We start from the raw sequence: 113,062 nt of genomic DNA, 5'->3' as shown, positions 1-113,062 counted from the left end.
ACGACCTTGCCGGCGGCCCGAACCAGATTCGCGTTCAGCGTCACCGGCCCAGGACCAGGAGCCTCCAACGTCCGCACAGTCCCCTGCCCCGCCGCCGGTCCTGGCGCAGCAACCGAACCCACCCCGGGCTGCGTCGCGGCCGGACCAGAGGTCGTAGTCGAGGCACGAGGCTGCACCGGCGCGGCGCCAGGACCCGTCCGGGACGGCTGTACCGGGCTCGTGCGAGGCGGCTGTGCGGACGCCGTACGAGGCGGTTGCGTTGACGCCGTGCGGGGCGGTTGCGCTGACGCGGTGCGCGGCGGTTGCGCTGACGCCGTACGAGGCGGTTGCGTTGACGCGGTGCGAGGCTGCTGCGTGGTACGCGATTGTGGTGGGGTGGCGGGTTGGCGGGGTGTGGTGGTGGGGGCGGGGATCGTGGAGGTGCGAGATGCTTGCTGGGCCTGTCTGCTGAGGACTGAGCTGAGTTGGCTCAGGTGGCTGTGGTAGCGGTCGGCGGCGATCTGGATACGGGGGTCGGAGTACGCCGGGCGGCTCCGGTTGACGCCACGCACGAACCGGGCGGAGCCGGCCTCCCAGCCTCGGTGGGTGGCATCGAGCCGGCCGGGTACCTCGGCGACAGGGTACCGCTGGATCGTGGCGCGCATCCCCGGCGCCTGCTGATCCAGCGTCCTGCGGAACTGTTCGACCTCCGCGGCTAATCGCTCCGCTATCACCATCATCTGCTGGACCAACTGGACGAGAGACCGCCGCACCTCCTCGAGGATCTGATCAGCTTCCGCCACCTGGTGTCCTCACTCGTCGAACCTCCCGCGAGCATCACACGCTATGACCACTACCGGGTCACGGACGTGACCAGGCCAAAAGTCAGTGGACGGGCGGGACCGGCAGGTCAACCAGGAGGCGACGAGCGACGGCCAGCGCGACGTCGTCCGAGCCGTGCGGGGCGACCACCTGGAGGCCCACCGGCAGACCGTCCGCGCGACCGGCCGGCACGCTGACCGCCGGGTGACCGGTCACGTTGAACACCCAGCACGGATCGCCGGTGACGATGGTTTCATCGTGCTGATCGTAGCCGTGGGCAACGGTCAAAGTAGTAGGCGTCACGAGCGCGTCGACTTGCGTGAAGAGGTCTGCGAGGGCGATGTTGTTGTGGTCGCGGACCTCACGCGCCCGATTCGCGGCCGCCGGGTCGATGCCGCGCCCGTTGTCGAGTCCCGAGAGCGGAAGCCAGGCGTCCTCTGTCGGTTGCAGCTCCAGTGGTACGTCGATGACCTCGAGGCCGGTGGCGGCGAGACGGTCGCGGATGACTCGGTCGACGGCCGGGTCAACAGGTGGTACGCCGAGGGTTGAATGGTAGGCGACGCGCCACGGTCGGTCCGGGGTGGTGGGGACTGGCCAGAGTGGAAGCGCTGCGGGGTCGAGGCGGTGCGAGCCGGTGGCGATGCTGGTGGCGATGATGACGTCGTCGAGATTCGCGCCGATCACGCCTGCGGTGACCAGGCCGCCGAGGCCACGGCTCGGGCGCGGGATGCGTCCGTACGTGCCTTTGAAGCCGACGACTCCACAGAAGGATGCTGGGATCCGGAGCGATCCACCGCTGTCCCCACCGGTCGCCAGCGGTACGACGCCCGCGGCAACTGCAGCTGCCCCGCCGGCGGTGGACCCGCCTGGTGAGCGGGTCAGATCCCACGGATTGCGGGTGTAGTCGGTTCCGTTCCACCCGAAGGTCTGCGACCGAGCCCCCGGACGAGCCCGCGTAGACCATCCGATCGGAACAGCTCCAGCAGCAACCAACCGCTCGACCAGCGGCGACTCCACCGGCGTCCGAACCTTGATCAAAAACGGAACCCCCGCCAGCAAACCCCCGTCAACCCGCCGAGCCGCCGCCCGGGCGCCGCGAACATCCAGCCCCTCAAGAAAATGCAACACCGGATCAAGCCGCCGAGCAGCCGCGATCGCCTCCTCAACAACCTCCACCGCACTAATCGCCCCGGCCCGAACAGCAGCACCAATCCCCAGCGCAGACCTCCTCCCAGGCATTCGGCCGGTCCGCGTCATTCGGCGAGGAGGGCGTAGGCGAAGGGGAGGCGGCGGTCGAGCCAGGTGGTGGTGGTGAGGTGGATGGACGTGGCTTCGGAGACCATGACCAGTTCTTCGTGGGTGCGCCATTCGAGTGTGCGGGATTTGGTCGGCTGGTCGCCGCCCTCGTCGCCGATGCCGGTCATGCCGTCGAGCATGCCGACGATCAGGCGGGAGGCGGCCTTGGCGGCCAGGCGGCCGGGGCTGCCTGTCAGCCATTCGGTGCGGCCGACGACCGGCGGATGGCCGGGTTGTTCGATCTGCCAGTTGGGCCGCAGCAGCGCGCGCCTGGGCACGATGCGGGTGATGGTGCCGATCACCGCACCGCCGGCATCCTGCACCTCCCACCCGTGCTCGGCGGTTTGCACCACAGCGCAGAGGAGTTGGGTGAGCTCCGCGTCCAGGTAGAGCGTGCGCTCGGGGCCGACGTACGCGTAGGGCTCGAGGACCCGGTCGTCGTTCAGACCTTGACGGGGCCGAATCGCGTTCGGCCCGAACTCGAGCTGGTTGTGCGTGCGGGTGGCCGGGCGAGCGACGTTGCCGAGGATGAATTCGTCGACGTCTTCCCAGCCGGCCACCCGCGTGAGTTTACGTCACCTGGTCAGCGCGTAGACGGCGATCGCGGCGAAGTCGTCGGCCGGCTCGGCCGTCTGCCAGGACCGTACGTCGTCGACGTACCGCGACCCGTGGCCGGTCAGCCCCTCGTACCGGTCCGACCCGTCGGCCGGGCACGACTTCATCCCGTCGAGGTAGCCGTCGAGACCGTCCTCGAACAGGTCGGCGCCGTTCGGCCCGTTCACCACGGCACCGGTGAGTTGCCGGCCGGTGATGTTCGCGATCTGGTGGTGCGGGCACCGCTCGTAGTTCTGCCCGACCCCGATCATGAACGACACACCCCACGCGTTCGCGCCGAACGCCCAGTCCAGCTGCTGCTGACCAAAGGCGTCGTACCGCCGATCCCCGGTCACCGATCGATACAGCCGCGCGGTGGCAGCCAGCCCGAACGTGTGCGGTACGGCGTCGAAGTTGTCGTACTGCGCTCCCGCCCGGAACGGATCCGCCGCCGCCCGCGACGCGCCGACCTCGAGCTGCGCCCGCAGATCCCCGACCAGCTTGCGAACGAGCGGCCGATCAGTCCGCGCCGCCCTGATCAGATCCGCGTGCGCCAACGCGCTCACGTCGTACAGGTTCAGTGTGTCCCCTCCGGCCTCGTGCTGGAGATACTGCGCGGCCCAGTACCCGGCCTGCTGCAGCCAACCCGACGCGCGGTGATCCCCTAGCCGTTTCGCCGCGAGCGCGAGCTCGGTCGCGCCCAGCTCGAGGTCGTCCCGCCAGGCCGACTCCGGGTAGAACGCGAACGGCAACGACGTCACCAACTGTTTCACGTTGGTCGTCTGCGCCTGCGCATAGATCTGCGCCGCGGTCTCGAGGTGCTTGCGCGCCGCCCGCGGATCGGTCTCGACCTGAGCGGCGAGCGCGAAAGCAGCCGCAGTACGGCCGGCGAGGTTCGGGCTGATCGGCTTGCCAGGTGGAGCGGCGCGGAACACCGGACGGTTGCGGAGGAACCGCTCCGACGGATCGGTGAGGTGGTCGTCGACACCAGGCAGCCGCCAGATGTCGTGGTCACCGATGTACGTCTCGCTGTCGTTGCCCGCGCCAACCCCGACCTGGATGTACAGGGTCTTCGTCTTCCCGTCCCACATCTTGTCCAGCCAGCTCAGGCCGTGGCGTGCCTCGGCGAGCACCTTCGGATCGCGATCCTGCCGGACCGATGCCCAGAGCAACGATTCCGAGTACGCCGCGATGTGGGTGAACTTGAGGTAGTCACCGGCGTCGTACCAACCGCCCGTCGCGTCGACCGGACCGCCGATCTTCTGCAGCTCACCGACCGTCTGGTCGCTGTCCGGATCCACGAACTTCGGGATCGCGTAGAACGACGCGTGCGCATCGTTGCGGTGCGCGGTGTCCCGCTGCGCCGTGAAGAACCGAACGGCCGTGTCCTTGGCACCCGTCGCCAACCTGCGCGACGAGGCTCGGATCTCGAACGACGACGACGCCACGCCGGGTACTTCGAGCCGGTAGGTCCCCGGGATCTTCAGGGCGGAAAGATCCAGCTGGTACACGTGCGGGTAGGAAGCGTTCCACTCCCCCGCGTCGTTCCCGACCTGGCCGCTGAGCACTCGATGCCCGTACCGATCGACCACTCGGTAGCGCGCACCCGTCGCCGCCGCGGTCGTCATCACGTACGCCGCCTTGCCGTCGAAGGCGCCGTACCCGAGCTGGTTGACCCGCACCAACCCGCCGGTCGCCGCCCCTGCAGAAGTCACCGGCCCCACTACCAAACCCGGCCCCACCACCAAACCCGCCGCCACCAGAGCGACCGCCCGACGCCACGACCTCACGATTGTCTCCCTCCGGCCCAACCGTTAGGAAAGTTTCCTATTACCGATCGGACCGTAGCGCAGCAGCCGCACGCCGTACAGACCTCAGGTCCGCAGCCGGGAGGCCGACCACACCATCAGCGCCGCGAAGAGGCCGCCGATCAGCGCGCAGGCGGTGGCGACGCCGGTCAGCGAGATGAGCGCACCGAAGCCCGCCATCGCCGCGGGCATCAGCCCGTCGTCGGACAGGCTGACGATGCTCGAGGTCCGACCGAGGAAGGCGGGATCGATCGTCTGCTGGAACGCGCCGGACAACAACGCCGACGCGAGACCGGCGGTGCATCCGATCATCGCCATCGCGACGAATACCGCCAACCGCGGAACCGAGCCGATCATCACGCAGCCGGCGGCCTGGACGATCAGCACGAGCAGCCCGATCCGCGCCGGCCGCGACGGCTTCCAGCGCATGGCCACGAGCGCACCGACGGCGGCGGAGATCCCGGAGCAGGCCTGGAACCAGCCGAGCGCGCCCGGTCCCCAGCCGCTCCCGTGCACCCGCTGGACCAGGCCGACGGCCAGCACCGGACCGACGCAGAGGTTGAGCCCGAAGAGAGCGATCACCAGGGTGCGCGCGGCCACGTCCCGTCGCAGGTAACCGAATCCGGCCGCCAGATCACGACGGATCGACTTCCCGCTGGCCGGCGGCTGCGGGAAGCGTGGCCGGACCACGAGCGCAAGCACCAGCGCGATCACCCCGAACGAGATCGCATCGACGACCATCACTGTCAGCAGGCCGCCGTGCGCGACCAGCAAACCACCCAGCGGTGCGCCGACGAACACGGCCAGCCGGTTGGCCAACTGCCGCCCGGCCGCCAAGGGAACCAGGTCGTCTGGCCGCACCATCCGACGTGGCAGCGTGCCGGAGGCCGGGTTGTACAACGCGTCGACCGCGCCGAAGACGACCGCGACCGTGAGCAGCAACGGCAGCGACACTCCGGTCGAGGCCACCACGACCGCAGCGGCGACGAGGACGGCGATGCGTCCGAAGTTCGCGGCGATCATCGTGCGGCGGCCGTCCAGCCGGTCGGCCAGCGCGCCGCCGAACAGCAGGAACAACGCGCGCGGCAGGGCACCGATACCCATCACCAGGCCGACACCGGCCGGTGACGTGACCTGGGCGGCGCTCCACGCGAGGCCGACGTACCAAGCGAGGTCCCCAGCCTCGGAGACCGCGCTGGACAGGACCCAGGCCTGCACGCGGCGGTCCCGGCGGAGGGGAGGCAGGACCGCGATCGACTCGCTCATGGGCGCGCCGGTACGCCGTGGGCGAAGAAGTAGACCGACTCCGCCGACGGCTCGGTCGACGGATCCCGGTAGTACTCCTGGATCAGGTCCCCGATCCGCTCGGACAGCTCGACCAGCCGTTCGGGGGTGAGCCGCAGCCAGCTGTCGCTCGCGAAGGCGGCTCGCACCCACTCCTCGCCGTACTCCGATCGGATGTCGAACCACTGCCGGACCTTGTCCGCGTGGTATGTGACGTTCCTCTCCTCGGACACCGTGGCGATCAGCTCGCCGGCAGGTTCGCCCTCGGCGTCGGCGACCGACCAGCTGTACGACCGGGGCGCACTGCGCCACCAACGCTCGCGCCGGTTCTTCGCCAGCTCGGGCGCCTCCACGATGACCTCGGCCGCGGCCAGGACCTTCAGGTGGTGGCTGATGTTGCCGACCAGTTCGCCGGTCCGCTCGGCGAGCTGCGAGGCGGTCGCGGGACCCTCGACGCCGAGCAGGTCGAGCAACCGTCGTCGCAGTGGGTGGTGGATGGCGGCGATCACCGAGGGGGTCGTCGCACGCCGGTTCGCGGGTGTCATGCGGAGCACCTTAGCTTCCACAAGAACTCTTGCGCAAGAATTCTTGTGGAACCTGTTCCGAGCGCGGAACAATCACCACCGCGCAGGTAGACATAGCCACATCATGAGATCGAGTCTCAGGATGTAGGAATGGGAGTTGCTTTACCGGCCGGTCGCGCTGACGCTTGTGGACATGCTCGCTGCCCGATCCACCCACCTCGTAGGTCGCATCCATGTCGACCTCGGGCGGATGCGCAGCGCCATCTGTTGTCCTTCGATGTTCTGACAGCGACCCATGCCCGGGCCACGACGGCCCCTGATCCCTCCCGATCACCGCTGGGTGCGCACCGCGCGGAACGCATCGAACCGACGACGCTTCGATCCCGCCGCACCCCGGTGAGCACCTGTCACTAGGACAAGGACACGCCCCCGATGACTGCTGGCGTCACCTCTCCGGCTGCCCGCAAACCGGCCCGGCCCCGCAAGGGCAAGGGCGAAGGCCAGTGGGCGCTCGGCTACCGCGAGCCGCTGAACAAGAACGAGGAGAACAAGAAGAACGACGACGGCCTGAACGTCCGGGCCCGGATCGAGAACGTCTACGCGCGCGCGGGGTTCGACTCGATCGACCCCGCCGACCTCCGCGGCCGGTTCCGCTGGTGGGGGCTCTACACCCAGCGCAAGCCGGGGATCGACGGCGGCAAGACCGCGACGCTCGAGCCGGAAGAGCTGGACGACCGCTACTTCATGATGCGGGTCCGGGTCGAGGGCGGGCAGCTGACCGCCGAGCAGCTCCGGGTGATCGCCGAGCTGTCCACGACGTACGCGCGGGACACCGCCGACATCACCGACCGGCAGAACATCCAGCTGCACTGGATCCGGATCGAGGACGTGCCGGCGATCTGGGAGCGGCTCGAGGCTGTCGGTCTGTACACGACCGAGGCCTGCGGCGACGTACCGCGGGTGGTCATCGCCAGCCCGGTCGCGGGGATCGCCGCGGACGAGATCATCGACCCGACGCCGGCCATCGAGGAGATCGTCTCGAAGTACATCGGCTCGGACGAGTTCTCGAACCTGCCGCGGAAGTTCAAGACCGCCCTGACCGGGCACCCGTCGCACGACGTCGTACCGGAGGTGAACGACATCGCGTTCGTCGGCGTCGTGCACCCCGAGCACGGACCGGGCTTCGACCTCTGGGTGGGTGGCGGCCTCTCGACGAACCCGATGCTCGCGCAGCGGCTCGGGACCTGGATCCCGCGCGACGAGGTGGCCGAGGCGTGGTGGGGCGTGACCAGCATCTTCCGCGACTACGGGTACCGCCGGCTGCGGACCCGGGCGCGGCTGAAGTTCCTGCTGGCGGACTGGGGTGTGGAGAAGTTCCGTGAGGTGCTCGAGGAGAAGTACCTCAAGCGGAAGCTGATCGACGGCCCGGCTCCCGAGGTACCGGCGGTCCAGGGCGACCACATCGGCGTGCACAAGCAGCAGGACGGCAAGTACTTCGTCGGCGTCGCGCCGGTCGTCGGCCGGGTCTCCGGTACGTCGCTGGCCAAGGTCGCGGACGTGGTCGCGGCGCACGGGTCGAACCGGATCCGGACCACCCCGCAGCAGAAGCTGCTCGTGCTGGACGTCGAGGAGTCGCGGGTCGACTCGCTGGTCGCCGAGCTCGACGCGCTCGGGTTCCAGGCGAACCCGTCCGGTTGGCGGCGGAACACGATGGCCTGCACCGGGATCGAGTTCTGCAAGCTCGCGATCGTCGAGACCAAGGCGAAGGCCGCGCGGTTGATCGAGGAGCTCGAGGAGCGGATCCCGGAGCTCGACGTACCGATCACCGTGAACCTGAACGGCTGCCCGAACTCGTGCGCCCGGATCCAGACCGCGGACATCGGCCTCAAGGGCCAGCTGGTGATGGATGCCAACGGCAAGCAGGTGCCGGGTTACCAGGTGCACCTCGGCGGCGGCCTCGGGCTCGACGCCGGGTTCGGCCGCAAGCTTCGCGGTCACAAGGTCACCGCGGACGGCCTCACCGACTACGTCGAGCGCGTCACCCAGAACTACCTCAAGGAGCGCAACGAGGGCGAGCGCTTCGCCCAGTGGGTCACCCGTGCGGATGAGGAGGCACTTACGTGAACGAGCGAAGCGAGTTCACCAATAAGCACAGCAGCGCATCGCTCATCGCCGCCGCAGCGAAGCGAGGACGGCGATGAGCGAGCGTGCGGCACCTCTGTACTGCCCGTACTGCGGGGACGAGGACCTCCGGCCCTCCGAAGAAGGTCATGGCGCTTGGGAGTGCCGGCCGTGCGCACGGGTGTTCCAGCTGAAGATGATCGGACTGCGGGTGAATGTGGAATGACTCCTCAAACAAGCGCTGACTTGAAGACGCTCGCCGAGGAGGCGAACGAACGGCTCGCCGACGCCACGGCCGTCGAGGTCCTGGCGTGGGCGCGGGAGACGTTCGGTGACGAGCTCGTCGTGACCGCCTCGATGGCCGACGGCGCACTCCCCCACCTCGCGGCGCAGGCCGCGCCTGGGGTCGACGTACTGTTCCTCGACACCGGCTACCACTTCGCCGAGACGATCGGCACCCGGGACGCGGTCGCCGCGACGCTGCCGATCACGCTGATCAACGCCACCCCGCTGCAGACGGTTGCGGAGCAGGACGCGGAGTACGGCGAGAAGCTGCACGACCGCGATCCGAACAAGTGCTGCGCGCTGCGCAAGGTCGAGCCGCTCAACCGGTACCTGTCCGGCTACAAGGCGTGGGTCACCGGCATCCGCCGCGAGGAGGCGCCGACCCGCGCCAACACGCCCGTCGTCGAGTACGACGAGAAGCGCGACATGGTGAAGCTCAACCCGATCGCGCCCTGGACGCAGGACGACCTGGACAACTACATCCAGGACAACGGCGTACTCGTCAACCTGCTGCAGTACGACGGCTACCCGTCGATCGGCTGCGAGCCGTGCACGCAGCGCGTCGCGCCTGGCGAGGACCCGCGCAGCGGCCGCTGGGCCGGCACGGGCAAGGTCGAATGCGGGTTGCACACGTGAACGCCACGGTGACCGAGCTCGACGCGCTGGAGAGCGAGTCGATCTTCGTGTTTCGGGAGGTGGCGGCGGAGTTCGAGCGGCCGGTGATCCTGTTCTCCGGTGGCAAGGACTCGATCGTGATGCTGCACCTGGCGCGGAAGGCGTTCTCGCCGGCCGGGCTGCCGTTCACGTTGCTGCACGTCGACACCGGGCACAACTTCCCCGAAGTACTGGCCTACCGCGACAACGTCGTACAGCAGCTCGGGCTGCGGCTCGAGGTCGCGCTCGTCGAGGACTACATCGCCGACGGCCGGTTGCGGGAGCGGACCGACGGGACACGCAACCAGCTGCAAACCATTCCGTTGCTCGACGCCATCAACAGCCACCGGTTCGACGCGGTCTTCGGCGGTGGCCGACGCGACGAGGAGCGGGCCCGGGCCAAGGAGCGGATCTACAGCCTGCGCGACGAGTTCGGCCAGTGGGACCCGCGCAACCAGCGGCCTGAGCTGTGGTCGCTGTACAACGGCAAGCACCGGCCCGGTGAACACGTGCGGGTGTTCCCGCTGTCGAACTGGACCGAGCTCGACATCTGGAACTACATCGAGCGCGAAGGCATCGAGCTGCCGTCGATCTACTACGCACACGAACGCGACGTGTTCGAGCGCGACGGCATGCTGCTTGCCGTCGGCCCCTACTCGAAGCCGCGGTCCGGCGAAACCGTTGCCAAGCGCACCGTCCGCTACCGGACCGTCGGTGACATGTCCTGCACCGGCGCGGTCGCCTCGCTGGCTACGACCGCGGCCGACGTCGTCGTCGAGGTCGCCGCCAGCGAGATCACCGAACGCGGCGCCACCCGCGCCGACGACCGGGCCAGCGAGGCCGCCATGGAAGACCGCAAACGAGAGGGGTACTTCTGATGAGCACCCTGTTGCGGCTGGCAACGGCCGGCTCGGTGGACGACGGCAAGTCGACCCTGGTCGGGCGGCTGCTGCACGACTGCAAGGCGATCCTCGCCGACCAGATCGCGCACGTGAAGACCGTGTCCGAGGCCCGCGGCGGTGACTTCGACTTCGCCCTCCTCACCGACGGCCTGCGCGCCGAACGCGAGCAAGGCATCACCATCGACGTCGCCTACCGGTACTTCGCCACCTCGAAGCGCTCGTTCATCCTCGCCGACTGCCCCGGCCATGTGCAGTACACCCGCAACACCGTGACCGGCGCATCCACCGCCGACGTGGTCATCATCCTGGTCGACGCCCGGCACGGCGTCCTCGAGCAGACTCGCCGCCACTTGGCTGTGGCTGGGCTGCTCCGGGTCCCGCACGTGGTCCTCGCGGTCAACAAGATCGACCTGGTCGGCTACGACGAGGCCGTGTTCACCAAGATCGCCAAGGACGTCAACGAGGTCGCCGACCAGCTCGGCATCGCCGACATCCAGGCCATCCCGGTGTCCGCGCTCGTCGGGGACAACGTGGTCGACCGATCGACACAGACCGCCTGGTACGACGGCCCGACGCTGCTCGAGGTCCTGGAGAACGCCACCGGCCGGATCGACAACTCCCAGCAGCCGCTGCGGTTCCCGGTGCAGTACGTGATCCGGCCGCAGACCGATGACCAGTACCGCGACTACCGCGGCTACACCGGAACCGTTGCCTCCGGCACCGTCACGGTCGGCGACCAGGTGATCGTGCTGCCCGCGGGACGCCGTACCTCGATCGCCGGCATCGACCGCCCCGTCGTCACCGCGACCTCGACCGCTGTCGTCGAGCGGCCGTCCGCGGTCGCCGGTGAAGCGGTCACGGTCCGGCTCGCCGACGACCTCGACGTGGCCCGTGGCTCGGTCATCGTCGCCGCGGACGCCTCCCCCGGCACCCGCCGCGAACTCGCAGCGACCGTCAGCTGGCTGTCCGACCGGCCCCTCATCGTCGGGGCCCGGGTGCTGATCAAGCACACCACGACCACCGCGCAGGCGATCGTCACCAAGATCACCGGCGCGCTGGACCTCGACACGCTCGGAGTCATCGACGCCACCGAGCTCGGCCTGAACGACATCGGCAAGGTGCAACTCAAGATCGCCGCACCACTCGCCGCCGACCCGTACTCCCGCAACACCATCACCGGATCGTTCCTGCTCATCGACGCCCACGACGGGTGGACGCTCGCGGCCGGCATGATCGACGACGAAGAAGGGGAACCGCTGTGACTGCTCCAGCACTTGTGATCCTCGCCCACGGCAGCCGCGACCCGCGCTCGGCCGCCACCGTCCACTCCCTCGTGAAGTGCCTGCGGCGGATGCGTGGCGACCTGCGGATCGAAGCCTCCTTCCTCGACCACTGCCCGCCCACGCCGTACCAGGTGATCGGCAAGCTCGCCGCCGAGGGTGTGGAGGAAGTCGTCGTCCTGCCGCTGCTGCTGTCGGCCGCGTTCCACGCACGGATCGACGTCCCGGCCGTCGTCGACGAGGCCCGCTCGCGATTCCCCGGGCTGCGGATCATCGCCTCCGACGTGCTCGGGTACGACGCGACGCTGCTCGACGTACTCGATCGCCGGATGCGGGCCGAGCTGAAGGACGGGCGGGTCCGCGAGCTGGACGCGCTGGTGCTGGCGGCCGCCGGATCGAGCGACTCGCACGCGAACGCGAGCGTCACCCGGCTGGCGCGGTTGTGGGGTCAGCGGCACAAGCTCCCGGTCACCGCGGCGTTCGTCTGCGCCGCGTCCCCGTCGCCGGCCGAGGCGGTACTCCAGTGGCGTCTGGAGGGTCGCCGGCACGTCGCGGTCGGCTCGCTGTTCCTCGCGCCCGGCGTACTCCCGGACCGGTCGGCGTCGACGTCGCGCCAGGCCGGTGCGGTCGCGATCTCGCAACCGCTCGGTGTGAGCGACGAGGTCGCCCGCCTGGTCTTGCTCCGCTACGGCGTCGCCGGCCTCGACCTGCTCACCCTCGAGCCCGCTCCGCGCACGGTCATCGCCCGCCCGGAGCTTGTCCGCACGGCCTAAAACCTCTGTGGGTCGATGAAGGAGACGTCCGTGTAGGGCGTCTCCTTTGTCGTTGCCTGGGCCAACAATTCGCCGATGCCGGCGCAGTGCTTGAAGCCGTGGCCGCTGTCGCCACCGCCGATCAGCACGCGGTCGTCGTACCGCCCGACCAGGAACTGTCCGTCCGGGGAGTCCGTCACCATGCACGGGATCGCCTTCACCGGCGCCGGGTCCAGCCCCGGAAACGCCCGGTGAACCGCGGACGCGAGCTCGGCGATGTCGTCGAGCGGGCGGATGTACCGATCGAGGTCGTCGGCGTCGAAACCGGTCTCGGCGCGGCCGCCGTCGAGCCCGAGCTTGACCCCGAACCCCTCGTCGGAGCCGTGTCCCCAGAGGCCGCGCCCGTCGGCGAACTCCCAGATGAACGACGGGAAGTTGCTCAGCCGGAACGCCTCCGAGTCCGGATCCATCGCCTGGAACCAGAACAACGGCGTCCGCCGGGGCTCCAGCGGCAGGCCCGGCACCAGATTGCGCAACCAGGCTCCCCCGCACACGACGACCTGATCGGCCTCGATCTCGATCGTCGGCGTCCGGACGGTCACCTTCTCGGCACCGGCCTCGATCGCGGTCACCATCGTGTGCGGATAGACGGTCGCGCCCAGCCGCTCCGCCTCAGCCACCTGCGCCTTGACCGTTCGCTCCGCATAACAGATCCCCGCCCCCGGATCCCAGACCGCCACCTCACCCGGCTCCAGGTTGTACTGCGGGTACTTCGCCTTCAGCTCCTCATGGGTGAGATCCATCGTCGGCGCCCCACCCGCAGCCGCCAGCTGAGCGCCCTTCACCGGCCGACTCGTCGGCCCACCCACATTGAGCGAACCGGTCTGCCGCACGTACGTCTCGCCCGTCTGCTCGCCCAGGGCGGTCCACAGCTCCAGCGACTTCCGCGCGATCGCCGTCAACCCCGGATGCTCCATACAGGCCACCCGGAACAGCCTCGTCGTACCGTGCGAAGACCCGAACGCATGCCCGATCGCCTGCCGCTCGACCCCCACGACGTTCAATCCCCGCGCCGCCAACCGCCAGAGCGCCGCCGACCCGAACGCTCCCAGCCCTACGACCACCACGTCCGCGTGCATTGCTCCACCCTTCCGCATTCCCCGACCGACGTCTCCCGGTGCCCACCGACCGGACACGGCTAGCGTGATATCTTGATATCCATGGCGAAGGATGCGACGAAGAACATTCTGTTGCGGCTCGATCCGGAGTTGGCCGAGCGGTTGCAGACGGTGGCTTCGGTGGAGGGGCGGTCGGTGTCGGACGTCGCGCGGGAGGCGATCGCGGCGCTGGTGGACCAGCGGCGGCAGGACGCGCAGTTCAGCCGGTTGCTGGAGGAGAACCTGACGCGGCACGAGGAGTCGTTGCGGCGGCTCCGGGGTGACGACTGATGCGATACCTGGGTCCGTACGACGTGCTCGCGATCGCCGCGCGGGTGCTGCAGTGCGACTCGGAGGACGCCGTACGACGGACTGATCTGGACGCGGTGGAGCGGGTGCTGGACGGCGTACGGCTGACCAGTGGCCTGGCGGAGTCGGCGGGGGTCCTGCTGGCGGGGTTGGTACGGCGGCGGCCGTTCGACGGGGCGAATCGAGTCGTGGCGGTCGCGGTGGTGCTGCAGTTCCTCTCGCTGAACCGGGCCGATCTGGACTTGGAGCCGGTGTCGGAGGTCGATGAGCTGCTCGACCGGATCACGTCGCGGCAGGCGACGGACCGCGAGGTCGGGAACTTCGTCCGCAGCCGTCTGCACTACCAGCCGGTGACGTCAGAGGAGGTCGCGGACGTCCTGCGGCTCGACATCACCGCGGACATCGAAGTGGAGTGGTGGAGGGGAGTCGACATGTACGAACGGTTCAGTGACCCGGCGCGGCGGGTGGTCGTGCTCGCGCAGGAAGAGGCGCGGAGGCTTCAGCATGCGTACGTCGGGACCGAACACCTGCTCCTCGGCGTGATCGAGGAGGGTGACGGGATCGCGGCTCGGGTGCTCGCCGGCCTGGGGATCCAGGCGCCTGCGGTCCGGGGCCTGGTGGTGGAAATCATCGGGCGCGGAAAGGCCGAGGGCGTGGGGTCGATTCCGTTCACGCCGCGGGCGAAGAGCGTCTTCGAGTTCGCTTGGGGCGAGTGCCGGGAGCGGGGCGCCGACCAGGTCGGCACCGAGCATCTGCTGCTCGGGATCCTGCGCGACGGAGACGGTGTCGGCGGGCAGATCCTGACCAGACTCACGGCCGATCCGGACGACGTCCGCAACCGGCTGGAGGCGTGGATCAACCGGCGGCAGCGGGCCGAGACCGTCCTGGACAACCTGGTCGCCGACGAGTCGGCCAACTGGGCCACGTTCGGCCGGCGGCATCACCTGATCGCGGAGCTGAACGCCGTACTGGACGAGAACGAGCGCCTGCACGAGCAGGTCGCCCACCTCCGCGACCTGCTCCGCAAGCACGACATCGACCCCGACAGCTGACGTCCCCACCTCAGAGCTCCGGCTTTGGCTGTGGCTCCGGGACCGCGCCGGCTCAGGTTTCGGCGAGGCGTTTCTTCTCGGCTTCGACGTCGAAATCGGCCTCGGGCCACTCCGGGTTCAGCGACTTCAGGGTCTCGCTCAGGATCGTGGTGACGGCCCAGTTGCGGTACCACTTGCGGTCGCTCGGGATCACGTACCAGGGCGCCTGCGGCGTGCTGCAGCGCTCGATCGCGGCGTGGTACGCGTCCATGTAGTCCGGCCAGAGCTTCCGCTCGTCGACGTCGCCCGGGTTGTACTTCCAGTGCTTGGTCGGGTCGTCGAGCCGCGCCTCGAGGCGCGCCTTCTGCTCCTCGGCCGAGATGTGCAGGTAGCACTTCAGCAGCGTGACGCCGCTCGCCGCGAGCTCGGCCTCGAACTCGTTGATCTGGTCGTAGCGCTTCTCCCAGACGTTCGGGGGGACCAGGTTGCGCACCCGGGCGATCAGGACGTCCTCGTAGTGCGAGCGGTCGAAGATCCCGATCATCCCGTGGTCCGGCACCGCCTGGCGGATCCGCCACAGGAACCCGCGGCGCTTCTCGGCCGGCGTCGGGGCCTTGAACGAGGTGATCTTCAGGCCCTGCGGGTCCATCAGCCCCGCGCCGTGCCGGATCACACCGCCCTTGCCGGACGTGTCCATCCCCTGCAGGACGAGGAGGATGCTGCGCTCTCCGCCTTTGCGCCCCTCGGCGAACAGCCGCTCCTGCCAGTCGGATACTTCGGCGCCGAGGTCGTCCAGCGCGGCCTTCCCGTCGTCCTTGCTCCCGTCGAACCCGGGCGTGGCGCGCGTGTCGTACGACGTCAGATCGACCGGACCCGTCGGCACCCGGAGCTGCTCGCGCAGATCCGCCGCCTTCTGTCCCTTCTTCTGCTTGGCCATCTGCCTATCGTGCCTCATCCCGCACCTGGATCAGCGTGCTTGCCGTCTGTGTCGCCACCGGGCCAGCTCGATGACTGCGATGGCGACCAAGCAGACCGCGACTGCGACGGCGCCCCAGAGGAAGCCGCCGAGGATCGAGTAGCAGTCTTCGTCATGGCCGGCGCAGGCCGAGTCCTCGTAGTACGCGATGCCGGTCATGATCGCGGCGAAGGTGAGCAGCATGGTGCCGCCGAGGTACGCCGCTGCCCGCACCAGCCAGCGCCCGCCACCGAGGCCCGCGCCGCCGATCGCGATCAGAGCAAGGGCGACCACGCCGGCGACGATCTCCATCAGCGCGAACTCGCCCTCGTCCCGGGCCCAGATGAACCGGAAGTCGACGTCCTGCGCCGCCCGCAGCGCGATCACTGCGCGGCAGAGTCCGAGCACGATCCCCACGACCAGCCAGGTCCAAGCAGCGCGCCGCGTCGTCACCATGGTTCACATCATGCACACCGGGGGTGCTTGCGTCAGGCAATTGCGTCACCGGTTGACTGGCGCGTCAGTGCGATCAACCGGGAGAGCGCGCGGAGGTACTTCTTCCGGTAGCCGCCCTTGAGCATCTCTGCCGAGAACAACTGATCGAGCGGTACGCCGCCGGCGAGCAGCGGGAGGTTCCGGTCGTACATGCGGTCGGCGAGCACGACCATCCGGAGGGCAACGTTCTCGTCGGTCAGCGGCCGGATGTCGGTGATCCCGACGGTCTCGACGCCGTCGAGCAGGGCGCCGTACTTACTCGGATGCAGCTCGGCGAGGTGCCGATGAAGATCAACGAAGTGATCGCAGGAGGCGTTGGCCAACTCGCCGGCCCGCCGCTCGACCTCCTCATCCGCCAAGGGTTCGGGCGCGCTGGGCAAACCACGGTGCCGATAGTCCGGCCCGTCGATCCGCCGTACGTCGAAATGCGCCGCCAGCGCCTGGATCTCGCGCAGGAAGTCCGCCGCCTGGAACCGCCCCTCACCCAGCTTGTCCGGCAACGTGTTGGAGGTAGCCGCCAACTCCACACCAGCCCCCACCAGCTGCCCCAGCAAGCGGGAGATCAACATCGTGTCCCCCGGATCATCCAACTCGAACTCATCAATACAAACCAACCGATACCCCGACAACGCCTGCACCGCGGCCGCCATCCCCAGCGCCCCCACCAGGTTGGTCAACTCCACAAACGTGCAGTACATCTTCAGCCCCACAGCCTCATGCCACAACGAAGCCAGCAAATGCGTCTTCCCGACCCCAAAACCCCCATCCAAATAAACCCCCGCCCGCCGCCCACCCACCCCACCACCAGACCCACGCCCACCACCCCCACCGAGCCCACGCCCACCAGCCCGACCCGACCCGAGCACGGTGCTCGGCCCCCTCCCGTTCGATTTCCCGCGGCCCAGCGCACCCGACCACAGCGAAGCCCCCGGCCGCTCTCCAGCCAACGGCACCGAACTCCCACCAGCCCCACCCCCACCGACCCCACCGACCCCGCCAGACCCGCCAGACCCGCCAGACCCGCCAGACCCGCCGGACCCACCGCCCGTCCTCCCGCCGGCCCCGCGCCCGCCAGACCCGCCGGACCCACGCCCATCAAACCCGCGCCCACCGGGTCCGGCCCCCCGTTCGTTCTGGTTTTCGCGGCCCAGGAGGCGGGACCACAGCGAGGGTGCCGGCCGCGGGTGACTGAGCCGCGCCGCATGCTCCTCCAGTGCGGCTAAAGCCTCGGACTGGGACGGTTCGTCGGGGTTTGGGATGTAAGTAGCAAGCCGGACATCAGCAAACCGCGGTGGCGGCACGCACTCCGACAGCAGCCGGTCCGCGCTCACCTCCGGCCAGCGCTCACTCAACCGCACAACCATGCTCCAACCCTAGGGCGCGAGACCGGTTCCGGATCGGGGTCATCCGGATCGCGCGGGAAATTCCGGAAACCCCGCTGTGGCCTTGACCACTTTCTTACTTTCAGTTAGGAAGTTGGATATGGATTTCTGAGGCGGACGACGAGGAGTCTCCGATGGGCGAACAGCACGTGCGGCGGCGGACGGTACTCAAGGGAGCGGCAGGTGCGCTCGGCGTGGGTCCGCTGCTGGCCGCCTGCGGTGGCAGTGACAGCGGGGGCGGTAGCACCAGCGGCGGGAAGGCCGTGGTCCGGATGTGGTCCTGGTACACCGATCAGGAGGACCAGTTCCCGAAGCTGATCGAGAAGTTCGAGGCGGCGCACAGCAACATCAAGATCGAGAACCGGATCTTCGGCACCCCGGACCAGTACCTGCCGGCCCTCCAGGCCGCGGTCGCGGGTGGCGACGTACCGGAGATCTTCGCGCCGCACACGCGGGCCCTGACGTACGGCACCGGCGGCATCTCGGCCGACCTGAAGAAGGAGCTCGGCGACGACTTCCTGAAGGACTTCTTCGACTCGGCCAACCAGGAGTACACCCTGGACGGCAAGCAGTACGCGATCGGCTGGATGGCGCAGACCTTCGGCCTCTTCTACAACCCCGACCTGCTGAAGGCGGCCGGGGTCGGCGAGGACGAGATCGAGACCTGGGACGACCTGATCGCGGCCGCGGCCAAGATCCGGAGCAAGACCGGCAAGCACCCGGTGGCGCTGAGCTGCAACCCGACGACGAGCTCGCTGGACTTCTTCCTTCCACTCGTCACGCAAGTTGCCGACGACCCGACCTTCTACCTGAAGCTCGATCAGCTGAAGGACGGCGCGACGTACGAGGACCCGAAGGTCGTCCAGGCGATCGAGCTGCAGCTGAAGCTAGTCAAGGCCGGCGTCTTCCAGCCCGGTACGACGGGCACCAGCGGCGACCAGGCGCCGCAGCTGTACTACACGGAGAAGTCCGCGATGCTGTTCGACGGCAGCTGGACGCCGCAGGGCCTGAGCAAGAACGCGACCCCGGCCTTCAACAAGAAGTACAAGGTGATGAAGACCCCGGCGATCGCCCCGGGCAAGCGGCACTGGACCGCGAACCAGGCCGGCGCCGGCTGGGCGGTCTCGGAGACCAGCAAGAACAAGGACGCCGCGCTCGAGTTCATCAAGTTCTTGTACTCCGCGGACCAGTACTCCCCCACCATGAACGACTCGAAGTCGATGCCGGCGACGAAGAGCGCGGCGGGCCGGATCGAGCTGCCGATCATGAAGCAGATGACGTCCTGGCTCACGGACGGCGACGGCTGCCCGCACATCCCGTTCGGCCCCGGCTCGACCGCGGCCGGCGACCCGCTGGCGAAGATCTTCGACGGCTCAGGTGAGCCGGAGGCGGTCGCCAAGGCGATGCAGCAGGCGGTCCTGAACGCCAAGGGTGGCTGATCGGATGGCGACAGCCCTGTCGAGCAAGGCCGGTAGACCCGCGGTGGCGGCACCGCGGCCGCAACGACCGTCGTACGGGTTCGGTTCGCCGCTCCGACGGTCGCAGCGGATCGCCGGGTACCTGTTCATGGCCCCGACGTTCGTGCTGTTCCTGATCTTCGTGCTCTGGCCGATCCTCTACACGGCGTACCTGAGCCTGACCGCGTGGGGCGGGTTCGGGTCGCCGCGGTTCGTCCAGTTCGACAACTACACCCGGATGCTGAGCGACCCGATCGCGCGCCGGGCGATGCTCGTCACGCTGCTGCTCACCGGCGTGACGACGGTCGTACTGACGTTCCTCGGCCTGGTCACCGCGGTGCTGGTGAACGTGATCTGGACCAAGGTCGGCATCGTCGTCCGGACCATCCTGTTCATCCCCGGGATCGTCTCGTTCGTGGTGTCCGCCGTGCTCTGGAAGCTGATCTACGACCCGAACATCGGCACGCTCAACAAGCTGCTCGGCGCGATCGGCCTGGACAGCCTCCAGCATCCCTGGCTGGCCGCCCACAACACCGTGCTGTGGGCGATCGTCGTGGTCACGGTCTGGGGCGGGATCGGCTTCAACATGCTGATCTACTTCGCCGGCATCCAGGGCATCGACCCGAACCTGTACGAGGCGGCCGCGATGGACGGCGCCAACGCCGTACAGCAGTTCCGGCACATCACGGTGCCGAGCCTGCGGGTGGTCACCGGACTGGTCGTCAGCCTCGGCCTGCTCAACGGGTTCAAGGCGTTCGACGTGATCTTCGTGATGACCGGCGGCGGACCCAACCACGCCAGCGAGGTGCTCGGCACCTACCTGTACTCGCTGGCCTTCGGTACGACGTCGGGCGCGCTCCCGCAGCTCGGGTACGCGAGCGCCTTCAGCGTGGTGACGATGGTGCTCTGCACGCTCGCGGTGATCGCCCAGCTGTGGCTGACCCGGAGGGCGGACCGATGACGGGCCGAGGCTGGCTGGGCAAGGGCTTCGCGACGTTCGTGCTGCTGCCGTTCTGCGTGCTGATGGCGTTCCCGTTCGTGTGGATGCTGCTCACGTCGCTGCGCGACCAGAACACGATCTTCAACGGCCCGATCATCCCGCGGAGCTTCAGCTTCAAGGCGTACAGCAGCGTCTGGACGTCGATCGAGTTCCCGCTGCACTTCTGGAACAGTCTCTGGATCACCTCGGTCACCGTGGCCGGCGTCCTGGTGTTCTCCACGCTCAGCGGGTACGCGTTCGCGAAGCTCGACTTCCCGTTCCGGAACACCCTCTTCGTGCTGCTGCTGACCACGCTGATGATGCCGTCGACGGCGCTGATCATCCCGCTCTACCTGGAGCTCAAGTCGCTCGGGCTGCTCGACTCGCAGACCGGCCTGGTGATCCTCTACATCTCCGGATCCGCACCGTTCTCGATGTTCCTGATGCGCGCGTTCTTCCAGACCCTCCCGGACGAGCTGATCGAGGCCGCCCGGGTGGACGGCGGCAGCGAGCTGACAATCTTCCGCCGGGTGATCCTGCCGCTGACCCGGCCCGGGATCGCGACCGTGGTGATCTTCCAGTTCCTCCAGACCTGGAACGAGTTCCTGATCGCGAACACGGTCCTGCGGGACACCGACTCGCTCCCCCTGCAGCCGGTGCTGTTCACGCTGATGGGTCAGTACTCGACCAACTGGCCGGCGCTCACCGCCGGTCTCACGCTGTCCGTCGTCCCGGTCGTGATCGTCTACGTCCGGATGCAGCGGCAGTTCGTCGCCGGGATGATGCTCGGCGCCGTCAAGAACTAACTTCCACTCTGAAAGAGAGCCGAATGCCGATCAAGAACGTCGTGGTCAACTGCACCGATGTCCAGCGCTCGGTCGAGTACTACGCCCGGTTCCTCGAGCTCGAGGTCGTCGGTGCGCCGACGGCGGAGCGCGCCGTCCTGGACGCCGTCACGGCGACGATCGAGCTGCGGGCCGTCGGCAACGGCCGCGACCACACCACCTGGTCCCCGGACGACCTGCAGAAGGGTTTCCGGCACCTCGGCTTCAAGGTCGACCGGCTCGACGAGCGCGCCGACGTACTCAAGGCCGGCGGCGTCGAGTTCAAGCTCGACCCCCTCGACGCGGAAGGCGCGGTCCGGATCTGCTTCTTCTACGACCCGGACGGCACGCTGCTCGAGATGATCCAGGGCGACCTGCAGTACGCCGAGGTCCTGGATGCCGACGGCGTCGCCAACGAGCGGGCTCTCGGCGTACCCCAGCGCCCGCGGTTCGACCACATTGCGGTCACGATCGAGGACCGCGAGTCGACCAGCGCGTTCTACGACCGGAACTACGGCTTCTCGTTCATCGGGACGATCGAGCAGCCGCACGACGACCGCGGCTTCCACATCGGCTATCTCGAGGGCGGCGACACGGTCCTCGAGGTCTTCACGTACGAGGTCGCCAAGTCCGAGCGCGCGCCGCAGCTCGACGTCGCCGGCTTCGCGTACGCCGAGCTCGCCGGCGACCCGCCCGACCTCCCGGTGCAGAACGCACCCGACGGCACCAAGGTGTACGTCGACCCCGACGGTTTCCCCTTCTCCGTAAGCGACGGCTCCGTAGGCTCTGGGTCCGTAGGCTCTGAAGCATGAAGAAACGCTCTCTCGGAAACACCGGCCTCACTGTGTCCGCGGTCTGTGCCGGCGGCAGCGGTCTCGGCAGCATGCCCCAGGTCTTCGGGTACGACGTCACCCGCCAGCAGGCGATCGACCTGGTACTGCGGGTGTTCGACAGCCCGATCTCCTGGATCGACACCTCGAACGGGTACAGCGACGGCGAGAGCGAGCTCCGCATCGGCCAGGCGATCCGCGAGTACGGCGGCCTGCCGGACGGGTTCCTGGTCGCGACCAAGGTCGACGCCCGCGACGGCGACTACTCCGGCGCCCGAGTCCGGGCCAGTGTCGCGGAGAGCAAGGAACGGCTCGGCCTGGACGACCTCCCGCTCGTCCACCTGCACGACCCCGAGTTCCACGACTTCGACGGGATGCGGGAGGCCGTGGACACGCTCAAGCAACTGCAGGCGGACGGCGAGATCGGGCATCTCGGCCTGGCCGGCGGCGATACCCGCGAGCTGTCCCGCTACCTGGACCTCGGCGGCTTCGAAGTACTCCTCGTGCACAACCGCTGGAGCCTGGTCGACCACTCGGCCGGTGCGATCTTCCGACGCGCGGTCGACGACGGGATCGGGGTGATCAACGCAGCCGTCTACGGCGGAGGGATCCTGGCCAACCCGTCCGGCGCGACGAAGTACGCCTACCGCGAGGCGCCTGCCGAGGTACTCGACGCGGTCGCCGCGATGGACAAGGCGTGCCGCGAGTACGGCACGGACCTCGCCACCGCGGCGCTGCGGCACTCGGTCGACAACCCGGACATCACCGGGACGGTCGTCGGGATCACCAAGCCGGCTCGCGTCGATGCGCTCATCCAGGCGCTCGAGACCGACCTGCCCGACGAGCTGCTTAACCGGTTAGGTAGTCTGCTTCCCCAGCAGCAGTTCTGGGTCGAGAAGGAGACGACGTGACGAATGGCTTCCCCGCGGGCTTCGTGTTCGGTGCGGCGACCGCGTCGTACCAGGTCGAGGGCGCGGTCGCGACCGACGGGCGGGGTCCGAGCATCTGGGACACGTTCGCGCACACGCCGGGGCGGATCGCCGACGGCACCACCGGCGACGTCGCGGTCGACCACTACCACCGCTTCGGCGACGACATCCGGTTGCTCGCCGATCTCGGGATGACGGCGTACCGGTTCTCGATCGCGTGGCCGCGGATCGTGCCGGACGGTTCGGGCGCCACGAACCAGGCGGGTCTCGACTTCTACCGCCGGCTGGCCGAGACGTGCCTGGAGAACGGCGTCACGCCGTACGCGACGCTGTACCACTGGGATCTCCCGCAGCCGCTCGAGGACGCCGGCGGCTGGCTGGTCCGGGACACGGCGGAACGCTTCCGGGACTACGCCGGGATCACGCACAGCGCGCTCTCCGACGTGATCTCGCACTGGATGACGCTCAACGAGCCGTGGTGCTCGGCGTTCCTCGGGTACGGGAACGGCGAGCACGCGCCGGGGCGGACCGAGGGCGCCGACGCGCTCAAGGCGGTCCACCACCTGCTGCTCGGCCACGGCCTCGCGCTGCGGGCGATCCGGTCGGACGCGGGCACGTACGGGATCGCGCTGAACCCGGCGCCGATCCACGCCGCCTCCGAGTCGGCCGCGGACCGCGACGCCGCCCGCCGGATCGACGGGCTGCGGAACCGGATGTTCCTGGATCCGCTGCTGTCCGGAACGTATCCGGCCGATGTTCTCGAGGACACCGGCCTCACCGAGTGGTTCGCCGCGCAGGAGGCGGATCTCGAGGTGATCAAGGCGCCGCTCGACTTCATCGGCGTGAACTACTACTGCCCGACCACCGTCGCCGCTCCGGACGGCCCGGTCTCGGACCCGCGCCCGTCCACCCAGCCAGGCAGCGAGAACGTTGTTGCCGTCGACACCGGTCTGCCGAGGACCCAGATGGGCTGGCCTATCGAGGCCGCGGGCCTGCGCGACATCCTGGTCACGATCAACAAGCTCGCGCCCGAGCTGCCGCTGTACGTGACCGAGAATGGATCGGCGTACCCGGACGAGCTGACTGCCGACGGCACGGTCGAGGACGACGAGCGGCTCGACTACCTGCAGCAGCACCTCGCGGTCTGTCGCGACCTGGTCTCCGAAGGCTTCCCGCTGAAGGGGTACTTCGCCTGGTCGCTGCTGGACAACTTCGAATGGGCGTGGGGGTACAGCCGGCGCTTCGGCATCGTGTACGTCGACTACGCCACGCAGGAACGGGTCGTGAAGAAGAGCGGCCGGTGGCTGAAGGACTTTCTTACCGACTGACTCTTTGGTGCGGGGTCAGCTGGCTGTGCAGGACCAATGAGGCAGCCCCGAGCGCTGCGGCGCTCGGGCCCAGCTTCGACAGCTCGACGCGGGTCGGGTGCATCGCGCGCATGAACGAGAGCCGGTTGATCTCCGCCGCTGCCGTGCGGACGTAGATGTCACCCGCCTCGCTGAATCCGGGCCCGGCGAGGATGATCTGGTTGAGGTCGAGCAGGTTCGTGATCGAGAGCAGGGCCTTCGCGAGGTACGTCGCGGACTCCTCGATCAGGCTGAGGCACCTGGCGTCGCCGGTCGCCGCGAGCCGGGCGATCTTGGCGAAGTCCGAGCGGATGGACAACGGCCGCCCGCGCAGTCCGAGCCGGCCGACCAGCATTCCGTCCTTCTCGGCACGCCGTACGACGGCGGCCGGTGCCGCGAGGCTCTCCAGGCAGCCCTGTCCACCGCACCAGCACTGCGGACCGTCGACGTCGATCACCATGTGGCCGATCTCGCCGACGTTGGAGGACGAGCCGCGGTACACGTCGCCGTTCGTCACCAGGCCGAGGCCGAAACCTGCTGCCATGTAGACGGTGGCGAAGTCGTTGGCCGACGGGATCCGGCCGGCCCAGAACTCGCCGATGGCCGCGCAGGTCGAGTCGTTCTCCACCACGATCGGGTGGTCGATGGCGGCCTGCAGGGTGTCCCGGACCGCGAACGGCTCCCAGGCGTACTTGTCGGAGTCGGTCCGGAGCAACCGCGTCCCGCCCTGGCCCTGACGACCGGCCAGCGCGACGCCGACGCCGACAAGCGTCGACGGCTCGACCTCGGCCTTGACGATCAGGTCCTCGAGCTCGTCGGTGATCCGCTTGACCGCGGTCTCCGGCGCGTCCTTGCCGATCCCGCGCGACTGGAGCTGCTCGATGACGCGGCCGCTCATGTCGGTGACGACGTACGTCGTGCTCGGGGTGTCGATCGAGATGCCGACGGCGTGCCGGGCGCGGGGGTTGAACTGCAGCAGCGTTGCGCGCTTGCCGCCGGTCGGGTCGCCGTACCCGGTCTCGATGATGAGGCCGTCGGCGAGCAGTTGCTTGACCACCCGGGAGATCGAGGCGCCGGTCAGACCGGACCGGTCGGCCAGGTCGACGCGGGTCACCGTGCCGCTGGACCGGATCAGGTCCAGGATCGCGCTGTGCGTCTCCTGCGCGGTCGCACCCTTCAGAACCTTTGCCACGGCACCCTCCCTTGGCTGTGCACTTTAATACACAACGTAAGAAAGTGGGACACCTTGACCTGAACCAACGTTGAGGTCCTAGCGTCGGCGGACATGAAGGCGATCAGAATGCACGCGTTCGGTCCGGCGGAGAACCTGGTCTACGAGGAGGTGCCGGACCCTGTCCCCACTGCGGGAACAGTACTCGTCCAGGTGGAGGCGGCGGGCGTCCACCTCGTCGACACCGTGATCCGGGCCGGCGCCTCGGGCGGTTCGCCGATCCCGGTCCCGGAGCTCCCGACGATCCCGGGACGCGAGGTGGCGGGCCGGGTCGTCGGCGTCGGGCCCTCGGTCGACCCGGCGTGGATCGGGAAGCGCGTCGTGGTGCATCTCGGCATGGTGCCGGGTGGGTACGCCGAACTCGCGGTGGCGAAGGTGGAATCGCTGTACGAGCTGCCGGACCACGTGGACGCGGCGCAAGCCGTAGCCGCGATCGGGACCGGGCGCACTGCGGCCGGGATCCTCGCGGAGGCGCGGTTGACCGCGGACGACGTCGTACTGGTCACCTCGGCCGCCGGCGGTATCGGTGCCTATCTGGTCCAGGCGGCCCGCAACGTTGGTGGGACTGTGATCGGTCTGGCCGGCGGGCCGGAGAAGGTTCAGTTGGTGCGCTCGCTAGGAGCCCGCCATGCCTTCGACTACCGCTCACCTGACTGGGCCGACCAGCTGAAGGCAGCCCTTGGTGATCAGGAGATTTCTGTTCTGCTGGACGGCGTCGGCGGCCCGAGCGGACAACAAGCTTTCGAACTGCTCGGAACCGGCGGCCGGGCCTTCCTGTTCGGCTGGTCCGGCGGCGGGGCGATCGAGTTCACCCACCAGGACCTGATGAGCCGCGGCCTCACCGTCGGCTGGGCAATCGGCGCCAAACTAGCCCGCCGCCTCCGCGAACTGGAGGCCACTGCCCTCGACCACACAATCGAAGGCCACTGGCAAGCCCCCCACCACCACATTCCCCCTATCCGACGCCCCAGCAGCCCACCACGCCCTGGAAACCCGCCAGACAACCGGCAAGGTCGTCCTTCTTACCTAACGAAAGTGGGTCCCGGAGCGACCTGGTGGGTTCGCTCCGGGACCGGGGCGGGGCGGGGTTGTACCGGTTGCCGGGCGGAGACCACGGGTGCCCCGACGGCGATTCGGTGAGCGTCACGGGCGCCCGGGCGGCGATTCGGTGAGTCACGGGGTGACCGGACGGCGATTGTCGCTTCACCGCGACCGGCTCGGTGAGCGGCACGGGTGCTCGGACGGCGGGTCGGGGAGGGTCAGCTGAGGTCGTTGTAGATGTCGTTCATGGGACAGCTCCTCTCGTGGCTGGGCGGGGATCCCGCCGCCGGCCGCCGGGGCTGCGGTTCGGTCGGCGGCGGGGGCAGAGGAGCGGGCGCCTTGCAGGGCAGGTCAGGTGGTTTCCCGGCGTCCTCCGTGCCAGAAGATTGACACCGGTACGTGATGGCTGTGATATCCCAGGAGGGCATAACCTCGCCGCTATGGAGCTCGAACTGCGGCATCTGCGGGTCGTCTGCCGGCTCGCCGACAGCGGCAGCGTCTCCAAGGCGGCCGCGGCACTCGGCGTCTCCCAACCGTCGCTGACCGCGCAGCTGCACCGCATCGAGCATGCGGTCGGCGGTCCGCTGTTCGAGCGCGGTCCGTACGGCGTCGTCGCGACGCCGCTCGGGCGGCACGTGCTCAGCCGGGCGCGGGCGATGCTCGCCGACATGGACGAGCTGATCGGGTCGAGCCGGCGTTATACCAGCGGGTCGGCGCCGCTGCGGCTGGGGTCGGTGCGGACGGTCATGTTCGGGGCATGGTTGTCCCGGGTCGAAGATGCGCTGCCCGGTCGCGAGATCACGACGCAGGTGGACACGTCCTGCGCAGTACTCACGGAGATGCTGGCGGCCGACGTACTGGATGTCATCATGCTCGGCCGCTGCGACGACGCACACGCGCCGCCCTGCCCGCAGGGGATCCGCGAGCAGACGATGGTGTTCCCCGAGCCGTTCGCGATCGCACTCCCCGCGGACCACCGACTCGCCGACGCCGACGAGATCGCGCTGTCGGACCTCGCCGACGACACCTGGATCTGCCCACCCGCGGGCAAGGAGGACGGCGACCTCGCGTACCTGCGCGAGGCCTGTGAGGCGGCGGGTTTCACTCCCGACTTCCGCTACTCCAACCTCGACATCACCGAGATCGAACAACTCATCGGCGCCGGCCGCGGCGTCAGCCTCTGCGCCCCCACCGTCCGCGAGCTCCCGCGCACAGTCATCAAGCCCCTGGCCAACCAGCCGCTGCTGTGGCGCCGAGCCCTCCGCTGGCGGACCGACACCGTCGACCAGCCCACCGTCGACGCTATCCACCAGGCGTTCGTCACCACCTACCGCCAAACGATCACGAGCAACGCCGCAGCCCGCCCCTGGTGGTCCACCCACCCCCGAGCTCACCCCGCAGTCATCGACCCCGCCTGACTGCAACAAGCTGCAACATTCCTTGCCGACCCAACAACGGCGAACCTACGCTCAACTCATCTCCCCGAGCCCCGGCACCCTCTGCCTGCCGGGGCTCACCCATTGCCCAGCGACGTGCCGGCGCGGTTACGAGTTGCGGGGGGCGTACATGATGACGGCGACGCCGAGCAGACAGATGGTGGCGCCGAGGAGGTCGTAACGGTCGGGTTTGAAGTGGTCCACGAGTACGCCCCACGCCAACGAGCCCGCGACGAAGATCCCGCCGTACGCGGCGAGGATGCGGCCGAAGTGGGGGTCGGGCTGGAAGGTGGCCACGAAGCCGTAGGCGCCTAGGGCAACTATTCCGCCGGCGACCCAGAGCAGGCCGCGGTGTTCGCGCCAGCCGTGCCAGATCAGCCAGGCGCCGCCGACCTCCGCGATCGCGGCCAGCACGAAGAGCAGGACAGACTTCAGGACCGTCACTGCGCGAGGTCCGCGAACGGGAGGGGGCAGTCGGGGTTGCCGGCGCAGGTTCGGAGGTCGTCGCACCCGGCGGCGATCCCGGCGCGGAGGGTCTCGGCGATGACCGTCAGGTCGGCGATCTTGGCTTCCACATCGGCCAGTTTCTCCCGGGAGCGGGCTTGGAGTCCGGCTCCCTCGCCGCGGGCGTGGCGGTGGCGGGCCGCGTCCAGCAGGTCGGAGATCTCCACCAACGTGAGCCCGAGCCGTTGGCTCGCCTTGATCACGCGCAACGTGGTCACCGCGGAGGACGGGTAGTCGCGATGGCCGCCAAGGCTGCGGGATGGTTCGTCGAGCAGACCGCGGCGTTCGTAGTACCGCAAGGTCTGCAGGTTGACCGCGGCCGCGGCCGCGAGTTCGCCGGACCTCACGAGAGACCGTCGAGTACGGCGGCGTAGGCCGGGCGTACGCCGATGCGCAGCCGGACGCCGTCGTCCAGATCAATGAGGTCGAAGGTGAAGAACGAGCAGCACTCCGACTCGCGGGTCGTCAGGTCGACGACCTCGGAGCGCGGTGCGGTCAGGACGACCTCCAAGGTTTGTCGATCGGGCCTGGAGATCGAGCGGGCGGAGGCGAACAGCGCCTCGAACTCAGCGACCCGGAACGGCCGCTCGGCGGTGGGCAACGTACAAGCGTCAGGAACCCAGTTCATACCCACGACGGTAAACCGGTACCTGGGTACCGGATGCAACTAATCCGTCCAGGTCAGCACGAACGACACCGCGCCGAACCGGATCCGGTCGCCCGGCCGCACCCGGACCGCCGTCGTGATCCGCAGCCCGTTCACCTCGGTCCCGTTCATCGAGCCGAGGTCCCGCAGCATCCACCCGTCGCCCACGTGCCGGAGCTCGGCGTGGTGCCGCGAGACGGTGATGTCAGACATCCGCAGCGTGGCTCCAGGCCCGCGGCCGACGCGAACGGTCGGCGTACCGGGTCCGGGCAGGGCGAGTCCGGGGACCGGCTGCTGAGGAGCACGCTGCACAGGCCGACGAGCCAAGCCGGCGACGATGCCGGTGGTCTGAGCGAGGCGCGCGCGGAACCAGGCAACGGCCCGTGACTCGGTCCGAGGCAGGTCCCGGATGGCGTCCGCGAGCTCGCCGCGGCTCTGTGCGCGGAGCACGAAGTTCATCCTCCGGACGAAGGTGTCGTGGGAGAGCCGGCCCGAACCCGCGCCTTCGCGCAGTACCGCGAGCGCGTGATCGCGCTCCGCGTCCGATGGACGCGTTCCCTCCAGCGGCACCGATGACATGTTCGTATTGTCCGTGCGAGGCTGGTTCACTGTCCACCGCAGCTAGGACACAATGACCAGATGCAGCTGCCTGTGATGCCGCCGGTCAAGCCGATGCTCGCCAAGCCGGTGAAGGAGATACCGCGCGGCGAGCTGAGCTACGAGCCGAAGTGGGACGGGTTCCGCTCGATCATCTTCCGCGACGGCGACGAGGTCGAGATCGGCAGCCGGAACGAGAAGCCGATGACGCGGTACTTCCCCGAGTTGGTCGAGGCGGTGAAGGCGAACCTGCCCGAGCGGTGCGCGGTGGACGGCGAGATCATCGTGATCGGCGAGTCCGGCGACCGGCTCGACTTCGAGATGCTGCAGCAGCGCATCCACCCGGCGGCGAGCCGGGTGAACATGCTGTCCGAGAAGACCCCGGCCCGGTTCGTCGCGTTCGATCTGCTCGCCCTCGGTGACGACGACTACACCGAGCGCCCGTTCGCCGAGCGTCGTACGGCGTTGCTCGACGCGCTCGCCGGCGCGAAGGCACCGATCCACGTGACGCCCGCGACGACCGACCACGACGTCGCCGGGCAGTGGTTCGAGCGGTTCGAGGGTGCCGGCCTGGACGGGCTGATCGCGAAGCCGCTGGACGGGACCTACATCCCGGACAAGCGGACCATGTTCAAGATCAAGCCGGAGCGTACGGCGGACTGCGTCGTCGCCGGCTACCGCCTGCACAAGAGCGGCCCGGACCGGATCGGCTCGCTGCTGCTCGGCCTGCACAACGACGACGGCACGCTGGTCAGCGTCGGCGTGATCGGCGCGTTCCCGCTGGAGCGGCGCAAGGAGCTGTTCCAGGAGATGCAGCCACTCGTCACCACCTTCGACGACCACCCGTGGGCCTGGGCCAAGCAGGAGGAGGGCGTCCGTACGCCGCGCAACGCGGAGGGCAGCCGCTGGCAGGCCGGCAAGGACCTGTCCTTCACGCCCCTCCGCCCCGAGCTCGTCGTCGAGGTCCGCTACGACCACATGGAAGGCGTCCGCTTCCGCCACACCGCCCAGTTCGTCCGCTGGCGCCCTGACCGCACCCCCGAGTCCTGCACGTACGAGCAGCTGGAGGAGCCGGTGAAGTTCGACCTCGCCGACGTCCTCTCGAGCGCCCAGCGCTGATGCTCTACAAGCTCTATACGCGCCGCCTCCGGCGCCAGCTCAAGGACCTCCCGCTCCCCCAGCATGTAGCGATCGTGATGGACGGCAACCGTCGCTGGGCCCGCAACGCCGGGTACGACGACGCCCGCATCGGCCACCGCTTCGGCGCCAAGCACCTGGAGCAGTTCCTGCAGTGGTGCGCGGATGCCGATATCCGCTGCGTCACCGCCTGGGTGGCCTCGGCCGACAACCTGCGCAAGCGCGACTCGGCCGAGGTCGACTACCTGATGGAGCTGACCGAGACCGTCCTGGCAGACCATGTACGCCGCGACCACCGCTGGCGGCTGCACGTCGCCGGCCAGCTGGACCTGTTGCCCGACTCAACGGCCCACGCTCTGAAGGAGGCAGTCGAGCTGACCCGCGACCGCGGCGACGCGGGCGAGCTGACGCTGGCGATCGGGTACTCCGGGCGGCTCGAGGTGGTCGACGCGATCCGCGCCGTACTCGACGAGGCGGCAGCGAACGGGCGATCGATGGACGAGGTCGCGGACGGGCTGACCGAGGAGGACATCAGCCGCCACCTCTACGTGCCCGGCCTGCCCGAGCCCGAGCTGGTGATCCGGACCAGCGGCGAGCTGCGGATGTCGGACTTCATGCTGTGGCAGGGCACCCGGTCGGACATCGAGTTCTGCGACCTCTACTGGCCCGCCTTCCGCGAGGTGGATCTGCTCCGCGCGTTGCGAACGTACGGACGTCGCCGCCTGAAACGATCCAGGTGAGTACTTCCCGGCGTTCCGGGGGCACTATGGAGGCATACCGACTGGTAGGAACCGGAGGTAGCGAGAGATGTACGACGTCGTGCTGCTGGTTGAGCAGGAACTCTCCGAACCGGATGCGAAGCGGGTTGTCGAGCTCCATCACGACCTGCCCGAGCCCGTGACGTACCACGTGCTCGTGCCGTGCCACAACGCCGAGGCCGGAGTCGAGGCCTCGATCAGCGCCCTCGGTACGGCGGACCTCTACGGGCCCGGCCTGGCCGGGCAGCGGCAGGACCTGGCCGAGGCGCAGAAGGCGATCGACTCCGAGGCCAAGGGCTGCAGCGGCCGCAGCGTGCAGCGGTTGCGCGACCTCGGGCAGAGCGCCCAGGGCGGCATCACGCACGAGCGGCCGATCGACGCGCTGGTCGCGACGGTCAAGCAGAAAGGTGGCCGGGAGGTCATCATCCTGACCCGTCAGCACGTCGTGGCGGAGTTCTTCCACCTCGACTGGACCAACTCCGCCCGCCGCCACCTCGGCGTACCGGTCCTGCACCTATTGGAGCAAGACCCGCAGCCGACCAAAGCCTAGTGAGCCAGGAGCGCCGCGTACGTGACGCCGCCGGCGAGGCCGGCGATCAGCAGTGACAGGGTCGTCCTGATCGCGCGCTCGCCGGTCTCACCGTAGTGGCGGCCGTCCTCGGAGTGGTACGCGAGCTTGAACCCCGTGTACCCCGCGGCGAGGGCGAGCGCGAACCTGATCATCAGACCCCTGCCGCCGAACCGGACTCCGCGAACTGCGTGTGATACAGATCGGCGTACTCGCCGCCCTGCGCCAGCAGCTGCTCGTGCGTACCGCGCTCGACGATGTTGCCGTGGTCAACCACGAGGATCTGGTCGGCGTCCCGCACGGTCGACAACCGGTGCGCAATCACCAGCGACGTCCGGCCCTCGAGCGCGGAGTCGAGCGCCCGCTGCACCGCCACCTCGGACTCCGAGTCCAGGTGCGCAGTCGCCTCGTCGAGTACGACGATCTTCGGCGCCTTGAGCAACAAGCGCGCGATCGCCAGCCGCTGCCGCTCGCCACCGGACAACCGGTGCCCGCGGTCGCCGACCACGGTGTCCAGCCCGTCCGGTAGCCCGGAGACCAGCTCCCAGATCTGTGCCGCGGTCAGCGCCGCGATCATCTCGCTCTCGGTCGCGTCGGGCTTGGCGTAGATGAGGTTCGCTCGGATCGTGTCGTGGAACATGTGCGCGTCCTGCGTGACGTACCCGATCGTGTCGTGCAGCGACTGCAGGGTGACGTCGCGGACGTCCTGCCCGCCGATCCGCACCGCTCCCCCGGTCACGTCGTACAGCCGGGCCACGAGGTTCGTGATCGTGGTCTTGCCCGCGCCGGACGGGCCCACGAGGGCAACCATCTGACCGGGCTGGACGACGAAGCTCACGTCTTCCAGTACCTGGGCCGAAACCCGCTTGTCCAGGACGGCCACCGACTCGAGGCTGGCCAACGACACCTGCTCGGCGGTCGGGTACGCGAAAGTCACGTGCTCGAACTCGACGCTCGCCGCATCAGCCGGCAGCGCCTCGGCGTCCGGGGCGTCCTTGATCATCGGCTCCAGGTCGAGCACCTCGAAGACCCGCTCGAACGACACCAGCGCAGTCATCACATCGACGCGCACGTTGGACAGCGCGGTCAGCGGACCGTACAACCGGCCGAGCAGCGCGACCAGCGCCAGCAGCGTCCCCACGGTCAGTGTCTGACGAACGGCCAGGTTGCCGCCCACGCCGTACACCAAGGCCGTCGCCAGCGCGGCGACCAGCGTCAGCGCGGTGAAGAACACCCGGCCCAGCATCGCGATCCGGATGCCCAGGTCGCGGACCCGGCCGGCCCGCTCCCCGAAGTCGCGGTTCTCCAGCTCGGGCTTGCCGAACAGCGTGACGAGCAGCGCTCCGCCGACGCTGAACCGCTCGGTCATCGCCGTCGACATCTCGGCGTTCAGGTTCATCTGCTCGCGGGTCATCGCGGCCAGCCGGCGGCCGAGGACGCGGGCCGGGATCAGGAAGATCGGCAGCATCAGGATCGCGACCACGGTCAGCTGCCAGCTCAGCGCGAGCATCGCGCCGACCACCAGGATCAGGCTGATGATGTTCGAGACCACGCCGGACAGTGTCGAGGTGAACGCCTGCTGCGCGCCGATCACGTCGTTGTTCAGCCGGGAGACCAGCGCGCCGGTCTGGGTGCGGGTGAAGAACGCGACCGGCATCCGCTGCACGTGCCCGAACACCTTGGTCCGGAGGTCGAAGATCAGGCCCTCCCCGATCCGCGCGGAGAACCAGCGCTGGATCAGGCCGAGCACCGCCTCGAAGACCGCGAGCAGCGCGACCACCAGGGCCAGCGCGGTGACCAGGCCGGCGTTGCCCTTGGTGATGCCGTCGTCGACGATCTTCTTGAACAACAGCGGCGACGCGATCACCAGCACCGCGGAGATGATCACCAGCAGCAGGAACGCGGCGATGTGCGCGCGGAACGGCCGCGCGAACCGGAGGATCCGGCGCAAGGTGCCCTTCGCCAGCTTCTGGTTGACGACCGACTCGTCCCGTCGTCGCCAACCCATCGCGGCACCCATCCCGCCGCCCATCATCGGTCCGGACATCCGGCTCCTCCCAGTACGTAAGTACTTCATAACACCCGGGATCGACAGTCGCTTCCCGCAACTTTTGGTTGCGCATCGCCGCAGCATGCCCTACAGTCATATGCAACCAAAGGTTGCGAAAGGATCGGCGTGATGAGCAGGAGCATCGAGCGGGAGCTACGGGTGGAGGCCACGCCCGAGGTGGTCTACGAGGTCATCACCTCGCCGGAGCATCTGAAGGAGTGGTGGCCGGACGACGCGGACCTCACCGCCGTACCGGGCACGACCGGGACGCTCACGTTCCAGGGCGGGGCCAAGGTCGTGACGCTGACGGTCGTCGAGGCCGACCCACCGACGCGTTTCTCGTTCCGCTGGGACTACGAAGACGCGGTACCTACCCCGGAGAACTCGCTGCTCGTCACCTTCGACCTGGTCGCCGACGGCGCGGGCACGCTGCTCCGCTTCGCCGAGACCGGGTACGACGAGGCGGCCAAGTCCGACGAGGTCTACCAGGACCATGTCTCCGGCTGGAGCTACTTCCTGCCCCGGCTGGCGCCGTACGCCGAACGGGCGGGACTACGGCCGTGATCGACGACGAGCTCTGGTCCGCGATCGGCGACCCCACCCGGCGCCGGATGCTCGACCTGCTGCTCGCCGCCGGCGGTGGTACGGCGACCAGCCTCAGCGACGAACTGCCCGTGACCCGGCAGGCCGTCGCGAAGCACCTCGGCGTCCTCGACCGGGCCGGACTCGTGCACGGCACACCCTCCGGGAGAGAACGCCGCTACACCGTGGACGAGACCCAGCTCGCCCGCGCGATCGACCAGCTGACCGATGTCAGCTCGACCTGGGACCGGCGACTCCAGCGGATCAAGCGGATCGCCGAGACCATCCAGCAAACCAGAAACGAGGCACAGCAATGAACGACATCCTGCACCGCATCGGCACCACGGCGTCCATCGACGACGTCTCCGCTGCCCTGACCACGATCCCCGGCCTGGCCGCGTGGTGGACCGAGGACACCACCGGCGACAGCGCTCCGGACGGTGTGATCGCCTTCCGCTTCGCCGGCGCCGGTGGCGAGGGCTTCGACATGAAGGTCCTCGAGTCCGTGCCCGGCAAGCTCGTCCGCTGGGAGGTCGTCGACGGGCCGCCGGAGTGGATCGGCACCACGATCCGGTTCGACCTGTCCCAGGACGGCGACTACGCGATCGTGCTGTTCAAGCACGAGGGCTGGCGCGAGCCGGTCGAGTTCATGCACCACTGCAGCACCAAGTGGGCGAGCTTCCTGCTCAGCCTGAAGAAGTACGTCGAAACCGGCGCCGGCGACCCGTCACCGAACGACGTACAGATCTCCAACTGGCCCTAACCGAGGGCTGCGATCAGCTCCTTGAGGCGGCGGGCCTGTGCGGCGCGCTCGGCCTGGAGCTGATCGCCGTACGAGCGGTCCGCGGCGCCGAGGAGCAATGCCTTGGTCTCGCGGATCGCTCCGGGCAGCGGGGTGAGCAGCGCGTCGGTCAGGTCCTTCACGGTCGCGGCCAGCTCGTCGGCCGGTACGACGATGTTCGCGAGGCCGAGCTCCTTCGCCTCGCCGGCCTCGACCCAGCGGCTGGTCGTGCAGATCTCCAGGGCCCGCGCGTAGCCGATCAGCTCGACGAGCGGCTTGGTGCCACCGAGGTCCGGCACCAGGCCGAGCGCGGGCTCGCGCATGCTGAAGCGGGCGTCCGGGGTGACGACCCGGAGGTCGCAGGCCAGCGCGAGCTGGAAGCCGGCTCCGACCGCGTGGCCCTGCACGGCCGCGATGCTGACGATCTCCGGCTTCCGCAGCCAGGAGAACCCGTCCTGGAAGTGGCTGATCAGCTCGTCCAGCTCGTCGGCGGGCTTGGCGCCGAGGCTGAGCAGCGGCTCCTGACCCAGATCGTTGTCGCCCATGATCAGCCGGCGGTCGAGCCCGGCGGAGAACGACTGGCCCTCCCCCGAGACGACGACCACGCGGACCTCGGGCGGCAACGCCGTACCGAAGTCGGCCAGTGCGCTCCACATCGCGGGCGTCTGCGCGTTGCGCACCTCCGGGCGGTCGAGCACCACCCGCGCGACCGGTCCGTCCACCGAGAACCGCACTCCGAGATCCGTCATGGACGGGACATTACTCCGGAGTAGGTCAGGCGAGCGAGACCAGGTCGGCGTAGTCGTTGGTCCAGAGGTCCTCGACGCCGTCCGGGAGCAGGACGACGCGCTCCGGCTCGAGCGCCTCGACCGCGCCCTCGTCGTGGGTGACCAGCACGATCGCGCCGGTGTAGGAGCGGATGGCGTTCAGCACCTCGGCGCGGGAGGCCGGATCGAGGTTGTTGGTGGGCTCGTCGAGCAGCAGCACGTTGGCGGCGCTCACGACCAGGGTCGCCAGCGCGAGCCGGGTCTTCTCACCGCCGGAGAGCACGCGAGCGGGCTTGTCCGCGTCGTCGCCGGTGAACAGGAACGAGCCGAGGACACTGCGCGCCTGCGTCTCGTTCAGGTCCGGGGCGGCGGACTTCATGTTCTCCAGCACGGTCCGGTTGACGTCGAGCGTCTCGTGCTCCTGCGCGTAGTACCCGAGCTTCAGGCCGTGGCCGTCGATGATCTCGCCGGTGTCGGGCTTCTCGATCCCGCCCAGGATCCGGAGCAGCGTGGTCTTGCCGGCACCGTTCAGCCCGAGCACGACGACGCGGGAGCCCTTGTCGATCGCGAGGTCGACGTCGGTGAAGATCTCCAGCGAGCCGTACGACTTGGAGAGCTCGCGGGCCATCAGCGGGGTCTTGCCGCACGGCGCCGGGGTCGGGAACGAGATCTTCGCGACGCGGTCGGACCTGCGCTCGTCCTCGAGCGACGACATCAGCTGCTCGGCGCGGCGGAGCATCTGCTGGGCGGCGGTCGCCTTGGTCGCCTTGGCGCGCATCTTGTTCGCCTGGCTGACCAGCTGGTCGGCCTTCTTCTCGGCGTTCGCACGCTCGCGCTTGCGGCGGCGCTCGTCGTTCTCCCGCTGGGTCAGGTAGGCCTTCCAGCCGACGTTATAGACGTCGATCTCGGCCCGGTTCGCGTCCAAGTGGAAGACCCGGGTGACGGTCTCCTCGAGCAGGTTCACGTCGTGGCTGATCATGATCACGCCGCCGGGGTACGACTTGAGGAAGTCGCGCAGCCAGATGATCGAGTCCGCGTCCAGGTGGTTGGTCGGCTCGTCCAGCAGCAGCGTGCCGGCCTGGGCGAACAGGATCCGGGCCAGCTCGACGCGCCGGCGCTGACCGCCGGAGAGCGTGCCGAGCGGCTGGCCGAGGACGCGGTCGGGCAGGCCGAGGTTGGCGGCGATCCGGGCGGCTTCGGACTCAGCGGCGTACCCACCGGCAGCGTGCAGGTCGGCCTCGGCCCGCTCGTACCGGCGCATGCCCTTGGCGCGGGTCTTCTCGTCCGCGCTGGCCATCGACTTCTCGGCGCTGCGCAACCGCCGGACCACCTCGTCGAGGCCGCGGGCGGACAGGATCCGGTCGCGGGCCAGTACGTCGAGGTCGCCGGTGCGCGGGTCCTGCGGGAGGTAGCCGATCTCGCCCGAGCGGGACACGGTGCCACTCGCGGGGAGACCCTCGCCGGCCAGGATCTTCGTCAGGGTGGTCTTGCCGGCGCCGTTACGGCCGACCAGCCCGACCTTGTCGCCGGGACCGACCCGGAACGACGCAGGCTGGAGAAGCTGCCGGGCACCAACGCGGACCTCGAGGCTGGAGACAGTGATCATCGGGGTTCGCAGGCGTCCTTGTCGTCGTTCGGCAGCGGCTGGTGGCGGGATCGTGGGCGGTGCTGGCGGGGTCTGGGCGGGAGGTTGGCGGGTCGGCAGGCGTTCGGGCAGACCGAAAGGCCCCGCTGTCCTAGTGTAGGTGGCGTGAAATTCAACCCGGATGCGGATCTCGACACCAGCGGAGTCGAGGACACCCGCGGTAGTGGCGGAGGCGGCGGTGGCCGGCTGCCTGGCGGCATGATCCCGGTCGGTGGCGGGATCGGCGGCATCATCCTGCTGATCGTCATCCTGTTCCTGAGCGGCGGCCTGCCCGGTGGCAGCGACGGCAGCGGCAGCGACGAGCCCGCCGTACAGAACACCGGGGCGGGCAACCTGGGCTCCTGTAAGAAGGGCGTCGACCTGCAGAAGAACGCCGACTGCCGGTTCGTCGTCTACCAGAACTCGATCCAGAGCTTCTGGGCCGCGGAGCTCCCGCGGCGCGGGAAGAAGTACACCCCTGCCCCGCTGCGCGTCTTCGACGGCTCGGTGAACACCGGGTGCGGTCCGGCGACCAGCGCGGTCGGGCCGTTCTACTGCCCGCCGGACCACCGGGTCTACCTGGACATCGGCTTCTTCCAGACCCTGCAGAACGACCTGGGCGCCCGCGGCGGCGAGTTCGCCGAGGCGTACGTCGTCGCTCACGAGTACGGCCACCACGTCCAGAACCTGTACGGCTACCTGGACCGGATCAAGACCCGCCAGGGCCCCTCGTCGGACTCGGTCCGCTCCGAGCTCCAGGCCGACTGCCTGGCCGGCGTCTGGACCAACCACGCGACCACGGTCCCCGACAAGAGCGGCAAGCCGCTCATCACCGAGCTGACCGACGACGACATCGCCCGCGGCCTCGACGCGGCCGCCTCCGTCGGCGACGACCGCATCCAGTCCAAGACCCAGGGCCAGGTCAGCCCCGAGACCTTCACCCACGGCACCGCCGCCCAACGGATGAAGTGGTTCAAGACCGGCATGGACTCCGGCGACCTCACCGCCTGCGACACCTGGTCCGCCAACCCCCTCTGACCACCGCGACGCAACCCCCAGCCCGCCCAACGCACCACGAGGGGTTATCCCCGCCAGTTGAGTGTTCTCCCTTGGTATGCGACGGGAGAAGACTCAACCGGCGGGGATAACCCCTCGTGCGGGGAGGGTGGGACGGCCAGCCGGCCCGCGCTGGTCGTGCGGTCAGGCGACCTGGGCTGGGCGGTGGTAGGTCGGGAGGAGTTCCTCGACCAGGGCGTCTGTTTCCGGTTCGGCGCGGGCGCCGCTGTGTTTGGCGAGGGCGGCGTACATCTGGGTGGCGACGTTGGTGACGTCCGCGGTGGTGCCGAAGTGGGCTGCCAGGCGGAGGGTGGCTCGCCAGAGGTCCTCGGAGGCCGGGGAGAAGCTGAGGCCGGTCTGGAGGGCCGTGCGGGCCAGGTTGCCGTCGTTGTGGTTGAGGGAGGCCTCGGCCAGGCGGAGGGCCGCGTCGACCACGGCCTCGACCATCCGGCGCTCGATGCCGCTCGCGGCCAGCCAGGAGTAGCGGCCGGCCGGCAGGTTCGACCAGGCGGGGCCGTGGACCAGGCCGAGGGCCGTGGACAGCGGACCGCGCGGGTCGTCCATCATCGTCGCCTGCTTGGACAGCGTGCGGAACACGTCCCAGTCGACCCGGACGATGCTGCGGTTGAGCATCCAGCGGCCGGACTCGTCGGCGTACATCGCGTCCACGCCGACCCAGCGCCGGGTGTGCTCCAGCGCCGCGTCCCGCAGCTCCTCGCTGATGCCGCGCGGCCAGATCGAGCCGGCCAGCACGTTCGGGTGGACGCCGTAGTCCTGGCTGGCCAGGAACGCGATGATCTCCGTCGAGAGCGCCACCCGGCCGTCGTCGATCACGCCGCGCGCGTCGACCTCGACCGGTCCGAGCAGGTCGACCTCGACCGGCGCGGGCCGGGTGAGGTCGGTCGCGGAGAACTCGTACGCCGGCATGTTCTGCTCGCCGCGCCGCTTGTCCCGCGAGTCCGACTCGGCCGCGTCGAACAGCGCGACCAGGTCGGCGAACTGCTCCGGCGAGATGTGGTGCGCGTCGACCTCGAGGCCGAGCAGCCGGCAGACCGCCTGGCTCTTCTCGTCGACCACGAACCGCCACGGTGAGGCCATCACGTCGCCGACCACGACCACCGCGACGCTGCGCTTCTGGTCCGCGGCCAGCCGGTTCAGCCGGTCCTGCTCCTCGGGCGACGGCGGCGCGGAAACGAAGATGATCTCCGCACCCCACAACGCCGCGTCCGGGTGCGTCATCCGCGCCTCGGACACCGAGCCCACAGTACGGCGCTGGCACGCCTGCACCTGCGCGTCCGTACGGCGGGTGACCTCGGCCAGCGCGTCGTCCAGCCGGACCCAGTAGCTGAGCCGGCTCGGCGACAGCGAGGACAGGTCGTCGCCGAACCCGACCATGCTCACGTGCGCGCCCTCGGACCACAGGTTGGTCGCCAGCTCGACCGCCAGCGAACCGACCACGTCACGGGACGCGTTGTTCACGCCGCCGAAGCTGACGATTCCGTTCGCGGTATCGAGGTCTACCAGGACGGTCGCGCCGTCGGCGTTGCTGCCGACCGTGACGAGCGTCGGGTACGGCGCCGGCGCGGTGATCTCACCGGTCGGCGCGTACGCCCGGCGCAGCGTCCAGCGGGTGCCTTCGGCAATCGCCTGCCACGGACCCGGAGGCGCGGGCCGCGAGTCGTACGGGTCCAGGACCAGCGTCAGCGCGTTGTCGGTGACCAGCGCGGCGACAACGTTCGGCATCGGCCGCTCGAGCTGGGTCATGTCGGCGCCGAGCTTGCGCAGCGCCTTGTCGACGAACTCGGCCGTCGGGATGTCCGACGCCAGCCGCAGGCCGACCTCGGTCTGCCGGTGGCCGGCCGCCTTCGGGCCCGGGCCCTGGGCCCAGCCACGGCGCTTCTTCAGCGCCAGGGCCAGGCCGGCGGCCAGTACGGTCGCGCCGAATCCGTAGATCCCGGCCTCCTGCAGGCTGAAGCCGTCGTCGCTCACCACCGGCGTGGCGACCGGCACCTTGGTGCCGCCCGCGGCCGGGTCGCCCGGCTCGGCCTGCTCGCCCGGACCGTGCGGCTCGATCTTGATATTCGGCTCGCCCGGCTTGACGTTCCGCGCGGTCGGGTCGTCCTTGGCGTTGCCGATGACGACGCCCGAGCTCTGCTCGATGCCCTGCTCGGTGTACCGGCCCCGGGTCGTCGTACCGACCGTCTCCTTTCCCTCGGTCGACTTCGACGTCGTCTTCGGGGTGGTCCGGGTCTCGGTCTTCGTCTCGGTCTTGGTCTCGGTCTTCGGGTGCGTGGTGGTGGTCCGGGACTCCGGCAGCACCTTCGTCGAGTGGTCGCCGATGCTGACCCGGACCGTGTGCACGCCCGGGCCCTTGGCGTCGGCGGGCAGGCGAACCTGCCAGCCCGGCATGATCAGGTCCGGGTTGGTGAGCCGGCGACCGTCCGGCTGGAGCTTGTTCTTGTTGAGGTCGTAGATCTCCTTGTACCGGCGGCCCTCGCCCAGGTAGCGCTCGGCGATGTCCCAGAGGCAGTCGTAGTTCCGGCCCTGCGGCGGACGGACCTCGGTGTACTTGATGACCTGACCCTTGTGGTCGTGATTGGTCCGTACGCCGGTCGTCACGCCGCCGGTCGTCTTGTGCTGGTTGCCAGTGAGAACCGAACTGCGCGGCTCGGTCTGACGGAACTCCGACGTGGAGCCCCGATCGTTGCCGTGGGTCTGCGTCACCGAGGTCGGCGCGGCCGGGCCGCTGGCGGTGACCGCGCTGGCGACCGGCAGGCTCACGCTCGCGGCGCCGGCGATCAGTACGACGGTAGAGATCAGGCGACGGGCCAGCGTCTGCGAGCCGCCGCCGAACGGGATGCGTGGAGAGAGACCGTGCCCGCGGACCTCCGCGACCGCCTCGGCGATCAGGCAGACCACGAAGTGGACCCAGGCGATCCAGATGAAGAACGCGATGATGCCGAGCACTGTCCGCACGTCCAGCTCGCTGAACAGCGTGTCGGTCGTCGGCATCTTGTCCGGCCACGGGCTGCCGATGAACCGCAGCAGCACGTACGGAACCCCGCCGACGATCGCCAGGATCGCGAGCAGCGCGACGAACCCCTTCAGCCGATCCGCCCCCGGGCTCCCACCCGTAGCCTGCGGCAACCGCGCCGCCCGCACCGGCTCATTCGTCCTGACCATCACGCCTCCAATCCCCCCTACCCACCAATAGCCTGAACTTCTTGCACCGGCAACCGCTGCACGGCGTGCACATCAGCCTGCCCGATCGGGTGCCACCCGTTCTGGTCCTTGCCGATCCAGTACGACACTTCCCACGTGATCGTCAGCTTCACGGTGTACATCGCGTCGGGCTCGGTCGCGCTCGATCGCTTGTAGACGTGCTTGCAGGTGTTGATCTGGTGGTCCGGATCCTGGCTTTCGTCGTACCCGTCCGGGTCGTCGGCCGGCGTCACTCCCATCTTGCAGGTGAACGGCTCCGTGCCGTCACCGGGATCGATCAGGATCTTGACGACCATCCCCCGCATGGTGAGGTTGTGCGTCTGGTTGTAGTACCCACTCAACTCACCCGTGTTCTCGTAGACCATCGAGCTGGCCGGGGTCAGCGAGAAGAACGCCGGGACGTTGACCCGGGGAGTGAAGGTCGGCATCACCTGGAGCGCGGGGTCCGGGTAGTTGCTCTTGAAGTGGCGCCAGAACTGTTCCATGTAGTCCGGGAACGGGCACTGCGCCTCGTCCGCCGCGTCGACCGGTACGTACGCACGCTCCAGGTGGGCGGCCGGACCACCGTTGTACGTGTCGAGCTTGTAGTCGGTGATGGTGATCCGCATCACCCACTTCTTGCCGTCCGGCGCCTGCGGGAGCTTGATGCCGTCCGGGATCGGGAAGTCGCGGCACGGGATGAACGGGCGGCCGGCCAGCCGCTGCCGCCACGTGGGTGGCGGGGTCCCGGTCCCCAGGTAGGCCGCACCCGAGCTGCAGTAGGCACCGAAGCCGACCGAGTTGACGTACATGCTGCAGACCGTGTTGCCGGTCTGGATGGTTTCGGCCGATGCGGTGGTGAGGGGGGCGGCCATGAGTAGCGCGAGGACTGTGCTCAGGGTGAGCAGTGCGCGGCTGACTCGGTTGTGCATCCTCACTCCCCAGGCTCGTCTTCTCGCAGGTTATCTTCGACCAGGTGCATCATGCCCGTTGCCGAGTACCCCGTCACCTCATCGCAACGTGAATTCTGTTGTTCCGATCTAGGCCGGATAGCGCACTCCTGCGCAGTTCACGCCGTTCGTCGGCCCCAGGCGGTACGGCAGCCAGCCGATCCCCGTCTTGATCACGTCGATCACCTCCGGTGCGCCGTGCGGCGCGACCACGGTCCACTGTTTCGCCTTCGGATCCCAGTACTGCGAGGTCTGCGAGCGGCACAGCTGCACCCGAACGGTTCCGTCCGACTGTCCCTTGGTACCCACGACCACCACGCTCCCCGGCGGATGCATGACCCAGCCGTTGCGCTCGGCATCGTTGATCTCCTCGAACACGTCCGCGTAGAAGAACGACGGGAAGCGCTTCTTCAGCACGGTGTCGTCCTTCGCGACCAGCGCCTGGAAGTACAGCGGATACACGGACACGAGGCCTTGGACGGCTGGGTTGTTCCGGAAGTTCCCGGTGACGATGTAGATCTGCCGCCCGGTGGCAGTTGCCGACGACTGCGGCGCCGACGGCTCGGACGGTGTGGGCGTGCTCGATGCGGAGGCGCTCGGAGTGGTCGAGGTCGTCGTACCGCCGCCGTCGCCGGCCGGCTGGGGCAGGCCGCCGTCGGTTGAGTCCTTCTTGCCGCACGCGGACAGCAGCAGGACAACGACCAGTGCTGCGGCGGGCAGCTTCGACCTACTCACAGATGAAAGTCCTTCGTCTTACCGGTGGGTCTTGGTCTTGGTGGGTGTGGGCGAGCTCGTCGGTGGCGTGCTGGACGGTGGGGTGTCCGTCGGGGTGGCAGTCGGCTTGCACGTCGGCGGGAACGGGATCGGCGACCAGGTCCAGGTAGGCGTCGGCGAGCCGATCGTCCAGTCCGGGCAGGGCAGGTCGATCGTCGGCGGGTGCGGTTCGCCGATCGTGCCGCCGGGGCCGTCGGGGCTGGTGAGGACGACGATGCCTGGGATGGTGGGGCTGTCGTCGGCCTTGTTGATGCCTTGTTCCGGGTGCGCCTGGCCGGTGCCGACCGCCTTCAGGGAGTTCCGGCCGATGAGGCCCAGGAAGGTGGTCTTGTTGGCGATGTCGACCTGGATGTCGACTTCCTTCTCGGTCAGGGTGGTGGGGGTGCACGCGGACACTGCCGGGTCGTTGGCTTTGACCTGGCCACAGAAGGCGGTGATCGCGGTGGCGGCCTTGACGGTGTCGATCTTGGCTTCGGACGAGTTGAGCTGGATCGCCGCGGCGCCTACCCGCGCGGCCTCCTGGGCGTAGCCGACGGCGCGGGAGCGGGCACCGAGCTGGCGGCCGCCGTCGATGACGAGGCCGGCGAGCATGAAGATCATCACCGCGAGGATCGCGACCGCGGGACTCAGCGCACCCCGGCCCAGGGGACGACGGCGCAGGGTACGGCGTTTGTTGCTAGGGGCATCAATTCGGAAGAAACCCAGGAAATCAGGAGCCTGCACCGCGCACCCCCCGGTACGGGTCGAGCGACGAGGTGAAGCGTTTGGTGATCGTGGTGTCGCCGCCCAGGCCGAGCAGGCCGAGATCGCGGTAGTTGATCGTGCAAGTGACCTCGACCGAGAGCGCCTCGCCGGGGTTGAAGCCGGTGGTGATCGAGCCGGCGGCGGACTCCTTGCAGGACTTGACCGCCTGACCCATCGTCGACGTGACCGCGTCGTTCACCCGCCCCTGTGCTTCGGCGAGCGACCGCGACTGGCTCGCACCCCGCGCGCCGTCCCGCGCCGCACTCTCCAGCAGCGAACCGGTCTGGAAGTACCGGCCGCAGGCCAGCAGGAACATGAACAGCATCAGCAGCACCGGCGCGAGAATCACCATCTCCAGTGCCATCGTCCCGCGCTGGGTCCGCTTCATTTGGTGTCGGCCTCGAACTGTTCGATGGGGCCGGTGGCGGTGCGGCTCACCTTCAGCTTGAGGCCAGGCACCAGCGAGACGGTGTCGCCGGTGACGGTGAACGAGACCATGCCTTCCGGGCTGTTGTACGACGGGAACGCGACGTTCGTGTTCTGCAACGTGGTGCCACCGAGCTGCGCGGCGTACGACTGGATGTCGGAGCGCACCTTCTCCCCCACCGCCGGCGAGTACACCGGCGGCTGGACCAGCCGGAGCCGGGAGACGCCTTCCTGCGCGGCGTTCAGCGCGACCGACCGCCCGTAGAGCCACAGGGCGGTCTGGATCGAGAGGAAGATGAGGGCGAGGATCGCGGGCGCCAGGATCGACAGCTCGAGCGTGCTGACCCCGCGCTCCGACCGCCGCCGCAGCCGGTGCTTCAAGGATCAGCCCTGGTCGATCTCACCGGTGCGCTTGTCGATGACGCGCTTGACCACGACGCCGATCGCGAGCGCGGCGGCGACCAGGATCGCCGAGATGATGGCCCACTCCAGCGCCGAGGCGCCGAGCTCGGTGCGGCCCTGTCGTGCCCGGGCCCGTTGTGCGTGCGCCCGCGCCACCGCGTAGCTGACCATCGCGCGCCAGAACTGCAGTTCCGAGTTCATCAGTGTGCCTTCCGAAGTATGCGGCCGAAGCAGGCCTCAGTATGCCCTCTAGGACGGACAGTCCGTCCCGCTGGATCCCATGCCCCGATCACTGTTTCGCCTAACTTCCGAGGATCGCCACGCCGGCCGGGAAGGCCAGGAAGAGAAAGAACGCGGCGATCATGACGAGCTGAGCCACCAGCATGGACTGGGAGCGCTCACCCGCCTTACCTTCCACATCGGCCAGCTCCTTGCGGCGCAGCGATGCCGCCCGGGCGAGCAGCGAGGCCCGGATCTTCGCGCCCTCGTCGCCCGCCAGTGCGAGCGCCGACGCCAGGTCGCGCAGCTCGTCGACGCCGAGGTCCTCGCCCAGCCGGGCCATCGCGTCCCACGGCGTGATGCCGATCAGCCGCGCGTTCGCGAGCGCCTGCCGGATCCGCGCCATCGCCCAGTGCTCGCCGATCGTCGACGCCGTCATCAGCGCCTCCGGCAGGCCGCGGCCACCGGCCAGGTTCATCGCGACCAGGTCCAGGAAGCTACCGACCACGTGCCGGAAGTCGCGCCGCCGCTTCTCCGCCTCCTGCCGCAACGCCAGGTCCGGCAGGAAGAACGCGAACGCCATGAACGCCAGCGTCACGATCGCCGGGCTGGCACCCGGTGCGCCCAGCCCGATCGCCGCGAACAGGAACAGCATGATCGGGATGAACACCATCGCGCCGAGGGCGAAGAACACCTTGGTGGCAAGCATCGCCGCGAACGGCTGGTTCATCACCGCGAGGTCGCGGCGCAGCTTGCCGAACGCCCAGCCGCGCGCGTTCGCCTCGGCCTCGAGCCGGCGGCCGAGCGTCTCGCGAGCCCGGTCCACCCCGCCGAGCACCTTCTCGCCCGCGGCGCTGGCCGTCGCCGCGCTGGAGTACCCGCCGCGGCCGGCGTCGATCCGCGCGATGGTGGACAGCACGTTCGCGCGCGGCTTGATGAACATCCGCAGCAGCACGTACACGCCGAGTCCGGCGACCCCGCCGGCGATGAAGGCCCACGTCATCCGTTCACGACCTCCATCCGCTCCTCGCCACGAGTCATCCGCTGGTTGTTCGTACTCCCGATCAGGAACCGCTCGGGTACCTCGATCTTCGCCAGCCGCCGCAGCCAGAGCAGGCCGAGCGCGTACAGCGCGATCACGACCAGCAGCACGACCTGCCCGATGAAACTCGTGTACGGCGCCATGTACGTCGGGTTGAACAGCACCAGCCCGGCGGCCATGATCAGCGTCACCGCGACGACGACCTGGACGCTGCGCCGGGTCGACCGCCGTTCGGCCGCGACCTTCCGCCGTACGTCGAGCTCCTCGCGGGCCGAGTCGGCCAGCGCGCTGAGCACCTCGCGCAGGCCGGGGCCGCGCAGGCGCGCGTTCAGGACCAGAGCCGCAACGATCAGGTCGGCGGACGGGTCGTCGAGGTCGTCGGCGAACCGCATCAGTGCCGAGGGCAACGGTTCGCGGATGCGCAGCCGGTCGACCAGCAGGTTCAGGCCGGGCTTGATCGCCGGGGCCGCGTTGATCGCGGTGGCCGGGATCGCCTGCTCCAGACCGACCGCACCGGCGATGGTGTCGCGCAGCGCCTCTGTCCAGGTGGCCAGCGCCTCCAGCCGGTCGATCGCCCGGCGCTCCTCGCCGCTGCCGCCGAAGAACCGGTCGGCCATCGCGGCCAGCAGACCGAGGGCGGCGGCGAGCACGAGCCAGCGGGTCACCACCAGCACCAGCAGGCCGACGCCGATCCCGACGCCCACCCGGATCAGGTTCTTCCGGTTCTCGGCGGACCGGTTGCGGAACAGCGATGGCGTCTCGTCGCGGCGCTCGGTGCCGCGGATCGCGATGATCAGCAGCATCACCGCGCCGCCCACCACCGCTCCGCAGAGCAGCGCCCCAAGGGTCCGGTCGTTCATCCCATCACGCCCAGGTCCCGTGCACGAGCGGCTGGTAGCCGTAGTGCTCGAGCTCGTCCATGCAGGCGATCGGGGCGTGCGCCGCCGCGCGGCCGTCCGGTCCGGGCGCGAACACCTCGCCGGACAGCACCCGGCCGTCCCAGCCGGTCACCTCGCGGATGCTCTCGATGTACCGGCTGACGCCGCCGCCGTGCTGGTAGTCGTTGTGCCGGCGGACGAACACGACGAAGTCGAGCGCGCCCGCGATCAGCATCTGGGTGGCGTCCATCGGCAGCCGCTCCATCGCCTGGATCGCGTAGGTGCTGATCCGGTTGAACACCTCCATCGAGCTGTTCGAGTGGATCGTCGACAGCGAGCCGTCGTTGCCCTGGCTCATCGCGTTCAGCATCGTCACGATCTCGTCGCCGAGGACCTCACCGACGATCACCCGCGACGGGTTCATCCGCAGCGAGCGGCGGACCAGGTCGGCCATCGTGACCTCGCCGACGCCCTCGGAGTTCGGCAGCCGCTCCTCGAACGCGACCACGTTCGGGTGCAGGTCCTTGAACTCGCCCAGCCCGAGCTCGAGCGAGCGCTCGACCGTGATCAGCCGCTCGTGCGGCGGGATCTCGTTGGCCAGGGCCCGTAGCAGCGTGGTCTTCCCGGAGTTGGTCGCACCCGCGATCATCACGTTCTTCCGGGCCGCGACGGCCGCCCGGAGGAACGACGCGACGTCGTCGGACATGGTGCCGTTGACCACCAGGTCGCGGAGAAACACCCGGCCGAGGCGGGCCCGCCGGATGGAGACCGCGGGGCGGGACGTCACACCCATCACGGCGGACAGCCGGGAGCCGTCGGGCAGGCGCAGGTCGAGCTGCGGGTTGGCCGAGTCGAACGGCCGGCTGGTCAGACCCGCGTGCGCCGCGAGTACCTGGATCAGCTCGACCAGTTCCTCGTCGCTCTCGGCCACCGGACCCGGCGTCTCCTCGCGGCCGTCGCCGTACTGCACGAAGACCTGGTCGCAGCCGTTGATGTCGATGTTCTCGACCTCGGGGTCGTCGATCAGCGGCTGCAGCCGGCCGACACCGAACAGGGCCGAGTGGATCGCGCCGGCGATCTGCGCGTCGTCCTCCGGGGTCGGCGGCGTCCGGCCCTCGGCCAGCTCATAGCGGGCGTGGTCCTCCAGCACCTGCACGATCAACGACCGCGCGTACTCCCGCTCGTCCTCCGCGCTCATCGGAGGTACGCCGTTCACCTGGTCGCGCCGGCGCTGCTCGTTCAGCCGCTCGGCGACCTGCACGCGCAGCTTCCGGACCAGCTCCTGGTCAGCGCTCATCGGTACTCCCCTGGCGGGAACGCCGCGTTCGCCATGTCGTAGGCCTCGGGCGGTGGGGCGGCGACGAGCGAAGCCATCTCCGCGGTGATCTCGGTCGCGGTCCGGATCAGCGGGGTCTTGTCCAGCCGGCCGTGGCCGCGTCCGTCGAAGAACGCGGCGCCGGCCGGGTCGTACGCGAGGTGCCAGCGGTGCCGCACCGGTACGGACATCGCGTCCAGCACGGTCCACACCTGCTTCACACCGTCACGCTTCTTCGGGTCGCCGACGACGACCACCCCGAGCTGAGCGTCCACGTGGTGCACCAGCGACGACAGCCGCTCCCGCAGGTGCGCGACCGACGAGCCGGTCGCCGTACACACCAGGACGACGAGCCGGGCGGACTGGATCACCGGCAGCTGCGGCGAGGCCGCACCGATCCGGCCACAATCCGCGAGGACGTCACCGTTCTGCATCTGGTTGAACGAGATGCCCAGCGGGTGCCACAGACCGCCCATACCGCCGACCTGCTCGGGCGAACGGACACCGATCAGTACGTCGAGACCTCCGTCGAGCTGCTGGCTGTGCGCGAGGATCACCTCGTCGCCCAGCCCCTTCCGACTCGCGGCGGCCAGGCTGACCAGACCACGGTCGGAGTTGAGCGGCGAACCACCCGGCCCGGTCATCCGGATCGCCACGTCACTACCGGCTGGGTCGCACTCGGCCAGCAGCACCTGCCGCGGCCAGAGCGCACCAAAGACCAGGCTGGCGGTCGTGACCCCCGGAGACCCCTTGGCGCTCGCCAATGCCACCAGTGCCATCAGTTGCCCCCGAAACGCGACACGTCGGTCTTGGTGCTCGGCGACAGCTTGCCCAGGACCAGCGACTTCGCCGCCGCGGCGGCCGCCACAGTGGCGAGCTTGTCGGTCGGGACCAGGACCGTCACGTTCAGCGTGCTGTTCGTACTCGTCTTGTCGCCCGAGATCGCACCCGACACCGCGGTCACCTCGGCCGCGGCGACCAGCGTCTGGGCCGAGACCGTCTCCTGGTTCGAGGTGGGGACGCGGATCACCGAGACCTTGTCGCCGACGTCCACGCCGTCCGACGGCGCCCGGCCCGCATCGAGGGTGAGACCAACGAGTGCGCCGTTGGTCGGGACTGGCGGGTTGGTGTCGGTGGTGAAGTTCTTCGGGGTGACGAACTGGTCCTTGTAGATCCACCCGGTGGTGTAGTGGCCGAGGTACTTCTCGGCCTGCGACCACGGGATCATGCCGCCGGTCGCGCCGGCCAGGTCACCGCGGGACAGGTCCTTGCGCTCCAGCCGGTGCCCGGGCTCCAGGTCGCTGTTGACGGCGACGAAGTCGGACCGGTTGCCGCTGTTCAGCGCGATCAGCGCGGAGCCCGCGGCACCGAGCAGAATGAGGATCACCGCCAGCGCAGCCAGTGCGGGGCGGCGCTCTCGGCTGCTCGGGAGGCGGGTCGACCCACCGCCCGCCGATCGGCCCGCTCCGCGAGAGCCTGGGGACGGGGTACGCGTGGAGGACGAGAGACTCACGCGCCTACCGTAATGGCAGGGAGGTGCCAACCGGGCCGCGCGGGGGCTCAGTCTCAGGGCCGTTACCGGCTCGCGACCCGGTCCCGCTCCGCGGTGGTCAGCAGCTCGTTGAACGCACCGGGTCCGCCGTACAATTGGTCTAGATAGGTGTACAGGGCCTGCAGGCTCTTGCCGAGCTCGGACTGCCACCCGTCCGCTGCCGCCAGCTGCGCCGCGAGGGTGCGGCCTTCGACCAGTGTCACCGCCGCGTTCACCGGCTGGATCAGCCGTTCGCCGCGCGGGTCCGGCACCTTGCTGCGCCCGCGTACCTTCCGTACGACGTCGGCGAGCGCCTGCCGCTCCGCGCCGGCGTAGACGTAGTCGAACCCGTCCGGCCCGTGCAGCTGGTCGAGGTAGTCACAGAGCGCGAGGAACAGCTCGACACCGTCGTACTCCGGGCCGTCGCCGGCCACGTGGCGCAACCGGGCCACCATGCTCCGAGCCTCGGACACTGACCATCGCGAGCTGCCCAGCCGGTCGACCATGGCCGCATCCTAGGCGCGGCCCGCGGGTAATTTGTTAACAACTCGGGTCGTTCGAGTTGCTGGCGAGTAACCGAATGTTTGCTATGTTCCGGAAGATGACGTTCCGGTGACAACTGGTGAACACCGGAACCCTCACGGGAGGGGGTGCGCCCTTTGACCGTACCCACGGGGGCTCCGCAGGACCCGTCTGTCCGCAGCCGGTGGGCGTTGCAGACCGCGCTCGGGATTCTGCACCCGGATGCCGTTGCGCTGCGTAACGGCCGCATCCTCCTGACCGATCGGCGGGACCAGCTCCGCGCGTACGTCGTCCGAGCGCTCCTCGAGCAGCTCCGGCAGCGCGCGGCGGACAGAACGAGCGACGACCGGTTGCTGGCCGAGGCCGTCGGCGTGCTCGGGGCCGAGGTGGCCCGCGCCCGGGGCGAGTCCCCCGGCGCCGGCGCGACCGCCGCCCTCGACCGGTACCTGCACGCACCCGGAGTGGACCAATCCCGCCGTACCGAGGCGAACGCGGTCCTCCGGGTCGCGCTCACGCTGGCGGCTCTCGACGACCAGGCAGCGGCAGACCGGCTGGACCGGTTGACCGGCCGCGCGCGCCCCGCCGCGCCGTCCGGGATCGCGTCGGCGTCCCAGGCGATCACGCTCGACGCCGAGATGCTCCACACCCGCTGGAGCACACCGCCGGAGAGCAGCGGACAGCCCGGACCACGTGGTCAGGTGGGTACCAGGCACCGCCGCCCGGCCGGTGCCGGACGGGTCTTCCAGACCGAGCGGGTGCGCAACACCGGCATCGTCAGTGGCAGCCGGCCCAAGGGGGCCGCGAAGCTGGACGGTCCGGCCGCGCTCGCGGTGCTGGCCGGCATGGGTCCGGCCGAGCTCGGCGCCTCGCTCACCGACCGCCCGGCTGTCAGGCACGGCCTCGCCGTACTGCGCACGACCGTCGCCGACGAGCCGCAGTACGTCCGGGTCGACGTAGGCCGCACCCTCCCGCCCTGGGTCGCGGAAGGCAAGCTCGAATCGGGTACGGCGGACGACCCGCACGTCGTGCGGATCTCACCCGGGCTCGCGGACGAGCAGCTGCGCACCGTCTTCGCCCACCAGATCACCCAGCTGACCCAGGAATTGGCTGCTGCCCGGGCCGGACGGCCGAAGAACGTCCTCAACCTCGTCCACTCGGTCTTCAACCACGACCGGCGAGACCGACGGCTGAAGGCCGACCACGCGGCGTTCGAGCTGCTGGCCAAGGACTGGCGGCAGGCCAGCGCCGAGACGCGGGCGTTCGGCCGGCCGACCGGGCCGCGCGGCCTGGTGGACATCCAGCGTGACCTCGAGGGACTTGGCGAGCAGATCCGGTTCCACGGCGGCGTGCCGCCAGTGCTCCCCTGGGGCCCCGGCGCTGTCCAGAGCGCGACCGAGTTCGGTATCGCGGCCGCCCGGGCCGAGGCCGAGGCGAACCCGCCGCGGTTCACCCCGGGGCACCTGCGCGGCCAGGTCCTCAGCCAGATCGAAAACCTCCAGGCCGCCGTCGAGGACCTCGGCAACAAGTCCGAGCTGAAGGCCTACAGCGGGCAAGGCGCCCTGGTCGAGGCGGACAACACCGACCGAGCAGCCCTCATCGAGGGTCTCGGACTGGACCGGGGCGCCGGGGAGCGCGCTCGCAAGCTGCGCGCGAGCGCGAGCGCCGCCCGGGACAAGGCCCGCCGGCACATCGAGCTCGCTGACACCTACCACCAGGCGGCGACTCAGGCGCAGAAAGCTCTGTCCGCGTACCGCTACCTGCTGGCCGACATGGACCTGGGCGGCACGCCTGACCGGACCAGCGCCTTCGCCGCTGAGGCGCGGCGCCAGGTGGAGATCTACCAGCAGCGCGTGGCACAGGTTGTGCCGGGGACGGAGCTGCTGGCCACCGGCGTACCGACCGGCAAGCGGCTCAACCTACCGGTCGACGACATCAACCGGGTGCTGGCCGCACAAGGAATCAAGCAGCGGCTGCTCCCCGACGCGCCCTTGCCCGTGCCGGGTGCGCAGTTCCGCCGTCTGCTCTCCCCCGACGGCATGGTCTTCATCGTCGGTGGGGACCCGGACGACAAGGTCGGTGAGGTCGTCCAGGTCCGGCTGCGGATGAAGTCGCGGGACGTCACCGAGGTGGTCGACCACGACTACGACCTGGCCGAGCAGATGTCCGGCACCCTCGGCGAGGGTGGCACCAGCATCGGCACCACGGACACGCACTCGGTCAGCCAGACCGTAGGTGTGAACCTGCAGCCGTTCATCGCGATGACCGGAGCGGTGGCGCCGGTCGCCGCCGCGGCCGCGCCGTTCGTCTCGGCCAGTGCCGGTGTCAGCCGTGGGCGGACCGAGGCCACCACGGGCGGCGCGGGCTGGAGCGCTCAGGAAGGCCGCGTCGACGACAACCGCGGCGAGTCGCTGCTCTACGAGTGGTCCGGCGACTACGAGATCGAGGTACGGCGCTCCCCCACCAAGGCGTGGTCGCCGGTCGAGACCGTCGACGCGGGGCGGCAGCTCACCTGGGTCTCCAGCGCCTACACGGTGAAGGAACCGGCCGAGACGGTCACGCTGGCCGACCTCGGCCGGGCAAACGAGATCAGCAAGGTCTTCCCGCGCTCGGCGGTGACCAACATCAGCGGCCTGCAGAGCGTCAGCGACCGCGTGGTCGCCGCGGCCGAGAAGCAGTACGGCGGGCTCGACCGGGTCACGCTCGAGCACATCAACGGGCTCATCGTCCACGACTCGCACCGACTGCTCCGCGCGGCCGCCCGGCCCGGCGGCATCACCCGCCGGATCCCCTCCGGCGGCGAGACCGACTACGCGCTCACGTGGGAGGTCGTGCCGGTCTGGGCCGACGCGAAGCTGGTCGGCGAGGCGAGTGGCGAGATGTGGCAGGAGGAGGTGCTGGTCGACTTCGCCGGCGGCAACGTCAGCCAGGTCGTCGGTACGTCGCTGACCGGCGCCGGCACGGCCGGTGCGACCGTCGGCCCATCGCCCTCCGCGACAGTGAGCCGGAACGTGTCCCGCCAGGGCGGCCAGAACGTCAGCAACACCAACATCACGCCGTACGTGCACCGCAGCCAGGGGCCGACGCAAGGCGTGCAGGTCGGTTTCGAGGTCAAGGCGACGCTGCGCAAGCTCAGCGACACCAAGCGCCCCGCCGTCGTCGTCGAGGACAAGTGCCAGGCCTTCATGCGGGTCGCGGAGAACGACCTGCTCCGCGCCGGCGGCCCGGTCGACAAGAAGGCCGTACGGCGCGAGCTGGACGGGACGATCCGGGAGGACCGGAAGGGCCGGGCGCTGCTCCGCGGCGACTCCACGCCGTCGACCGGTCCGCAGCCGATGCCGCCGTGGATGGGTCCTGGCCAGAACCAGATCCGCGGTGTCGGCAAGGGGATGGCGCAGGCGCTCGAGGGCGCCGACGACGCCCAGCGGGATGCGCTGCGCAAGCTGTCCGACCTCGGCCTGGTCCCGAAGCTCGACGACAACCTGCAGCCGCGGGCCGACAAGGACGCGCACGAGCGCGACCCGCTGCGCCGGGCCGCCCAGTACGCGAACTACGAGCGGGTGATCGAGCAGATCAGCGCGCCGCGGATCCAGGCCGGGTTCAACCAGGCCGCGCAGGGCGGCCTGATCGTGATGCTCGAGGACCAGCGCACCGGTCGCGGCCCGCGCTGGCGCCCGTTCCGGCTGTCGGTCGAGCAGGACTTCGCGGGCACCGAACACATCGGCACCAGCACCAACGAGAACGCCGTACTGCTGGCGATCAGCTCGCGGGCCAGCGGCCACACCTTCGGCCAGTCGAAGTCGGTGCCGGTCGCGGCCGGCGTCGGCCTCTCCGACGGACCGCCGGAGAGCGTCGTCGGCCTGGCCGCGAAGCTCGGCCTGAAGGTCAGCCGGAACGCGCTCGGCCGGAGCCTCACCTACACCGTCGGTACCCGGGTGAACCGGGTCGGGCTGAACGAGAGCACCGGCCCGATCGAGAAGTTCGAGCAGAAGCTCAAGATCAGGTTCGCCGAGATCACCGACCAGGGTGACTCCGAGCCGCTGGCCGAGGTCGACGGGACGGTCGAGCTCGCCTACGACAGCGCGCTGTGCAAGGTCCCGCCCCTGGTCTTCGAGGGAAAGCCGCCGAGCCAGCCAGCGATCGACGCCGGGCAGCTGGTCGCCGCCGACGCCGGCAACGCGGCCGACAAGGTCGCCGCCGCGCTTCCGGCCTTCCGCGCCAACGGTACGGCGCTGGCCAGCCTGCACGCGGCGCTCTCGCCGAACAGCCTGGTCGCCAACCCGCAATGGATGAACGGCAGCTACCGGCTGCCGATGACCGTCGTCCGTGCACCGGGCAGCCCGGCGGAGGCGCTGGCCGACGGCACGCTGCTCCCGGAGCAGTACCAGGTCGTCATCCGCGGTGAGGCCGTCGACCTGGCCTTCGGGGCGATCAGTGACCAGAACACGGTCGACATCAACTTCACCACGAGCGACGTCAGCGTCAGCTCGGGTACGTCGACGTCCGGTGGCGTGGGCGTCGACGCAGGCACGGGATCGGTCGGCGCGGACGGCAGCACCGGGTCCGGCGGGATCAGCGTCGGCCGCACCGGCGGCCGGTCGCAGTCCACCTCGAACAGCCAGACCACCGGCGACGAGCGGCTGCTGGTCAATCCCGGCACGCACTACGAGTTCCTCGAGCGGTACAAGCTGGTCGCAGACATCGTCCACGACGGCAAGGTCGTCAGTTCCGTTCCGCTGGACGACGCCGTCGCGCAGAAGGCGATGGCCGAGCGGCGTGCCCTGGAGCTGTACGCGAGCAGCGACCTGGACCTGCCGCTGGAGGTCACCCAGGACGCGGCCGAGCGCTGGCTCACCGGCAAGCTTCCGCTCGAGCCGCGGGTCGCGGCCGGCTTCGTTGGGCGGTACCGGGAAGACAAGGCCGGTGTGACCACCGGTCTGGCGGCCGGGCACACGACCGAGCTGCTCACGGAGCACATGCTCAAGGTGAGCCGCGGGATCGAGTCGCAGGCCCCGACCGCGGACGAGCGGTTGACCGCAGCGCTCAGCCAGGCGGAGCGCGCCGCCGCCGTACCGCGCACGGTCCATCTCTCCGACCCGAACGACCGGAGCCTCGCCGCGACCCAGATCGAGAGGCTGGTCGTCGAGGGCACGAAGCGGAAGGTCGACCTGCGCGAGCTCGTCGTGCCGCAGTTCGACGAGCTCCAGCGGGGCCTGGTCGCCGCAACCCCGGTGCTGCAGGACGCGCTGGACGTCAATCTCGACCCGGACAGCTACGAGGGCCACCTCGAGAACATGCTCGGACCGGAGGGTCACGAGCACGCGATCGAGGTCCCGATCGCGGGGCAGCGGCGGCCGGACGTCTTCGTCGTCCAGTCCGCAGTACGGTTCGACGGCGAGCCGTACGTCGACGGCGGCCCCGAGGACGACGACGGCAACCCGGAGCTCCCGCAGCAGGAGGCCGGGAGCCTCCTCCAGAACTACAACTACTGGGGCCGCGACCAGACCCTCAACCGCACCACGACGTACTCCGGTGGCGTCAACGGCGGTGCGGGTGCCGCGGGCGGTGGTGCCGGGGTCAGCGGAGGCGTCTCGACCGACCGGACCCGGACGCACAGTGCCGGCGACGGCCAGCTGAACGTCACGCTGGACCGGCTGGGCCACTTCGACCTCGTCAAGGTCCACCGGAAGGCGGTGTTCACCACCCGCGTGATCCGGCTGCGCAGCGCCGGCTCCGCAGCCCTCACCAGCACCCGCTGGAAGCTCAAGCAGCTCGACCCCGCGGATGTCGTCGAGGTGTCCGGGCCACGCGAGCTGCGGGCCGACCTGACCGCGCTGGTGCCGCGCAGCGAGGTCAAGGCCGGTCCCCGGCCCGCCGAGCCGCAGCTCGCCCCGGAGCTCGCCGAGCACATCCCGGACCACCGCGCGTTCCGGCTGCCGGAGGGCGCAGTCCCGATCGCCTACCAGCCCTACCGGAAAGGCGACGTCCGGAAGTGGGACCACCTCTTCCGCAACCTGAACGGATACCTGGCCCGCCCCGACATGCTGGGCGTGGCCGGCATCACGCAGTACCGCCAGCTGATCAAGACGGTGCTGCAGCCGGTCTCGTCGAAGGCGGAGTTCGAACGGCTCGTCAACGACGGCATCCGGATCCCGCCGATGGTTCGCCAGGGCAACGGGCGCCGAACGGTCCGCGTCTCGATCCAGGGGGTACCGACCGGCTGGGAGCTCAAGGACCCGGTGCAGGCCGGCCAGGTCGGCAAGGTACGGCGCGAGCAGCACCAGTACCGGTCGTCCGAGACCGCCAACCACGCCACGCCGGTGACCGTGACCGGCGGGTTCGACGCCGGCGTGGTCTCGGCGAGCGCGACGGCCGGCGAACAGGTCAAGGGGCAGTCGGCCCAGGCCTACGGCGGCCGGTCCGAGACCAGCAAGTTCGAGGAGGGCCAGGTCGTCACGGTCCGGATCCCGATCCGGTACGACGCCACCATCGAGGTCGCCCGCGACCGCGGGCACACCGGCGCAACCGCCAACGAGACGGTTCGCCTGGGCGGCCTGGCCGAGGGCGAGTACTTCGTGCGAATGCTGGCGCACGACTACCTCGACGTCCTGCGCCAGATGGAGACCGGCGCGTCGCTGGACGCGGTACTGGCCGACGCGCAACTGCGGGCGATCCCGGAGAAGCTGGGAGCTCCGGACCTGGTCGTGACCGCGGACGAACACGGCGGGCCCGGGCAGCTGTACCAGCCGCTGCTGACGGCCCTGGACAAGGCGCGGACCGAGGACCGGACGGTCGTCCTGCTCGTCCAGGAGCAGAACAAGACCAGGCGCTGGTACAAGGCGATGCCGAACGGGACGATGACCGGCGTCAACGACGGTGGTTTCGGCTCGGCCTTCGGGAGCCTGCACCCGACGCTGGCCCGGATCGCCGTCGGCCGCAACGTCGACCTGCGCGGGCTGTTCAACAGCTCTCCGCGGGGCAACTTCAACGCTCTGGTCGCCGCGAAGCTGGAGACCGACGGCGTACCGCGGGACGTGCTGAAGGCACTCGACAACACCATGGCGGCCGGCTACCTGAACTCGCTGCCACACCCGAACGCGAAGTCCCCGGCGGCGGCAGCGGCCGGACGGACCATCGCACCGACCGGGCACGGGATGTCGATCTCCGGCCCGTAACGGCTGCCGGTTCCGGTCGATCAGCGGTTTCACTCACAGAATGGGGGCGGTATGACGTTTGCCGTGGCGCGGACGCGGGACGAGGCGCAGCTGTGGCTGGAGCTTCATCCCTGCCCGGACTGCGGCTCGATCGACACGCCGTGGGAGCACTCGCTGGTCGAGGACGACGGGGAGCTGACGATCAGCTGGGCGGGGACCTGCACCGGCTGTGGTGCGGAGCGCGAGTACCTGTTCGGTCTGCCCGCGCGAGAGACCGCTGTGACCGGCTGGCCGACGTTCGGCGGCTCGGAGCCGTCGGAGCTGCTCGATCCGGGCCAGTGGCTGCAGGTGGCGGACCGCGCCGCGTCCGAGGTCCCGGACGATCCCGCCGAGGCCGGTAAGGTGCTGGCCGTTGCCCGCGCGGCCGTCGACGAGGTGATCAAGTTCGTGCCGGCGGGGCTGGACGCCGTACCGGAGGAAGAGTTCTGGACGCCCGAGGGACGGGCGGTCCGGGACGCCGAGCCGGGGCGGTTCCGGCTGGACCGATTGCTGGTCACGAGGGACACGTACGACGAGCTAGCCAGACAGACAGGAGCGCAGTAACCGATGCTGACCGCGAGGACCCTGGTCGAGGCGCAGATCTACGTGAGCCTGACCACCGCCGCCGATCTGGACGTGCCCGCTGTCGAGCCCGCAGAGCTGCAGCCCGGCGTCAACCTGACCGAGGGCGAGGACGCCTGGACGCTGGCGAGCACGGCGGGCGACATCACCATCCGGTACGCGTCCGAGCAGGCGGCCCGGACCGTCGGCGCCCGCTTCGGGCTCGGGGTCTCCGAGCTGATCGACGCGGCCCAGTGGGCGATGGTCGCGGCCTCGTACGGCCGCCGCGCGCTCGAGGCCGACCTGACCTTCACCGGTCCGCGCGGCGAGAACCGGAGCACGGTCGAGCTGAACTGGGAGTTCGCCGTCGAAGCCGTCACCGAGGCGATCAAGTTCCTGCCCGACGGCGCCGCCGAGGTGCCCGCGGAGGCGGTGTGGACGGCGTACGGCGCTCAGGCCATCGCGCGGGAGCCGCAGCTGGTCACGCGCGCCAAGCTGTACGACGACCTCGAGTACTACCGCGGCACGCTCGCGGACTACCGCAAACGCCTGGACCGCCGGTCCTGATGTGACGAGGACCACCGGCAGGAATTTACCAAACTGGTGAATTAGGTGGCCGGGAAGTAAACACAGGTTTGCTAGTTTCCTTTCGGAAGCGCCCATCGCGCCCGAGGGGAGACTTGCTTGGCCGCACCTTCCGACCGGCAGGCACGTGCCCAGCTGGCCCTTGGCCTGGCTCTGGGTCTGGTTGCGCCTGGCGCGATCGCGGTCAGCGACGGCCGGGTCCGGCTGCCCGATGCGCGGGAGTACCTCGGCCGGCGGATCCTGCGCCGGTTCGGCAAACGCCTCGCCCGGCGGGCCGACGAGGCGTCGGACCAGCGCCTGATCGTCGAGGCCGTCGCGCTGCTCGGCGCCGAGATCCAGCGCTCTCGCGGCGGCGTACCCGCCGATGGCGCGACTCGAGCGCTCGACGACCTGCTGGACCGCCCCGGTCTGTCCGCGTCGATGCGCACCGACAGCCAGGCGTTGCTGCGCAGCGTCCTCGAGGGCGGCCCGCAGCTGTCCGAGTCCGGGCTCGAGCGCGTGCTGTCCAGCCGGCCACAGGCCCGCGCCGGCGCGCCCCTGATCGACGACAGCATCGCGTCCGCTCAGTCGATCCGCAGCCAGGCCGAGGCGCTGACTCCGCCGTCCCCCGAGCGCAGTGTGCCGGCTAACCAGCCAGCGCCCACTGGCTTCCTGGCGACGTACCGCCGGCTGCGTGAGGCGCGCCACGCGCGCGGCCGCGAGCGGTACGTCGAGTTCCGTCGGCTGACCCGGGAGTGGGAAGAGACTCGTCAGGGCCGCGGCACCCGCGACCTGCGCGCGGTCCGGGCAGAGCTGGTCGAGCTCAGGCGAGTCATCACCCGCAGCGGTCTGGAGCCACCTGCCTTGCCGTGGCGTCACCAGCAGGTCGCCGAGCCGGTGCCGGCCGTCCCCATGTCGCCGCAGGAGCGCCTGCTGGCCGACGTGCAATCCCAGATCACCGGTCTCGAGAACATCGCCGCACTGCATGCTCAGCGGGCCACCGTCCGGGCCGCGAGCGCCCAGAAGGCTCGCGACGACGCACGGGACACGTTGGAGCTGGCACGTGTGCAGGCGACCAGGCCCGACCAGTCGGCCTTCTACCGCAGCTGGACGCTCAGCCGACGCAGCGAGAACCTGCAGAACCAAGCCACCCGGCACGACACGATCGCCGAGCTCAGCAGGACCGCCGCGCAGCAGGCCACCGAGGCCGCAGAGGCGTACCGCGCTCTGCTGAACAGCCGGCCCTCTGACCTCGCCACGCTGCTCGACGACGCCGAGCAGAAGGTCCAGCAGCTCGCTGCCGCCACAGCCGCCACCGCACCACGGGCCGACGTCCAGCACACCGGCCATCCGTACGGGCGTCTTCCGCACCTGACTGCCCTGGCGCGCGACCTCAACGAGGCGCTCGAGCATCGCCGGTCGACGTACCGCTTCACGCCGGACGTCCTGCACCGGTGGCTACGGGCCGAGACGCACCGGCTGATCTCGCCCGACGGCGTCGTCCTGACCGTTCCAGGCGATGCCCGCGACCAGGGCGCGAAGCTGATCCAGTTCCAGCTGCACCTGGCGCCCGGCGAGCTCCGCGAGGTCCTGGGCGGCGGGATCGTCCTCGACGAGTCACGCAGCGGTCAGCTCGGACAGCTCGCCTTCGTCACCGGCGCGACCGCGTCTCACGGCCTGAGCAGTGACGTCGGTGGTGGCCTCAAGGCCGTCGCTGCGGCGCTCCCGGACTCCAGCCCGGTCAAGGCGATCGGCGAGTACGCCGCTCCCGGCGTGAGCCTGTCCAGCAGCCACAGCGAGACCATGACCATGGGCCAGCAGGAGTCGCCCCAGCCCGGCCAGGTCGAGGCCCTGTACGGCGAGCTCCTCCTGTACCGCTCGACGAATCCCGCCTACCAATGGCGGATCCGCGGCGCGGGCCAGGACTGGTCCACGACCCAGACCGTCGCCGCCGGTACGGCGAACGACACCGACACCCTGGACCTGGCGTACAGCAACACATACACGGTCCCGGCGCCGACCGAGACGATCGTGCTCGACGACCTCGGGCTCAGCCTGGAGGACCTGCAGCGCGAACGCCTGCTCGAGCTCCCCGAGCACGTCGGCCTGCGCGCCGACGGTGTCGACGACCTGTGCGACCGGACGCTCGCGGCCCTGCGCGAGCGTGGCGTCGTACTGGACCGCACGGGCACGAACGAGCTCGCCGGACTGATCGTCGAAGACGGTATCGCCGGTCTGGAGGAGACCAGCCGGCCCGGCGGCGTGGACGCCGTCATCACCAAGGGCGGCCGGCCGGTGGCGTACGTCCGGCACGAGTCGTTCCCGGTGATCGAGAGCGCCGAGCCGATCAGCACCTCGTCCGCCGAGCACAGCGTCGAGTTCTGGCGGGTCGGCAACTCGGCGACCTCGGCCAGCCTCGGTACTGCGGACTCCACCAGCCGGAGCGCCTCCGTCGGCTACGCGGGCCCTGGGCTGTCCGACCTCGCCGGGAGCGGGATCGCCGCCGGCCCGGGCGCGTCGTACGGCCGGAAGAAGGGCACGCAGGACACCCTGAGCCTGGCCGGGCTCGGCAGCCGGTGGAGCACGCAGCGGCTCGGTCCGACCGTCGCGATCCGGATGCGGATGGAACGCCGGGTCACCGTGCAACTGCTCGACCGGGACGAGACCTTCAGCGTGAACGGCGCGGGCAGCGCGGACCTGCGCATGCTGGAGCGCGACGCGCTCCGCTACGGCCTGCCGGTCGCACCCGAGGCGGTCATGCGCGACCCGGACGGCAAGCCCCGGCGCGGTATCGACGGCCGCCTGCTACTGCGCGGCGATCCGCAGCCGACCACCGAGACACTCGGCCTGCCGGTCTGGCTCGGCGACGGGCCAGGCCAGCTCCGCGGCGCCGGACCCGCGATGGTCCGCGACCTCGAGGGCTTCTCCCGCACCCGCGAGCAGCTCTACCAGAAGCTGTACGCCGACGGGCTGATCCCGCAGGTCGACAAGCACGGCCGGCCGGTCCCGGCGGACCTGGCGGGGCGTGAGGACGCCGAAGTACTGAGTCTGCTGCGCAACCTCAAGCGGGTGAACGTTGCCTTCGCCAAGCATCGGCTCGAGACGGCGTACAACCACAGCACCCAGATCAGGACACCCCCGAACGGTGCGCCGCAGCCGGACGGTGGTGTCCTGTTCGAGCTGACCGAGCACCGCAGCGGCCACCTCGCCAAGATGCGGACCTACCGGCTCACGATCGAGCAGGATTTCAGCCGGGCCCAGCTGCTCGGCCTCAGCGGGACCGACACGATCGCGAACGTCGACTTCGCGATGGACGCGGTGACCCGGACCCGCGGGTACTCCAAGGCCACGCCGTGGTCGTTCAACGTCGGCTTCGGCAAGACGCCGGACCCGGGCGCCGCCGGAGTGTCGCCGGAGGTGACGGCGAAGTTCGGGCGGACCGCCCAGGGCCGCGCGGTCAGCTCGTCGGAGGGCGACGAGGTGTACCAGATGGTGCTGTCGGAGTCCCGCGACCAGGTGGCGGTGTTCAAGGTCCCGCACACGCTGATGGTTTCCGAGGTGCTGCCCGACGGCTCCTCGGAGCTGCTGACCAGCGAGGAGGGCAGCGCCCGGATCTACCTGGACAGCTCGATGTGCCACCGCGGCGAGCCGCCGACGATGTCGGTGCCCGGAGCCGTCGACCGTGATCTGCTGCGCGGTGCGGCCGCGTCGATTCACCACCTGGACGCACACGACCCCGACGGCCAGGTAGTGCGGGCGGTTCCTGAGCTCGGGCGCGGTGACCGGTCGGTCCTGCAGCACCTCGCGTCCCGGCTGGCCGTGCAGAACCAGATGACCCGGCTCGAGCTGCTCACCGGCGAGTACCGGGACGACCTGATCATCACCCCACCCGACGACGCGCTCGCGACGCTCGCGCACCGCGGCCTCGCGCCGCGCCGGTCCAGCCTGTCCTTCACGGCCCACGTCGAGAACGTCAAGTACGTGAGCAGTGGTCACCAGTTCATCGGCATGCTCAACATCCCGTCCGCCAACGTGAGCTACACCGAAGGTGTCTCCAGCGGTACGTCGGTGGGCGTCAGCACCGGCGCCAAGGTCCAGGGCGGCGGTGGTAGCTCCGCCGGTGCCACCGTCGGCACCGCGCGCGTCACCAGCAGATCGTCCAAGGTCACCGAAGGGATCAGCGACGCGGCGGAGCGGAGCGTGCTGCGCACCGGCGAGCACTACCTGTTCTGGGGCGACCTGGTGCTCGATGCCAAGCTCCGCAGCGGCGGTGCCGACGCCCGCGCGATCGAGTTGGACCGTGGCGGGATCGTCGTCACGATCCCCGAGGAGCACGCGCTGGCGGCGTACACGCAAGGCAAGCTCGAGCTGCCGACCGCGAAGGTCGCCGACGCCGTCCAGCGGCTCCTGGACGGCAACCTGAGCCTGCCCCGGCGAACGACCTCCGCACTGCTCAGCCGGTACGCCGCCGACCCCGATCGCCGGTCCGAGCACACCGACGAGCAGCTCAAGGACCTCGCGCTGCGCGTGGCCGGTCTCTCGCCGAGCCTGGATCCACGGCTCGACGAGGCGCTCGCGGCGTCGACGGCGATCACCAGCCAGTCGGTCGCGATCTCCACGCCGCCGGGCTACGCGAACAGCATGGCATGGTCGGTCTCCGACGGTCCGCTGCGCGGCCACGACGGCCGGGTCGTCGACGTACTGGCCGAAACGAGCGCCGCGATCGAGGAGCACCTGCCCGGCGTGCTGGCGACAGACCCACTGCTGGCGGGAGCTCTGAACGGCATCCTCGGCGGCGAGCGCGCCGCAGGGCAGCGCGATCGGATGACCGATCCGCTCGGCTACAGCAGGGACCTGCCGATCCAGACGCAGGGCGCGCCACGCGACCTGAAGCTGCGGATCCGGCTCGAGTTCACCGGCCCGGCCACGGTCGACGGCGGCGACCGGAACGAAGGCGCGGCGTCGAAGTCCTTCAACTACCGAGCGGACTGGCGGCTGCGCAGTGACAGCTCCAGCGTCACCGCCGCCACGGCGTACGACGCCTCGCTCGATGCCTCGGGTGGCAACGGTTCGTCGGGCGAGGTCGCGGCCAGTACCGAGCTCACGACGTCGATGACGGCGACCAGCTCTCGGACCGGGTACCGGGTCAGCCCGGCCGCGGCACTGAAGACGGAGTGGGCTGTCCGCCCGTACCGCCTGATCATCGACATCACCGACGAGCCGCGGACACCGTTCGGCGGCCGGACCCGGAAGGATCGTCTCCGGCCGGTCCGGCACACCCAGCGGGTCGTCGACGGCCTGATGCCGGTCACGATCCCGTCTGCGCACGTCGACGTACCGCCGCCGCTCGCCGTCGGTGACCATCGCGTGGTGACGCCACCGGACTCCGCTGTGGTGGAGTCCGTTCAACCGCACCCTGCTGCAGACACGCCGCGGGTCAACAGGTTCCACGAGGCAATCGTCGCGCGCGCCGGCAAGCGGGACATGCTGACGGCCAGGGGCGTGGCGATGCACAGCGAGGCACTCAAGAAACTGTTCGGCGGCTCGGGTCTGCTCACCAAGGCGCCCGAGATGATCGGGCCGACCGGATACACCACGCCGCCCTTCCCGCTCCCCCACAGCACGTCGGAGGCGGTCCGGATCACCATGCGGCTCGACCTCCACAACTCGCGGATCGTCTCCAACCCGAACGTCGAACAGCCGGTCCAGCTGGGCGAGAACACCCGGCAGACCAGCGCCGAGAAGATCTCGCTGGAGAGCAACAGCGAGCTGCCCACGACATACACCGTCGGCGGCACCGACGGCGGCACCGGGATCTCGGCGAGCATGTCCAGCAGCGAGCAGGCCACGACGAACGACCTGAGCGCCACCGGCTGGCGGCACGAGGTCGGCCTGCTCGGGACAGCCCAGCTGGTCTCCGTCGAGTTCACCGCCAACGCCCATGCCCGCTACGAACTGCTCAAGAACGGCCGGGTGGTTCGATCGGTCGACGAACACAACATCGCCCAGGGCGCGGTCACGCTGGGCATGTCGTGGGCGGCGTACCAGGGGATGCTCGTCGAGCAGGAGGAAGGCAGGCGCCAGCAGTCGGACCTCAGCCCGGCCGCGGTGAAGGTACGGCGGATCCACGTCACTGTGGATCATGACCCGCGGCACCCGTACCAGCCGCTCGTCGACGCCGCGCAGCATGCTGTCTCCGCGGGCGTCGCGGTCGAGCTCACTGTGCGGAACCAGGACGGGACGAAGCAGCAGTACTCCGTCACGCAGGAAGGCGACGTGGCCGAGGGAGGCTTCCCGGACGCCTTGGTGAAGCTGCACCCGCACCTCGTCCAGCTGGCCGAGGGGATCCCGGTGGATCTCCACAAGGTGTACCTGGCCGCCAAGGACACCGGCCGGTTCAGCGGAGCCGTCGTCGCGGAGCTGCACATGAACGGCGTCCCGGCCTCGGCCATCGACGGCATCGACTCCCGGTCGGTGCAGTCGATCCGGGCGCGGGTCGAACGCGATCCGAGCCTCGAGGAGGCCGCGCAGCGCGGCACCGGAACCGGCACCGACGGCGTGGCGATCGTCTAGCCTTCGACGTCCTGGATGTCCTGGATGTCCTGGATCTCGATCCGGATCGCCCGGGCGTCGATGCCGGCCTGCTCCAGTACCTTCTGCTTCGGATCCGGCACGCCGAGGAACGGCGGCCGCACCAGAGCCGGCAGGTCCTTCAGCCGCGGGTCCTCGAGCACGGTCTCGACCGCGCGCCGGTCTCCCCCGCAGACGAGCACGTCGAGCTTCGCCGGCGCGAGGATCCGGACCGCGACCTCGGTGGCGGCGGCGAACGCCTCGCGGGCCTGGTTGTCCCGCCGGCGCGCGAACCGCTGCTGCGACCAGCCGCCCGCCTTCGTCGTCCCCTGCACGTGCCGGGAGCCGACCTTGGAATCGAGAAGGTTGCCGCCGGCAAAGACTCCGGCGCCGTAGCCGCCGCGGCGGACGAGCAGCACGCCGAGCCGCCGCTCGGTCAGCACATGTGCCACGAGCCCCTCGCGGGACAATACCGCGAGGGGCTCGAAGGGCACGGTGACGACGGCGCTGGAGCCGTCCTCGGCGGTCAGCGTGACGCTTGTCGGCGTCACGTCGTACCGCACCGTGCCATGGCGTTCACCGAAGCCGTCCAGCCACCTGTCCAGTCGGCCCGGCGCCACCGAAACTGTGCGCGTTGAAGGGCGACTCACACGTTGAAGCCGAGGGCGCGCAACTGGTCGCGGCCGTCGTCGGTGATCTTCTCCGGACCCCACGGCGGCATCCAGACCCAGTTGATCCGGAAGTCGTTGACCAGGCCGTCCAGTGCCATTCGGGTCTGGTCCTCGATCACGTCGGTCAGCGGGCAGGCCGCGGACGTCAGAGTCATGTCGATGATCGCCGTACTGGTGTCGTCGACCGTGATGCCGTAGATCAGGCCCAGGTCGACCACGTTGATCCCCAGCTCGGGGTCGACCACGTCCTTCAGCGCCTCGGTCACGTCCTCGACCTCCGCCGGCGTCGTACCCGGCTCGGCCGCCGCGGCCTCGAGGTCGACCTCGGGGAGCTCGATCTTCTCGTCGGTCTGGTCAGGCATTGCTCACTCCTTCGTTGGCTGCGAGGGCCCGCGCCGTGGCATCGCGCCACGCCGACCAGCCCAGCAGTGCGCACTTCACCCGGGCCGGGAACTGCGCGACGCCCGCGAACGCGACGCCGTCCTCCAGGATCTCTTCGTCCGGTTCGACGTTCCCCCGGCCCTGCATCAGCTCGAGGAACTTCTCGTACGTCGCCATCCCCTCGGCCACCGGCTTGCCGATGACGAGGTCCGACATCACCGACGTCGCCGCCTGGCTGATCGAGCAGCCGACGCTCTGGTGGCTGACGCCGGTGACGGTGTCACCGTCGAGCTCGACCCGGAGCGTGACCTCGTCCCCGCAGGACGGGTTCACGTGGTGCACCTCCACGTCGTACGCCTCGGCGAGGCCCGCGTGGTGCGGGCTGCGGTAGTGATCCAGGATGATCTCCTGGTAAAGAGCATCGAGCTGCATATCAGTCCACCTTGAAGAAGCTACGGACGAACCCGAGTCCGTCGACGAGTGCGTCGATCTCCTCGGGTGTCGTGTACAGGTAGAAAGACGCTCTGGTCGACGATTGCATTCCGTACCGCTCGTGCACCGGACGCGCGCAGTGGTGCCCGGCCCGGACCGCGATGCCCCGGGTGTCCAGCACGGTCGACACGTCGTGCGGGTGGACGCCGTCCAGCGCGAAGCTGATCGCGCCGCCGTGGTCCGTGGCGTCGGTCGGTCCGAGCAGCGTCAGGCCGGGCACAGTCTTCAGGCCCTCGAGCGCATACTCGACGATCGCGTGCTCGTGCGCGGCGATCTTGTCCATGCCGATCCCGGACAGGTAGTCCAGGGCCGCACCGAGTCCGACCGCCTGCGCGATCGGCGGCGTCCCGGCCTCGAACCGGGCCGGCGGCGGCGCGTACGTCGAGCCCGTCATCCGGACGACCTCGATCATCTCGCCACCGCCGAGGAACGGCGGCAGCGCCGCGAGCAGGTCGTACCGGCCCCAGAGCACGCCGATACCGGTCGGGCCGACGGCCTTGTGACCGGTGAACGCGAGCATGTCCACACCCAGCGTCGACACGTCGACCGGGAACTGCGGCACGGCCTGGGATGCGTCGACGACGACGGTCGCGCCGACCGCGTGCGCCTTGGCGGCGATCTCGCTGATCGGGTTGATCGTGCCGAGCGCGTTCGACACCCAGGTCAGCGACACGACTTTCGTCTGCTCGGTGAGCAGCTCGTCGACGTTCGACAGGTCGAGCCGGCCGTCCTCGGTGACGCCGAACCACTTCAGCGTCGCGCCGGTGCGCTCGCACGCGAGCTGCCACGGCACGATGTTGCTGTGGTGCTCCATCTCCGAGATCACCACGACGTCACCGGGCTGCAGCGCCGCGCCGAGCGTGTGCGCGGCCAGGTTGAGCGCCTCGGAGGCGTTCTTGGTGAAGACGATCTCGTCCCGGTTGGTCGCCCCGAGGAACGCGGCGACCTTGTCCCGGCCGCCCTCGTACGCCGCTGTCGCCTCGGCACCGAGCTGGTGCATGGCCCGGGCGACGTTCGCGTTGTGCTTCAGGTAGTGGTCCTCGATCGCCTGCACCACCTGCCGCGGCTTCTGCGACGAGTTGGCCGAGTCCAGGTAGACCAGCGGGAACCCGCCCGCGAGTTCGCGGGACAGGATCGGGAAGTCCGCCCGGACCGACTGCAGGTCCAGTGGACTGCTGAACGTCCGGGCGTCGGTCACTTCGCGCCTGCCTTCAGGAAGCGCTCGTAGCCGTTGGCCTCGAGCTCGTCGGCCAGCTCCGGGCCACCCTCCTCGGCGACGCGGCCGTCGACGAAGACGTGCACGAAGTCCGGCTTGATGTAGCGCAGGATCCGCGTGTAGTGGGTGATCAGCAGGATGCCCTTGTCGCCCTGGCCGGCGAACCGGTTGACGCCCGCGGAGACGATCTTCAGCGCGTCGATGTCGAGGCCGGAGTCGGTCTCGTCGAGGATCGCGATCTTCGGGTTCAGCAGCTCCAGCTGGACGATCTCGTGCCGCTTCTTCTCACCACCGGAGAAGCCCTCGTTGACGTTGCGCTGACCGAAGTCGGGGTCCATGTCGAGGTCGCCGAGCGCCTTGTTGACGTCCTTGACCCAGGTCCGCAGCTTCGGCGCCTCGCCGTCGATCGCGGTCTTCGCGGTCCGCAGGAAGTTCGCCACCGACACCCCAGGCACCTCGACCGGGTACTGCATCGCCAGGAACAGGCCGGCCCGGGCGCGCTCGTCGACGGACATGTCCAGCACGTTCTCGCCGTCGAGCGTCACCGTGCCGCCGGTGATCTTGTACTTCGGGTGCCCGGCGATCGAGTACGCCAGCGTCGACTTGCCGGAGCCGTTCGGGCCCATGATCGCGTGCGTCTGGCCACCGGCGATGGTCAGGTCGACGCCGCGCAGGATCTGCTTCGGGCCGGCTTCGGTGTCGACCGACACCTGCAGGTCGCGAATCTCGAGTGTCGCCATGAGGGTTCTCTGTCTCCGTCGGTTTTTTACAGGGAAGCTTGGTTGATGGGGTTCTTCACGTCGACGAGTACGTCGTCGCCGTCGAGGCGCACGGGGTAGACCGGCACCGGGTCGTACGCAGGCAGGCTGGTCGGCTCGCCGGTGCGCAGGTCGAACCGCGACCCGTGCAGCCAGCACTCGATCTCGCACTCGCCGACGTCACCCTCGGACAGCTGGATCTGCGCGTGCGAGCACTCGTCCCGCACCGCGAAGTACTGCCCTTCGCTCTTCACGACCGCGACCTCGACGCCGCCGACCTCGACCGGGACGACTCCCTCGTCCGGTACGTCGGCCGCCGCGCACGCGCGCTCGAAGGTGTCGCTCACTGCCCGACGACCGCCTTGGCAGCCTCGCTGAGCTCAGCGGCGCGGGCGAGCTTCTCCTCGATCACGTCGTGCAGGTGGTCGCTGACCTCGGGGACACCGATCTTGCCGATGATGTCGTTGAAGAAGCCGGCCACCACCAGCCGCCGCGCCGCGTCCTCGGGGATGCCGCGCGCCTGCAGGTAGAACAGCTGCTCGTCGTCGAACCGGCCGGTCGCCGACGCGTGCCCGGCGCCCTCGATCTCGCCGGTCTCGATCTCCAGGTTCGGCACCGAGTCGGCGCGGGCGCCGTCGGTGAGCACCAGGTTCCGGTTCAGCTCGAAGGTGTCGGTGCCCTCGGCCGCGGCCCGGATCAGCACGTCGCCGATCCACACCGACCGGGCCTTGTCGCCGGCCAGCGCGCCCTTGTAGAGCACGTTGCTCTTGCAGTTGGTCGCCTCGTGGTCGACGAACAGCCGGTGCTCGTGGTGCTGCCCGCCTTCGGCGAAGTACACCCCGACCAGCTCGGCGTCGCCACCGGGTCCGGAGTACCGGACGTTGGTGCCGACGCGGACGACCTTGCCGCCGAGGGTGACCGCGACGTGGTGCAGCCGCGCGTCCCGCCCGACCAGCGCGTCGTGCTGGGCCAGGTGGACCGACTCGTGGTCGCTCTGCTGGATGGAGACCACTCGCAGGTCGGCGCCGTCACCGACCGAGATCTCGACGTTGGTGCCGAGCTCGCCGGCGCCGGTGTGGTCGATGATCACGATCGCCTTGCTGTGCCGGCCGGCCTCGACGATCAGGTGGCTGAAGCCGCGGCCGCCGAGGCTCGCGACGTTCACGTGCACCGGATCGGTCAGCTCGGCCTCGACCGGGATCCGCACGGCCAGCGCCTCGCCCGCGTGGGTCCAGGCGACGGCGGCCGAGCGGTCCTGCGGGGTGAGCACCTTGAGCGCGTCGGCGGCGACCGTCTCGATCACGACACCCTCCGGACCGGAGGCGTCGATCTTCGGGGTCTCGGTGCCGGCCGCATCCTCGAACAGGGCCTTCAGTTGCTTGACCGGGGTGAAGCGCCACTCCTCCTCACGCCCGGTCGGCACGGAGAACGCGTTGACGTCGTACGACGTCGGCCGCTCGCTCCGGGCCTGGAGCGGGACCGGCGAACCCGGCCCGTGGGAGTGCGCCTTGTTACCGGTGGCAACAAGGGTTTCTGTTGAGGACATCAGCCGACGGCCCCTTCCATCTGCAGCTCGATCAAACGGTTCAGTTCCAGCGCGTACTCCATCGGGAGCTCGCGGGCGATCGGCTCGATGAAGCCGCGGACGATCATCGCCATCGCCTCGTCCTCGGCCATCCCCCGGCTCATCAGGTAGAAGAGCTGGTCGTCGCTGACCTTGGACACGGTCGCCTCGTGCCCCATCGCGACGTCGTCCTCGCGGACGTCGACGTACGGGTAGGTGTCCGAGCGGCTGATGGTGTCGACCAGCAGTGCGTCGCAGCGCACCGTGGACTTGCTGTGGTGCGAGCCCGGCGCCACCTCGACCAGACCCCGGTACGACGTCCGGCCGCCACCGCGGGCCACCGACTTCGACACGATCGAGCTGGAGGTGTACGGCGCGTTGTGCACCATCTTCGAGCCGGCGTCCTGGTGCTGGCCCTCGCCCGCGAACGCGACCGACAGCGTCTCGCCCTTGGCGTGCTCACCCATCAGGTACACGGCCGGGTACTTCATCGTGACCTTGGAACCGATGTTGCCGTCGATCCACTCCATCGTCGCGCCCTCTTCGCAGGTGGCGCGCTTGGTGACCAGGTTGTAGACGTTGTTCGACCAGTTCTGGATCGTCGTGTAGCGGCAGCGGGCGCCCTTCTTCACGATGATCTCGACGACCGCGGAGTGCAGCGAGTCCGACTTGTAGATCGGCGCCGTGCAGCCCTCGACGTAGTGCACGTAGGCGTCCTCGTCGACGATGATCAGGGTCCGCTCGAACTGGCCCATGTTCTCGGTGTTGATCCGGAAGTAGGCCTGCAGCGGGATGTCCACCTTCACGCCCTTGGGCACGTAGATGAACGAGCCGCCGGACCAGACCGCGGTGTTCAGCGCGGCGAACTTGTTGTCGCCGACTGGGATGACCGAGCCGAAGTACTCCTGGAAGAGCTCCGGGTGCTCCTTCAGGCCGGTGTCGGTGTCCAGGAAGATGACGCCCTGGGCCTCCAGGTCCTCGCGGATCTGGTGGTAGACGACCTCGGACTCGTACTGCGCGGCGACACCGGCGACCAGGCGCTGCTTCTCCGCCTCCGGGATACCGAGCTTGTCGTAGGTGTTCTTGATGTCCTCGGGCAGCTCTTCCCAGCTCGACGCCTGCTTCTCGGTCGAGCGGACGAAGTACTTGATGTTGTCGAAGTCGATGCCGGACAGGTCGGCACCCCACGACGGCATCGGCTTGCGGTCGAAGAGCTTCAGGCCCTTGAGGCGCAGGTCGAGCATCCACTCCGGCTCGTTCTTGAGCGTGGAGATACCACGGACCACGTCCTCGCTCAGGCCACGCTGCGCGACCGCGCCGGCCGCGTCGGAGTCGGCCCAGCCGTACTGGTAGTTGCCGAGGCCTTCCAGTTCGGGGTGAGCGGTTTGCGTCATCGTGCCGTCCTCGCAGATTCGCCGTCGGAAACCGGGCCGGCAGGGGCCGCACCCGGGATGTGTGTCGTACAAACACCGTCGCCGTGGGCGATGGTGGCCAAACGCTGCACGTGCTTGCCGAGGAGTCTCGAGAACACCTCGGTCTCGGCCTCGCACAGCTGGGGGAACTGCTCGGCCACGTGCGCGACCGGGCAGTGGTGCTGGCAGAGCTGGGCGCCGTGGCCCGCCTCCGCCGTCGAGGCGGCGTACCCGTCGGCCGTCAGGGCCTGCGCCAGGGTCTCCGCCTTCTTGCCCTCGGGAGCCTGCGCGAGCAGCTCCCGGTACCGCAGCTCCACCTCGGCGACCCGCTGCCGGGCGAACTCGGTGACCGCCTGGTCACCACCCGCGGCGGCGATGAACCGCATCGCGGTCGTCGCCAGGTCGTCGTACGCCTGGTGGAACGCGTGCCGGCCGGTGTCGGTCAGCACGAAGACCTTCGCCGGGCGTCCGCGGCCGCGGGGTCCGTAGACCCGCTCCTCGCGGGACTCGACCAGGCCCTCGTCGAGCAGGTGGTCGAGGTGCCGGCGGACCGCCGCCGGAGTCAGCTCCAGCCGCTCGGCCAGCGTCGCGGCGCTGGACGGGCCGTTGGTCAGGATCGAGCGGGCCACCCGGTCCCGGGTGGACTCGTCCCGCGCGGCAACCGCGCCCGAGGGCGCCGCTCCGTTGCTCGCAGGATTTTTCACAACAACAGTGTCGCGTAAATACCGGGGCCCTTCAAATAAGGTTCCCCTAACCGGTTCGGAGCCCCACGCGGGGCGTGCGAGCCGACCGTGAGCGAGGTCACTCCGGGGCGTTCTCTATGCTGCCGTCTGTGCCAGTCGCGGTAGAGATCGACAACCTCGTCGTGCGGTACGGCGAGAAGACCGCGGTCGACGGTCTCAGTCTCACCGTAACCGCCGGCACGGTGACGGCTGTGCTCGGCCCGAACGGCGCCGGCAAGACCACGACCGTGGAGAGCTGTGAAGGCTTCCGCCGTCCGGACTCCGGTCGGGTCCGGGTCCTCGGCCTGGACCCGATCGCCGACCACGACGCGCTGATGCCGCGGATCGGGGTCATGCTCCAGGAGGGCGGCGCCTGGTCGGGCGTCCGTGCGGTCGAGATGCTGCGGTACGTCGCCTCGCTGCACAGCCACCCGCTGGAGATCGACGGGCTCGTCGAGCGGCTCGATCTGGGCAGCTGCGGGCGGACGCCGTACCGACGGCTGTCCGGCGGGCAGAAGCAGCGGCTGTCGCTGGCGCTGGCGATCATCGGCCGGCCGGAGATCGTGTTCCTGGACGAACCCACCACCGGCCTGGACCCGCACGGGCGGCGGGAGATCTGGCAGCTGATCTGCGACCTGCGCGACGACGGCGTCACCGTCGTGCTGACCACGCACGCGATGGACGAGGCCGAGCAGCTGTCCGACCACGTGCACGTGGTCGCCGCCGGCAAGCTGATCGCCTCCGGTACGCCGGACTCCCTGACCGAGCACCACAAGAAGTCGCTCGAAGACGTCTTCCTCGACCTCACGAAGCCGGAACACTCATGACTACGTATGCACCCCAGCCGGGCAGCGCGCCCTGGCCGCGGAAGGTGCTCGCGCACACCCGGATGGAGTTCAAGCTCCTGATCCGCAACGGCGAGCAGCTCCTGCTGGCCCTGGTGATCCCGCTCGGGTTGCTGCTCCTCCTGGGCGGCACGGGGCTGGGCGACCGCCTCCCACTCGGTGACGGCCGGCCGATCGACGACGCCGTACCCCGCGTGCTTGCGCTGGCCGTATTGTCGTCGTCCTTCACCTCGTTGGCGATCGCGACCGGATTCGAGCGCCGGTACGGCGTGATCAAGCGGCTCGGCGCGTCACCGCTGTCTCGCACCGGGCTGCTGGCCGGGAAGATCGGCGCGGTGCTGATCGTCCAGGTGATCCAGCTGGCAGTGCTGATCGCGACCGGATTCGCTCTCGGCTGGAATCCCGCCGGTGGACCCAGGACGGTCGTGGGAGTCGTGCTGATGGTCCTGTGCGGGACCGGCGCCTTCGCTTCGCTCGGCTTGCTGATGGCCGGCCTGTTGCGCGCCGAGGCGACCCTGGCAGCCGCGAACCTGCTGTACCTGTTGCTGCTCGTCGGTGGGTCCGTGCTCACGCCCGTGGACGAGTACCCGTCTGGCATGCAGGGCGTCGTACGGGTCCTCCCGAGTGCCGCGCTGGCGAACGGGATGGCCAACTCGACCGTGGAAGGCGTGATCCCGTGGGCCGCCGCGCTGTCCCTCGCCCTGTGGGCCGGAGTCCTCGGCTACCTGGTCTCCCGCACGTTCAAATGGGACTGACCTCGAGGGGATGTCTCCCAACCCCACGCCTACTGCGCGGCACTCGGCGGGCACCTCGCTGCACTGGAGGGAAGGGAACGATGGATCCGCATCGCCCCCTTCCCTCCAGCACACCGAGGCACACCGCCGAGTACCTGCTCGCGACGGCGTGGGGTTGGGAGACATCCCCTAGAGTGTGCCGGTGATGAGCACGGAGACCCCGCCCCAAGAGACCGAGCCGGTGAGTGGATTCTGGCGCCTGGTGCCCGCGCCGAGTCTGGACGTCGTCCGGCGCTGGGGCTGGGCCTCGGTGGTGGCGAACATCGCGATCGTGGTGACCGGTGGTCTGGTCCGGTTGACCGGCTCCGGCCTCGGCTGCCCGACCTGGCCGTCGTGCACCGACGAGTCGTACGTCCCGCACGCGGCGCTCGGTGTGCACGGCGCGATCGAGTTCACCAACCGGATGCTCGGTTTCGTGGTCGGCGTCATCGCGATCTGCACCTGGCTGGTGGTGATGCGGTATCGCCCGGTCCGCCGCGACCTGCGCCGCCTGGCGACGGCGGCCGCGCTAGGCATCCCGCTGCAGGCGATCATCGGCGGCATCAGCGTGCTCACCGGCCTGAACCCCTGGATCGTCTCGGCGCACTTCCTGGTCTCGCCGGTGATCATCACGCTGACCGTGTCGATGATGCGCCGGTCCCGGACCAGCCCCTACCCGCACACTCCCCCGGTGGTCCGCGCGCTCGCAACCGCTGCGGTGGTGGCGGTCTGGCTGACCGTTGCCCTCGGCACCATCGTGACCGGCGCCGGCCCGCACTCGGGTGACCCGGACACCGGGCGGAACGGATTCGACCCGGAGCTGGTCGCGCAGCTGCACGCGGACATCGTGTTCGGCCTGCTCGGCATCTCCGTCGCGCTCGTGATCGCCACCCGGGTCACCGCGACCTCGCGGACGTTGCGGAAGCTGGCGGCGTGGATGCTGGCCGTCGAGCTGCTGCAGGGCGCCGTCGGCTTCACGCAGTACTTCACCGGCCTGCCGTGGGGCGTCGTGCTCGTCCACATGTTCCTGGCCGGCCTGCTGATCGCTCTGGTCACTGCCGTGTACGGCGAACGCGGAACGCCCGCAACCTGACGGCTGCGGGCGCCCCACTCACCTCAGAACTTCACTCGGTAGACGGCACCTGGTCCGAAGACCGGGGCCGAGACGAACAGCTGGCCCCACCGGTTGAACGCTGCCCCGCCCGGCAGGATCAACTTGTTGCGGACCAGCTCCTTGCGGTAGCCGGCCTTGTGGTGCCGGCCCTGGAACTGCAGGATCAGCGCACCGACCTGTGGTTTGCCGCTGAGCTCGAACTGCAGCCAGCTCGCCTTCGCCAGCTCGACGACCGCGATCGTGCCGTGCGGACCGCCGGCCAGGTCGACGATCGACGTGTAGCCGTCGGCGTACCGCTTGCAGTTGCCCTTGTTCGGCTTGGTCGGGTCACACACCGCGCCCACCGAGCCCGGCCTGATCCGCCAGATCTCCGACGTCCCCGGCGTGGCCGGGAACCCGCGCAGCTCACCGACGTACCAGTAGCCGTCCGAGCCGACTGTCACCGACGTGGCCACCGCTTCCGCCACGAACGGCGTACCCGCCGGCGGCGCCGACGAGCCGAGACCGGCCGGGACCTTGACCGTGCGCGGCTTCAGCCGAGCCACGGTCTTGATGTGGCCGTTCGGCCAGACCCGGAGCAGGTCGTTGTTCGCCGCATCGGACACCAGGACCGTGCCGTCGCGCAGGGCCGCGACGCCGAACGGGTTGGACTCGGTCGGTGAGTCGGCCTGGTTGTACGGGTCCGGGTCGTGCGCCTGGTACTTCGCGATGTCGGCCACCACGACCGGCGACTTGCCCGGACGCAGCCGGTACAGCGTCGCCCCGCCCGGCGGCGTGTCGCCCTCCGGGCCGCCGCCACCGGTCAGCGCGTAGGTGACGCCTCGGGCGCTGGTGTCGATCGCCGGAGCGAACCCGCCCGGAACCTGCCCGAGCTTCCGGGTCTTCTTCCCGTTCGTCGCGTACACCGAGCCGTCGGTGACGCTGTAGATGACGTAGCCGCGGTACGTCGAAACGCCGCGCGGACCGTCCAGACCCGTTGCCACCGGCCTCAAACTGCTGCTGTGGGCTCTCCCCGCATCGGCCTGTCCCGCCACCAGGACGGATCCGGCCAGTGCCAGTGCCGCTACTGCGGCGATACGTGTTCGTACCCCCATACGAAATCCCCCTGCTGCTGTGTCTCCCCAGGCGTGGAACGCCTCCACAGACCACACCATCGCAACATGTGGTCACGATCTGGTCAACCGGGGGACTCCCTGCGCCCACAGGGCAACAGAGGGCAACGATCAGTGCAGCAGGGGATCGATCGCGGCAGCGATGAAGAGCAGCGCCAGGTAGATATTCGAGAAGTGGAAGAGCCGCATCGGCTTCAGGGCGGCGCCGTCCGCGCCGGTATGGGCCCGGAGCAACAACTTGCGGGCCTCGCGGAGGAACACCACGCCGAGCGCGACAGCGGCCAGCGGGTAGACGAAGTTGGTGTCCGCGACCGGCCAGAGCGCGATCGAGGTGATCACCATGACCACCGAGTACGCCATGATCTGGCGGGCGGTCTGCACCGGCGTCGCGACCACGGGCAGCATCGGCACGTCGACCGAGGCGTAGTCCTCGCGGTACCGCATCGCCAGCGACCAGGTGTGCGGCGGCGTCCAGAAGAAGACCACCAGGAACAGCACGACCGGGGTCCAGGCCAGCTTGCCGGTGACCGAGGTCCAGCCGATCAGAGTCGGGAAGCAGCCGGCGATCCCGCCCCAGACGATGTTCTGCACAGTCCGGCGCTTGAGCACCATCGTGTAGCCGAACACGTAGAAGAGGTTCGCGGCCAGTGCCAGCCCGGAGGACAGCCAGTTGACGAAGAAGCCCAGCTCGAGGGTGGCCAGGACGCCGAGCACGACCCCGAAGACCGTCGCCGAGCGTGGGCTGACCGCGTGCCGCGGGAGCGGACGGCGGCGGGTCCGGCGCATCTGCTCGTCGATGTCCCGGTCGAGCACGCAGTTGATCGTGTTCGCACTGCCCGAGGCGAGGATGCCGCCGACCAGGGTGGCCGCGACGACGCCGAGACCGGGGACTCCCCCGGCGGCCAGGAACATCACCGGCACCGTGGTGACCAGCAGCAGCTCGATGATGCGCGGCTTGGTCAGGCCGACGTACGCCTTCACCACGTCGCGCACCGACGGACTCACCGTTGCAGCTGGTACAGCGGATGCGTCCGGCAGCGGCGTCGGGTACGACGTCGTCGCGGCGGGACGCGGGTCGACGGCCGTCACGAACACCTCGAACATCAGTGGGTTGACGCCGGTCGCCCGGCGCTGACGATTCAGCAGTCTACGACGGTCCGTAGGAGGGTTCGCGCACCCCCCTCGGATAGCGCGCGTCCGGTTGGGGAACAGCGACAGTTGGCGAACGGTTGACAAACAGTCGAGCGGTGCGCAAGGCAGCGAGCGGGCCACAGTAGGCTCATCCTGAGGAGCACCGGAAAACCATCGAGAGGAGCGCCGCCGGCGTGACGGAGAACACCAGCCCCAAGCTTGAATGGACCGAGCTCGACCAGCACGCGGTCGACACCGTGCGGGTGCTCGCGATGGACGCGGTCGAGAAGGTCGGCAACGGTCACCCCGGGACGGCGATGAGCCTGGCGCCGGCGGCGTACCTGCTGTTCCAGAAGGTGATGCGGCACAACCCGGCGGACCCGCACTGGCCGGGCCGAGACCGGTTCGTGCTGTCCGCGGGCCACTCCAGCCTGACCCTCTACATCCAGCTGTACCTGGCCGGCTTCGGCCTCGAGCTGGATGATCTTAAGTCGCTGCGGACCTGGGGCAGCAAGACCCCCGGCCACCCGGAGTACCGGCACACCGACGGCGTCGAGACCACGACCGGGCCGCTCGGCCAGGGCGTCGGCAACGCGGTCGGGATGGCGATGGCCGCCCGCCGCGAGCGCGGCCTGCTGGAGCCGGACGCGCCGCACGGCGAGGGTCTGTTCGACCACCAGGTCTACGTGATCGCCTCCGACGGTGACCTCGAGGAAGGCGTCTCGGCCGAGGCCTCCTCGCTGGCCGGGCACCAGCAGCTCGGCAACCTGACGGTGATCTATGACGCCAACAAGATCTCCATCGAGGACGACACCAACATCGCGTTCTCCGAGGACGTCGCGGCCCGCTACGCGGCGTACGGCTGGCACGTCCAGGACGTCGACTGGACCAACGGCGGCACCGGCTACGAAGAGAATGTGCAGGCGCTGTACGACGCCCTCGAGGCGGCCAAGGCGGTCACCGACAAGCCGAGCTTCATCCGGCTGCACACGATCATCGGCTGGCCGGCCCCGACCAAGCAGAACACCGGCAAGATCCACGGCTCGGCGCTCGGCGCAGACGAGGTGGCCGCGACCAAGAAGGTCCTCGGCTGGGATCCGGAGCAGAGCTTCCAGGTCGCCGACGACGTGATCGCGCACACCCGCCAGGCGCTCGACCGCGGCAAGGCCCTCGAGGACGCCTGGAACACCCGGTTCGACGCCTGGAAGACGGCGAACGCCGACGGCGCCGCGCTGCTCGAGCGGCTGTCGAAGCGCGAGCTGCCGGCCGGCTGGAAGGACGCGCTGCCGAGCTGGGAGGCCGACGCCAAGGGTGTCGCCACCCGCGCGGCGTCCGGTGACGTGCTGACCAAGCTGTCGCCGGAGCTGCCCGAGCTGTGGGGCGGTTCGGCCGACCTGGCCGGCTCGAACAACACCACCCCGAAGGGCCAGCCGTCCTTCATCCCGGCGGAGCACGCCACCAAGGAGTTCCAGGGCGACGAGTACGGCCGGGTGCTGCACTTCGGCATCCGCGAGCACGGCATGGGCGCGGTGCTCAACGGCATCGCCCTGCACGGCCTGACCCGCCCGTACGGCGGCACGTTCCTGGTCTTCTCCGACTACATGCGCCCCTCGGTCCGGCTGGCCGCGCTGATGAAGCTGCCGGTCACCTACGTCTGGACGCACGACTCGATCGGCCTCGGCGAGGACGGCCCGACGCACCAGCCGGTCGAGCACCTGTCCGCGCTGCGGGCCATCCCGGGCCTGGACGTCGTGCGGCCCGGTGACGCCAACGAGACCGCCGCCGCGTGGGCCACGATCCTCGAGCACACCGACCGCCCGGCCGGCCTGGCGCTGACCCGGCAGAACGTGCCGACGTTCCCGCGCGGCACCGACGGGTTCGCCACCACGGAGAACGTGCACAAGGGCGGTTACGTCCTGATCGACGCAGAGGGGGGCACCCCGGATGTCGTCCTGATCGGCACCGGTTCCGAGCTGCAGATCGCCGTCGAGGCCCGCGGCAAGCTGGCCGAGGAGGGCATCAAGGCCCGGGTCGTGTCGATGGTGTCGCGCGAGTGGTTCGACGAGCAGGACGACGCGTACCGCGAGACGGTCATCCCGGCCGCGGTCCGGGCCCGGGTCTCGGTCGAGGCCGGGATCGCGCAGAGCTGGCACGCCGTCGTCGGTGACGCCGGCCGCTGCGTCAGCCTGGAGCACTACGGCGCCTCGGCCGCCTACCAGACCCTGTACGACGAGTTCGGCATCACCACCGCCGCCGTCGTCCAGGCCGCCAAGGACAGCATCGCGGCAGCGGCCGCGATCAGCGGTCCCGGCGTACCACCGAAGCGCGCCGCCGCCGGACCGGTCGGGCCGGCCGACGCCAGCTGAAGTCACCTCCACAACAGAACATTCCGGAAGAAGGCATCGGACATGAACGATCGCTTGAAAGCACTCGCCGACGCGGGTGTCTCCATCTGGCTGGACGACCTGTCGCGCCAGCGGCTGACGAGCGGCAGCCTGGCCCAGCTGATCGACGAGAAGCACGTCGTCGGCGTGACGACCAACCCGACCATCTTCGCCAAGGCCATCTCGGACGCGGAGGCGTACGCCGAGCAGGTGACCCGGCTGGCCAACGACGGCGTCTCCGTGGACCAGGCGATCCGGGTGATCACCACCGACGACGTCCGCGACGCCGCGGACCTGTTCAAGCCGATCTACGACGACACCGAGGGCCAGGACGGCCGGGTGTCGATCGAGGTCGAGCCGAGCCTCGCGCACGACACGGCGGGCACCATCGAGCAGGCCAAGCTGCTGTGGGACATCGTCGGCCGCGAGAACGTGTTCGTGAAGATCCCGGCCACCAAGGCCGGCCTGGCCGCGATCACCGAGTCGCTGGCCGCCGGGATCAGCATCAACGTGACGCTGATCTTCTCGCTCGAGCGCTACAAGGCCGTCGCGGCCGCGTTCCTGACCGGGATGGAGAAGGCCGTCGAGAACGGCCACGACGTGACCAAGATGGCCAGCGTCGCGTCGTTCTTCGTCAGCCGGGTGGACACCGAGGTCGACAAGCGGCTGGACGCGATCGGCTCGGACGAGGCGAAGGCGCTGAAGGGCAAGGCCGCGATCGCGAACGCGCGGCTCGCCTTCGAGGCGTACGAGGAGATCTTCGACACCGACCGCTGGCGCGAGCTCGAGATCGCCGGCGCCAAGCCGCAGCGGCCGCTCTGGGCGTCCACCGGCACCAAGGACCCGTCGTACCCCCCCACCCTGTACGTCGACAACCTGGTCACCCGCGGCGTGGTCAACACGATGCCTGAGGCAACTATCAAGGCGGCCGAGGAGCACAGCTCGTTCTCCGGCGACACGGTCCGCGGCGACTACGCGGCCGACCGCAAGGTGATCGACGACCTGGAGAAGCTGGGCATCTCCTACGACCAGGTCGTGCAGGTGCTCGAGGACGAGGGCGTGGCGAAGTTCGACGCGTCCTGGTCGGAGCTGCAGGACACCGTCGCGGCGGCGCTCAAGGCGGCGGCCAAGTGACGGTTCCCACGGTAAGCACGCAGAACGGCGACTGGGCCGAGGTCGTCGGCAAGCTGGTCGAGGAGAAGATCGCGTCCCGGATCGCCGCGAAGGACGCGACGATCTGGGGCCCGGACGCCGAGCCCGAGGCCTCGATCCGGCTCGGCTGGGTCGACCTGCACGAGACGTCCCGCCCGCTGCTGGCCGAGATCGAGTCGCTGCTGGCCGACTTCCGGTCCGAGGGCCTGGACCGGATCGTGCTGTCCGGCATGGGCGGCTCGTCGCTGGCGCCCGAGGTGATCACCCGGACCGCGGGCGTCGACCTCGTGGTGCTGGACTCGACCGACCCGAGCGTGGTCGGCCGGGCACTGGCGGGTGACCTGTCGAAGACCGTGATCGTGGTGTCCAGCAAGTCCGGCGGCACGGTCGAGACCGACAGCCACCGCCGTACCTTTGCCAAGGCGTTCACCGACGCCGGGATCGACGCGGCGTCGCGGATCGTCGTCGTGACCGACCCAGGGTCGCCGTTCGAGAAGCTGGCGGCGGACGAGGGCTACCGCAAGACGTTCCTCGCCGACCCGAACGTGGGCGGCCGGTACAGCGCGCTGACCGCTTTCGGCCTGGTGCCCTCGGGTCTTGCGGGTGCCGACATCGCCGAGCTGCTGGACCAGGCCGCCGAGGCGGCCCCGGCGCTGCAGGCCGACTCCACCGACAACCCGGCCCTGTGGCTCGGTGCGGTGATCGCGGCCAGTGCGGGCCGGGACAAGGTGATCATCACGTCCGACGGCTCCGACATCGTCGGGTTCCCGGACTGGGCCGAGCAGTTGATTGCCGAGAGCACCGGCAAGCAAGGCACCGGCGTCCTGCCGGTGGCCGTCGAGGTGGGTGCGCCGGAGCTGCGCAGCGACGCGCCCGATCTGACCAACGCGCTGCTCGCCGAGAAGGCGACCAGCGGCGTGCCGACGGCGCTGACTTCGGGTTCGCTCGGTGGCCAGTTCCTGATGTGGGAGGTCGCGACGGCGGTGGCGGGCTACTTGCTCGGCATCGACCCGTTCGACCAGCCGGACGTGGAGAGCGCTAAGAAGGCCGCTCGCGGTCTGCTCGACGCGCAGCCGGAGCCGGAGGCCGCTGCCTTCACCGACGGCGCGGTCGAGGTTCGTGGTTCGGAGGGACTGCTGGACGGGGTCGACTCGCTGCAGGGCGCGGTGGACGCGCTGCTGGGCAAGCTCGACTCGGTCGGGTACCTGGCCGTCATGGCGTACCTCGACTCCGAGCGCGACGCGGACCTGCACGGCATCCGTCCGGCGCTGGCGACCAGGACCGGTCGTCCGGTGACGTTCGGCTGGGGACCGCGGTTCCTGCACTCGACCGGCCAGTACCACAAGGGTGGCCACCCCGAGGGCGTGTTCCTCCAGATCACCGGAGCGCACCCGACGGATGTCGAGATCCCGGACCGCCCGTTCTCGTTCGGCACGCTGATCTCCGCCCAGGCTGCCGGCGACGCGAACGTGCTGGCCGAGCGCGGCCGTCCGGTGCTGCGGTTGCACCTGACGGATCCGGGCGACGGCGTACGTCAGCTCTTGTCTCTGTTCGGCAACTAGACAACGGCAACTAGACAACGCGGAGGAAGCGGTATGACCGCTGAGCTCGACGACGGGCCGAAGCGCCCGGTGAACCCGCTGCGGGACCCGGAAGACCGGCGCCTGCCGCGGATCGCCGGGCCGTGCAGCCTGGTGATCTTCGGAGTCACCGGCGACCTGGCTCGCAAGAAGCTGATGCCGGCGGTCTACGACCTGGCGAACCGGGGGCTGCTGCCCCCGGGGTTCGCCCTGGTCGGGTTCGCCCGTCGGGACTACACCAACCAGGACTTCGCCCAGATCGTGCACGACTCGGTGAAGGAGCACGCGCGGACCCCTTTCCGCGAGGAGGTCTGGCAGCAGCTCGCCGAGGGGTTCCGGTTCGTGCCGGGCGACCTGACCGACGACGAGGCGTTCAAGCGGCTGCGCGAGACCGTCGACGAGCTCGACATCACCCGCGGTACGGGTGGTAACCACGCGTTCTACCTGTCCATCCCGCCAGGGCTGTTCCCGGAGGTCGTGCGGCAGCTGTCCGAGCACGGCCTGACCAACGAGACGGCCGGCTCGTGGCGGCGGGTGGTGATCGAGAAGCCGTTCGGTCACGACCTGCAGAGCGCGCGTGAGCTCAACCACGTGGTCGAGTCGGTGTTCCCGCCCGAGGCGGTCTTCCGGATCGACCACTACCTCGGCAAGGAGACGGTCCAGAACATCCTGGCGCTGCGGTTCGCCAACGCGATGTTCGAGCCGATCTGGAACAGCAACTATGTCGACCACGTGCAGATCACGATGGCCGAGGACATCGGGATCGGCGGCCGCGCGGGGTACTACGACGGCATCGGCGCGGCGCGTGACGTGATCCAGAACCACCTGCTCCAACTGCTGGCGCTGGTCGCGATGGAGGAGCCGGTCAGCTTCGACGCGTGGTCGCTGCGCCAGGAGAAGAAGAAGGTCCTGAACGCGGTCCAGTTGCCGGACCGGCTCGACCTGCACACCGCCCGCGGTCAGTACGCGGCCGGCTGGGCCGGTGGGGCGAAGGTCAAGGGTTACCTGCAGGAGGACGGGATCCCGCGCACGTCCGCGACGGAGACGTTCGCGGCGCTGCGGGTCGACGTCGACACCCGACGCTGGGCCGGTGTGCCGTTCTACCTGCGAACCGGTAAGCGGCTCGGCCGGCGGGTGACCGAGGTCGCGGTGATGTTCAAGCGTGCGCCGCACCTGCCGTTCACCAAGACCGAGACCGAGGAGCTGGGCCAGAACGCGCTGGTCCTGCGGATCCAGCCGGACGAGGGCATCACCATCCGCTTCGGCGCCAAGGTGCCGGGGACGACGATGGAGATCCGCGACGTGAACATGGACTTCCAGTACGGCGGTTCGTTCACCGAGTCCTCTCCCGAGGCGTACGAGCGGCTGATCCTCGACGTACTGCTCGGGGACCCGCCGCTGTTCCCCCAGCACACCGAGGTCGAGCTGGGCTGGAAGATCCTCGACCCGGTGATCAACTACTGGGCCAAGCACGGTCAGCCGGAGCAGTACGAGCCGGGCGCCTGGGGTCCCACGTCCGCCCACGAGATGCTCGCCCGCGACGGACGCGCCTGGAGGCGGCCATGATCATCGACCTGACCAACACCTCGTCGAGCGAGATCGCGTCGGCGCTGCTGCAGGCTCGCCGGCACGCGGGATCGCCGGCCATGGGCATGGTCGGCACGATCGTGGTCGTCGTCGACGAGGCCTCGCACCACGACGCGATGAAGGCGGCGAACGAAGCCGGGCGCGAGCACCCGTCGCGGGTGCTGGTCGCGATCCTGCGGCCCGGTCGCGGTGCGCCCGGCCTGGATGCCGAGGTGCGGATCGGCGAGGGCATTCCCGGCGAGGCCGTGCTGCTGCGGCTGCACGGGGAGCTGGCGAAGGTTCCGGAGTCGGTGATCACGCCGCTGCTGCTGCCGGACTCGCCGGTGATCGTGTGGTGGCCGGGCGGCGGGCCGAAGGTGCCGGCAGACGATCCGCTGGGCCGCCTCGGGCGGCGCCGGGTAACCGACGCGGCCGCGACCCGGCGGGCTTCGGTCGACTTCAGTGCGCGGGCCGAGGGGTACCAGCCGGGTGACACGGACTTCGCTTGGACGCGGCTGACGCCTTGGCGGGCGTTGATGGCCGCGGCTCTGGATCAGTACCCGACGAAGGTGACAGCCGCCGAGGTGGTCGGCGCGAAGGGCAATCCGAGTGCCGACCTGATGGCGTCGTGGCTGGCCTGCAACCTCGGCGTACCGGTCGAGCAGCGGAACTCGCGCGGCCCGGGGCTGACCGCCGTCCGGATGTTCACGCCGTCGGGGCCGATCGCGTTGACCCGGCCGGACGGTGCGGTGGCGACGTTCAGCGTGCCGGGGCAGCCGGATCGGCCGGTGGCGTTGAAGCGGCGGGTGACGGCGGAGCTGCTGAGCGAGGAGCTGCGGCGGCTGGATCCGGACGACGTGTACGCGAAGACGCTGGAGAGCCTGGTCGAGCGGGAGAAGCTGCCCGCGGCCGAGAAGACGACCGGGACGGCCAAGAAGTCGGCAGCGACGAAGGCGTCGGTGGCCGGGAAGAAGGTGGCTGCGCAGGCGGCAGCACCCGACTCCGCGAAGAAGGCCGCCGCCAAGAAGTCTGTCGCGAAAAAGTCTGCAACCAAGGCTGTGGCGAAGAAGGTGCCGGCGAAGCGCGTTGCCGGGAAGAAGACTGCGAGCAAGCGGGCGGCGAAACGATGACTGTTGATCCTGAACTGCTGATTCACCCCGATGCCGAGGATCTGGCCTTTCGGGTCGCCGACCGGTTCATCACCGCGGTGGTCGATGCGCAGAGCACCGGTGGCGTCGCTCAGGTGGTGCTGACCGGCGGGCGGGTGGCCGCGCGCGTGTACGCGGCGGTCGCGGAGTCGCCGGCCCGGGTCGAGATCGACTGGCACCGGGTCGAGTTCTGGTGGGGCGACGAGCGTTTCCTCCCCGCGGGCGACCCGGAGCGCAACGAGACGCAGGCGCGGGACGCCTTCCTGGCGAAGCTCGATGTCGATCCGGCGCGGGTGCATCCGATGCCGGCCGACACCGGTCAGGGCGCGGAGGCCGCGGCTGCGGCGTACGCCGAGGAGCTCGAGGCGGCCGGGTCGCCGACGTTCGACGTACTGATGCTCGGTGTGGGTCCGGACGGGCATGTGGCGTCGCTGTTCCCAGGCTATCCGCAGCTGGAGGAGCTCGAGGCGGCCGCGGTCGCCGTCCACGACTCCCCCAAGCCGCCGCCGACCCGCATCTCGTTGACGTTCCCGGTTCTGGACCGATCCCGCGAGGTCTGGTTCGTGGTTTCCGGCGACGACAAGGCCGATGCCGTCGCGAAGGCGTTGGGCGAGGAAGACATCCCGGCTGCCCACCCGAAGGGCCAGAACCGCACGCTCTGGCTGCTGGACGAGGCTGCCGCCGCCAAGCTGTCCTAGCCGTTTCGCAGGTCCGGCCCTCATCGAATCGTTCGGTGAGGGCCGAACTGTGCGGGTGACAGACTCCGGGTATGACGACCTTCCGCGAGCTGCACGACGCGTTCTTCGTGATGCCGAACGCCTGGGACGCCGGGTCGGCGGTGATTCTCGGCGCGGCCGGATTCCCCGCGATCGCGACGACGAGCGCGGGGATCGCGTTCTCGATGGCGAAGGGCGATCACACCCTCCCGGACGGCGCGCCGGCGGTGTCGCGCGAGGACATGTTCGAGCGGATCCGCGAGATCACGGCCGCGAGCGGTGTGCCGGTGAATGGGGATCTCGAGGACGGGTACGGCGCCGAGCCCGCGCGTGTCGCGGAGACGATCACGTTGGCGCGCGCGGCCGGACTGGCCGGCGGGAACATCGAGGACTACGACGGGCGCGAGCTGTACGGCGTCGAGCTGTCCGTCGAGCGCATCGTGGCCGCCCGCGAGGCAGCCGGGCCGGATTTCGTGCTGACCGCCAGGACCGACGGCCAGCTCCTGCGCAGGCCGACCGCGCTGGCCGACTCCATCGAGCGAGCCAACCGCTTCCGCGCGGCCGGCGCCGACTGCCTGTACGTCCCCGGCGTCAACGACCTCGCCACGATCCGCACCCTGGCCACCGAGATCGACGGCCCGCTCAACGTCGTCATCGGCCTGGGTACGTCGACGCTGACCGTCGACGACCTGCGCGAAGCCGGCGTCACCCGGATCAGCCTCGGCGGCAGCATCGCTCGCGCTGCCCTGGCCTTCGTCCGCCGCAGCGCCGAGGAGCTCGCCACCCGGGGCACCATCACCTTTGCCGCCGACCAGATCCCACAGGCTGACTTGAACCAGCTCTTCGCGCGATCATCCAAGGGTGACCACTGACCCTGGTGTACGCCCGCTCGCCACGACCCACGGCGTCGTCGGGCTCCTGACCTGCGCCTGCCTGATCGTCTTCTACACGATCGGCGAACCCTTCGGAGCCATCAACGACGTCGGCAACGCTGCGTACGGCGTCCTCAGCCTCGCCCTGGCCTGGCAGCTGCGCCCACACCATCCGCTTGGCCTGGGCCTGGCTGCCGTCGGGGCAGTATTGACCGTCGTCGGGACTGTGCTGGTGTTGAGCGATGCCACCGGGTTCTACCTCGCCGGGCTCGTGTCGAGCTTCGGGTTTGCGTTGATCGGTGGGTGGCTGGTGATCTTCTGCCGCACCGCTCGACTGCCTCCGGCCGGCGTGGTTGCTGGGGTTGTGATGCTGCTCGGGCTGGTGAGTGGGCCCGGGATCGTGATGGGGATCGACGACATGGACACCGCGCCCGCGTGGCTCTTTGCGGGCGGGTTGAGTTGGGCGGGGACCTACCTGCTGTTTCCGGTCTGGAGCCTACGGCTGGTCCGGCGAAACGCTGCCGAACGCGCGGGCTAGCGGCGGGAACATCCCGCGCACATCGCCACCCCCAACCCAGATCCCGATCGCCAGCACAGCAGTTGCCTCTAGCAACGTTGCCCGCCGCAACCCGCCGGCGTACACCGGCTCGCAGCCGAGGTCCCGGACCAGCTCCGCAACCAACTCCAGGTCGCCGTCACCGCACATCGGCACCCCCAGGCCCGCCGGCGGGTCGCTCCAGACCAGATCAGCCGCCGAGTTGAACGCCTTCACCACCTGCACCCCCGGCACCGCCGCAGCGATCAGCTCTGCCGTCCGCGGCTGGGCCAGCGTGAAGTCGCGATGATCGATCGAATTCGTGCAGTCGATCAACGTGCTCCCGGCCGGCACCAGAGCAGCGACCTCCACTGCCACCTCGGCCGGCACGGCTAACAGCACGACCTCGCCGTACGCCGCGGCCTCCTCCAACGACCCCGCCGCCGCGCCAACCCGCTTGGCTACCTCGGCGGCCCGGTCGAGTGAGCGGCCGCCGATCATTACCTCGTGCCCGGCACGCACCCACTGCCCGCCGAGCGCCTCAGCCATCAATCCGTTTCCGAGTATCCCTATCCGCATTCCTCGACCCTAGAGAATCCGAAGCGCACCTCCAGGTGCCCAACGGCTGACGCACAATGGCTCGGTGGAGCAGACGTTCTTTGCCGATTGCCCGGCGCGGGTCGCCGCCGACCTGATCAGCGGCCGCTGGCCGATGGTGATCCTGTACGCGCTCGCCCGCGGCCCCGGGCGACCCGGGGTACTCCGGGCGCAGATCGGCGGCATCAGCCAGAAGGTCCTCACCGAAACCCTCCGGCGGCTCGAGCACAACGGTCTCGTCGAGCGCCGCCGGTACGCCGAAGCGCCGCCGCGTGTCGAGTACTCGCTGACCACCGCGGGCCAGGACCTGCTCGTCCCGATCCGTGCCCTCGGCGACTGGGCCGAGGTTTACGCCGGTCAGCTGCCGACCGACAACAAACCGTAAACGCGCTGCGGCACAGTGCTGGAGTCAGCCCGATCCCGCACCCGGAGGGCCCGCAATGTTCACGCTGCAGCAGCTCGTCGACGCCCCGCCCGCCGAGGTCGTCCGCGCTTTCACCGAGCCCGAGCCGTTCGCCGCCTGGTTCCTCGCCGAGGGCTTCACCACCCCGAGCGACCGGGTCGCCATCGACCCGCGGCCCGGCGGCCTGATCTCAGCCGTCTTCGTCGGCGGCGACGGCACCGAGGTCCCGTTCATCCTGCACTTCGGCGCCCTCGACCTACCGCACCACGTCGAGTTGCACTTCGACGAGCCCGCCGAAGACATCACCGTCGACCTGACCGAGCTCCCCGACGGCCGCACCCAGCTCGACTACCGCAGCGTCGGCCTCACCGACGACCAGCAGTCCGCCATCAAGCCCGGCGTAGCCACCATGCTCAACCACCTGGCCACGTACTACGCGTCTTGAGCGCCGCAACCGCGTCCAGGCGGAACCAGCAGCTCAGCCGCGGTAGATGCCGGGCATTGGGCCGGGGCGCGGGTGGGCGGCGGGTCCGTAGCCGGCCTGGCCGCTTGCGCCGGACGCGTCGTCGAGGCCCGAGTCGCCGGTTGCTCCGAGGAGGCGTCTGGTGAGGGTGTCGCGGGAGGACAGGAGCTCGTCGACGGCTGCACGCAGCGACTCCGGCCCTGGCGCCGTACCCGCTTCGGCCGCGAGGAGGACAGTTCGGCGGACCAGTTCCTTCATGAAGGAGGCCGTCGTACCTTCGGTCCGCGCGACCACCTCGTCCATCACGTCGGCCGACAGGTCCAAGGCCGGGCCGTAGAGCTCGAGGAGGCGACCGCGGCCGGCGGCGTCGGGGAGCGGGATCTCGACCGCCATGTCCACCCGTCCCGGCCGCTGCATGAGCGCCGGTTCCAGCAGATCCGCCCGGTTGGTCGTCAGCAGGAAGGCGACATCGGCATCCTGCGCCAACCCGTCCATCTCGTTCAGGACCTGGAACAGCAGCGGGTTTTCGGCGCCGAGCGAGTAGTCCCGCGCCTCGGCCACCAGGTCGCAGTCCTCGAGTACGACGAGCGCCGGCTGCAGCATCCGCGCCAGCGCGCACGCCTGCGCGATGAAGTGAATGCTCGTCCCCGCCAGCAGTACGACCGTGAACTCCGGCAACCGCGACAGGACATACCGGATGGTGTGGGTCTTACCCGTCCCCGGCGGCCCGTACAGCAACACACCGCGCCGCAGGTGCTGACCGGCGGCGAGCAGCGTTTCCCGGTGCTCGGCGATCCCGACCACCTCGCGCTCGATCCGCTCGAGCACTCCGTCGGGCAGGACGACGTCCGCCCGGCCGAGTTCCGGTCGCGGGTGCAGCCGGAACGGACCCACGCCCTGCCCGAACTCGTGCCCCTCGAACGACACCACCTTCCCCCGGAACACGTTGTGCTCCCGGATCAGCTCCGGCAGCGCCGTCAGGAAACGCTCTCCCGCGCTCTTCTCCGCAACTAGGATCTCGAGATCGACGTTCATCCGCCCGTACTGCGGATTCGCCGCCCGCAGCAGCGCGACGTACCGGTCCGCGCCCTGCACCCCGAGGTAGAACCCGAACGCGACGCAGTCCATCTCCTCGTCCACGTCGATCTGCAGCCGCTGGTAGTCGACCGCCCCGATCCCGAACCGGTCGTACTCCGCCAGCTCGAGCAGCTCCCCCAGCGAGTGGTGCCCGCGGTTCGACCCCGCCAGCCCGACCACCTCGAACGAGTCGAACCACGCCTCGACCGCCCGCTGCACGTTCGGCAGGTCGTACGACGCGAACGTCGTCGCCACCACCGGCACCTGCTCGGGCTCCACGCCGAGATGCGCGAGCAACCGCTCTCTCAGGCTCTCCCGCTGCGCCCGCCCGCCGCCGGCGCCCTGCATCCGCTCCAGGAACCGCGTGAACAACCGCGCGAACTCGTCGATCTCGGTCTCGTCCGGCATCCCGAAGTACCCCCTCGTCGTTCCAGCGACCGGCCCTATCCGGAGGACCTCCGTAACGCGGCTAGGATCATCACCATGACAGATTCCGAGTCCACCGACCGTCCGTACACCGCCTTCCCGGTGCGGATCGGTCTGCAGGTCCAGCCCCAGCACGCGCAGTACGCCGACATCCGGCGGACGGTCGCCGCGGCCGAGGAGATCGGCGTCGACGTCGTGTTCAACTGGGATCACTTCTATCCGCTGTCGGGTGAGCCGGAGGGCCTGCACTTCGAGTGCTGGACGATGCTCGCCGCCTGGGCGGAGGCGACCGAGCGGGTCGAGTTCGGCGCGCTCGTCACCTGCAACTCGTACCGGAACCCCGACCTGCTCGCGGACATGGCCCGCACCGTCGACCACATCAGCGACGGCCGGCTCATCTTCGGCATCGGCTCCGGCTGGTTCGAGAAGGACTACGACGAGTACGGCTACGAGTTCGGTACCGCGGGAGGCCGCCTGAACGCTCTCGGCGAGGCGCTGCCCCGGATCCAGGAGCGCTGGACCAAGCTGAACCCGAAGCCGACCCGCGACATCCCGGTCCTGATCGGCGGCGGCGGCGAGAAGAAGACGCTCAAGCTGGTCGCGCAGTACGCGAACATCTGGCACGGCTTCGGCGACGCCGAGACGATCGCGCACAAGCACCGCGTCCTCGACGAGCACTGCGCCACGATCGGCCGCGACCCGGGCGAGATCGAGCGCTCGGCCGGCGTCGGCAACAAGTCGCCGGAGGAGATCGGCAAGTCGATGCTCGACGTCGGCACCCGGCTGTTCACGGTCTCGTCGTCCGGGCCGGACTACGACCTCGGCCTGCTCCGCGAGTGGGTCAGCTGGCGCGACGAGCTGAACGCCAAGTAGGCAGGCCTGTCCGGGTGGCGGGGCGCACCTCGCCACCCGGATAAGATCTCCCGCATGGTTTCGAAGTACGAACGCGGTTCGGTGCGGGCGATCACCCGGTGGGGTGCGGACGTGATGCACCGGGTCAACCAGCCGGTGACCGATTTCGGTGCGGATCTGCAGACGCTGGTCGCGGACATGTTCGCGACGATGGACGCCGCGGAGGGCGTCGGCCTGGCGGCGAACCAGGTGGGCGTCGACCTGCAGCTGTTCGTGTTCGACTGCCCGGACAAGGACGGCAACCGGGTCGAGGGCGTCGTCTGCAACCCGGTGGTCGAGCTGCCCGAGGGCAAGGACCGCAACCTGGACGAGGGCGACGAGGGCTGCCTGTCGCTGCCCGGCGCGTTCACCAAGTGCGCCCGCCCGGATTACGCCAAGGTCACCGGCGTCGACGAGCACGGCGACTCGGTCAGCTACGAGGGTAACGGCCTGCTGGCCCGCTGCCTCCAGCACGAGACCGACCACACCCAGGGCACGGTCTTCGGCGACCGCCTTTCCCGCAAGTACAAGAAGCGCCTCTTCGCCGAGGCCGAGGAGTTCGCGCCGGACTACCCGAGCGACTGGCCACTCACCCCGATGGCCGACCACGACAACGAGCACGAAGACACCCCGGCCACCTGAGTCAGCGATCGAGCGCGTGCCGCTTGATCGCGACCGCCCGCTCGATCGCGGCCGTCATCGGCAGCGCGACCGGGGCACGGGCACTGGCGAGCGTCGACGCGACACCGCGAAGAGCCGTGTCGACGGACGGAACCTCCTGCTGGATGGCGACGGTCAGCTGGCTCACCTCGTCGGCTGACTGGCCGCGCAGTGGGAGCAGGTAGAAGTACCGTCCGTCCTCGCGTTCGCCGATGATCTGTCCACCGAGCCGTGCGACCGTGCTGAGCGGGGGGACGCTGTCCGGCTGGAGGTGCCCGGTCGCGTACCGCTCGTCCGCCGGACGTGCCGCACCCCATGCCGCCATCACCCGGCGCCCGATGCCCTGCTGCTGGTACTCCGGGTCCACGGCGAGGATGATCCCGTGCGGGACCGGCTGCCGGTCCCAGTACGCGCGCGTCTCCGCGCCGATCACGCCGCGCCCAGGGACCCGCAGCTCACCCGCCCCCGGACTGGTCCACACCGACTGGGGACCCCGCGGCCGCGACCCCATCCGGACGCCGACGAGGCGGCCCTCGGTGGTCTCGGCAACCATCGCGCTCGGGTTCCGGAAGTCGTCCGAGGTCGCGAACCGGCGGTAGACCTCGAGCCTCGCCTCCCGCACACTCTCCTGCCGGTGGCTGGGCGCCCAGGCGGCCTCCATGTCCGCGACGAGGGGAGCCAGGTCGGTCAGCTCGGCGCGGTCGGTCACCAGGCGAAGGTTGATCGCCGTCACCAGCGGGCCTTCTCCAGGGCCGCGAGGACCGCCTCGACGGTGTCGGACGGGGTCTGTCCGGTGGTGTCCAGCCACAGGCCTCGGCGCGGGATCTCCTCCAGGCCTTCCTGCAGAGCTCGCACGCCGTCCTCCAGGGAGTCGCCCCAGTCGCGGTACGAGTTGTTGCCACCACGCCCGATCTCCCGCTCGACGATCGACTCCACCGACGGGACCAGGACGACGAGGTACGGCGTGATCCCGCGCAGCCGCGAGAACCAGCGTTCGACGTGGTCGCCGAGGATGATGTCGCTGCAGACGAAGTCGAACCCAGCGTCCGCGTAGTGCTGGGCGATCAGGGCGGTGGCGTCGTACCGCAGTTCCAGCTGGCGGACTGCCTCGGCTGAGGGGTCCGGTGTCATGATCTCGGCGCCGGCGACCACTCCGCGGTAGAAGACGTCGCCGTCGAGTGTCGCCGCGGGCGCGCCGAGGCGGGCGGCCAGCAGCGGTGCGATGGTGGACTTCCCGGCCGCCTGCATGCCGGTGACGAGCACTACTTTCGGGCTGCTTCCCATGCCTCCGCCGTCAGCTTGTAGATGGTGGCATCGAACTCGACACCGTCCTCCTCCAGCACCTGCTCATGGTCGAAGCTCATCCCGAGCCGGCGCATCACCGCGATGCTACGGACGTTCGGCGTGTCGGTCACCGAGATTACGTGCGAGAGCCCGAGCGTGGTGAACCCGTACTCGATCCAGGACGACGCCGCCTCGGTCGCGTAGCCGTGTCCCCAGTGCTCGCGAGCCAGGCGCCACCCGATCTCGGTGTCCGGGAACCACGGGGTCCGCTGCAGCCCGCAGGCGCCGAGAAACGCGCCGTCGGCGCGACGCTCGATCGCCAGGAATCCGCTCCCCTTGGCGGCGTACTGCTCGTTGACCGCGGACGCGATCTCCAGCGACGCCTCCCGGGAGAGCACGCCGCCGAGGTACTCGGTCACCTCCGGGTCCGCGTTCATCGCGATCCACGGATCAAGGTCGGTCTCCCGGAACGGGCGCAGTACCAGGCGTTCCGTCGTCCGCATGTGTCCCCCTAGCGGGTCGAGGTGTCAGGGGCGGGTGGCGTAGAAGGCGACGGCCGCGGAGCTGGCGACGTTGAGCGAATCGACGCCGTCGGTCATCGGGATGCGGACGATGAGGTCCGCCTGCTCGAGGACGTGCGGCTTGAGGCCGTGGCCCTCGGTGCCGAAGATCAGCGCGAGGCGGTCGTCCTTGCGGTCGGCGAGCTCGTCGAGGGTGATCGAGTCGTCGGTGAGCGCCATCGCGGCAGCGACGTACCCGTGCTCCTGCAGGTGCTGGAGGTCGCCGGGCCAGCTGGTCAGCCGCGTCCACGGGATCTGGAAGACAGTACCCATCGAGACCTTGATCGAGCGGCGGTACAGCGGGTCGGCGCAGGTTGGCGTCACCAGCACCAGCCCGACGCCGAGCGCGGCCGCGGCGCGGAAACCGGCGCCGACGTTGGTGTGGTCCACGATGTCGTCGAAGATCGCGATCCGGCGGACATCTTCGGTGAGCAGGTCGGTGAGGGGCCGCGCGGGACGACGCTTGTACGACGCGAGCGCGCCGCGGTGCACGTGGAAACCGGTGACCTGCTCGGCCTGCTCCTCAGAAACGACGTACACGGGCTTGTCGGGCCACTTCTCCAGCACGTCCTGCAGCGAGTCGAGCCATCGCGGCGCCAGCAGGAAGGACCGGGGTTCGTAGCCGGCGTCCGCGGCTCGGCGAATGACTTTGTCGCCCTCGGCAATGAACAACCCGTGCTCTTCTTCGAGGAGGCGACGGAGACTGACCTCCCGCAGCTGCACGTAGTCGGCGAGGCGCGAGTCGGAGGGGTCCTCGACAGGTACCAGCGTCACGCCTCGACCCTGTCCGCCTGGGTGCCGATCTCCACCACGTTGCCGATGACAACGATCGCCGGTGCGCCGACGCCTTCGGCTGCCATCTTCCCGGCGATTCCGGCCAGGTCGGACGTCACCACCTGCTGACCGGGCAGCGTTCCGTCAGCGATCGCCGCAGCGGGGGTGTCAGCCGGTTTGCCGTTGGCAATCAATGTCTCGGTGATCGCCGGCAGGTTCTCCACCGCCATCAGCAGGACGAGGGTGCCGTGGAGGTGCGCCAGAGCGTCCCAGTTGACCAGCGAGTCGGGGTGCGACGGCGGGATGTGGCCGGACACCACCGTGAACTCGTGCGTCACCCCGCGGTGGGTGACCGGGATCCCCGCCACTGCCGGCACCGAGATCGAGCTCGTGATCCCCGGCACGACAGTCCACGGGACGCCGGCCGCCGCGCAGGCCAGGGCCTCTTCGAAGCCACGGCCGAAGACGTAGGGGTCGCCGCCCTTGAGGCGTACGACGACCTTCCCCTCGCGGCCACGCTCGACCAGGATCCGGTTGATCTCTTCCTGCTGCGCTGCCCGACCCCGCGGCAGCTTCGCCGCGTCGAACAGCTCCACCTCCGGGTGCAGCTCGTCCAGCAACTGCTGCGGCGCCAGGCGATCCGCCACCACCACATCGGCCTCGGCGAGCAACCGCCGTCCGCGCACGGTGATCAGGTCCGGGTCCCCCGGTCCCCCGCCGACCAGGTACACGCCCGGTCGCCGGTCCACGTCCCGCGCCGCCAGCTCGCCGGTCCGCAGCCCCTCCAGGATCGAATCCCGGACGGCGGCCGACCGTCGGTGATCGCCACCGCCGAGGACGCCGATCGTCACGTTGTCGTGCTGCCCCGAGGCCGGCGTCCACGCCGTTGCCCGGGACCGGTCGTCGGAGCGCACGCAGAAGATCCGGCGTTCTTCGGCTTCGGCCGAGACCTGGTCGTTGACCGCGGCGTCGTCCGTCGCGACCACGACGTACCAGGCGCCGTCCAGGTCGCCGGCGGCGTACCCGCGCTCGGTCCAGCGCAGCGCCGGGTTGCTGAGCAGTCCCTCGATCGTCGGCGTGATCGACGGCGAGATCAGGTCGATCACCGCACCGGACTCGAGTAGCCGCGGTAGCCGCCGCTGGGCGACTCCCCCGCCGCCGACGACGACTACGCGTCGTCCCTCGAGGACGAGCCCGGACAGGTACTGCTGGGTCACGAGCTGATCCCTGCGTCCTCGAACGTCGCCATCTCGGACAGCGCGCGGACCGCGCAGGTCAGGATCGGGTACGCGAGAACCGCGCCGGTCCCCTCGCCCAGGCGCAGGTCGAGATCGACCAGCGGCTGCAGGCCGAGCGTCTTCAGCGCGACCGCGTGCCCAGGCTCGGCAGAGCGGTGGCCGGCGACGCAGTAGTCGATCACGGCCGGGCTGAACGCCTGCGCGACCAGCCCCGCCGCGCCCGCGATCACGCCGTCGAGGATGACCGGGACCTTGTTGGCCGCGGCGCCGAGGATGTATCCGGCGAGGGCCGCGTGTTCGAGGCCGCCGTACGCCTGGAGTGCCTCGAGCGGCTCGGTCGGCGGTACGGCGTGACGCTTGAGCGCAGCCTCGACGATCGCGGTCTTGTGGGCGAGCATCGCGTCGTCGATGCCGGTGCCGCGGCCGGTGACCTCCACGGCGGTCGCGCCGGTGAAGGTGGCGATCAGCGCGGCGCTCGCGGTGGTGTTCGCGATGCCCATGTCGCCGGTGAGCAGGCAGCGGTACCCCTCGCGGACGAGCTGGTCGGCGAGGTCGAAGCCGACCGCGACGGCCGCGCGGGCCTCTTCCTCGGTCAGGGCTTCGATCTGCGAGAGGTCGCGCGTGCCGGGGCGGATGTTGGCGTGCACGATGTCGAGGCCGTCGACCGGGGTCGCCACGCCGACGTCGACCACGCGGACGTCGACGCCGTTGTTGGCCGCGAACGCGTTCACCGCGGCGCCGCCGCCCGCGAAGTTGGCCAGCATGGCGGCAGTCACTTCCTGCGGCCAGGGGGAAACGTTCTGTGCGTGCACGCCGTGGTCGGCGGCGAACACGGTCACGACCGCCGGCGCCGGAACCGCGGGCCGGGCGCTGCCGGTGATCCCGGCGACCTTGACGGAGAGCTCCTCGAGCACGCCCAGCGAGCCGGCCGGCTTGGTCAGCACCGCCTGCCGCTCGGTCGCGGCCCGCATCGCGCCTTGGTCGGCCGGCTCGATCCGCTCCAGGTACTCCTCCACCGTGTCCTCCACTCGGTCACCTCGGCGTCCATCCGTACTTTCGCTCCGATCTTCGCATCTCCCGGTGGGTGCCCCTGGGGCGCCCGGCGGGATGTGGACAGTAATGTCGGGATCACCACACGTCTCGAGATCCCGGAGGATCACAGATGTCGCTCGATCGTCCCGTCGCCCCGGACCCGTACGAACTCCTCCCGAAGGTGGGTTCGTTCACCGTGACCAGCACCGACGTCTCCGACGGTGAGCCGATGCCGGACGCGCAGGCGTTCGCCGGCGGCAACACGTCGCCGCAGCTGAGCTGGTCCGGATTCCCGGCGGAGACCAAGGGGTTCGTCGTCACCTGCTTCGACCCGGACGCCCCGATCGTCTCCGGCTTCTGGCACTGGGTGCTGGTCGGCCTCCCCGCCGACGTCACCGAGCTCCCCACCGGGGCCGGTACGACGGAACGCCTGGAGAGCGGCGCGTTCCACATCCGCAACGACTTCGGCATGAAGAGCTTCGGCGGCGCCGCTCCCCCCGCCGGCGACCAGGTCCACCGCTACTACTTCGTCGTCCATGCCCTCGACATCGAAGCCCTCGACGTAGACGGCGACGCCACCCCGGCGGTCGTCTCCTTCAACCTAGCCTTCCACACCCTGGCTCGCGCCATCCTGACCCCGACCTACCGCATCGAGGCGTAGCCCTACTTCACCCGGCGGGCCTCGACCCTGACGAAGGGGCCCGCCGGGTAGACGAACACGCGCTGCACGCTCGTGATCGGCTCCTTGGCGCCGAGGAACGCGGTGCCTTTCGCACCCGGGAGCAGCTGGAACTGGCTCGCGTTGGACAGTTTGAGGCCTCGCGTGTACTTGTCGAGGTCCGCGTCGTCACCGGCGAACGTCTCGCTCCAGGTGTCGATGTAGTCGCTGATCCCGGTCGCCTCGATCTGCTGGCCGGTGGCGGTGACGACAACGACCTCGTACATCGTGATCGTCTCCTCGGACCGGTTGTTGACCTGAGCGATCAGATACGTGATCGGCCGCGCGTGCGCCAGCCGCCGGTAGTCGCCGTACCGCTGCAGGCGCGGATCCAGGATGTTGGCCGGGATCTGGATGCTGCCGGTGGCACCTTGGTACTGGAACGTGTACGTCCCCGGCCCGGTCAGCACCGGCTTGACCGGAACCGACGGCCTAGTTGCCGGGACCTTGGTCGGTGGTGCCTGCGATGTCACGCGCGTCTGCGGCGGCGCACCCGACGGGACGTCCTTCACACACCCCGCCGCGCAAAACACCAACGCCCCCGAAACGATCAAAACCTTCAACATCAGCCCCCTCGCGGCGCCGCCCCCAGCACCACACCGAGTCATTGTGAGCGGCCCGGTACCCGAGCGACCAGACCTCAGACGCCGCTGAGGTACACCCATTCGCCGTTTTCGCGGGTGAAGGTGCTGGTTTCTTGGTGGGTGCCGGGGGTGCCGGCGGATTGGTAGTGGGCCCGGAACTCGACGGTTCCTTCGGTGTGGAAGGGGGTGCCGTCGGTGGTGCGGACGATTTCCAGTCCGGTCCATTGCAGGTTCGGATCGAGGTCGATGGTGGCCGGGCGGGTCTTGGCGGACCAGGTCTGGCGGAGGTACGGCGCGTTGCGGACGACGAAGGCGGAGTACCTCGAGCGCATCAACCGCTCGGCTGTCGTCGCGGTTGCTGCGCCGGTGTGGAGCGGTTGGCAGCAGTCGGCGTACGTCGCGGATCGGCCGCAGGGGCAGGCGTCGGGGGATGGCATGCTCCGATTGTTGCCGACCGGCTCTGGATCCGGGGCTCAGCTCCGGCTGACGGTCGCGAGCCAGGCGGGCGCGCCGTGCTCGTGGTAGCGCGTTGCCACCGTGGTTGGCTCGAGGTGGGTGATGGTCCAGTGGGGGTCCTGGGCGAAGGCAGCGTGCAGGTCTTCACGGCTGATCGGATGCGGGCCAGGGTCAGATCCTTCGTTGCTGAAACAGAGGATGTGGAGGGTCGTGCCGGAGGACGCGACTTTCGCGAGGCTGGCGGCGTACTCGGCGCGCTCCTCGGCGTCGAAGGTGTGGAAGAGACCGGAGTCGAGGATCGTGTCGAAGCGGCGATCGAGACTCTCCAGGTGCAGCGCGTCGGCCGTCGCAAACTCCGCCGGGAGCCCCCTCTCGGCGGCCTTCGCGCGAGCCTGTGCGAGAGCGCTTTCTGCTACATCGACCCCGAGGACGGACAAGCCGAGCGACGCCAGGTGGAGCGCGTTCTCGCCGCCTCCACAGCCGGCGTCGAGCACCTCGCCGGTGAACCCGCCGTCCGCGGCCAGCCGGACCACAGCGGGCTGGGGTGCTCCGACATCCCAGGGCGCCGGGCCGTCCTGGTACGACGCGTCCCACGGCTGCCCGGTCATTCGCTCGTGGCTGGTCGGTCGACGTCCGTCGTACAGTTCCGCCATCGTCGCGCTCCTCAGAATCAGGTGTACGGCGATTATTCGACGACCAGCTGCGGTTCGGGAACAGGCATCGCGGCCACCTCCGCCGCGAGCTCGTCGTACTGCTGCCGCGTCAGCTTCTCGGTCAGCACGACGCTGACCCGCCCGCCCTTGCGGCCCCACGCACCAACGATCCGGCCGTCGACGAGCACACCGTTCGGGTGGAAGGAGTCGGCGGCGTCGGTCACGGTTCTCAGCCCGGGCCCCACGAAGCGAGCCCCGTGATCTCGGCCGAGCAGTCGCAGATCAGGCGCGACCAGGAAACGTGTTCCGGTAATCCTCACCTCCGTGGTCAGGACGCTCTCCAAGTCCTCTTGCAGCACCCACGCCTGCACGCCGTCGAAATCCACCTCGGCAAGCTCGTCCGAGAGCTTTCTCCAGACAGTCCCCGCATCGGCGAGCGACAACCCGGACCACCAGGAGAACGCCTTCGGCGTCGTCGGTCCGAAGGCGCGAAGATGGCGCCGGCACAGCTCCACCCGCGCCTCGGAAACGGGAATCTCGGGCCGCGGTACCTCCCGGGCCCAGAGCGACTTCGTGTCCCACCGGACAGCGATCCGCCCGCTCGCACACGCCTCGCGCAGTCCGGGGAGATTCGCTCCGCGCCGTACTTCGCCGTCGAGAGCGCGGCAGATCCGCTCCGCGAGTACGTCGATCCGCCGTACCGCGTCGTCATCGATCGGCAGCCGGCCCAGCGTGAACACGCCGAAGTCGTTGGTCGGCAGCACATACACGGCTGCGCGCGGGCTGTAGGTCTGGATCAGGGACGGGTGCTCCCAGTCCGCTGGTTCGCAGGCCGCGACCCGGGCGTGGAGGGCCAGCAACGCGTCCCGCGGAGCCGTGTCCTGCAAGCCGGCGTACGCCGCCGCGGCCAGTGCGCCTGGCGGCAGACGGTCCACGAGGTTGTTGACGCGCAAGCGATGGGCGACGGCTTGGTCCCGCGTCACCGACTTCATGGTCCGACCGTACGAGGAAAAGACGTCATGCCACGTCTTGTTCAGCTCCGGAAGTCGTAGTTGTAGACCATGATGACGCCGACGAGCAGGGCGAGGGCGGCCAGGATCATGCCGATCGCGGCGGCGGGTTTGCCGCGGCGGGTGCCGGCGAGTACGACGATCGCGAGGGCCAGCGCGGGTACGGCGAACGGGAACGCGAGGTACTGGCGGATCGGGAACCTGTCGATGAGATTCGAGAACGGCAAGAACGGAGCGACCAGCCCGGCCAACCCGAGAAACAGCGCCACGACGCTGAGTGCAGCCGAGCCGGACGACGTCTGGGTGCCTTGTGGACCACCGGGCCCGGGCTGCTGCGCGTAGTCCGGCCAGAGATTCAGTGGGTAACTCGTCCCCGGCCGCTGCAGACCGGGGTGGTGCGGGCCGGGGCCGGGCGGTGGGTTCGGTCCCGGGTTGTGGTTCGGGTCGGAGGGGCCGTGGGTCATCAACACTCCATCGGTGGGTCGTTGCCGCTGCTACCCGTACCTGGGCGCGCCGTCCTCACCCTCGACGCAGTACCCGGGCCGGTGGTTCCGCGGCCGGTTTGGTTCGATGGGTGCATGAGCCTTCGCAGGCGTACATTGCTGGCCGGCACAGCCGCGATCCCGCTGGCCGGATCCGTTCAGACCGCATCGGGAGTTGGCAATCAGGTGAGCCAGGCGAGCACAGTTAAGGACCGGATCACGCAACTGGTCGAGCAGTACGCCGAGGGCCCGGCGCCGATCGTGCTCCTCGGCGACCCGGTCCTCCGCCGGCAGAGCGAGCCGTACGACGGCCAGGTCGACGAGCAGACCCTCACCGCCTTCATCGCCCTCCTCCGCCGCACGATGGAGGCCGCGCCAGGAGTCGGCGTCGCGGCACCGCAGGTCGGCGTACCCGTGCAGATCGCCGTACTGCAGGACCCGGCCAACCTCCCGCCCGAGTATGCCGAGGCGCGCGACCGGTACCCACTGGAGTTCTTTGCCGCGATCAACCCGTCGTACCACCCCGCAACGGCTCGCCGCGTCGGGTTCTACGAGGGCTGCCTGAGCATGCCCGGCTACACCGCGGTCGTGAACCGCGCCCTCTCGGTCGACGCGACGTACGACGATGTCTCCGGCAAGCGCACCTACCGCACCTTCACCGGTTGGCAAGCCCGCATCGTCCAGCACGAAACCGACCACCTCCACGGCACGGTGTACGTCGACAAACTCGAGCCGGGCTCGCTGTCCACGCAGGAGCAGTACGTCGACCTCTGGAACGACCCCACCCCAACCCACGCCGCCGAACAACTCAGCTTCCACCTCGACTGAGTCGATCCCGCCTCAGCGCGCGGCAGGCAGGCTCACATCGCGGCGGAGGGTCTGCAGGATGTCGAGCTCGCGCTCGATGTCCCGCCGCTTCGCTTCCAGCCGCTCGACCTGCTCGGCCAAGAGCACTTCCAGCGTGCCGGTGCGCTCCTCCGGCGGCGCTTCCAGGCACGGCAGCAGCTCGCCGATCGTGACGCTGCACAGACCCGCGGCGAACAGGTGCTGAATCAGCACGACCCGCTCCACCGTGTCGGCGTCGAAGTCGCGCCACCCGCCCGCAGTACGCACGGAGCGGATCAGGCCCTGCTCCTCGTAGTACCGCAGGGACCGCGCGCTGACGCCGGTCGCGTCGGCCAGCTCTCCGATCAGCATGATCTCAGTCTTGCACCTCACACCAATGTGAAGTCCGAGCATCAAGGTCTCCGCTGAAAGGAACCTCATGCACTGGCTGTATCTCGCCGTCGCGGTCGTCTTCGAGATCGCCGTCGCCCTGTCCGCCGGCAAGGCCGAGGGCTTCACCAACCGCGGCTGGACCGCCGCGACCCTCGTGACCGGTGCCCTAGGCACCTACTTCCTCGGCCGCGCCCTCCTCACCTTCGACGTGGGCGTCGGCTACGCCCTCTGGACCTCCCTGGCAGGCGTCGGCATCACGCTCCTCGGGGCGCTGCTGTTCGGCCAACGCCTGACATGGCGCAAGGCAATCGGCATCGCCCTGGTCATCGGCGGCGTAGTCGGCCTCCAACTCTCCCTCTGATCGGACCGCCCCATGACAACCACCCGCGCCGCCTGGCCCACCCTCCTGCTGGCCGGCGCCTTCGAAATCGGCTACGCCCTCTCGGTCGCCGGCAGCCACGGCTTCACCGCGTGGACCTGGTCCGCAGCCGCCCTCATCTTCTTCCTACTCACCCTCTGGACCTTGAGCCGCGCCCTCCGCACCATCGAGGTAAGCACTGGCTACGCCATCTGGGCCGGCACCGGCTCCGTAGGCACCGCCCTCCTCGGCCCCGCCCTCTTCAACGAACCCTTGACCTGGCCCAAAGCCCTCTGGCTCACCGTCATCATCACCGGCATCATCTGGTTAAAGCTGGCCGACCGCGCTGATTAAGTCCGTTGCCCTGGTCGCGCTCCGGTGGCTAGCGTCCGCGGTGTGAACGATCCGAAGCAGGTGGTACGACGCGGGTACGACGTCCTCTCCCGCCGGTACGACGAGTCGACCGGCGCGGAGACGAAGTACGCCCTCACCACCGGCCACACCCCCTGCTGGTCCCAGCGAACATGACCGTCCCTATCGAGGAGATCCGCGTCCGACACCGCACAGGCCAGTGGTGCCCTGGCGTTCGGACCGGACGGGTCGCCGCGTACGACGTACGAATCCTGCCCGGGTACCAGGTAGCCGGACGACCGACCATCGATCGCAGCTACCTACTACTTGACCAGGGCATCCAGCTGACGCGACCGGTCGTCTTCGAAGGCCCGGTCGAGGGCTGGTGGTACGTCGACATAGTCGACATCGAACACACCGACGCCGGACTGATCGTCCACGACCTGTACGTCGACTTCCTGGTCCCACCGGATGCCACTCGCTACCACGTCCTCGACCTGAACGACCTGGCCAAAGCCCTCACCCACGGCGACATCACGCCAGCGCAGTGCGCGGCAGTCCTCACCACAACCCAACAGTTCATCAACCACCACCTACGCGCCGACCCCACCTCCGTCGACGCCCCAACCCACTTCCCACCACCAGCCATCACGCCACTCGAGCCCCTCCCCTCCTTCTACAACGAACCGGCCTGACCGTGCGAGGTCTGCTCTTCGAGAGGTCATTCTTCGATCTCCAAGCCTTCTGGGTCGACCGCGTCGTCGAACTAGCGCACATCGACCGAACCACCGCCTGGCACGACTGGACCAGCACCTCAGCGCTCGTGACCTCGGATGGCTGGCAGGCGATCGACGAAGCAGTGCACAACGGCGATCCAGCCGAAGCAGCACACCGATCATGGCTTGCCCTCCGAGCCACCTTGGGTGCGCCGCAGCACGGCTGCTTTCTGGTACGAACTCGAAGACGATGGCCGCCAACTCCGCCTGCACTTCGCGAACCGCGAAGGGCCGGGCGCTCTGGGTCCAAGCCGACATGCAGCACGTCGCGCGGAACTGGCCAGCGCCATCGAGGACGCCCGCAGGACTTCACCACAGGCCGATCGGCTCCGGGGTGGTTCATGGCTGTACCACCTACCCGGCTATCGGGCACTCTTCCCGCCCAGCTTCCTGGCTGGAGCGACCGAGGCCGACACTCGGCAGGAGGTCGGACAGCTGGCGCTGTGGGGTCAATTCGTCAGAGGTGACGGCAAGCTGTACCAACCCCGCACCAAGCAGTTCGTCCAAGCTTGCAAGGAAGCCACCCACCTCAGCGCCCTCATCGCAGCCTTCCCCCTGAAGAAGCTGAACGTAGTCGGCCCTCTCGACGACGTACTCACCTGGGTCGGGCGCCCGTGAATCAATCAGGTGACCAATCCACAGCTCCACTGCGATGTACGGCAGGCACCGAACCACTCCCCCAGCCGCGCCGCACCACCAAGCGACTGATCCGCAGGGATCTTCTCCTCGCTGCCGATGCACTTCGCTGGACAAGGTAGGCGCGACCAGCGACAGCACGCCGCCGAATACGGCGAGAAGAACAGCCGCGAAGCGCTACCCGATCGCGCTGCACGTGTACTGCGAAGCGCGGTGAACGCCCGCCGAGGCTTAGACGGTGTCCTCCGCACGAGACGTGTCGGCGTGACCACGTCCGCGCGCCGCGGAGCGGCCAGAAGGACTGTCGCCGCAAAGCGGTGTCCGATCAACGGTCCACGTTGCAGGTTTACGACGGCGCGACCCGACGCACGCCCCGCCGAAACTCATCCGGTGTCACGCGCGTGACACCTCCCGGCGACATCACCTCAGAACGCCGCGGAGCGGCCAAAGACAGCCGCCGCGAAGCGGTGACCGATCGCCGCGACGGAGGTGGTCAACCGCGCGAAACACCAGTCGGCCGCACCACCTCCGCGCGCCGCGGAGCGGCCAGAAGAACAGCCGCCGCGAAGCGGTGTCCTTTGGAGGCGGCGGGGCCTCGTGGGGTCCCGCCGCCGTTTTAGTCTTTGATGCCGGATTGGGTTACGCCTTGGATCAGGTAGCGCTGGAGGAAGGCGAAGATGAGGATCAGGGGGAGGATCGAGACTGCTACCGCCATGAACAGCTCGTGGATGTTGATGGTTTGGGCTGTGACGAAGGTGGACATTGCCACCTGGATGGTCCAGGACGACGAGTCCTGGCCGATCACCAGCGGCCACAGGAACGAGTTCCAGTTGGCGATGAAGGTGATCGCGGCGATCGCGGCGAAGAACGGCAGCGAGTTCGGTACGACGATCCGCCAGAAGACCCCGAAGTACCCGGCCCCGTCGACCCGCGCCGCTTCCTCCAACTCGCGCGGGAAGCCCAGGAAGTACTGCCGGAACAGGAATGCCGCGAACCCGCTGAACAGCGTCGGGATGATCAGACCGCGCAACGACGAGACCCAGCCGAGCGACGACACCACGATGAAGCTCGGGATGAAGGTCACCGCACCCGGAATCATCAGCGTCGCGACGATCGCGTAGAAGATCTTGTCCGCGTGCTTGTACGGAATCCGCGCCAGCCCGTACCCCGCCATCGATGCGAGCAGCAGCTGCCCCGCCGTACCGAGGATCCCGACCACCGCCGAGTTGTACAGCGCCCGCGCGATCGGCACCTCGGTGTCGGCGAAGAGCTGGCGAAGGTTGCCCCACTGCAAATGCGCCGGGAACAACGTCCAGTCCGGTGCCGTGATGTCGGCCTCGGACGACAGCGCGTTCCGCAGGATCAGGTAGAACGGCAGCAGGAACAGCACGACCGCGATGAACAGCGCGATCCACCGCAGCACGGTCCCGATCCGGCCGGCGATGCTCTGGCTGAAACCGATCGGCTCCAGCGTTCCCGTCGTACGTTCGCCGACAGCCATCTCAGTCACCCGCCCTTCCGAAGCCGAAGATCCGGTTCTGCAGCAGCGTGACCAGCATGATGATCACCGCGAGGATCAGGGCACCCGCCGAGCCGTGGCCGAGGTCCTGGATCGACCCCAGCGAGATCCCGTACAGGTACACCAGCGGTGGCCGCGCGTAGTTCGCGGCCGGCCCGATCAGGTTGTAGAACTCGTCGAACGCCTGGTACGCCGCGATCAGGTTCAGGATCAGCACCGACACCGACGTCGCCCGCAGCTGCGGCAGCGTGATGTACCGGAAGACCTGCCACCCGGGCTTCGCCCCGTCGACGTACGCCGCCTCGTACAGCGTCGGCGAGATCCGCTGCAGACCGGCGATGAACAGGATCATGTAGAACCCGAGCTGCAGCCACAGCCGGACCGTCACGATCGGCAGCCAGTACCACGGCGGGTCGACCGTCGACAGCCACGCGATGTTGTCGATCCCGAACCACCCGAGCACCGTGTTCGCCAGCCCGAACCGGACGCCGTTGAAGATCGACAGCTTCCAGATCAGCGACGCCACGACGTACGAGCACGCGGTCGGGAGGAAGAACACCGACCGGAAGAACGCCCGCGCGACCTTCACCTGGTTCACCAGCAGCGCCAAGGCCAGCGACAGCACGAACGTCAGCGGCACGATGAACACCGCGAAGACCGTGAACGTGCCGAGGCTGGACACGAAGTTGTGGTCGCTGAGCATGTCGATGTAGTTGTGCAGGCCGACGAACTTCGACGGCGTGGCCGTGTTGTACGCCTCGAAGAAGCTGAGGACGAGGCTCCAGATGATCGGCAGGTAGGAGAAGAACAGCAGACCGATCACGAACGGCCCGACGAACACCCAGAACCACAGGGTGTTCCCGGCAATACCCTTCCGCCGCCGGCGCCGGCCCCGCTGCTCACCAGGAGCAGCGGGATCGGTCCGGCTCTCGACCGTAGCGCTCATCCGAACAGCCGCGTCAGCTCGCTGTTGACCGTCTTCTCCGCCTTGGCGATCTCGGCGGCTGGGTCGGCTCCCTTCTTGATCACGTTGGTGAGCAGATCGGTGAACGCGGTGCCCATCTTCGGGGTCCAGGCCGGGTTGTCGGTGTGGCCGTAGTCCTGGTTCAGCTTGACGGTGTCGGCGGCGACGCCGCTCTGCAGCTTGGACGCCTTCGCGGCCAGGCTCTTGCGCGGCGGGATGTGGAAGCCGTAGCTGAGCGACCAGTCCTCCTGGTACTCCGACTTGTCGATCCACAGCCACTTGACGAACTTCTTGGCCGCGTCGACGTTGGCGCTCTTCGCGGACACGAACTGGGTCCAGCCGCCGGAGTACACGGCCGGCTTGCCCTCCGCGTCCAGCTTCGGGAACGGGATCACGCCGAGGTCGTCGCCGAGCGCCTTCTGCATGCCCGGCACCGCCCACATGCCGATCCACTGCATCGCGACCAGGCCCTGGTTGATCGCGGTCGGGTCCCACCAGTCCGTCGGCGCGCCGAGCAGGACGCTCTTGCTCGCGTAGAGCTCGTGCAGCTTCCCGAACGCCTTCGCCGCACGCTCTCCGGTGAAGCCCGGCTTGTGGTCGTCGGTCAGGAAACTCCCGCCGGACGACCACAGCGCCGGGCCGCCCATCGCGTTGCCGCCGTCGTTGCCGACGAACATGCCCTTCACCTTGTTGGTGGTCAGCTCCTTGGCCGCCGCGATCAGGTCGTCGATGGTCTCCGGCGGCTTGATGCCGGCCTTGTCGAGCATCGACTTGCGGTAGTAGATGACCTGCGGGTCGATGATCATCCGGACGCCGTAGATCTTGCCGTCGAGGGTGTTGGTCGCGAGGTCGCCGGGCAGGAAGTCGTCCTTGACGTCGGCCATGATGTCGTCGAGCGCCACTACCTGGTTGCTCTTCACCATGCCGATGTTGAACTGGCTCTCGAACACGTCGGGGCCCTTGCTGGACAGCAGGCCGGAGGCGAGCTTGCTCGTGTAGTCACCAGGCGTCCACTGCACCGCGACGTTCGCGTCCGGATACGCCTTGGCGTACTTCAGCGCGGCCTGCTGCGTACCGGTCTCGCCGTACTGGTGGTACCACTGCGACAAGTTGACCTTCGCACCACCTCCGCCGCCACCGCTCGACGCAGGTCGGCCGGTATTACCACCGCAGGCCGCGGTCAGCGCCGCGAGCGCGGCCAGACCACCGGTCCGCTTGAGCAGATCCCGCCGGGACAGACCGGCGTTCGGAACATGAGCAGGCATGAATTCCACCTTCCCGAGAGCGACGTCGCAGGGGTACGACGCCAGCGGTTCCGAGTTACTTAACGGCGTTAAGCATCTCCGATTTCGCACACGGTACAACACCAACCAACACCGCGACAGCCTTCGTCACAGCACGTTTCTGGCACGGATACCGCCCTGAGGGAAGACACCACGCCCGCCGGATCGAAGTCAATCGTTGTAGAAGTGTCAGAAACCATGACCCAAAAGCGCGCTTGGCGCAAGACCGAACGCGCTCTTATTTGTTCGAACGTGTGGAATGTTGCTCGGACGCTACCAATCTGTGATCAGTTAACCGGTTAGCCAGACCAATTCCCGACCCGGCGCCTTCAGTTGAAGGTTTCACCGGATTCGGCCTTGGCGACCAGCGACGCCGGCGGCCGGAAGCGATCCCCGTACGCCGCCGCGAGTTCACGGGTCCTGGATACAAAGGACGGAAGCCCGTACGCGTTGACGTACTGCAGCGCGCCGCCATGGAGCGGCGGATACCCGATACCGAAGATCGAGCCGATGTTCGCGTCCGGCACCGAGCGGAGAACGCCCTCGTCCAGACACTTGACGGTCTCCAGCGACATCGCGAAGAGCAGCCGCTCCTGTACGTCGATCAGCGGGAGGTCCTTGGCGGGTCCGAAGTGATCCCAGAGCCCGCGCCACAACCTCTTCGGCCCCTCGGCCGGGTACTCGTAGAACCCGGCACCCGCAGCCTTACCGCGGCGGTCGAATTCGTTCACGAGGCGATCTGTCACCGCCATACCCGGATGGTTGTCGAAGGCACCCGCGCTGTCGCCGGCCGCGCGGGCCGCGTCCCGGATCTTCTGCGGGAGCGTGAGCGTGACCTCGTCCAGCATCGCCAGCGGCGGTGCCGGGAAGCCGGCCTGGGTGGCGGCACGCTCGATCAGCACCGGATCAACGCCCTCGGCCACCATCGCGGCGCCCTCCATCACCAGCGTGCCGAACACCCGCGAGGTGAAGAACCCGCGCGAATCGTTGACCACGATCGGCGTCTTCTTGATCTGCCGGACGACGTCGTACGCGCGGGCGATCGTGCGGTCGGACGTCTTCGCCCCGACGATCAGCTCGACCAGCGGCATCCGGTCGACCGGCGAGAAGAAGTGCATGCCGATGAAGTCGTCCGGCCGGTCGATCCCGTCCGCGAGCGTGGTGATCGGCAGCGTCGAGGTGTTCGAGCAGAGCAGCGCGTCCGGCTCGACCACGCCCGCGACCTCGGAGAACACCTTCTGCTTCAGCGAACTGTCCTCGAACACGGCCTCGATCACCAGGTCGCACCCGGCCAGATCGTTCGGATCCGCGGTCGGCGTGATCCGGCTCAGGAACTCTTCCACCTCGGCCGCCGGAAGCCGCCCCTTCGAGACCTGCTTGGCCAGCAGCTTCTCCGAGTACTCCTTGCCGCGGGCCGCCGCCTCGAGAGACACGTCCTTGAGCACCACGTCGATCCCGGCCTTGGCGCAGACGTAGGCGATCCCGGCGCCCATCATCCCGGCCCCCAGCACCCCGACCTTGCGCGCCGCGAAGCGCGGTACGTCGGCCGGCCGCGACCCGCCGGCGTTGATCGCCTGCAGGTCGAAGAAGAACGCCTGGATCATGTTCTTGGCGATCTGCCCGGTCGCGAGCGAGACGAAGTACCGCGACTCGATCCGGGACGCGGTGGCGAAGTCGACCTGGCTGCCCTCGACGGCCGCGCTCATGATCGCCCGCGGTGCGGGGTAGGCGGCGCCCTTGAGCTGCTTGCGCAGGTTCGCCGGGAAGGCCGGCAGGAACGCGGCCAGTTTCGGCGACGCCGGCGTCCCGCCGGGGATCTTGTACCCGTCCCGGTCCCACGGCTGCTTCGCGTCCCCGTCGTACGCCGCGATCCACCGATAGGCCGCATCCAGCAGGTCGTCGGCCGGCACGACCTCGTCCACGATGCCGACACTCAAAGCATGCGACGGCTTCATCCGCTGCCCCTGCAGCAGAACCTTCATCAAAGAGTCCTGCAGCCCGAGCATCCGCACTATCCGCGTCACGCCACCGCCGCCCGGGAGCAGACCCAGCGTCACCTCGGGTACGCCGAGCTCGATGCGAGCGTTGTCCGCGACAATCCGGTGGTGACAGGCGAGCGCGATCTCGAGCCCGCCGCCGAGCGCGGACCCGTTGATCGCCGCGACCACCGGTACGCCGAGCGTCTCCAGCGTCCGGAGCTGCCGCTTGATCTCCTCGACCGTCTCGAACACCTGCGCGGCGTCCGACGGCTGGATCTGGGACAGCATCTGCAGGTTGCCGCCGGCGAAGAACGTGGACTTCGCGCTGGTGATAACCACCCCGCGGAGCGAGTCCTTCTCGGCCGTCAGCCGCTCGATGGTCGCACCCATCGCCTCGACGTACGCGTCGTTCATCGTGTTCGCCGACGCGTCCGGGTCGTCCAGGGTGAGCGTGACGACGCCGTCGGTCTTGGTCCAGGAGATCATGCCGCGAGCCTCTCGATGATCGTCGCGACGCCCATCCCGCCGCCGACGCACAGGGTGGCCAGTCCGTACCGGAGCTCGCGCCGCTCCAGCTCGTCCAGCAGGGTTCCGATCAGCATCGCGCCGGTCGCACCCAGCGGGTGGCCGAGCGCGATCGCGCCGCCGTTCACGTTCACCTTCTCGTGGGGTATGCGGAGATCCTTCATGAAGTGCAGCACCGCTGCCGCGAACGCCTCGTTCATCTCGAACAGGTCGATGTCCGCAACGTCCAGGCCGGCGCGAGCCAGCGCCTTCCGCGCGGCCGGCGCGGGGCCGGTCAGCATGATCGTCGGGTCCGCGCCGCTGACGCCGACCGACACCACCCGGCCGCGCGGCGCCTGACCGAGCGCCATCCCCGCCTTCTCGTTGCCGACGGCAACCAGCGCGGCGCCGTCGACGATGCCGGACGAGTTGCCCGCGTGGTGCACGTGGTCGATCCGCTCGACGGTCAGGTACTTCTCCAGCGCGACCGAGTCGAACCCGCCGTGCTCCCCGATCGCCGCGAACGACGGCTTCAGGCCAGCGAGCGTCTCGACGGTCGTGCCCGGTCGGACGAGCTGGTCGTGGTCGAGGATCTGCAGGCCGTTCCGATCGGCGACCGGTACGACGGAGCGTGCGAAGTACCCGTTGGCCCACGCCTTCGCGGCGCGCGCGTGTGACTCGGCGGCGTACGCGTCGACGTCCGTCCGGGAGAAGCCGTCCATGGTCGCGATCAGGTCCGCGCTGATCCCCTGCGGGATGAAGTTGGTCTGCAGCGCGGTCTCCGGGTCCATCGCCCAGGCGCCGCCGTCGGAGCCCATCGCGACCCGCGACATCGACTCGACCCCGCCGGCCAGAATGAAGTCCTCCCAGCCGGACCGGACCCGTTGCGCGGCCTGGTTGACGGCCTCGAGGCCGGAGGCGCAGAACCGGTTGAGCTGCACGCCGCCGGTGGTCTCCGGGTAGCCGGCCATCAGTACGGCGGTGCGCGCGATGTCCATGCCCTGGTCGCCGATCGGCGTGACCACGCCCAGCACGACGTCGTCGATGGCCGCCGGATCCAGCTCCGGGTGCCGGGCGCGCAGCTCCTGCAGGAGCCCGGTGATCAGCTGGATGGGCTTGACCTCGTGCAGCGCGCCGGTCGGCTTGCCCTTGCCGCGCGGTGTCCGGATCGCGTCGTACAGGAAGGCTTCACTGGTCATGGGACCGATTGTGACAGTTGAACTGTCATGATGGTCAAGCCGGGGTCGTTATGATCTCCGCCATGTCGGAGGCCTCGGGGGAGTTCACCACGCACGACGCGACGCTGACAGTCGACGAGCTGTCGGCGCGGGTCGGCATGACGGTACGGACGCTGCGCTTCTACGCGGGTCGTGGGTTGATCCCGCCACCGATCCGGCGCGGCCGGGTCGGGTACTACGGTCCGGAGCACATCGCGCGGCTCGACCTCGTCCGCGAGCTCCAGGCACACGGCTTCACCTTGCAGGCGATCGAGGGCTACCTCGAACGCATCCCGGACGACGCAACTCCGCAGGACATTGCGCTGCACCGGACGCTGCTGACGCCGTGGATGCGCGACCTGCCGGAGACGCTCGACCGCGCGACGCTGGTACGGCGGACCGGGCGCGAGCTGACCGATGACGACATCGAGATGCTGGTCGCTCTCGGCGTGGTCGAGCCGACGCCTGACGACGATGTGTTCCAGGTGGCGACCGCTCATCTCAGCCTCGGGGTCGAGCTGCTCGACCTCGATCTCCCGGTCGAGGCTGTGCTCGACGCGGGGCGGATCTTCACCGAGCACGGCCGGGCAATCGCCGAGGAGCTGACCGAGGTGTTCCGAAACAAGGTGTGGCCGCACTACCGCGACTCGGGCGGGCCGCCGGAGCACATCCAGCGGCTGGTCGAGCGCTTCAAGCCGGTGACGATCCAGGGGCTCGTGCTCGCGTACGAGCGCGCGGTCGGCGAGACGCAGCGGGACACGATCCGTCGTACCGGGAGCAAGAAACTGCATGGCTGATCTGCACCAGGCGTTGAACGCGGCGCTGTCTAGTGCGTCGGATCTCAACAGCTCGTTCCAGCGGTTGAGTGCGCGGTACCGCGAGGAGGTGGCGGCGACGGCGCCGATCCTGCAGTCGGCGGGTGATGTGGTCACGTACGCGGCGTACCGGATGCCGGCGACGTTTGCTGCTGTCCGCTCAGCTCTGACGGAGGCTGCGTTGCTGCAGCCGGGGTTCGCACCGGTCAGTCAGCTGGACATCGGTGGTGGGTCGGGGGCGGCGGTCTGGGCGGCGGCCGAGGTGTTTCCTTCGATCAGCTCGGTGACGGTCTACGAGCAGGTGCCAGAGGCGATTGCCTTGGGCAAG

The 113,062-nt window shown here is 69.4% G+C and carries 112 protein-coding genes and 1 pseudogene (2 of these 113 running past the window's edge); 51 read left to right on the top strand and 62 right to left on the bottom strand.

Annotated features, from left to right (window positions below; translation table 11 throughout):
• The 6 genes from AB0E69_RS19570 to AB0E69_RS19545 all read right to left on the bottom strand — a co-directional run.
• Positions 1-77: the beginning of a hypothetical protein gene (locus AB0E69_RS19570; protein WP_360147370.1), read on the bottom strand. 1,237 nt of this gene lie to the left of the window's left edge; the window shows 77 of its 1,314 coding nt (coding positions 1-77); its start codon is at positions 75-77; the stop codon falls past the left edge of the window.
• 787 nt (positions 78-864) lie between these two features.
• Positions 865-2,040: an amidase gene (locus AB0E69_RS19565; RefSeq protein WP_360147367.1), complete on the bottom strand. Its 1,176-nt coding sequence runs from the start codon at positions 2,038-2,040 to the stop codon at positions 865-867.
• Positions 2,041-2,054: 14 nt separating this feature from the next.
• Positions 2,055-2,657, bottom strand: a complete 603-nt coding sequence (locus AB0E69_RS19560; protein WP_360147364.1) for a hypothetical protein — start codon at positions 2,655-2,657, stop codon at positions 2,055-2,057.
• Between the two features lie 15 nt (positions 2,658-2,672).
• Positions 2,673-4,406: a glycoside hydrolase family 9 protein gene (locus tag AB0E69_RS19555; protein WP_360147361.1), complete on the bottom strand. Its 1,734-nt coding sequence runs from the start codon at positions 4,404-4,406 to the stop codon at positions 2,673-2,675.
• 159 nt (positions 4,407-4,565) lie between these two features.
• On the bottom strand, positions 4,566-5,765 hold the full coding sequence (locus AB0E69_RS19550) for an MFS transporter (RefSeq protein ID WP_360147358.1): 1,200 nt from the start codon (positions 5,763-5,765) through the stop codon (positions 4,566-4,568).
• Positions 5,762-6,328 (bottom strand): winged helix-turn-helix domain-containing protein, encoded by a 567-nt coding sequence (locus AB0E69_RS19545; protein WP_360147355.1) that lies wholly within the window; start codon positions 6,326-6,328, stop codon positions 5,762-5,764. Before AB0E69_RS19545 ends, AB0E69_RS19550 begins: the two co-directional genes overlap by 4 nt.
• Positions 6,329-6,739: 411 nt before the next feature.
• Here AB0E69_RS19545 and AB0E69_RS19540 point away from each other — a divergent pair, with 411 nt between their 5' ends.
• The 5 genes from AB0E69_RS19540 (at position 6,740) to AB0E69_RS19520 (ending at position 12,322) form a co-directional block, all read left to right on the top strand.
• Positions 6,740-8,431 (top strand): nitrite/sulfite reductase, encoded by a 1,692-nt coding sequence (locus AB0E69_RS19540; RefSeq protein ID WP_360147352.1) that lies wholly within the window; start codon positions 6,740-6,742, stop codon positions 8,429-8,431.
• Positions 8,432-8,650: 219 nt separating this feature from the next.
• Positions 8,651-9,349, top strand: a complete 699-nt coding sequence (locus AB0E69_RS19535) for a phosphoadenylyl-sulfate reductase (RefSeq protein ID WP_360147349.1) — start codon at positions 8,651-8,653, stop codon at positions 9,347-9,349.
• Positions 9,331-10,245 carry a sulfate adenylyltransferase subunit CysD gene (cysD, locus tag AB0E69_RS19530; protein WP_360147346.1) on the top strand — a complete coding sequence of 305 codons (915 nt, stop codon included), beginning with the start codon at positions 9,331-9,333 and terminating at the stop codon, positions 10,243-10,245. The genes AB0E69_RS19535 and cysD overlap by 19 nt, the downstream gene beginning before the upstream one ends.
• The gene (locus AB0E69_RS19525; RefSeq protein ID WP_360147343.1) at positions 10,245-11,531 is read left to right on the top strand and encodes a GTP-binding protein; all 1,287 of its coding nucleotides are present in this window, start codon (positions 10,245-10,247) and stop codon (positions 11,529-11,531) included. Before cysD ends, AB0E69_RS19525 begins: the two co-directional genes overlap by 1 nt.
• Positions 11,528-12,322 carry a sirohydrochlorin chelatase gene (locus tag AB0E69_RS19520; protein ID WP_360147340.1) on the top strand — a complete coding sequence of 265 codons (795 nt, stop codon included), beginning with the start codon at positions 11,528-11,530 and terminating at the stop codon, positions 12,320-12,322. Before AB0E69_RS19525 ends, AB0E69_RS19520 begins: the two co-directional genes overlap by 4 nt.
• Here the strand turns inward: AB0E69_RS19520 and solA are convergent.
• Positions 12,319-13,440, bottom strand: coding sequence for an N-methyl-L-tryptophan oxidase (gene solA / locus AB0E69_RS19515; protein WP_360147337.1), 1,122 nt, complete (start codon positions 13,438-13,440; stop codon positions 12,319-12,321). The genes AB0E69_RS19520 and solA overlap by 4 nt on opposite strands.
• Positions 13,441-13,521: 81 nt before the next feature.
• On the opposite strand from solA, the gene AB0E69_RS19510 reads away from it, so the two are divergent.
• A complete protein-coding gene (locus AB0E69_RS19510) occupies positions 13,522-13,749 on the top strand; it encodes a ribbon-helix-helix protein, CopG family (RefSeq protein ID WP_360147334.1) in 228 nt (75 codons plus the stop codon).
• Positions 13,749-14,819 carry a Clp protease N-terminal domain-containing protein gene (locus AB0E69_RS19505; protein ID WP_360147331.1) on the top strand — a complete coding sequence of 357 codons (1,071 nt, stop codon included), beginning with the start codon at positions 13,749-13,751 and terminating at the stop codon, positions 14,817-14,819. The genes AB0E69_RS19510 and AB0E69_RS19505 overlap by 1 nt, the downstream gene beginning before the upstream one ends.
• 52 nt (positions 14,820-14,871) lie before the next feature.
• Here AB0E69_RS19505 and AB0E69_RS19500 read toward each other — a convergent pair whose 3' ends face one another.
• From AB0E69_RS19500 to zapE, 3 genes are read right to left on the bottom strand one after another with little or no spacing between them, the layout of a single operon-like run.
• Positions 14,872-15,735, bottom strand: coding sequence for a polyphosphate kinase 2 family protein (locus AB0E69_RS19500; RefSeq protein WP_360147328.1), 864 nt, complete (start codon positions 15,733-15,735; stop codon positions 14,872-14,874).
• A gap of 30 nt (positions 15,736-15,765) precedes the next feature.
• Positions 15,766-16,209 (bottom strand): hypothetical protein, encoded by a 444-nt coding sequence (locus tag AB0E69_RS19495; protein ID WP_360147325.1) that lies wholly within the window; start codon positions 16,207-16,209, stop codon positions 15,766-15,768.
• Between the two features lie 32 nt (positions 16,210-16,241).
• Positions 16,242-17,612, bottom strand: coding sequence for a cell division protein ZapE (gene zapE, locus AB0E69_RS19490; RefSeq protein ID WP_360147322.1), 1,371 nt, complete (start codon positions 17,610-17,612; stop codon positions 16,242-16,244).
• Between the two features lie 152 nt (positions 17,613-17,764).
• Here zapE and AB0E69_RS19485 point away from each other — a divergent pair, with 152 nt between their 5' ends.
• Genes AB0E69_RS19485 through AB0E69_RS19460 form a run of 6 tightly spaced genes read left to right on the top strand, consistent with a single transcriptional unit; the run spans position 17,765 to position 23,977 of the window.
• The gene (locus AB0E69_RS19485) at positions 17,765-19,069 is read left to right on the top strand and encodes a sugar ABC transporter substrate-binding protein (RefSeq protein WP_360147319.1); all 1,305 of its coding nucleotides are present in this window, start codon (positions 17,765-17,767) and stop codon (positions 19,067-19,069) included.
• A 4-nt stretch (positions 19,070-19,073) separates the two neighbouring features.
• Positions 19,074-20,048 carry a sugar ABC transporter permease gene (locus AB0E69_RS19480; protein ID WP_360147316.1) on the top strand — a complete coding sequence of 325 codons (975 nt, stop codon included), beginning with the start codon at positions 19,074-19,076 and terminating at the stop codon, positions 20,046-20,048.
• Entirely contained in the window at positions 20,045-20,872 is an 828-nt protein-coding gene (locus tag AB0E69_RS19475) for a carbohydrate ABC transporter permease (protein ID WP_360147313.1), read from the top strand. Before AB0E69_RS19480 ends, AB0E69_RS19475 begins: the two co-directional genes overlap by 4 nt.
• A gap of 23 nt (positions 20,873-20,895) precedes the next feature.
• A complete protein-coding gene (locus AB0E69_RS19470) occupies positions 20,896-21,702 on the top strand; it encodes a VOC family protein (RefSeq protein WP_360147310.1) in 807 nt (268 codons plus the stop codon).
• Positions 21,699-22,631: an aldo/keto reductase gene (locus AB0E69_RS19465; RefSeq protein ID WP_360147307.1), complete on the top strand. Its 933-nt coding sequence runs from the start codon at positions 21,699-21,701 to the stop codon at positions 22,629-22,631. Before AB0E69_RS19470 ends, AB0E69_RS19465 begins: the two co-directional genes overlap by 4 nt.
• Entirely contained in the window at positions 22,628-23,977 is a 1,350-nt protein-coding gene (locus tag AB0E69_RS19460) for a GH1 family beta-glucosidase (protein ID WP_360147304.1), read from the top strand. Before AB0E69_RS19465 ends, AB0E69_RS19460 begins: the two co-directional genes overlap by 4 nt.
• Here the strand turns inward: AB0E69_RS19460 and AB0E69_RS19455 are convergent.
• On the bottom strand, positions 23,967-25,187 hold the full coding sequence (locus AB0E69_RS19455; protein WP_360147301.1) for an ROK family transcriptional regulator: 1,221 nt from the start codon (positions 25,185-25,187) through the stop codon (positions 23,967-23,969). The genes AB0E69_RS19460 and AB0E69_RS19455 overlap by 11 nt on opposite strands.
• A 93-nt stretch (positions 25,188-25,280) precedes the next feature.
• On the opposite strand from AB0E69_RS19455, the pseudogene AB0E69_RS19450 reads away from it, so the two are divergent.
• The 3 genes and pseudogenes from AB0E69_RS19450 to AB0E69_RS19440 form a co-directional block, all read left to right on the top strand.
• Positions 25,281-26,015, top strand: a pseudogene (locus tag AB0E69_RS19450) (zinc-binding dehydrogenase); the annotation flags it as partial.
• Positions 26,016-26,124: 109 nt separating this feature from the next.
• Positions 26,125-26,256, top strand: coding sequence for a zinc-binding dehydrogenase (locus tag AB0E69_RS19445; RefSeq protein ID WP_360148516.1), 132 nt, complete (start codon positions 26,125-26,127; stop codon positions 26,254-26,256).
• Between the two features lie 451 nt (positions 26,257-26,707).
• The gene (locus AB0E69_RS19440; RefSeq protein ID WP_360147298.1) at positions 26,708-27,685 is read left to right on the top strand and encodes a LysR family transcriptional regulator; all 978 of its coding nucleotides are present in this window, start codon (positions 26,708-26,710) and stop codon (positions 27,683-27,685) included.
• Between the two features lie 126 nt (positions 27,686-27,811).
• On the opposite strand, the gene AB0E69_RS19435 is transcribed toward AB0E69_RS19440, so the two are convergent.
• Genes AB0E69_RS19435 through AB0E69_RS19420 form a run of 4 tightly spaced genes read right to left on the bottom strand, consistent with a single transcriptional unit; the run spans position 27,812 to position 29,432 of the window.
• Complete coding sequence (locus AB0E69_RS19435) at positions 27,812-28,147, bottom strand: YnfA family protein (protein WP_360147295.1); 336 nt, start codon at positions 28,145-28,147, stop codon at positions 27,812-27,814.
• Complete coding sequence (locus AB0E69_RS19430; RefSeq protein WP_360147292.1) at positions 28,144-28,554, bottom strand: MerR family transcriptional regulator; 411 nt, start codon at positions 28,552-28,554, stop codon at positions 28,144-28,146. Before AB0E69_RS19430 ends, AB0E69_RS19435 begins: the two co-directional genes overlap by 4 nt.
• Complete coding sequence (locus AB0E69_RS19425; RefSeq protein ID WP_360147289.1) at positions 28,551-28,835, bottom strand: hypothetical protein; 285 nt, start codon at positions 28,833-28,835, stop codon at positions 28,551-28,553. Before AB0E69_RS19425 ends, AB0E69_RS19430 begins: the two co-directional genes overlap by 4 nt.
• Positions 28,836-28,874: 39 nt before the next feature.
• Entirely contained in the window at positions 28,875-29,432 is a 558-nt protein-coding gene (locus AB0E69_RS19420) for a DUF1707 and FHA domain-containing protein (RefSeq protein ID WP_360147286.1), read from the bottom strand.
• 60 nt (positions 29,433-29,492) lie between these two features.
• Between AB0E69_RS19420 and AB0E69_RS19415 the strand changes: the two genes are divergently transcribed.
• The 3 genes from AB0E69_RS19415 to AB0E69_RS19405 all read left to right on the top strand — a co-directional run bounded on the left by AB0E69_RS19415 (position 29,493) and on the right by AB0E69_RS19405 (position 31,895).
• The gene (locus AB0E69_RS19415) at positions 29,493-30,569 is read left to right on the top strand and encodes an ATP-dependent DNA ligase (RefSeq protein ID WP_360147283.1); all 1,077 of its coding nucleotides are present in this window, start codon (positions 29,493-29,495) and stop codon (positions 30,567-30,569) included.
• Positions 30,569-31,327 carry a polyprenyl diphosphate synthase gene (gene uppS / locus AB0E69_RS19410; protein WP_360147280.1) on the top strand — a complete coding sequence of 253 codons (759 nt, stop codon included), beginning with the start codon at positions 30,569-30,571 and terminating at the stop codon, positions 31,325-31,327. Before AB0E69_RS19415 ends, uppS begins: the two co-directional genes overlap by 1 nt.
• Before the next feature lie 67 nt (positions 31,328-31,394).
• Positions 31,395-31,895: a hypothetical protein gene (locus AB0E69_RS19405; protein WP_360147277.1), complete on the top strand. Its 501-nt coding sequence runs from the start codon at positions 31,395-31,397 to the stop codon at positions 31,893-31,895.
• Here the strand turns inward: AB0E69_RS19405 and AB0E69_RS19400 are convergent.
• Both AB0E69_RS19400 and AB0E69_RS19395 read right to left on the bottom strand, forming a co-directional pair.
• A complete protein-coding gene (locus AB0E69_RS19400; RefSeq protein WP_360147274.1) occupies positions 31,892-32,068 on the bottom strand; it encodes a hypothetical protein in 177 nt (58 codons plus the stop codon). The two genes, AB0E69_RS19405 and AB0E69_RS19400, sit on opposite strands and share 4 nt — an antisense overlap.
• A complete protein-coding gene (locus AB0E69_RS19395; protein WP_360147272.1) occupies positions 32,068-33,960 on the bottom strand; it encodes an ABC transporter ATP-binding protein in 1,893 nt (630 codons plus the stop codon). Before AB0E69_RS19395 ends, AB0E69_RS19400 begins: the two co-directional genes overlap by 1 nt.
• 132 nt (positions 33,961-34,092) lie before the next feature.
• Between AB0E69_RS19395 and AB0E69_RS19390 the strand changes: the two genes are divergently transcribed.
• From AB0E69_RS19390 to AB0E69_RS19380, 3 genes are read left to right on the top strand one after another with little or no spacing between them, the layout of a single operon-like run.
• Entirely contained in the window at positions 34,093-34,527 is a 435-nt protein-coding gene (locus tag AB0E69_RS19390) for an SRPBCC domain-containing protein (protein WP_360147269.1), read from the top strand.
• Entirely contained in the window at positions 34,524-34,862 is a 339-nt protein-coding gene (locus tag AB0E69_RS19385; protein ID WP_360147266.1) for a metalloregulator ArsR/SmtB family transcription factor, read from the top strand. Before AB0E69_RS19390 ends, AB0E69_RS19385 begins: the two co-directional genes overlap by 4 nt.
• Positions 34,859-35,308 carry an SRPBCC domain-containing protein gene (locus AB0E69_RS19380; RefSeq protein ID WP_360147263.1) on the top strand — a complete coding sequence of 150 codons (450 nt, stop codon included), beginning with the start codon at positions 34,859-34,861 and terminating at the stop codon, positions 35,306-35,308. The genes AB0E69_RS19385 and AB0E69_RS19380 overlap by 4 nt, the downstream gene beginning before the upstream one ends.
• Here AB0E69_RS19380 and AB0E69_RS19375 read toward each other — a convergent pair.
• Positions 35,305-36,075, bottom strand: coding sequence for an enoyl-CoA hydratase/isomerase family protein (locus AB0E69_RS19375; protein WP_360147260.1), 771 nt, complete (start codon positions 36,073-36,075; stop codon positions 35,305-35,307). The genes AB0E69_RS19380 and AB0E69_RS19375 overlap by 4 nt on opposite strands.
• A gap of 25 nt (positions 36,076-36,100) precedes the next feature.
• The gene (locus tag AB0E69_RS19370) at positions 36,101-37,699 is read right to left on the bottom strand and encodes an ABC-F family ATP-binding cassette domain-containing protein (RefSeq protein WP_360147257.1); all 1,599 of its coding nucleotides are present in this window, start codon (positions 37,697-37,699) and stop codon (positions 36,101-36,103) included.
• A 144-nt stretch (positions 37,700-37,843) separates the two neighbouring features.
• On the opposite strand from AB0E69_RS19370, the gene AB0E69_RS19365 reads away from it, so the two are divergent.
• Positions 37,844-38,755, top strand: coding sequence for a neutral zinc metallopeptidase (locus AB0E69_RS19365; RefSeq protein WP_360147254.1), 912 nt, complete (start codon positions 37,844-37,846; stop codon positions 38,753-38,755).
• Between the two features lie 162 nt (positions 38,756-38,917).
• Here the strand turns inward: AB0E69_RS19365 and AB0E69_RS19360 are convergent, their stop codons facing one another.
• The 13 genes from AB0E69_RS19360 to AB0E69_RS19300 form a co-directional block, all read right to left on the bottom strand.
• The gene (locus AB0E69_RS19360; protein WP_360147251.1) at positions 38,918-41,956 is read right to left on the bottom strand and encodes a BTAD domain-containing putative transcriptional regulator; all 3,039 of its coding nucleotides are present in this window, start codon (positions 41,954-41,956) and stop codon (positions 38,918-38,920) included.
• A gap of 17 nt (positions 41,957-41,973) precedes the next feature.
• Entirely contained in the window at positions 41,974-42,906 is a 933-nt protein-coding gene (locus AB0E69_RS19355; RefSeq protein ID WP_360147248.1) for a hypothetical protein, read from the bottom strand.
• A 108-nt stretch (positions 42,907-43,014) separates the two neighbouring features.
• Positions 43,015-43,659, bottom strand: a complete 645-nt coding sequence (locus AB0E69_RS19350) for a hypothetical protein (RefSeq protein WP_360147245.1) — start codon at positions 43,657-43,659, stop codon at positions 43,015-43,017.
• An 18-nt stretch (positions 43,660-43,677) separates the two neighbouring features.
• Positions 43,678-44,421 (bottom strand): TadE/TadG family type IV pilus assembly protein, encoded by a 744-nt coding sequence (locus tag AB0E69_RS19345; RefSeq protein WP_360147242.1) that lies wholly within the window; start codon positions 44,419-44,421, stop codon positions 43,678-43,680.
• The gene (locus AB0E69_RS19340) at positions 44,408-44,830 is read right to left on the bottom strand and encodes a TadE family protein (protein ID WP_360147239.1); all 423 of its coding nucleotides are present in this window, start codon (positions 44,828-44,830) and stop codon (positions 44,408-44,410) included. The genes AB0E69_RS19345 and AB0E69_RS19340 overlap by 14 nt, the downstream gene beginning before the upstream one ends.
• Positions 44,827-45,249 (bottom strand): TadE family protein, encoded by a 423-nt coding sequence (locus AB0E69_RS19335; protein ID WP_360147236.1) that lies wholly within the window; start codon positions 45,247-45,249, stop codon positions 44,827-44,829. The genes AB0E69_RS19340 and AB0E69_RS19335 overlap by 4 nt, the downstream gene beginning before the upstream one ends.
• A 3-nt stretch (positions 45,250-45,252) precedes the next feature.
• Entirely contained in the window at positions 45,253-45,471 is a 219-nt protein-coding gene (locus AB0E69_RS19330; RefSeq protein ID WP_360147233.1) for a hypothetical protein, read from the bottom strand.
• A 100-nt stretch (positions 45,472-45,571) separates the two neighbouring features.
• Positions 45,572-46,492 carry a type II secretion system F family protein gene (locus AB0E69_RS19325; RefSeq protein WP_360147230.1) on the bottom strand — a complete coding sequence of 307 codons (921 nt, stop codon included), beginning with the start codon at positions 46,490-46,492 and terminating at the stop codon, positions 45,572-45,574.
• Complete coding sequence (locus AB0E69_RS19320; protein WP_360147227.1) at positions 46,489-47,391, bottom strand: type II secretion system F family protein; 903 nt, start codon at positions 47,389-47,391, stop codon at positions 46,489-46,491. The genes AB0E69_RS19325 and AB0E69_RS19320 overlap by 4 nt, the downstream gene beginning before the upstream one ends.
• 4 nt (positions 47,392-47,395) lie before the next feature.
• Entirely contained in the window at positions 47,396-48,706 is a 1,311-nt protein-coding gene (locus tag AB0E69_RS19315; protein WP_360147224.1) for an ATPase, T2SS/T4P/T4SS family, read from the bottom strand.
• Positions 48,703-49,503 carry a hypothetical protein gene (locus AB0E69_RS19310; protein ID WP_360147221.1) on the bottom strand — a complete coding sequence of 267 codons (801 nt, stop codon included), beginning with the start codon at positions 49,501-49,503 and terminating at the stop codon, positions 48,703-48,705. The genes AB0E69_RS19315 and AB0E69_RS19310 overlap by 4 nt, the downstream gene beginning before the upstream one ends.
• On the bottom strand, positions 49,503-50,237 hold the full coding sequence (locus tag AB0E69_RS19305; RefSeq protein WP_360147218.1) for a hypothetical protein: 735 nt from the start codon (positions 50,235-50,237) through the stop codon (positions 49,503-49,505). Before AB0E69_RS19305 ends, AB0E69_RS19310 begins: the two co-directional genes overlap by 1 nt.
• Positions 50,238-50,299: 62 nt before the next feature.
• Positions 50,300-50,761: a hypothetical protein gene (locus tag AB0E69_RS19300; protein WP_360147215.1), complete on the bottom strand. Its 462-nt coding sequence runs from the start codon at positions 50,759-50,761 to the stop codon at positions 50,300-50,302.
• Positions 50,762-50,914: 153 nt separating this feature from the next.
• Between AB0E69_RS19300 and AB0E69_RS19295 the strand changes: the two genes are divergently transcribed.
• The 4 genes from AB0E69_RS19295 to AB0E69_RS19280 all read left to right on the top strand — a co-directional run bounded on the left by AB0E69_RS19295 (position 50,915) and on the right by AB0E69_RS19280 (position 65,665).
• Entirely contained in the window at positions 50,915-57,949 is a 7,035-nt protein-coding gene (locus AB0E69_RS19295; protein WP_360147212.1) for a hypothetical protein, read from the top strand.
• Positions 57,950-58,000: 51 nt separating this feature from the next.
• Positions 58,001-58,531: a hypothetical protein gene (locus AB0E69_RS19290; RefSeq protein WP_360147209.1), complete on the top strand. Its 531-nt coding sequence runs from the start codon at positions 58,001-58,003 to the stop codon at positions 58,529-58,531.
• A 3-nt stretch (positions 58,532-58,534) separates the two neighbouring features.
• On the top strand, positions 58,535-59,095 hold the full coding sequence (locus tag AB0E69_RS19285) for a hypothetical protein (RefSeq protein WP_360147206.1): 561 nt from the start codon (positions 58,535-58,537) through the stop codon (positions 59,093-59,095).
• Between the two features lie 117 nt (positions 59,096-59,212).
• Positions 59,213-65,665, top strand: a complete 6,453-nt coding sequence (locus tag AB0E69_RS19280) for a hypothetical protein (RefSeq protein ID WP_360147203.1) — start codon at positions 59,213-59,215, stop codon at positions 65,663-65,665.
• On the opposite strand, the gene AB0E69_RS19275 is transcribed toward AB0E69_RS19280, so the two are convergent.
• From AB0E69_RS19275 to AB0E69_RS19235, 9 genes are read right to left on the bottom strand one after another with little or no spacing between them, the layout of a single operon-like run.
• Positions 65,662-66,282 (bottom strand): acVLRF1 family peptidyl-tRNA hydrolase, encoded by a 621-nt coding sequence (locus AB0E69_RS19275; RefSeq protein ID WP_360147201.1) that lies wholly within the window; start codon positions 66,280-66,282, stop codon positions 65,662-65,664. The genes AB0E69_RS19280 and AB0E69_RS19275 overlap by 4 nt on opposite strands.
• 26 nt (positions 66,283-66,308) lie before the next feature.
• Entirely contained in the window at positions 66,309-66,695 is a 387-nt protein-coding gene (locus AB0E69_RS19270; protein ID WP_360147199.1) for a metal-sulfur cluster assembly factor, read from the bottom strand.
• Positions 66,688-67,146 (bottom strand): Fe-S cluster assembly sulfur transfer protein SufU, encoded by a 459-nt coding sequence (gene sufU / locus AB0E69_RS19265; RefSeq protein WP_360147197.1) that lies wholly within the window; start codon positions 67,144-67,146, stop codon positions 66,688-66,690. Before sufU ends, AB0E69_RS19270 begins: the two co-directional genes overlap by 8 nt.
• Position 67,147: 1 nt before the next feature.
• The gene (locus AB0E69_RS19260) at positions 67,148-68,404 is read right to left on the bottom strand and encodes a cysteine desulfurase (RefSeq protein WP_360147195.1); all 1,257 of its coding nucleotides are present in this window, start codon (positions 68,402-68,404) and stop codon (positions 67,148-67,150) included.
• Positions 68,401-69,162, bottom strand: a complete 762-nt coding sequence (gene sufC, locus AB0E69_RS19255; protein ID WP_360147193.1) for a Fe-S cluster assembly ATPase SufC — start codon at positions 69,160-69,162, stop codon at positions 68,401-68,403. The genes AB0E69_RS19260 and sufC overlap by 4 nt, the downstream gene beginning before the upstream one ends.
• A gap of 26 nt (positions 69,163-69,188) precedes the next feature.
• Positions 69,189-69,527, bottom strand: a complete 339-nt coding sequence (locus AB0E69_RS19250) for a non-heme iron oxygenase ferredoxin subunit (protein WP_360147191.1) — start codon at positions 69,525-69,527, stop codon at positions 69,189-69,191.
• Entirely contained in the window at positions 69,524-70,726 is a 1,203-nt protein-coding gene (sufD, locus tag AB0E69_RS19245; protein WP_360147188.1) for a Fe-S cluster assembly protein SufD, read from the bottom strand. The genes AB0E69_RS19250 and sufD overlap by 4 nt, the downstream gene beginning before the upstream one ends.
• Positions 70,726-72,138, bottom strand: a complete 1,413-nt coding sequence (sufB, locus tag AB0E69_RS19240) for a Fe-S cluster assembly protein SufB (RefSeq protein ID WP_360147185.1) — start codon at positions 72,136-72,138, stop codon at positions 70,726-70,728. Before sufB ends, sufD begins: the two co-directional genes overlap by 1 nt.
• Positions 72,135-72,785 (bottom strand): helix-turn-helix domain-containing protein, encoded by a 651-nt coding sequence (locus AB0E69_RS19235; protein WP_360148513.1) that lies wholly within the window; start codon positions 72,783-72,785, stop codon positions 72,135-72,137. Before AB0E69_RS19235 ends, sufB begins: the two co-directional genes overlap by 4 nt.
• Before the next feature lie 203 nt (positions 72,786-72,988).
• Here AB0E69_RS19235 and AB0E69_RS19230 point away from each other — a divergent pair, with 203 nt between their 5' ends.
• The 3 genes from AB0E69_RS19230 (at position 72,989) to AB0E69_RS19220 (ending at position 75,589) form a co-directional block, all read left to right on the top strand.
• Positions 72,989-73,705 carry an ABC transporter ATP-binding protein gene (locus tag AB0E69_RS19230; RefSeq protein WP_360147182.1) on the top strand — a complete coding sequence of 239 codons (717 nt, stop codon included), beginning with the start codon at positions 72,989-72,991 and terminating at the stop codon, positions 73,703-73,705.
• On the top strand, positions 73,702-74,478 hold the full coding sequence (locus tag AB0E69_RS19225; RefSeq protein WP_360147179.1) for an ABC transporter permease: 777 nt from the start codon (positions 73,702-73,704) through the stop codon (positions 74,476-74,478). Before AB0E69_RS19230 ends, AB0E69_RS19225 begins: the two co-directional genes overlap by 4 nt.
• 184 nt (positions 74,479-74,662) lie before the next feature.
• Positions 74,663-75,589 carry a COX15/CtaA family protein gene (locus AB0E69_RS19220; RefSeq protein WP_360147176.1) on the top strand — a complete coding sequence of 309 codons (927 nt, stop codon included), beginning with the start codon at positions 74,663-74,665 and terminating at the stop codon, positions 75,587-75,589.
• 23 nt (positions 75,590-75,612) lie between these two features.
• On the opposite strand, the gene AB0E69_RS19215 is transcribed toward AB0E69_RS19220, so the two are convergent.
• Complete coding sequence (locus AB0E69_RS19215; RefSeq protein WP_360147173.1) at positions 75,613-76,593, bottom strand: ScyD/ScyE family protein; 981 nt, start codon at positions 76,591-76,593, stop codon at positions 75,613-75,615.
• Positions 76,594-76,833: 240 nt separating this feature from the next.
• Positions 76,834-77,826 (bottom strand): heme o synthase, encoded by a 993-nt coding sequence (locus tag AB0E69_RS19210; RefSeq protein WP_360147170.1) that lies wholly within the window; start codon positions 77,824-77,826, stop codon positions 76,834-76,836.
• 221 nt (positions 77,827-78,047) lie between these two features.
• On the opposite strand from AB0E69_RS19210, the gene tkt reads away from it, so the two are divergent.
• The 8 genes from tkt to AB0E69_RS19170 all read left to right on the top strand — a co-directional run bounded on the left by tkt (position 78,048) and on the right by AB0E69_RS19170 (position 87,809).
• Positions 78,048-80,219, top strand: a complete 2,172-nt coding sequence (gene tkt / locus AB0E69_RS19205; protein ID WP_360147167.1) for a transketolase — start codon at positions 78,048-78,050, stop codon at positions 80,217-80,219.
• Positions 80,220-80,261: 42 nt separating this feature from the next.
• Positions 80,262-81,371, top strand: a complete 1,110-nt coding sequence (tal, locus tag AB0E69_RS19200; RefSeq protein WP_360147164.1) for a transaldolase — start codon at positions 80,262-80,264, stop codon at positions 81,369-81,371.
• Positions 81,368-82,951, top strand: coding sequence for a glucose-6-phosphate isomerase (locus AB0E69_RS19195; protein ID WP_360147161.1), 1,584 nt, complete (start codon positions 81,368-81,370; stop codon positions 82,949-82,951). The genes tal and AB0E69_RS19195 overlap by 4 nt, the downstream gene beginning before the upstream one ends.
• A 33-nt stretch (positions 82,952-82,984) precedes the next feature.
• On the top strand, positions 82,985-84,535 hold the full coding sequence (zwf, locus tag AB0E69_RS19190; RefSeq protein WP_360147158.1) for a glucose-6-phosphate dehydrogenase: 1,551 nt from the start codon (positions 82,985-82,987) through the stop codon (positions 84,533-84,535).
• Positions 84,532-85,665: a glucose-6-phosphate dehydrogenase assembly protein OpcA gene (locus tag AB0E69_RS19185; protein ID WP_360147155.1), complete on the top strand. Its 1,134-nt coding sequence runs from the start codon at positions 84,532-84,534 to the stop codon at positions 85,663-85,665. The genes zwf and AB0E69_RS19185 overlap by 4 nt, the downstream gene beginning before the upstream one ends.
• Entirely contained in the window at positions 85,662-86,381 is a 720-nt protein-coding gene (gene pgl, locus AB0E69_RS19180; RefSeq protein WP_360147152.1) for a 6-phosphogluconolactonase, read from the top strand. The genes AB0E69_RS19185 and pgl overlap by 4 nt, the downstream gene beginning before the upstream one ends.
• Positions 86,382-86,452: 71 nt before the next feature.
• Positions 86,453-87,271, top strand: a complete 819-nt coding sequence (locus AB0E69_RS19175; protein WP_360147149.1) for an isocitrate lyase/phosphoenolpyruvate mutase family protein — start codon at positions 86,453-86,455, stop codon at positions 87,269-87,271.
• Positions 87,261-87,809, top strand: coding sequence for a hypothetical protein (locus AB0E69_RS19170; protein ID WP_360147146.1), 549 nt, complete (start codon positions 87,261-87,263; stop codon positions 87,807-87,809). The genes AB0E69_RS19175 and AB0E69_RS19170 overlap by 11 nt, the downstream gene beginning before the upstream one ends.
• Here AB0E69_RS19170 and AB0E69_RS19165 read toward each other — a convergent pair.
• The gene (locus AB0E69_RS19165; protein WP_360147143.1) at positions 87,768-88,385 is read right to left on the bottom strand and encodes an NAD(P)-binding domain-containing protein; all 618 of its coding nucleotides are present in this window, start codon (positions 88,383-88,385) and stop codon (positions 87,768-87,770) included. The genes AB0E69_RS19170 and AB0E69_RS19165 overlap by 42 nt on opposite strands.
• Positions 88,386-88,449: 64 nt before the next feature.
• Here AB0E69_RS19165 and AB0E69_RS19160 point away from each other — a divergent pair, with 64 nt between their 5' ends.
• Together AB0E69_RS19160 and AB0E69_RS19155 are read left to right on the top strand one after the other, a co-directional pair.
• Positions 88,450-88,788, top strand: coding sequence for a helix-turn-helix domain-containing protein (locus AB0E69_RS19160; RefSeq protein WP_360147140.1), 339 nt, complete (start codon positions 88,450-88,452; stop codon positions 88,786-88,788).
• A 55-nt stretch (positions 88,789-88,843) separates the two neighbouring features.
• Entirely contained in the window at positions 88,844-89,251 is a 408-nt protein-coding gene (locus tag AB0E69_RS19155) for an SRPBCC domain-containing protein (RefSeq protein ID WP_360147137.1), read from the top strand.
• A gap of 33 nt (positions 89,252-89,284) precedes the next feature.
• Here AB0E69_RS19155 and AB0E69_RS19150 read toward each other — a convergent pair whose 3' ends face one another.
• Entirely contained in the window at positions 89,285-90,754 is a 1,470-nt protein-coding gene (locus AB0E69_RS19150; RefSeq protein WP_360147134.1) for an ATP-binding protein, read from the bottom strand.
• A gap of 75 nt (positions 90,755-90,829) precedes the next feature.
• Between AB0E69_RS19150 and AB0E69_RS19145 the strand changes: the two genes are divergently transcribed.
• Positions 90,830-91,645, top strand: coding sequence for an LLM class F420-dependent oxidoreductase (locus AB0E69_RS19145; RefSeq protein WP_360147131.1), 816 nt, complete (start codon positions 90,830-90,832; stop codon positions 91,643-91,645).
• A gap of 54 nt (positions 91,646-91,699) precedes the next feature.
• The gene (gene def, locus AB0E69_RS19140; protein WP_360147128.1) at positions 91,700-92,305 is read left to right on the top strand and encodes a peptide deformylase; all 606 of its coding nucleotides are present in this window, start codon (positions 91,700-91,702) and stop codon (positions 92,303-92,305) included.
• 1 nt (position 92,306) lies between these two features.
• On the opposite strand, the gene AB0E69_RS19135 is transcribed toward def, so the two are convergent.
• Genes AB0E69_RS19135 through cobT form a run of 6 tightly spaced genes read right to left on the bottom strand, consistent with a single transcriptional unit; the run spans position 92,307 to position 97,207 of the window.
• The gene (locus tag AB0E69_RS19135) at positions 92,307-93,056 is read right to left on the bottom strand and encodes a GNAT family N-acetyltransferase (protein WP_360147125.1); all 750 of its coding nucleotides are present in this window, start codon (positions 93,054-93,056) and stop codon (positions 92,307-92,309) included.
• On the bottom strand, positions 93,053-93,607 hold the full coding sequence (locus AB0E69_RS19130; RefSeq protein WP_360147122.1) for an AAA family ATPase: 555 nt from the start codon (positions 93,605-93,607) through the stop codon (positions 93,053-93,055). The genes AB0E69_RS19135 and AB0E69_RS19130 overlap by 4 nt, the downstream gene beginning before the upstream one ends.
• Positions 93,586-94,110, bottom strand: coding sequence for a GNAT family N-acetyltransferase (locus AB0E69_RS19125; RefSeq protein WP_360147119.1), 525 nt, complete (start codon positions 94,108-94,110; stop codon positions 93,586-93,588). Before AB0E69_RS19125 ends, AB0E69_RS19130 begins: the two co-directional genes overlap by 22 nt.
• Before the next feature lie 24 nt (positions 94,111-94,134).
• On the bottom strand, positions 94,135-94,941 hold the full coding sequence (locus AB0E69_RS19120) for an RNA methyltransferase (protein ID WP_360147116.1): 807 nt from the start codon (positions 94,939-94,941) through the stop codon (positions 94,135-94,137).
• Complete coding sequence (gene cobA / locus AB0E69_RS19115; protein ID WP_360147113.1) at positions 94,938-96,158, bottom strand: uroporphyrinogen-III C-methyltransferase; 1,221 nt, start codon at positions 96,156-96,158, stop codon at positions 94,938-94,940. Before cobA ends, AB0E69_RS19120 begins: the two co-directional genes overlap by 4 nt.
• Positions 96,155-97,207, bottom strand: a complete 1,053-nt coding sequence (gene cobT / locus AB0E69_RS19110) for a nicotinate-nucleotide--dimethylbenzimidazole phosphoribosyltransferase (RefSeq protein ID WP_360147110.1) — start codon at positions 97,205-97,207, stop codon at positions 96,155-96,157. The genes cobA and cobT overlap by 4 nt, the downstream gene beginning before the upstream one ends.
• A 134-nt stretch (positions 97,208-97,341) precedes the next feature.
• Between cobT and AB0E69_RS19105 the strand changes: the two genes are divergently transcribed.
• Positions 97,342-97,872: a YbhB/YbcL family Raf kinase inhibitor-like protein gene (locus tag AB0E69_RS19105; RefSeq protein WP_360147107.1), complete on the top strand. Its 531-nt coding sequence runs from the start codon at positions 97,342-97,344 to the stop codon at positions 97,870-97,872.
• 2 nt (positions 97,873-97,874) lie between these two features.
• Here AB0E69_RS19105 and AB0E69_RS19100 read toward each other — a convergent pair whose 3' ends face one another.
• From AB0E69_RS19100 to AB0E69_RS19080, 5 genes are all read right to left on the bottom strand, one after another.
• Positions 97,875-98,402 carry a hypothetical protein gene (locus tag AB0E69_RS19100; protein ID WP_360147104.1) on the bottom strand — a complete coding sequence of 176 codons (528 nt, stop codon included), beginning with the start codon at positions 98,400-98,402 and terminating at the stop codon, positions 97,875-97,877.
• Between the two features lie 167 nt (positions 98,403-98,569).
• Complete coding sequence (locus tag AB0E69_RS19095) at positions 98,570-98,950, bottom strand: YchJ family metal-binding protein (protein ID WP_360147101.1); 381 nt, start codon at positions 98,948-98,950, stop codon at positions 98,570-98,572.
• A gap of 36 nt (positions 98,951-98,986) precedes the next feature.
• Positions 98,987-99,622, bottom strand: a complete 636-nt coding sequence (locus AB0E69_RS19090) for a class I SAM-dependent methyltransferase (protein WP_360147098.1) — start codon at positions 99,620-99,622, stop codon at positions 98,987-98,989.
• A 32-nt stretch (positions 99,623-99,654) separates the two neighbouring features.
• Positions 99,655-100,614: a crosslink repair DNA glycosylase YcaQ family protein gene (locus AB0E69_RS19085; RefSeq protein WP_360147096.1), complete on the bottom strand. Its 960-nt coding sequence runs from the start codon at positions 100,612-100,614 to the stop codon at positions 99,655-99,657.
• 41 nt (positions 100,615-100,655) lie between these two features.
• Positions 100,656-101,096, bottom strand: a complete 441-nt coding sequence (locus AB0E69_RS19080; RefSeq protein WP_360147093.1) for a hypothetical protein — start codon at positions 101,094-101,096, stop codon at positions 100,656-100,658.
• A gap of 114 nt (positions 101,097-101,210) precedes the next feature.
• Between AB0E69_RS19080 and AB0E69_RS19075 the strand changes: the two genes are divergently transcribed.
• A complete protein-coding gene (locus tag AB0E69_RS19075; RefSeq protein ID WP_360147090.1) occupies positions 101,211-101,942 on the top strand; it encodes a peptide deformylase in 732 nt (243 codons plus the stop codon).
• Between the two features lie 12 nt (positions 101,943-101,954).
• On the opposite strand, the gene AB0E69_RS19070 is transcribed toward AB0E69_RS19075, so the two are convergent.
• Positions 101,955-102,311, bottom strand: coding sequence for a MerR family transcriptional regulator (locus AB0E69_RS19070; protein WP_360147087.1), 357 nt, complete (start codon positions 102,309-102,311; stop codon positions 101,955-101,957).
• Positions 102,312-102,378: 67 nt separating this feature from the next.
• Between AB0E69_RS19070 and AB0E69_RS19065 the strand changes: the two genes are divergently transcribed.
• The 5 genes from AB0E69_RS19065 (at position 102,379) to AB0E69_RS19045 (ending at position 104,435) form a co-directional block, all read left to right on the top strand.
• Positions 102,379-102,693 carry a multidrug efflux SMR transporter gene (locus AB0E69_RS19065; RefSeq protein ID WP_360147084.1) on the top strand — a complete coding sequence of 105 codons (315 nt, stop codon included), beginning with the start codon at positions 102,379-102,381 and terminating at the stop codon, positions 102,691-102,693.
• A 12-nt stretch (positions 102,694-102,705) separates the two neighbouring features.
• Positions 102,706-103,044, top strand: a complete 339-nt coding sequence (locus tag AB0E69_RS19060; RefSeq protein ID WP_360147081.1) for a multidrug efflux SMR transporter — start codon at positions 102,706-102,708, stop codon at positions 103,042-103,044.
• Positions 103,045-103,086: 42 nt separating this feature from the next.
• Positions 103,087-103,218 carry a hypothetical protein gene (locus AB0E69_RS19055; RefSeq protein ID WP_360147079.1) on the top strand — a complete coding sequence of 44 codons (132 nt, stop codon included), beginning with the start codon at positions 103,087-103,089 and terminating at the stop codon, positions 103,216-103,218.
• Complete coding sequence (locus AB0E69_RS19050; protein ID WP_360147076.1) at positions 103,215-103,736, top strand: DUF402 domain-containing protein; 522 nt, start codon at positions 103,215-103,217, stop codon at positions 103,734-103,736. The genes AB0E69_RS19055 and AB0E69_RS19050 overlap by 4 nt, the downstream gene beginning before the upstream one ends.
• Before the next feature lie 228 nt (positions 103,737-103,964).
• Positions 103,965-104,435, top strand: a complete 471-nt coding sequence (locus AB0E69_RS19045; RefSeq protein WP_360147073.1) for a hypothetical protein — start codon at positions 103,965-103,967, stop codon at positions 104,433-104,435.
• Positions 104,436-105,069: 634 nt separating this feature from the next.
• On the opposite strand, the gene AB0E69_RS19040 is transcribed toward AB0E69_RS19045, so the two are convergent.
• The 5 genes from AB0E69_RS19040 to AB0E69_RS19020 all read right to left on the bottom strand — a co-directional run bounded on the left by AB0E69_RS19040 (position 105,070) and on the right by AB0E69_RS19020 (position 111,901).
• The gene (locus AB0E69_RS19040; RefSeq protein ID WP_360147070.1) at positions 105,070-105,954 is read right to left on the bottom strand and encodes a carbohydrate ABC transporter permease; all 885 of its coding nucleotides are present in this window, start codon (positions 105,952-105,954) and stop codon (positions 105,070-105,072) included.
• A 1-nt stretch (position 105,955) separates the two neighbouring features.
• The gene (locus AB0E69_RS19035) at positions 105,956-106,918 is read right to left on the bottom strand and encodes a sugar ABC transporter permease (protein WP_360147067.1); all 963 of its coding nucleotides are present in this window, start codon (positions 106,916-106,918) and stop codon (positions 105,956-105,958) included.
• Positions 106,915-108,201, bottom strand: a complete 1,287-nt coding sequence (locus AB0E69_RS19030) for a sugar ABC transporter substrate-binding protein (RefSeq protein WP_360147064.1) — start codon at positions 108,199-108,201, stop codon at positions 106,915-106,917. Before AB0E69_RS19030 ends, AB0E69_RS19035 begins: the two co-directional genes overlap by 4 nt.
• A gap of 347 nt (positions 108,202-108,548) precedes the next feature.
• Positions 108,549-110,684, bottom strand: a complete 2,136-nt coding sequence (locus tag AB0E69_RS19025) for a 3-hydroxyacyl-CoA dehydrogenase NAD-binding domain-containing protein (protein ID WP_360147061.1) — start codon at positions 110,682-110,684, stop codon at positions 108,549-108,551.
• A complete protein-coding gene (locus AB0E69_RS19020; RefSeq protein WP_360147058.1) occupies positions 110,681-111,901 on the bottom strand; it encodes an acetyl-CoA C-acetyltransferase in 1,221 nt (406 codons plus the stop codon). Before AB0E69_RS19020 ends, AB0E69_RS19025 begins: the two co-directional genes overlap by 4 nt.
• A 62-nt stretch (positions 111,902-111,963) precedes the next feature.
• On the opposite strand from AB0E69_RS19020, the gene AB0E69_RS19015 reads away from it, so the two are divergent.
• Both AB0E69_RS19015 and AB0E69_RS19010 read left to right on the top strand, forming a co-directional pair.
• Positions 111,964-112,716, top strand: coding sequence for a MerR family transcriptional regulator (locus AB0E69_RS19015; RefSeq protein WP_360147055.1), 753 nt, complete (start codon positions 111,964-111,966; stop codon positions 112,714-112,716).
• Positions 112,709-113,062, top strand: the start of a protein-coding gene (locus AB0E69_RS19010) for a small ribosomal subunit Rsm22 family protein (protein WP_360147052.1). It continues 609 nt past the right edge of the window; 354 of the gene's 963 nt are visible here — the first part of the coding sequence; it begins with the start codon at positions 112,709-112,711; the stop codon falls past the right edge of the window. The genes AB0E69_RS19015 and AB0E69_RS19010 overlap by 8 nt, the downstream gene beginning before the upstream one ends.

The sequence above is a fragment of the Kribbella sp. NPDC026611 genome, from assembly GCF_040638345.1.
GTDB lineage: Bacteria > Actinomycetota > Actinomycetes > Propionibacteriales > Kribbellaceae > Kribbella.
The sequence above is the reverse complement of the archived record's forward strand: the minus strand, read 5'-3'. Positions and strand labels throughout refer to the sequence as shown.

Coding starts and splice junctions, on each gene's coding strand:
- AB0E69_RS19470 (WP_360147310.1), top strand. CDS start 20,896: ATGCCGATCAAGAACGTCGTGGTCAACTGCACCGATGTCCAGCGCTCG.
- AB0E69_RS19175 (WP_360147149.1), top strand. CDS start 86,453: ATGACGACCTTCCGCGAGCTGCACGACGCGTTCTTCGTGATGCCGAAC.
- AB0E69_RS19060 (WP_360147081.1), top strand. CDS start 102,706: ATGACAACCACCCGCGCCGCCTGGCCCACCCTCCTGCTGGCCGGCGCC.
- AB0E69_RS19525 (WP_360147343.1), top strand. CDS start 10,245: ATGAGCACCCTGTTGCGGCTGGCAACGGCCGGCTCGGTGGACGACGGC.
- AB0E69_RS19360 (WP_360147251.1), bottom strand. CDS start 41,956: ATGGTCAGGACGAATGAGCCGGTGCGGGCGGCGCGGTTGCCGCAGGCT.
- AB0E69_RS19545 (WP_360147355.1), bottom strand. CDS start 6,328: ATGACACCCGCGAACCGGCGTGCGACGACCCCCTCGGTGATCGCCGCC.
- AB0E69_RS19050 (WP_360147076.1), top strand. CDS start 103,215: ATGACCGTCCCTATCGAGGAGATCCGCGTCCGACACCGCACAGGCCAG.
- AB0E69_RS19565 (WP_360147367.1), bottom strand. CDS start 2,040: ATGCCTGGGAGGAGGTCTGCGCTGGGGATTGGTGCTGCTGTTCGGGCC.
- AB0E69_RS19030 (WP_360147064.1), bottom strand. CDS start 108,201: ATGCCTGCTCATGTTCCGAACGCCGGTCTGTCCCGGCGGGATCTGCTC.
- AB0E69_RS19510 (WP_360147334.1), top strand. CDS start 13,522: ATGGCGAAGGATGCGACGAAGAACATTCTGTTGCGGCTCGATCCGGAG.
- sufD (WP_360147188.1), bottom strand. CDS start 70,726: ATGTCCTCAACAGAAACCCTTGTTGCCACCGGTAACAAGGCGCACTCC.
- AB0E69_RS19070 (WP_360147087.1), bottom strand. CDS start 102,311: ATGCTGATCGGAGAGCTGGCCGACGCGACCGGCGTCAGCGCGCGGTCC.
- AB0E69_RS19420 (WP_360147286.1), bottom strand. CDS start 29,432: ATGTCATCGGTGCCGCTGGAGGGAACGCGTCCATCGGACGCGGAGCGC.
- AB0E69_RS19130 (WP_360147122.1), bottom strand. CDS start 93,607: ATGGGAAGCAGCCCGAAAGTAGTGCTCGTCACCGGCATGCAGGCGGCC.
- AB0E69_RS19505 (WP_360147331.1), top strand. CDS start 13,749: ATGCGATACCTGGGTCCGTACGACGTGCTCGCGATCGCCGCGCGGGTG.
- AB0E69_RS19355 (WP_360147248.1), bottom strand. CDS start 42,906: ATGCACAACCGAGTCAGCCGCGCACTGCTCACCCTGAGCACAGTCCTC.
- AB0E69_RS19285 (WP_360147206.1), top strand. CDS start 58,535: ATGCTGACCGCGAGGACCCTGGTCGAGGCGCAGATCTACGTGAGCCTG.
- AB0E69_RS19395 (WP_360147272.1), bottom strand. CDS start 33,960: ATGTCCGGACCGATGATGGGCGGCGGGATGGGTGCCGCGATGGGTTGG.
- AB0E69_RS19210 (WP_360147170.1), bottom strand. CDS start 77,826: ATGTTCGAGGTGTTCGTGACGGCCGTCGACCCGCGTCCCGCCGCGACG.
- AB0E69_RS19290 (WP_360147209.1), top strand. CDS start 58,001: ATGACGTTTGCCGTGGCGCGGACGCGGGACGAGGCGCAGCTGTGGCTG.
- AB0E69_RS19330 (WP_360147233.1), bottom strand. CDS start 45,471: ATGAACTCGGAACTGCAGTTCTGGCGCGCGATGGTCAGCTACGCGGTG.
- AB0E69_RS19315 (WP_360147224.1), bottom strand. CDS start 48,706: ATGAGCGCTGACCAGGAGCTGGTCCGGAAGCTGCGCGTGCAGGTCGCC.
- AB0E69_RS19185 (WP_360147155.1), top strand. CDS start 84,532: ATGATCATCGACCTGACCAACACCTCGTCGAGCGAGATCGCGTCGGCG.
- AB0E69_RS19125 (WP_360147119.1), bottom strand. CDS start 94,110: ATGCGGACGACGGAACGCCTGGTACTGCGCCCGTTCCGGGAGACCGAC.
- AB0E69_RS19270 (WP_360147199.1), bottom strand. CDS start 66,695: ATGCCTGACCAGACCGACGAGAAGATCGAGCTCCCCGAGGTCGACCTC.
- AB0E69_RS19500 (WP_360147328.1), bottom strand. CDS start 15,735: ATGGCCAAGCAGAAGAAGGGACAGAAGGCGGCGGATCTGCGCGAGCAG.
- pgl (WP_360147152.1), top strand. CDS start 85,662: ATGACTGTTGATCCTGAACTGCTGATTCACCCCGATGCCGAGGATCTG.
- zapE (WP_360147322.1), bottom strand. CDS start 17,612: ATGGTTGTGCGGTTGAGTGAGCGCTGGCCGGAGGTGAGCGCGGACCGG.
- AB0E69_RS19220 (WP_360147176.1), top strand. CDS start 74,663: ATGAGCACGGAGACCCCGCCCCAAGAGACCGAGCCGGTGAGTGGATTC.
- AB0E69_RS19080 (WP_360147093.1), bottom strand. CDS start 101,096: ATGACCCACGGCCCCTCCGACCCGAACCACAACCCGGGACCGAACCCA.
- AB0E69_RS19165 (WP_360147143.1), bottom strand. CDS start 88,385: ATGCGGATAGGGATACTCGGAAACGGATTGATGGCTGAGGCGCTCGGC.
- zwf (WP_360147158.1), top strand. CDS start 82,985: ATGACCGCTGAGCTCGACGACGGGCCGAAGCGCCCGGTGAACCCGCTG.
- AB0E69_RS19325 (WP_360147230.1), bottom strand. CDS start 46,492: ATGACGTGGGCCTTCATCGCCGGCGGGGTCGCCGGACTCGGCGTGTAC.
- AB0E69_RS19065 (WP_360147084.1), top strand. CDS start 102,379: ATGCACTGGCTGTATCTCGCCGTCGCGGTCGTCTTCGAGATCGCCGTC.
- AB0E69_RS19095 (WP_360147101.1), bottom strand. CDS start 98,950: ATGCCATCCCCCGACGCCTGCCCCTGCGGCCGATCCGCGACGTACGCC.
- AB0E69_RS19380 (WP_360147263.1), top strand. CDS start 34,859: ATGAACGACATCCTGCACCGCATCGGCACCACGGCGTCCATCGACGAC.
- AB0E69_RS19075 (WP_360147090.1), top strand. CDS start 101,211: ATGAGCCTTCGCAGGCGTACATTGCTGGCCGGCACAGCCGCGATCCCG.
- AB0E69_RS19340 (WP_360147239.1), bottom strand. CDS start 44,830: ATGAAGCGGACCCAGCGCGGGACGATGGCACTGGAGATGGTGATTCTC.
- sufB (WP_360147185.1), bottom strand. CDS start 72,138: ATGACGCAAACCGCTCACCCCGAACTGGAAGGCCTCGGCAACTACCAG.
- AB0E69_RS19390 (WP_360147269.1), top strand. CDS start 34,093: ATGAGCAGGAGCATCGAGCGGGAGCTACGGGTGGAGGCCACGCCCGAG.
- AB0E69_RS19320 (WP_360147227.1), bottom strand. CDS start 47,391: ATGAACGACCGGACCCTTGGGGCGCTGCTCTGCGGAGCGGTGGTGGGC.
- AB0E69_RS19090 (WP_360147098.1), bottom strand. CDS start 99,622: ATGGCGGAACTGTACGACGGACGTCGACCGACCAGCCACGAGCGAATG.
- tal (WP_360147164.1), top strand. CDS start 80,262: ATGAACGATCGCTTGAAAGCACTCGCCGACGCGGGTGTCTCCATCTGG.
- AB0E69_RS19440 (WP_360147298.1), top strand. CDS start 26,708: ATGGAGCTCGAACTGCGGCATCTGCGGGTCGTCTGCCGGCTCGCCGAC.
- AB0E69_RS19405 (WP_360147277.1), top strand. CDS start 31,395: ATGTACGACGTCGTGCTGCTGGTTGAGCAGGAACTCTCCGAACCGGAT.
- AB0E69_RS19425 (WP_360147289.1), bottom strand. CDS start 28,835: ATGAACTGGGTTCCTGACGCTTGTACGTTGCCCACCGCCGAGCGGCCG.
- sufC (WP_360147193.1), bottom strand. CDS start 69,162: ATGGCGACACTCGAGATTCGCGACCTGCAGGTGTCGGTCGACACCGAA.
- AB0E69_RS19155 (WP_360147137.1), top strand. CDS start 88,844: ATGTTCACGCTGCAGCAGCTCGTCGACGCCCCGCCCGCCGAGGTCGTC.
- AB0E69_RS19485 (WP_360147319.1), top strand. CDS start 17,765: ATGGGCGAACAGCACGTGCGGCGGCGGACGGTACTCAAGGGAGCGGCA.
- AB0E69_RS19370 (WP_360147257.1), bottom strand. CDS start 37,699: ATGATCACTGTCTCCAGCCTCGAGGTCCGCGTTGGTGCCCGGCAGCTT.
- AB0E69_RS19300 (WP_360147215.1), bottom strand. CDS start 50,761: ATGGTCGACCGGCTGGGCAGCTCGCGATGGTCAGTGTCCGAGGCTCGG.
- AB0E69_RS19400 (WP_360147274.1), bottom strand. CDS start 32,068: ATGATCAGGTTCGCGCTCGCCCTCGCCGCGGGGTACACGGGGTTCAAG.
- AB0E69_RS19310 (WP_360147221.1), bottom strand. CDS start 49,503: ATGGCACTGGTGGCATTGGCGAGCGCCAAGGGGTCTCCGGGGGTCACG.
- AB0E69_RS19375 (WP_360147260.1), bottom strand. CDS start 36,075: ATGACGGATCTCGGAGTGCGGTTCTCGGTGGACGGACCGGTCGCGCGG.
- AB0E69_RS19145 (WP_360147131.1), top strand. CDS start 90,830: ATGACAGATTCCGAGTCCACCGACCGTCCGTACACCGCCTTCCCGGTG.
- AB0E69_RS19085 (WP_360147096.1), bottom strand. CDS start 100,614: ATGAAGTCGGTGACGCGGGACCAAGCCGTCGCCCATCGCTTGCGCGTC.
- AB0E69_RS19475 (WP_360147313.1), top strand. CDS start 20,045: ATGACGGGCCGAGGCTGGCTGGGCAAGGGCTTCGCGACGTTCGTGCTG.
- AB0E69_RS19415 (WP_360147283.1), top strand. CDS start 29,493: ATGCAGCTGCCTGTGATGCCGCCGGTCAAGCCGATGCTCGCCAAGCCG.
- def (WP_360147128.1), top strand. CDS start 91,700: ATGGTTTCGAAGTACGAACGCGGTTCGGTGCGGGCGATCACCCGGTGG.
- AB0E69_RS19540 (WP_360147352.1), top strand. CDS start 6,740: ATGACTGCTGGCGTCACCTCTCCGGCTGCCCGCAAACCGGCCCGGCCC.
- AB0E69_RS19035 (WP_360147067.1), bottom strand. CDS start 106,918: ATGAGCGCTACGGTCGAGAGCCGGACCGATCCCGCTGCTCCTGGTGAG.
- AB0E69_RS19550 (WP_360147358.1), bottom strand. CDS start 5,765: ATGAGCGAGTCGATCGCGGTCCTGCCTCCCCTCCGCCGGGACCGCCGC.
- AB0E69_RS19020 (WP_360147058.1), bottom strand. CDS start 111,901: ATGACCAGTGAAGCCTTCCTGTACGACGCGATCCGGACACCGCGCGGC.
- cysD (WP_360147346.1), top strand. CDS start 9,331: ATGCGGGTTGCACACGTGAACGCCACGGTGACCGAGCTCGACGCGCTG.
- AB0E69_RS19480 (WP_360147316.1), top strand. CDS start 19,074: ATGGCGACAGCCCTGTCGAGCAAGGCCGGTAGACCCGCGGTGGCGGCA.
- AB0E69_RS19015 (WP_360147055.1), top strand. CDS start 111,964: ATGTCGGAGGCCTCGGGGGAGTTCACCACGCACGACGCGACGCTGACA.
- solA (WP_360147337.1), bottom strand. CDS start 13,440: ATGCACGCGGACGTGGTGGTCGTAGGGCTGGGAGCGTTCGGGTCGGCG.
- AB0E69_RS19105 (WP_360147107.1), top strand. CDS start 97,342: ATGTCGCTCGATCGTCCCGTCGCCCCGGACCCGTACGAACTCCTCCCG.
- AB0E69_RS19535 (WP_360147349.1), top strand. CDS start 8,651: ATGACTCCTCAAACAAGCGCTGACTTGAAGACGCTCGCCGAGGAGGCG.
- AB0E69_RS19025 (WP_360147061.1), bottom strand. CDS start 110,684: ATGATCTCCTGGACCAAGACCGACGGCGTCGTCACGCTCACCCTGGAC.
- AB0E69_RS19225 (WP_360147179.1), top strand. CDS start 73,702: ATGACTACGTATGCACCCCAGCCGGGCAGCGCGCCCTGGCCGCGGAAG.
- uppS (WP_360147280.1), top strand. CDS start 30,569: ATGCTCTACAAGCTCTATACGCGCCGCCTCCGGCGCCAGCTCAAGGAC.
- AB0E69_RS19150 (WP_360147134.1), bottom strand. CDS start 90,754: ATGCCGGACGAGACCGAGATCGACGAGTTCGCGCGGTTGTTCACGCGG.
- AB0E69_RS19495 (WP_360147325.1), bottom strand. CDS start 16,209: ATGGTGACGACGCGGCGCGCTGCTTGGACCTGGCTGGTCGTGGGGATC.
- AB0E69_RS19040 (WP_360147070.1), bottom strand. CDS start 105,954: ATGGCTGTCGGCGAACGTACGACGGGAACGCTGGAGCCGATCGGTTTC.
- AB0E69_RS19465 (WP_360147307.1), top strand. CDS start 21,699: ATGAAGAAACGCTCTCTCGGAAACACCGGCCTCACTGTGTCCGCGGTC.
- sufU (WP_360147197.1), bottom strand. CDS start 67,146: ATGCAGCTCGATGCTCTTTACCAGGAGATCATCCTGGATCACTACCGC.